The sequence below is a fragment of the Paraburkholderia sp. BL23I1N1 genome (genome assembly GCF_003610295.1).
Taxonomy (GTDB): domain Bacteria; phylum Pseudomonadota; class Gammaproteobacteria; order Burkholderiales; family Burkholderiaceae; genus Paraburkholderia.
The window spans coordinates 1-114,382 of record NZ_RAPV01000003.1; the positions used below are offsets into that span (position 1 = coordinate 1).

Consider the following 114,382-nt stretch of genomic DNA (forward strand, 5'->3'; position numbering starts at 1 on the left):
CCGGGCAGCAGTCGATCCAGCGCAGCATAGCCGCTGGAAATCACCCGCGAATCCGCCTCGGCAAGCTCATTGCCCTGCCACACCTGACGCCGCAATTGCGACGACAGCGCTGTTGTCGCCAGATGAATCGCTGCTGCCATAGACACGCTCGTTCAATAGGGAATACTCCGCCCTGCCCGGCATCGGCAAGCATGGGGCGACGAGCTTTCACTGTATATTTATACAGTATTCTGAGGCGGATGTTAAGACGAGGTGAGGCGACGAAACGCGCGAAGGAAGAAAATGAAGAGGGGTGGTGAAGTTGTTTTGTTGCAGATTTTTCGCCTGCAGGAGCAGTTGTCCTTTGGCGTTGCTATCAAGCGAACAAAACTAGAGTTAGCGTGCTCTGGAAGGGATGAAAGCGGAGAGCCGCGCGGCGTGTATGCTGCGGATATGGGCCTGGCGGATCAGATAGCGTACGACCCGACACAACCCTCGCCGGCCGCTTCCCGGCCGTATTGACGGTGTTTTTCCGGCCGTCCTGCTGACGGGTGACGCAAAGGCGGCGGATCAGCGGAAACGGACGCGCCTTGCCGGGGTCATGATGCCGCAAGCGTACTGACGCCGCTTCTTTCTTGCCGCTGTTTTTGCGGGCTGTAAACGCAGAAACCCCACCTTTGCGGGTGGGGTTTCTGTTTGCTGCGGGGGAGCCTGACGATTACTACTTCACACGGAATCCGCACTATCATCGGCGTGGAGTCGTTTCACGTCCTGTTCGGGATGGGAAGGGGGGGGACCGACTCGCTATGGTCATCAGGCAATGCACTTGTTGCCGTGTCGCCCTGGCGGGCGGCAACAACCAATCGGAAGAAAGTAGTTTCTGATGATGGTTTCATCAGATGAAGTCTGGGCTGTGTTGTTTCCGGCACAACACTGATCTCAACCGTGCGTGTTGTAAAACACACCGGTTATAGGATCAAGCCTTACGGCAATTAGTATCAGTTTAGCTTTAACGCATTACTGCGCTTCCCACACCTGACCTATCAACGTCCTGGTCTTGAAACGACCCTTCAAGGGGCTCGAAGCCCGGGGATATCTCATCTTAAGGCGAGTTTCCCGCTTAGATGCTTTCAGCGGTTATCTCTTCCGACATAGCTACCCGGCGATGCCACTGGCGTGACCAACCGGTACACCAGAGGTTCGTCCACTCCGGTCCTCTCGTACTAGGAGCAGCCCCCTTCAAATATCCCAGCGCCCACGGCAGATAGGGACCAAACTGTCTCACGACGTTTTAAACCCAGCTCACGTACCTCTTTAAATGGCGAACAGCCATACCCTTGGGACCGGCTACAGCCCCAGGATGAGATGAGCCGACATCGAGGTGCCAAACAACCGCCGTCGAATATGACTCTTGGGCGGTATCAGCCTGTTATCCCCAGAGTACCTTTTATCCGCGTTGAGCGATGGCCCTTCCATACAGAACCACCGGATCACTATGACCTGCTTTCGCACCTGCTCGACTTGTCGGTCTCGCAGTTAACGCACGCTTATGCCATTGCACTATCAGCACGATTTCCGACCGTACCTAGCGTACCTTCGTACTCCTCCGTTACACTTTGGGAGGAGGACCGCCCCAGTCAAACTGCCTACCATGCACTGTCCCCGACCCGGATCACGGGCCAAGGTTAGAACCTCAAACAAACCAGGGTGGTATTTCAAGGACGGCTCCACGCAAACTGGCGTTCACGCTTCATAGCCTCCCACCTATCCTACACAGATCGGTTCAAAGTCCAATGCAAAGCTACAGTAAAGGTTCATGGGGTCTTTCCGTCTAGCCGCGGGGAGATTGCATCATCACAAACACTTCAACTTCGCTGAGTCTCGGGAGGAGACAGTGTGGCCATCGTTACGCCATTCGTGCAGGTCGGAACTTACCCGACAAGGAATTTCGCTACCTTAGGACCGTTATAGTTACGGCCGCCGTTTACCGGGACTTCAATCAAGAGCTTGCACCCCATCATTTAATCTTCCGGCACCGGGCAGGCGTCACACCCTATACGTCCACTTTCGTGTTTGCAGAGTGCTGTGTTTTTATTAAACAGTCGCAGCCACCAGTTTATTGCAACCCCTTCACCCTTCTCGCGCAGGCGAGTCAGGCTACAGGGGCGTACCTTATCCCGAAGTTACGGTACCAATTTGCCGAGTTCCTTCTCCCGAGTTCTCTCAAGCGCCTTAGAATACTCATCTCGCCCACCTGTGTCGGTTTTGCGGTACGGTCTTGTTAAACTGAAGCTTAGAGGCTTTTCTTGGAACCACTTCCGATTGCTTCTTCACCTAAGTGAATGGCCTCGCACCCTTGAATTGCGCGCCCGGATTTGCCTAAGCGCCTTCTCCAATGCAAGGACCGGGACTTCCAACACCCGGACAACCTTCCGCGATCCGTCCCCCCATCGCATTTAACAATGGTGCAGGAATATTAACCTGCTTCCCATCAGCTACGCATTTCTGCCTCGCCTTAGGGGCCGACTCACCCTACGCCGATGAACGTTGCGTAGGAAACCTTGGGCTTACGGCGAGGGGGCCTTTCACCCCCTTTATCGCTACTCATGTCAGCATTCGCACTTCCGATACCTCCAGCGCACTTTTCAGTGCACCTTCGCAGGCTTACGGAACGCTCTCCTACCATGCACATCAATGTGCATCCGCAGCTTCGGTATATTGCTTAGCCCCGTTACATCTTCCGCGCAGGACGACTCGATCAGTGAGCTATTACGCTTTCTTTAAAGGATGGCTGCTTCTAAGCCAACCTCCTGACTGTTTTAGCCTTCCCACTTCGTTTCCCACTTAGCAATATTTGGGGACCTTAGCTGGCGGTCTGGGTTGTTTCCCTCTTGACACCGGACGTTAGCACCCGATGTCTGTCTCCCGTGATTGCACTCTTCGGTATTCGGAGTTTGCTATGGCGTAGTAATCCGCAATGGACCCCACAACCATGACAGTGCTCTACCCCCGAAGGTGATACACGAGGCACTACCTAAATAGTTTTCGGAGAGAACCAGCTATTTCCAGGTTTGTTTAGCCTTTCACCCCTATCCACAGCTCATCCCCTAACTTTTCAACGTTAGTGGGTTCGGACCTCCAGTACGTGTTACCGCACCTTCATCCTGGCCATGGATAGATCACCTGGTTTCGGGTCTACACCCAGCGACTGAATCGCCCTGTTCGGACTCGCTTTCGCTACGCCTGCCCTAATCGGTTAAGCTTGCCACTGAATGTAAGTCGCTGACCCATTATACAAAAGGTACGCAGTCACCCCTTGCGAGGCTCCTACTGTTTGTATGCATGCGGTTTCAGGATCTATTTCACTCCCCTCCCGGGGTTCTTTTCGCCTTTCCCTCACGGTACTGGTTCACTATCGGTCGATCACGAGTATTTAGCCTTGGAGGATGGTCCCCCCATCTTCAGACAGGATTTCACGTGTCCCGCCCTACTTGTCGTACCCCTGGTTCTTCCTCGCTGTTTTCGTCTACAGGGCTATCACCTGCTATGGCGGCACTTTCCAGAGCCTTCGACTAACAATGAAGATAAAGAGTACAGGCTGGTCCCATTTCGCTCGCCACTACTCTGGGAATCTCGGTTGATTTCTTTTCCTGCGGTTACTTAGATGTTTCAGTTCACCGCGTTCGCTTCACATGACCTATGTATTCAGTCATGGATGACCCATTCGGGCCGGGTTTCCCCATTCGGATATCGGTGGATCAAAGCTCGTTTGCCAGCTCCCCACCGCTTTTCGCAGGCTACCGCGTCCTTCATCGCCTGTGATCGCCAAGGCATCCACCACATGCACTTGTTCGCTTGACCCTATAACGGGTGTGTCTCCCACCTCATCCACTGGGAATGACGTGTTCCTCACAATCGCTACAGGTTGAGTATTCGTGTTGCGCCGTATTCCAAAAGCGATCTTTCGATCCCTCTTTTCATACATTGATACAATCACAACCCTGATTCACCTACTCAATCACCCATCTCCAGGCGATCTTTCGTGAATCTCTTTACTACTTCTTCCTGATTGTTAAAGAACGACAGCCGATATTGCGGTTGCTATAACCGCATATCACTCTGACTGGCTCAATCGCCAATGCCCGTTTCACTACACCGCAAACCTCTTTCAGGGTTCGCCGCAGTAAAACCGGCATTGAAGATTGGTGGAGGATGACGGGATCGAACCGACGACCCCCTGCTTGCAAAGCAGGTGCTCTCCCAGCTGAGCTAATCCCCCAGTCACACAAGCACTTCAGGTGTCTCCGGTTGGTTAGTTCAGCCACCGCAGAAACAGTGGTGGGTCTGGATGGATTCGAACCATCGACCCCCGCCTTATCAAGACGGTGCTCTAACCAACTGAGCTACAGACCCCTGAGTCTGTCCTGTTCACAGCCGATAAGCGTGAGCGCTCAACGCATTGACACGTTAGCTCGAGAAAGGAGGTGATCCAGCCGCACCTTCCGATACGGCTACCTTGTTACGACTTCACCCCAGTCATGAATCCTACCGTGGTGACCGTCCTCCTTGCGGTTAGACTAGCCACTTCTGGTAAAACCCACTCCCATGGTGTGACGGGCGGTGTGTACAAGACCCGGGAACGTATTCACCGCGGCATGCTGATCCGCGATTACTAGCGATTCCAGCTTCACGCACTCGAGTTGCAGAGTGCGATCCGGACTACGATCGGTTTTCTGGGATTGGCTCCACCTCGCGGCTTGGCGACCCTCTGTTCCGACCATTGTATGACGTGTGAAGCCCTACCCATAAGGGCCATGAGGACTTGACGTCATCCCCACCTTCCTCCGGTTTGTCACCGGCAGTCTCCCTAGAGTGCTCTTGCGTAGCAACTAGGGACAAGGGTTGCGCTCGTTGCGGGACTTAACCCAACATCTCACGACACGAGCTGACGACAGCCATGCAGCACCTGTGTTATGGCTCCCTTTCGGGCACTCCCACCTCTCAGCAGGATTCCATACATGTCAAGGGTAGGTAAGGTTTTTCGCGTTGCATCGAATTAATCCACATCATCCACCGCTTGTGCGGGTCCCCGTCAATTCCTTTGAGTTTTAATCTTGCGACCGTACTCCCCAGGCGGTCAACTTCACGCGTTAGCTACGTTACTAAGTCAATGAAGACCCAACAACTAGTTGACATCGTTTAGGGCGTGGACTACCAGGGTATCTAATCCTGTTTGCTCCCCACGCTTTCGTGCATGAGCGTCAGTATTGGCCCAGGGGGCTGCCTTCGCCATCGGTATTCCTCCACATCTCTACGCATTTCACTGCTACACGTGGAATTCTACCCCCCTCTGCCATACTCTAGCCCGCCAGTCACAAATGCAGTTCCCAGGTTAAGCCCGGGGATTTCACATCTGTCTTAGCGGACCGCCTGCGCACGCTTTACGCCCAGTAATTCCGATTAACGCTTGCACCCTACGTATTACCGCGGCTGCTGGCACGTAGTTAGCCGGTGCTTATTCTTCCGGTACCGTCATCCCCCCACCGTATTAGGGCGGAGGTTTTCTTTCCGGACAAAAGTGCTTTACAACCCGAAGGCCTTCTTCACACACGCGGCATTGCTGGATCAGGGTTGCCCCCATTGTCCAAAATTCCCCACTGCTGCCTCCCGTAGGAGTCTGGGCCGTGTCTCAGTCCCAGTGTGGCTGGTCGTCCTCTCAGACCAGCTACAGATCGTCGCCTTGGTAGGCCTTTACCCCACCAACTAGCTAATCTGCCATCGGCCGCCCCTGTAGCGAGAGGTCCTAAGATCCCCCCCTTTCCTCCGTAGAGCGTATGCGGTATTAATCCGGCTTTCGCCGGGCTATCCCCCACTACAGGACACGTTCCGATGTATTACTCACCCGTTCGCCACTCGCCACCAGGGTTGCCCCCGTGCTGCCGTTCGACTTGCATGTGTAAGGCATGCCGCCAGCGTTCAATCTGAGCCAGGATCAAACTCTTCAGTTCAAACCTGTTACTGTTTTTCGGTTGTTTTACCAACCGGTCGCTCACTCAACGTACTGACGAATGATCATCCTGCCAGCATGAATCCATGCCAGCAGGAAAACCTTCCTTTAATACTAGTGTGAGACTTGATACTTTCGCTTCCCGGCAAACCCCGAAGAGTCCACCGGCGCGTCGCGCATCAAGCGCCCACACTTATCGGCTGTTAATTTTTAAAGATCGATTACGCATCCACTACCAGACCGGCACCGCGCTGCAACCATCACAACACCCGGCACCGCTTCGTTCTGCGTCGCTGCATCAGCAGCAGAGAAACGAGATTATGAAGAACTTTCGCTACGTCGTCAACAGGTTTCTTTAACTTCCTGAACCCGCTCACTTCGCTCAAAGCCTTGCCACTACTGGCTCTCCCGCTTCCCGTGCCCCGCTGTCCGGAGCACGAAAGAGCGAGATTCTAGCGAGCCGCACCGCGCCTTGCAAGTGGTATCTGGAATTTATTTCAAGGCGCCTTTTCTATGCGCCCCGGCTCATCGACAACCGGCACTTCAGCGTTGGCGAGCGTGCGTGCTCCCGGGGCGCCGATCGTCCAATCGTGCAGCACGGTATAGGCAACCGCCAGCAACGTTGGGCCGATGAAAACACCAAGGAAGCCGAAAGCAAACGCACCGCCCAGAATACCCAGCATCACCAGGATCAACGGCATGTCGCTACTCTTGCCGATCAGGATCGGCTTGATGACGTTGTCGGACATGCCCACGACCAACACGCCCCACACCACCAGAAAGATTGCCCAACCCGTTGCGCCGCCGTGATACAGCCAGATCGCCGCAGGCAGCCAGACGACAACCGGGCCACCCGGCACAACCGAAAGGAAGAACGTTGCCAGCCCAAGCAGCGCCGGCGCCGGGACACCCGCAATCCAGCAACCGAAGCCGGCCAGAATACCTTGTACAAGCGCTGTGCCGAGAATTCCGTAGACCACACCCTTCACCGTACTGCCCGCCAGCGTCAGCAAGTAATCGGCCCGTTCGCCGGCAATGCGCCGCATGCCCGCCCTCAGCCAAGCCGCCGCACCCTCTCCTCCGGTATAAAAGAAGAACGCGAGCACGATACTCAGCGCCAACAATCCCAGACCGTGCGTAACGGCGATCGCAGCCGCCAGAATCCATTTGCCAGCCGGCGCCGCAAGGGCACGCATTTGCGCGATCAATTCAGAGTTGCTACTCGTTACATTGGCCCAAAAGCTCTCGATGTTCGAGCCAACCAGCGGAATTCGCCCAACCCACGGGGGCAGATCCGGCAAGCCAGCCTCGAAGAGCCGCTGCACCAACGCGACGATGTCGTGAACATGCGCGCCGAAAGCAAAGCCCGCATAAACGAACGGGCCAAGCACCACAACCAGAATGATGAGCACGATCAGCGTTGCGGCCAGCTTTCGCCGGCCCCCGACTGCCGCAGTGAGCCGCCGGTACAAGCCCCACGAGCTATAACTGAGGATGGCGCCCCACAGCAGCGCGGTCGTAAAAGGCGCAAGCACCAGCAGGGAGCCACCCACCAATATGATCAACGCGAACACTGCGGCGAGACGTTCAATCAGTTGGTCCGATTTCACTATGAATCTCCTGTTGTGCCAGGCCACAGCAACGAATAGACATACTTTTGCCAGGCGCGCACTGAAGGCAGTCAGTATAGAAGCGAGTCACGCCCCCGGGCCTGCCTTATATCATCCGGCCAGGACGCCGCGCAACGCATCTGACAGCACCCGCAACAGGCTTCTTTCTAATGCGGAAATGTCCCAATCCATCCGGCATAGTCAGCCAAATAATATGGCGGCATAGAAAAGACTAGAATATAAGGTTCTGTACTCCCCCAATTTCCGGATTTATGCGCTCGCGAATCGCCAAACGTCTCCCCCCCGATGCCGACAAGCTTGTCGGTCTTTCGCTCGCGCTTTTCGCGTCGGGCAGCCGCACCGAAGACCGCTTCTGGGAAGCGAAGCTTGATGCGCTGCTGGCCAAGATCGTCCGCAACGCCAACCAGACAACGCTGGACGCCGCGCTCGATCACCTGCAGCAGAATCATCCCGATGCTTATGGCGCACTCGCCGACATGGCGGAAACGCACAGCGAGTCGTTCATCATCGAACATGAAGGCGCGCCTTATGAGGCGCTGCTGATTGCCGCGCCGGTGCTGGCCTGGACTCGCTACATGATTCCTTCCGGCCCGCTCAAAGCGGACGCGGCCGACGCGCTACGCGCGCACCTGCAGGCACACGTGCTCGCAGCCAATACGCGTGTTGCCATGGTGCCGTTCCTTTACAGCATCGATCAACTGCCGCGTCACCACGTCGAAACCTGGCGCATTGCCCAGCAACTGGCTCAAGCGGCGATGGCCGGCGGCAACGTCAAACTCAATTTTGGCGAACTGCCGGAAACGTCGCCAATCCTGGCCGACCCGCGCTTTCTGCTGGCCGTGGTCGCGGCGCCAGTGGGCGAGCCGGCGTTTCGCTGGCAGGAAGAAGAGAACGGCAGCCGGATCGAGCGCGGCCAATGTCTCGAACAATGGGCCACGCAAGGCGGCGCCAATCTGTCACTGGCGCTGCCCGGATGTGAATTCGAGTGTCTGCTGCCGGATGCCTACTATTCCGCCTGCCGCGACGCCGACGAAAGCGTGCGCCCTCACACCGTACGTACCGCCGTGCGTTATCTATTCGACACAATCGGCGCGGCGCCACAGGAGTTGCGCGCGGTTGTCGCCGGTTTCGGCGAGCGCCGTATCGACGAATACCGTGTCGGCTTCACGCGTCGCGGCAGCAATGATGTGATCTACGGCGTCGTGTGGCCGCTTTACGGCCGTGAGAACGGCGAGCCCGGCATCGACGAAGAACCGCAAGAGATCGCTGCGTCAGACGACCCGCTCGAAGAAATCGTCGCATTGCTGAAGGAAACCGGTGTGACAGACGTGCGCCGCCACGCGGGCCGCTTCGAGCCGGAATATTGCGATGACTGCGGCGTCCCACTCTATGCGGACCCGCTCGGCGAAATCGTTCACGCCGAAATGCCGGAGGACGCGGAGCCCGCTCAACCGCATTTCCACTGACCCACCGGCGCCAGCGTCATTGCGCCGCACCGTCGACATCAGAAGCCCCGCCGCGCGCGGGGCTTTTTTACGTCTTTCCTCCTATGCCTATTGGACAGGCCGTCAAAACGAAGGGAATTTGTCATCATAGTGGCGGTGGCGCATCATACTGCCCCCGGCTCCCTCGCCGGCCCGCACGCATCGCGCCACCTCGCCCGATTCATCTGGAGACATGGCATGCGATTCTCAATACTCAACTCAGACGCGGAACGACGCGACGGACTCAAAGCACTGCTGCGGCAAATCGACCGGCTGGCGCGCTTTAACGAAGCACAGGATTGGCGTCAGGTTGAACGTACGCTCAAGCGCCTGCGGCCCGACCTGCTCGTGATCGACTGGCAGAACTGGATGTCGGTTGGCAATATCCGTCATCTGCTCAGCCATTACCCGGACCTGCGCATCGCAGTGCTGGCTGACGAGGTCTCTCCAACTGTCGTGCGGGACCTCATGGACGAAGGCGTGCTCGGCGTCATTCCGCGCGAAACCGACCCGTGCCTGATCGTGCGCGCTTTCGAGATGGTTCTGCTGGGCGGTCACCATGTGCCGCCGGGCGCGCTTGCCCTCAACCCTCCGCTACCGCCGGATGTCGCCATCCGGCCGTTCGACGAGAAGAACCCGCCACCGCGCCGGACCAGGCTTTCCAACGGCCTGTCGCCCCGCCAGGAGCAGATCATGCGCTGCGTCCACATGGGCAGCACCAACAAGATGATCGCGCGCACGCTCGGCATCAGCGAAGGCACCGTCAAGATCCACCTGACCAGCATATTTCAGCAACTCGGCGCGCCTAATCGCGCCGCCGCAGTCGCACTCTACAACGGCTGGCTGCCGGCTCATTTGCAAGTACTACGCAACGAAGACGGAGGTCCGGTTCGTCCGGTAATGGGGCAAGCCGGCGTGGTGCCATTGCGGCGCCGCACGCCGCGGCGCTTCCAGTATCCGTTGCCCGCGAACGACACGGCCGACGCGCTGCCAATGGCAGCCGAACCGAGCACGCCATACGACGAGACGCTCGCCCCGCTGACGGCAAAATCGGTCACACGAGGTTCGGCATAAGGTCAGCCGGCGTTCGCGCCAGAATCGGAACGCGCCCTTTCTGGCAGCGTTCGCGCCGGCTGGCATGGAATCCGCTCACACCTTTTCTCGTCCAACGAGTAATATGAGATACATGGGTTTCCTCTACACACCGCTTCCGTTCTGGGTCGCTGTCGGTGGCTGGATCGCCACTGCGATAGTGGTCGCGCTCGCGCTGTGGAAAAATCCTTTCAAACGACTTCAGGACGGCACACTCCAGCATGTCTGGCTCGCGATCATCGTCGCGGTGTCGGTGCTGTGGGCAAGCAATGCGTGGCTCGACGACGGCACCGTCATGCATCTGCTCGGCGCCACCCTGGTCGTCACATTATTCGACTGGGCGCTGGCGCTGATCGCCATGGCGATAGTCACCGGTCTCGCAGCCGTCGTCTTCGATGCCCCGTGGCAGGGCATCGCACTGACGTTCCTCGTGTTCGGTGCGCTGCCAGTCGGAATCTCGACCTTGATCCAGCGCGCCAGCATCGCCTGGCTGCCGCGTAACCTCTTCATGTTTATCTTCGGCCAGGGTTTTATCTCACCCGCCATTGCCGTGTCGCTCACGGCGGCCGCGGCACTCGGCGTTCACATCGTGCTCGCCGACGGTTCGATGACCGTCGTGCCGGTCGGCTACGCGTTCAGCGTGCTTCTGCTAGCCTCTGGCGAGGCCTGGTTCACCGGCATGTCGACAGCATTGATCGCGGTCTACCGTCCGGCCTGGGTTACCACTTATGATGTGCGTCGATATCGATTGGGCGGACCACGCACCTGACACAGGCGCGGCATCGGGCACGTGCATCGGGCACGTGCATCGAGCACGCATCTGCGGCAATCTGCCATCCCGGCACATAACGAGTCTGAGTCCACGCACCACGACAGGACAAAATATTTGTGTCAGGATTGAACTCATCCCTCTCGCCGGGCATCTTACGTGCCTCATGTCTCATTAGCGCCTAACGAACTAGATGGATCGCACCAACGTACCGCGCCGATTGCTGCGGTTGGTCGGCCGGTTAGCAACATTTGCAGCGGGTCTCTCGCTCATTTGCACTGCTCCCGCATACGCCGATCAACTCGAACAGCACAACGATCTCGTCAACAAATTTGTCAATGATATGCATGCAGACCCGCTAGTCGCGGACTGCGCCGCTCACGGCAATTTTGTTGCAAGTACATCGACCGCCTTCGACCATGTCGAATTTCCGCCCAGCTCCTTCGACAGCGCGCATGCGTCGGTCACCCCCTGGAACGATTCGTTCGACGAGGGCAAGCAGCGCGTCAAGGTGGACAACATCGTTACCGTCGAGGGCCTCGGTATCCGCCAGAACGGTGACGGAGATCCAGCCGATCTCAAGTTCCGCTGTGGCTACGTGGGCAGCCAGATGCTGGCGTTCAGCTGGAACGATCCAGTGCCGCCGGCCCGCGCGCATAGCTCCGGCTCTACGGGATCGCGAGCGTCCTCGGGCAGGCATAAGAGTGTGAAGGGCAAGCACTCCGCTAGTGGCAAAACTACGAAGAAAGCGATCGAAAAGTCCTCGAAGGCAAGCTCGGGAAAATCTTCGCGCGCGACATCCAGCAAGTCTTCGGGCAACTCCACGAGCAAATCGACCGCGAAGAAGTCTCCGGCGAAAAAGACTCCATAACGCGCATGACCCGCGGCCGTTTCAACTGACCCACGCCGCGGGCCATGTCGACGCCGCCCAAAACAAACGGGGCACACACTTCTAAAGTGTGTGCCCCGTTTTTTCATACAACGGCCAGTCAGGCAAACGTCTCCACGTGCCGCAAAATCGCTTGCAGCATGGCGGCGCCCAGCGACGCACTCCGTTCGCCGTTCCAACCCACGCGCTCGTCCGGCAGATTAGCGTTGTCCTTGAACGGCATCTCCAGAGTCAACGACAGACAGCCGAATTCGTTACCGATGTACTTTGAAGCCAGCTTGAGCGCGTCCTCACGATACTTGCTTGCGGCGTAGCCGAACTTGTCCTGGAAATCCGGACTCGCATGCTTGAATGCTTCGATGAACGCTTTCTGCTCTTCGGCCTGCCGCTCGGTGAAACCCGGCAGCATTTCGGACCCGGCCACGAACACGTACGGCAGCGCCTCGTCGCCATGAATGTCGAAAAAGAGGTCACAACCGGTTGCGTGAATTGCGTCACGCACCACCAGCACCTCGGGACTGCGCGCGGCGTCCGGCTCCATCCATTCGCGGTTCAGGTTCGCGCCCGTCGCGTTGGTGCGCAGGTTGCCGTGCACGCTACCGTCCGGATTCATGTTCGGCACGATGTAGAACACCGCGTGATCGTAGAGCTTGCGCGCCACCGGATCGCCCGCCCAATCACCCCAACCCGCGAGGCGCTTGACGAGACCTTCAATAAACCATTCGGCCATCGTCTCGCCAGGATGCTGGCGCGCGATCAACCAGACTTTCTTCCTGGGCGTGTCGCCGGTTTGCGGCGTACCAAGCGTCAACAGCGACATCGGCCGGCCTTCCACGGTCTTGCCCAACTCCGTCAGCGAGGCCTGCGGCATCTGCTGGACCGCACCGAGAAACTCCGAGTGACGTTCCTCGCTATACGGCTCGAAATACGCGTAGTAAATGCGGTCAAAATCCGGCGTGTGATCGATCGTCAACACGCGGCCGTCGTAGGACGTCGGCACGCGGAACCAGTTCACCCGGTCATAGCTTGCCACTGCGTGATAATCGCGCCAGCCTTCGGCAAATGCGCACGCCGCGGCATTTTCGAAGGTCATCACGCAGCGCTCGCCGGATGCGCCGGACAGACGGAAATAAAACCACTGTGCGAACTCGGCGTGACTGTCGGGCCGCACGCGCAGACGGATATTGCCCGCGTCTTCGCAGGCCAGCACTTCTATCGCACCCGCGTCGAAATTGCTCGTAATCGATAACGTCATGATGTTCTTCCCTGCTTGGGTGCGCCGCAATCGCTTAGTCAGCGATACGGCGACGGAATACGAAAGTGGAATCGTTCGAGGCCTCGGCGTTGAACGCGTAATCTTCGGAGTCAAAGTCTTTCAACTGCTCGGGCTTGTCGAGACGGTTTTCGACCGCGTAACGCGCCATTAGACCGCGTGCGCGCTTTGCGCGGAAACTGATGATCTTGTAGCGGCCGCCCTTCCAGTCTTCAAACACGGGCGTGACGACCGGTGCTTCGAGCAGCCTCGGTTTGACCGACTTGAAGTACTCGCCGGAAGCGCAGTTGACCAGCACGCGCGAGGCGGCAGTGTTCTTCTTCAGTTGTGCGTTCAAAGCCTGCGTGATCCGTTCGCCCCAGAACGCGTACAGATCCTTGCCGCGCGTATTGGCAAAGCGCGTGCCCATTTCGAGGCGATACGGTTGCAGCAGATCGAGCGGGCGCAGCAATCCGTACAGGCCTGAAAGCACGCGCACGTGCTTCTGCGCGTAATCCAGATCGGCCGGCGACAACGTCCTCGCGTTGAAGCCTTCGTACACATCGCCGTTAAACGCAAGCACAGCCTGCTTGGCGTTGTGCGTGCCGAAACTGGGCGACCATTGCGCGTAACGCTCGAAATTGAGGTGCGCAAGCTGATCGGAAATGCTCATCAACGAGCCGATCTGCTGCGGCGACAAAAGGCGCAATCCGCCGATCAATTCGGCCGCGTCGTCGACGAAATCGGGGATCGTGTGTTTTTTGACATGCGGAGGGGTTTCATAGTCGAGCGATTTCGCCGGCGACAGAACGATTATCATAGAGGCCTTGCAGGCACGCCGTGCCTGGCGGTCAAAGACGAAAGCCAGATTGTAACGAATGCCCGGTTCCCATGCCTCACACGGCGCTTTGCGCGTCGTCCTCGACTCCAATGTCTGGATCGATATTCTCGTGTTCGACGATCCGCACACGCGGCCCATTCGCGCCGCGCTCGAAAGTGGCGCGCTCGCCGCGCTGATCGATGCACGCTGCCTTGCCGAACTCACCTACGTGCTCGACTACCCGCAATTCGTGCATCGCAATGTCGACAAGGTGGCGGCCCTTGCCGTCGTCGCACGCCTCGCGCAGTTGGTCGAGCCCGCTGCCCCCGCGGAAGATGCCAGGCCGTTGCCCAAATGCAAAGACCGCGACGACCAGAAATTCCTCGAACTCGCGCACGCCGCGCAGGCCGATTGGCTGGTGTCGAAAGACCGCGCGGTACTGAAACTCGCCAAGCGGATTGCGCGCGACTTCGGGTTCCAGATTGCACAGCCGGCACCGTTCGTCAGCTCCTGGATGGCAGACGGGCCCGCGCCCGCTTGACCCTGGCCGGATGGCCAACATCGAGACGACCGCGCGCACGGAGCGCCGCGATTCCCTACAATCAGGCTTCGTCCTTTTGAACGACGCCCCCTGTCAATTCGCCAATTCACTCGACCACGCTCCGGACAGCGCCATGAATGCACCGCACGACACGCCCATGAGTCCCTCGTTTCCGTCTCGCCTGCCGGACGTCGGCACGACGATTTTCACCGTGATGAGCGCGCTTGCCGCCGAAAAAGGCGCGGTGAACCTCGGCCAGGGCTTTCCCGACTTTGGCTGCGATTCCCGCATTGTCGACGCGGTCACGAACGCTATGCGTGACGGCCACAACCAATACCCGCCGATGGCAGGCGTAGCGCCACTGCGTCAGGCGATTTCGGACAAGATCGCGAACCTGTACGGCCGCCGCTACGACGCCGCCAGCGAGATCACGGTGACGGCGGGCGCCACACAGGCGCTGCTGACCACGATTCTCTGCACCGTGCATCCGGGCGACGAAGTGATCGTGGTAGAGCCGACCTACGACAGCTATTTGCCGTCGATCGAACTGGCCGGCGGCAAGCCGGTATTCGTCACGCTCGAGGCGCCCGACTACGCGATCCCGTTCGACAAGCTCGCCGCCGCAATCACGCCGAAAACGCGGCTCCTGCTGATCAACACGCCGCACAATCCGACCGGCACGGTCTGGCGCGCTGATGACATGCGCAAGCTCGAAGAAATCGTGCGCGGCACCAACGTGCTGATCCTCTCAGACGAGGTGTACGAACACATGGTGTACGACGGCGCGCCACACGAAAGCGTTGCGCGCTATCCGGAACTGGCGCAGCGCAGTTTCGTGGTGTCGAGCTTCGGCAAGACCTATCACGTCACCGGCTGGAAAGTCGGCTATGTAGCCGCGCCCGCCGCGCTCACTGCCGAATTCCGCAAAGTGCACCAGTTCAACGTGTTCACGGTCAACACGCCGATGCAGGTCGGCCTCGCGGAATATATGAAGGATCCGGCGCCGTATCTGGATCTGCCCGCGTTTTATCAGAAGAAACGCGACTTCTTCCGCGCCGGCCTCGCCCATTCACGCTTCAAGCTGCTGCCTTGCACGGGCACCTACTTTCAGTGCGTCGATTATTCGGCGATCAGCGACTTGCCCGAAGCCGAATTCGCGCAATGGCTGACCGGCGAGATCGGCGTCGCGGCGATTCCGGTGTCGGCGTTCTATCACGAGGCACATGAATCGGGCGTGGTGCGTTTCTGTTTCGCCAAGCAGGAAACCACACTCGCCACCGCGCTCGAGCGGCTGGCGCGGCTCTAGGACGCCCCGCGCGATGCTGCGAACGAACCCACGTTCCTCGCCATCGCGCGCAGCGGCCCACACGTGCGCTGCACGCCCGGGTTCATTTCCCCCGCAACCGGAACGCCGTCATGCCTCAGGCAGAACGCGAGGCCGCGATATACGCCTTACGATCGTCAGTCACGCGCTGTGCGGCCGGCCGGGCGTTGATCGCCTTCACATAGCTTTTCCAGTCCACACCGGCGTCGAGCAGGAAATCGCGACCGTAGATGGTCTGCGTCGCCATGCCGACCAGCGGCAAGCTCACAAAACCCGCCGCGTCGGCGACACTGAAACGCTCTCCGCGCAAATACGGCCCGAATTTCGCGATCCGTTTGAAGCCGGCAATGTGATGCGCGAGCAGCTTCTCGACACGCCCCTTGGTCGCATCGGTCACGGTGCCACCGAAGAACGCTTCCTTGTAGAGATTGCGCGCGGTCAGTTCGAGATGGACATCCACGAACATGATCAACTCGCGCTCCCTGGCCGCTTCCCACGGGTCGGCGGAGAAAATCGCCTTGTCGGGAAATCGAGCTGCCAGATACTCGACAATGCTTTGCGATTCGCACAGATTGCCGTGTTCGGTCTGGATGTAAGGCACCTTGCCGAGCGGAGAATGCTCGAGCATCGTCTCTTCCTGACTCGGCAGCACGAGCACTTCCTCGAACGGAATACCGTGTTCGAGAAGCACAAATTTCACCTTGTTGTAGTAGTTAGAGAGCGCGAAACCGCACAGCTTGATCATCGGGTGTCTCCTTTCTTCGGGTTGTGTTTAAGACCGCTCGTCAAAATCAAAGCAGCGGTCCTCGAGCAATCATCCAGTAAATTGCACGATCGTGCTATTCTAAAATAACCATGGAGTCGACCATCACAATGACCTCTCGCAATTTCAGTATCGAGACTATCGGCATTGTCGGAACCGGTGCAATGGGCCGTGGCATTGCCCAGATTGCCGCACTGGCGGGTCTCACCGTGCGTCTGTACGACACGAATCCCGCCGCGATCGGTGCCGCGCGCGACTACCTCGCCGAGACTTTCGACAAATTGAGCGCCAAAGGCAAGCTCGACCAGGCCCGCTCGCTCGCTGCGCTGGCAAACGTGAGCGGCGCGCAGGTGATCGGCGATCTGGCCGATTGCGATCTGGTCGTCGAGGCGATCGTCGAAAGGCTCGATGTGAAGCAGGCCCTCTTTCGCGAGCTCGAAACGGTGGTGAGCGGCCGTTGCGTGCTCGCGTCGAACACCTCGTCGTTGTCGATTACGGCGATTGCGGCAGGCTGCACGAATCCGTCGCGAGTGGCCGGTTATCACTTCTTCAATCCGGTTCCGTTGATGAAGGTCGTCGAAGTGATCGACGGCCTGCGCAGCGATCCCGCCGCCGGCGACGCGCTGATGGATCTCGCGCGCCGCATGGGCCACACGCCGGTGCGCGCGAAAGACATGCCCGGCTTCATTGTCAATCACGCCGGTCGCGGCATGAATACCGAGGGCCTGCGCGTAGCAGGCGAAGGCGTTGCGAGCTTCGCCGACATCGACCGCATCATGCGCGAGCAGGCAGGCTTTCGCCTCGGGCCGTTCGAACTGCTGGACCTGACCGCGCTCGACGTATCGCACCCGGTGATGGAATCGATCTATCACCAGTTCTATGAAGAACCGCGCTTCACGCCCTCGCCGATCACGGGCACACGGCTCGCGGGCGGACTGATCGGCCGCAAAACGGGCGAAGGCTTTTACCGCTATGAAGACGGCAAGCAGCAAGTGCCTGCGGAAGCGCCCGCGCCGACCGAACTGCCGCAAAGCGTGTGGCTCAGCAAGCGCTATCCGCAAGCGCATGAGGCCGTCGTGCAACTCATCGCCAAGGCCGGCGTCAAGCTCGACGAAGGCGCCACGCCCGCAACGGACTCGCTGATCGTCGTGACACCGTTCGGTCATGACGCAACCACGGCCGCCGTCGACGAAGCACTCGATGCCACACGCGTTGTCGCAATCGACGCCCTTTTCCCGCTGGCCGCCGCGCCGCGCCGCACGCTGATGACGACGCCCGCCACCAGTCGCGCCGCACGCGAGACCGCGCACGCCCTATTTGCCGCCGACGGCGTTCCCGTCACCGTGATCAGCGACTCGACCGGCTTCGTCGCGCAACGCGTTGTGGCAACCATCGTCAACATCGGTTGCGATATCGCGCAAAAACAGATCGCGACGCCCGACGATATCGACCTCGCCGTGACGCTAGGCCTCGGATATCCGCGCGGGCCGCTCGCCCTCGGCGACGCACTCGGCGCGAAAACGATCCTCACCATCTTGCGCAATATCTTTAGCGTGCTGGGCGACCCGCGCTATCGTCCGTCGCCCTGGCTCGCACGGCGCGCACAACTTGGCCTGTCGCTGACGCAACGCGACGCTGCCGACATTCAACCGGAGACCCAACAATGAGCGCCGAACTGCTGACCTCGCGCCCGACCGAAAGCGAATCGACGCTGGTCCTCACGCTGTCGAACCCCGGCGCACGCAATGCGCTGCATCCGGACATGTATGCCGCGGGCATCGAAGCGCTCGAATCGGTGGAGCGCGATCCCTCCATACGCGCGGTCGTGATTAACGGCGCGGACAATTTCTTTTGTGCCGGCGGCAATCTGAACCGCTTGCTGGAAAACCGCGCGAAAGACCCGTCAGTGCAGGCGGAAAGCATCGATCTGCTCGGTGAATGGATTTCGGCGCTGCGTTTATCGTCGAAGCCGGTGATCGCCGCCGTTGACGGCGCCGCAGCCGGTGCGGGGTTTTCGCTCGCGCTCGCGTGCGATCTGATCGTCGCCGCGGAAGACGCGAAATTCGTGATGTCGTACGCGCGTGTTGGTCTCACACCCGATGGCGGCGGCTCGTGGTTTCTTGCGCAAGCCTTGCCTCGTCAGTTGGCGACCGAGGTGCTGATCGAAGGCAAACCGATCGGCGCCACGCGTCTCTTCGATCTCGGTGTGGTCAACAAACTGGCGAAGTCAGGCGCCGTGCGCGACACCGCGGTCGCCTGGGCCGATGAGCTCGGCAAGATTTCGCCAAATTCGGTCGCGCGCATCAAGGGGCTCATCGGCGCGGCCGGCGCACAACCGCTCGCTGAACATCTGGTCGCCGAACGCGACAGCTTCGTCGCCTCACTGCATCATCGCGACGGCCTCGAAGGGATTTCCGCGTTCCTCGAAAAGCGCGCTCCGGTCTACAAGTGAACATACGTGAACGAACGGACAATGCCTGACTACCAACTCCCCAAGCGCCGCCGCATCTTCCTGATGCGTCACGGCGACGTGACCTACTTCGACGACTCCGGCCGCGCGATCGACCCAGAAACCGTGCCATTGAACGCGAACGGCCGCGAGCAGGCGAGCGCGGCAGGCCGCGTGTTCGCCGGGCAGCAGATCCGGTTCGATCGGGTGATCGTGAGCGGTTTGCCGCGCACGGTCGAAACCGCGCAACGTGTACTGGCCGAAACGGGTCAGCAGATCGACCTCGACATCGAGCCTGCGTGGCAGGAAATTCGCGGTGGCAAGCTCAGCAACATTCCGCCACAGGATATCGAAGCGGCATTTCTCGGCGTGTTCGACGGCATCGTGCCGGAAAGCACACGCTTTCTCGACGGCGAGACCATCGGCGCGTTGTTCGACCGCGTGTTGCCCGCAGTGGCGGCGTTGCGCGAGGACACCTCATGGGACACCGTGCTGCTGGTGCTGCACGGCGGGGTGAATCGCGCGATTCTGTCGCATGCGCTTACCGCCGGCGGCCGTACTTTCTTCGGCCATCTGGCGCAGGCCACCGGTTGCATCAACGCACTCGACGTCGGCGCCGAGCCGCGCGACTGGGTGCTGCGCGCGATCAACTATTCACCGCCGTCGCCGCTGCATCGCGACGTCCGCAATACCACGATGGAAATGCTCTACGCACAATTCATTCAATACACGCGTAGCTGAACCCGAACTGGAGGAGACATATGGTGCAAGCCACACAGACCGGCGAACCAGAACACAAACCGGATTACTCGGCCTTCGAAGGCACGCGCCCGCTCAACGAGCGGCAACGCTTCGACAGTGACGCGCTCGCCGCGTGGCTAGCCCAGCATGTCGACGGGTTTTCCGGACCGCTCACGTTGGAGCAATTCGCCGGCGGCCAGTCGAATCCCACCTTCAAACTCGTCACGCCATCGCGCTCGTATGTGATGCGCGCCAAGCCTGGGCCGGCCGCGAAGTTACTGCCCTCGGCGCACGCCGTCGAACGCGAATACCGCGTCATGCACGCGCTTGCCGACACCGACGTGCCGGTCGCGAACATGCTCGCCTTGTGCGAAGACGAAAGCGTGATCGGCCGGGCGTTTTACGTGATGGAGTTCGTCGAAGGCCGCGTGCTGTGGGACCAGTCTTTGCCCGGCATGACACCTGTGGAGCGCGCGACAATCTACGACAAAATGAATCGCGTGATCGCTGCGCTGCATAGCGTCGACGTCACAACAATCGGTCTTGCCGACTACGGCAAACCGGGCAATTACTTCGCGCGCCAGATCGGCCGTTGGAGCAAGCAGTACGTCGCGTCCGAAACCGAACCGATCGACGCGATGCAGCGCCTGATCGAATGGTTGCCGCAGCATATGCCGGCGGAAACGAGCGAGCGCGCCTCGGTGGTGCATGGCGACTACCGGCTCGACAATCTGATCTTCCATCCCACGGAGCCGCGCGTACTGGCCGTACTCGACTGGGAACTGTCGACGCTCGGCGATCCGCTCGCCGACTTCGCCTATCACTGCATGGCATGGCACGTCGACCCGGCGCAGTTTCGCGGCATTGCGGGCCTCGATTGGGCGGCACTCGGCATTCCCGACGAAGCGCAGTACGTCGAGCGCTATTGCAAGCGCACGGGCTTCGAGATCCACGGCGACTGGAATTTCTATCTGGCGTACAACATGTTCCGCATCGCCGCCATCCTGCAAGGGATCATGAAACGCGTGGTCGACGGCACGGCGGCCAGCGCTCAGGCGCTCGACGCCGGCCGTCGCGCGAAGCCGATGGCCGAACTCGCCTGGCGCTACGCACAGAAGGTACGTTAAGCAGATCGGCGCACCAACCAGGTTGCGCTCCCGAACCAACGTCATTCGTCATCCGCGAGGTCATACATGAATTTCGACTACACCCCGAAGGTTCAGGCGCTGCGCGAGAAACTGCTCGCCTTCTTCGACGAGCACATCTATCCGAACGAGCAGGCGTTCTACGCCGAGATAGCGCGAAATCGTCAGAACGGCAACGCATGGCTTCCCACCGAACTGATCGAGCAACTGAAAACGAAAGCGCGCGGTGCCGGCTTGTGGAACCTGTTCCTACCTGAATCGGTGCGCGGGGCCGGTCTGACGAATCTTGAGTACGCGCCGCTGTGCGAAATCATGGGCCGCGTGCCCTGGGCGCCGGAAGTGTTCAACTGCAACGCACCCGACACCGGCAACATGGAAACGATCGAGCGCTACGGCAGTGACGACAACAAACGCGAGTGGCTCGAACCACTGCTGCAAGGACACATCCGCTCGGCGTTTCTGATGACCGAGCCGGAAGTGGCGTCGTCGGACGCGACCAATATCCAGACGAGCATCGTGCGCGACGGCGACTCCTACGTGATCAACGGCCACAAGTGGTGGTCGTCCGGCGCGGGGGATCCGCGCTGCAAGGTCTACATCGTGATGGGCAAGACCGATCCTGAGGCGCCACGCCATGCGCAGCAGTCGATGATTCTGGTCCCGGCCGACGCGAGCGGCATCACCGTGCACCGCCCTCTCACCGTATTCGGCTACGACGACGCGCCGCACGGCCACATGGAAATCACGCTCGACAATGTGCGCGTGCCTGCCACCAACATGCTGCTCGGCGAAGGACGCGGTTTCGAAATCGCTCAAGGGCGCCTCGGACCGGGACGCATTCACCACTGCATGCGTTTGATCGGTCTCGCCGAGCGCGCGCTCGAACTCATGGCGAAACGCTCGATGCAGCGCGTCGCTTTCGGTAAGCCGGTTGCCGCGCAAGGCGTCACCCAGGAGCGTCTGGCCGAAGCGCGTTGCCTGATCGAACAGGCCCGTCTGCTGACGCTGAAGACCGCGTACATGATGGACACGGTCGGCAACAAGGGCGCGCGCGGCGAGATCGCCATGATCAAGGTGGTCGCGCCGAATATGGCATGCCAGGTGATCGACTGGGCCATTCAGGCGCACGGCGGCGGCGGGGTTAGCGACGATTTTCCGTTGGCGTATGCGTATGCATCCGCGCGGACGTTACGCTTCGCCGATGGCCCCGACGAAGTGCACCGCAACGCGATCGCCAAGCTCGAATTGGCGCGCTATATGGATGCGGGTGCAGCGGCTCGCGTAGAGACGCCGATTACGCGGGTTTGAACGTTTGAGCGCTTGAGGGAGTGTTCGAGGTTAAATTCGCGGCGATTGATCGCGCGGCAAAGTCAAGACCTGGATCATGGCGGCACGGCCAGCAGCATTGCTCGATCTGTGCTCTAATTTTTGTCAATTGCGGCGCCCTTTGCGGCGCCGCTTTCACAAAACGAAGGAGCCAGGATGATCGACGTCTATAGCTGGGCAACCCCGAACGGCCACAAAGTTCACATCATGCTCGAGGAAACGGGCCTCGCATACACGGCGCATGGCATCGATATCGGCGCAGGCGACCAGTTCAATCCCGAATTCCTTGCCATCAGCCCGAACAACAAGATTCCCGCGATCGTCGATTCGGAAGGTCCTAAAGACGCCGCCGGCAAGCCATTCGCATTGTTCGAATCGGGCGCGATTCTGATTTACCTCGCGGAGAAAACCGGCAAATTTCTGCCGACCGACCCAACCGCACGCTATGCGACGCTGCAATGGCTGATGTTCCAGATGGGCGGCCTCGGTCCGATGCTTGGGCAAACACATCATTTCCGCATTTATGCGCCGGAGCCGATCGAATATGCGATCAACCGCTACACGAACGAAACGCGGCGTCTGTACGGCGTGATGGATACGCAACTCGGCAAGACACAGTATCTGGCCGGCAATGACTACACGATCGCTGACATCGCCGCATTTCCGTGGACTCGCTCGTGGCAAAACCAGGGTATTGAACTGGATACGTTTCCGAATGTGAAGCGATGGCACGAAGAAATTGCCGCGCGTCCGGCAGTGATACGTGGCGTCGACGTGCTGGCGTCGGCCCGCAAGCCGCTCATGGACGACAAAGCGAAAGAGATGCTGTTCGGTGCGACGCAGTACGCCAAGCGGTAGCCGTGCCGTCGATCCATGGTATTGGCGCGCGTTCGCATTGAAAATGGCCACAATCGCGGCTTTGCCATCCGTAGAATCGTCGACATAAAAAAGCGCGAGACGGCATCACTGCCGCTCGCGCTTTTTGCCAACCGGTCAGCGATGAACGGTTAGAAGTAATGCCGCGTAATGAACTCCGCGACACATACCGGCCGCTCACTACCCTGCCGCTCCAGCGTCACATTCCATTCAACCTGCACACCGGCGTTGTCGATCTCAGTGACGGACTCCACCGCGAACCGTGCACGCAACTGCGAGCCGACCGGCACCGGCGACGTGAACCGCACGCGATTCAATCCGTAATTGACGCCCATGCGCTGCTCGAGCGCCACCGTCTTGCCGAGCAACGCCGGAATCAACGACAGCGTCATGAACCCATGCGCGACCGGACCACCGAATGGCGACTCACGCCGCGCCCGCTCGGGGTCGACGTGAATCCATTGGTGATCGCCGGTAGCTTCGGCGAAACGATCGACGCTCGCCTGATCCACCGTCAGCCAGTCGCTAACGAGTGGTTCGGCGCCAACCAGCGCACGCAACGCCGCTGCATCACCAAACGTTGCGGCAGCGACTGCACCGCCCGTCATGACGCAGCTCCCGGATTGCGCAGCCCGAACAATCCCTTGGAGCGCACCGTGATCACCGTTTCGCCATGCTGATTGATGCCTTGCCACTCCGTCGAAACGATGCCGCGATCCGGCTTACTCGCCGAAACGCGCTTGTCGAGTACAGCGTTCCTCATCGTGATCGTGTCACCGACGCGCACCGGTTTCAACCAGCGGACCTCGTCGATGCCGGGCGAGCCCATCGACGTGGAGCCCGCGAGCACATTGCGCACCAGCATGCCCATCATGACCGAACACGTGTGCCAGCCGCTTGCAACCAATCCCCGAAACGGCGACTCCGCGGCTGCAGCTTCGTCCACGTGAAACGGTTGCGGATCGAACTTCTCCGCGAACTCGACAATCTCTTCACGCGTGAACGTATGCTTGCCGATTTCGGTAGTCGTGCCGACTACCATGTCCTCGAAACTCAGACCCATCGTCAGACCTCCTATCCGCTTCGACCGGCTGATCAGGCTTCGGCGGTGACAAAACCGGGCAGCGCGGCGAACCGCGCGAGATGGTGATCAACATCGCCCAATGTGGTTTCGATGATAGCAAGACGTTTGAACAGATGCGCCGCGGCGACTTCGTTCGTGACGCCCATGCCACCGTGCAATTGGACCGCCTGCTGACCGACGAAACGGGCGGCCTGACCGACTCGCGCCTTCGCTGCGGAGACCGCGCGGCGACGTTCGTCGGTGTCTGCGCTCGTGTAGCGCATGGCCGCCAGATAAGTGATCGATCGCGCCTGCTCGGCGTGAATCAACATCTCGACCATGCGATGCTGTAACGCCTGGAAACGCGCGATCGGCTGACCGAACTGCTGGCGCGTTTTGGTGTACTCCGCCGTTGCATGGTTCAGGGCGTCGAGTGCGCCGACCGCTTCTGCACAGAGCAATACCGTGCCGTAATCTGCGATTTGCTCGAGCGCCGCGGCACCCGAGTGTTTGCCGGTGAGCTGGCGTGCAGGCGTGCCATCGAACCTGAGTGTCGCGGCGCGCTGGCCGTCGATTGTGCGGTAGTCGGTGACCTTAACGCCGGCCGCATCGCGAGCAGCGACAAATAGCGCGATTTCGCCATTCAGCCGAACCGGCACGATCCAATAGTCTGCTTGTGCACCGTGCAGCACAACCGATTTCATGCCGGTCAAGGTCTGCTGATCGCCCTGACCGGTCACAGCGGTCTCGACCTCGAACAGGTCGTAGCGCGCACGCGGCTCATGAAATGCCACAGCGAGCTTGATCTCGCCCTGAGCCGCGCGTTCGAGCAGCGCTGCGTCCTCACCGTGTCCGGTGCCCGCCAGCCGTAGCGCTTCGACACCCACCGCGGTGGCCCAGTACGGCTCGATCACCAAAGCTCGGCCGAGCTCCTGCATGACAACCAGCATGTCGATCGGGCTGCCGTTGAAGCCGCCCTGCGCCTCCGGCACCGGCAATGCGCTCAGACCCAGTTCGGTAAAGGCTGCCCAGTGCGCATCCGACACACCGGCTTCCGATTGCACGATCGCCTGGCGCGCTTCGAACCCATAGCTCTTGTCCAGATAGCGGCGCAGCGCGTCAGCAAATTGCTGTTGTTCGTCGTTGAAAGTGAAGTCCATGCGCCGCTCCTCAAAGTCCCAGAATCATCTGCGCGATGATGTTCTTTTGTATTTCATTTGAGCCGCCGTAAATCGACGTCTTGCGGAAGTTGAAGTAGTACGCGGCCAGCGGCGCAGCGTCATCGTCACCGGCGAGGCTATGGTCGCGTTCGCCTTCGAGGAAGGGCACGTCGAACGGCGCGGCGAGCGGGCCGATTGCTTCGACCATCAGTTCGGTCAGCGCCTGCTGCACTTCCGTGCCCTTGATCTTGAGCATCGAGGCTTCCGGTCCCGGCCCGCGTCCGCCCGTTTCATTGGCCACCACGCGTTGCACGGTGACTTCGAGCGCCATCAGTTCGATCTCGAGGCTCGCCACTTTCGCGGAGAACACGGGATCGTGCAGCAACGGCTTGCCGTTTTTCTTCTGGTCCAGTGCAAGGCGCTTCAGGAATACGAGCTCGCGCTTAGATTGCCCGACGCGGGCAATACCGGTGCGCTCGTGTCCGAGCAGGTACTTCGCGTAGGTCCAGCCCCGATTCTCTTCGCCGACGAGATTGTCGACCGGCACCTTCACGTCTTCGAAAAAGACTTCGTTAACCTCATGGTCTTCGTCGAGCATGATGATCGGACGCACGGTAATACCGGGCGTTTTCATGTCGATCAACAGGAACGAAATGCCCTCCTGCTTTTTCGCGCCGCTGTCGGTACGCACGAGGCAGAACATCATGTCGGCGTACTGGCCCAGCGTGGTCCAGGTTTTCTGACCGTTGACCACGTAGTGATCGCCAACGCGCTCGGCACGTGTGCGCAGCGAGGCGAGATCAGAACCGGAGCCCGGTTCGGAATAGCCCTGACACCACCAGTCCGTACCGTCGAGAATGCGCGGCAGGTAGTGGCGCTTCTGCGCCTCATTGCCGTACTTCATCAGCACGGGCGCGACCATCGAGACGCCGAACGGCAGCACGGACGGCGCGCCGATACGCGCGCACTCTTCGTCCCAGATATGCCGTTGGGTCGCGTCCCAGCCCGGACCGCCGTATTCTTTCGGCCATGCGACGACCGACCAGCCGCGCGTGCCGAGCAGCTTGTGCCAGCCTGCGAAGTCTTCGCGGTTCAGACGCTTGTGGTTGAGTACTTTGTCGCTCAGCTCGCGAGGCAGATTCGCTTCGAGCCAGGCGCGGATGTCGGCGCGGAACGCGTCGTCAGCGGGGGAATAGTCCAGATTCATGCGTCGTGTCTCCTGGCCGCAACCGCCCGCCGCCAGTGAGCCACTGCGCTATTGCAGAGGTTCCTTCAAGGCAGCCGGGACCGGCAGCGGCATCACTTCGATGCCTTCTTCAACCAAGGCTTTCGCGTCTTCCGGTGTCGTAACACCGCGAATATTGCGTGCGGGCGCTTCGTTGTAGTGAATGCGCCGTGCTTCCTCAGCGAAGCGGTCGCCCACGTTCTCAGTCTTCTCCAGTACCTCGCGCAATGCGCGCATTACACGTGCCTGCATGTCCCCCGCGCCTGCAGGGACTTTCGTGTCGGTCGCGCCCGACAGATTCAGCCGGGGCGCCGACGGCAAACGGCTCACTTCGTTCGCACCGCAAATCGGACATTCAACAAGCTTGCGGGACTGCTGCGACTCGAAGTCATCAGCCGAAGCGAACCAGCCTTCGAACCGATGGCCATGCGGACACTGTAAATCGAGGACCTTCATGTGGAATCAGGGCTTGCGTGCCAGTTTAGCGCAAAATGGAAATTTGTGAACGGTCGTTCGTAAATTTTTACGGACGGCGCGTTGACGCCAAGCGTCGCTGACAAATCGAACGCGGTGGGCGATTTTAACGCTTTGCGCAACGGACTGCCGAAGGTGGCTAAAACGGCGAACGACACACCGAATACCCGCAGACAAAAGGGCGCACTGATCGTATGGCGCTCATGGGCCCGCGCTTGCCGCCGCGCGCCTTTTAAGCCACAAGGAATTCGAGTCGGCGGTTAAGCCGTGGCTCGAGTTGGAGTGCCTCTTTGGCGAGGTTGATCTGCTTGGCGGATTTCGCGACATCGAAAACGTCTGCCTTGATGTCATACCCGCCACGCGCGGTCAGCCAGCCAAGAATGTCCGACAGATGCCACACCGACGCGCTGCCCTCGTGAACCGGCGGCGGAAAGTCGATTGCGTGGCTCAGCATCAGCTTGCGCATGTTTTGCCGTGACACGCCCGCGACTTCAGCGACATCCGTGAGGCCGACGAAATCCGGCCCCGCCTCGACAAGGCGCGCGGACGGCACCGCCTGCTTGATATCTTTAAGTGCGCTGACAAGCGCCTCGAATGCCGACGCGCCTTCGCGGGCAAAAACCAGTGCAATGCGCCCCGGTTGCCCCACGCCGATAGTTGCGTCGTCGCACCCGGCTTCGCCCAGGCGCTCGACGATCTCGTCAAGATCGCAATCTTCCTCTGCGAGCCGGTATTTCAGGGTGAACACATATTCCATAAGCTACTCCTCACTTCATTCAGCCTCGGGCTTTTGCCCTTCGAACACTTTTACTGCCGGTGCGTCGTGCAGTTGTCGACAATGCGCTTGAGGTGCTTTGCGTGATTGCCGGGATTCTTCGGCGTACTCCACGCACTCAAGATACAGAACTCGCCGCAACGACATTCCGCGTCGTTATAAGGACAGGACATCTTTCCCCAAGCGTGACCTTTGCCAGCGCCCTGAACACGCCAGCCGTTTCGTTCCGCGTAAGTCAGCGCACCCTCGACCTCTTTTTTTGAATGGACTCCACGAACCATCTATACCCGCCAATTTAGTGCCCTTGCGCATGGTTGTCACGTGACAACCATGCGCAAGGGCGACCGAAATCGAATCCACCCCAGACCTTTCGTTATCCCGAATAAGTGTGATGGCAAACTCCCATGCCAGACGTCGATACTAGAGTGGCAATGGCCGCAGAGCGAGACTGTCAGATGGCATAAGACGGAAACCCGTTTTTCATAGAGGCGTACAACGCATTGAGTCGATATCGTGCCCTCAATGACAAAGCCCCTGCCGGTCATAGACCAACAGGGGCTTTTTGCAGATTGTCCAACCAGCGCGCGACTCGCGCCCTTCTGTACTCTGAAGCGAGCGCGCTATTGCGGCTCGGCCATTGGCCAGGCGCCCGACAATACCTTTTCCAGCCAGAACGTGCCGATGATGGTTTTCACGTCCGTCACCTTGCCCGACCGTACCCATTCCAACATATCGGTGACGCTGGCCGTGAACAGTTCGAGGAACTCGCCATCGTCAAGTTTGCGCTCGCCGGCAGTCAACCCACGCGCCAGGTAAATATCGATGAATTCGGTCGAGTAGGAAATGATGGGGTGAATCCGCGTCAGATAGACATACTCGCGCGCTGTATAACCGGTCTCTTCCTGCAGTTCACGTTTCGCGCAGGCCAGCGCGCCCTCGTCCGGATCGAGCTTCCCCGCCGGATACTCGACCATGACCTTGCCCATCGGATAGCGGTACTGGTTTTCCAGCAACACGCGACCATCGTCAAATAAGGGGATCACCATCACGGCGCCCGGATGCTGAACGTACTCGCGTGTGGCCTGCTTACCGTCAGGCAAGCGGACCGTATCGCACTTGAGCGTCAGAAACGGCCCTTGATGGATCGTTTTGCTCTCGAGACAGGTCTCGGTGAGCGCGGCGTCGTGATCGGGAAGTTCAGCCATATGCGACCTCAGGACAGCTTGGTGCGCGACGGCGAGACGCCGTCAGCGACGTTTGACGAGATACTGGAAGGTAAAACCGGGGAATGCGAACACGATGAACAACGCGAACGTGATCGCGTAGAACTGCCACCCCTGTTCGAAGCGATTACCCGCGCGTGCTTCCAGCAGAAAACCGAGCGCGCCAACCACAAAGTACAGCACGATCAATTCGGCGATCCGGATCCAGGCGCTCTTCTTCGCCGCTTTCAGCGGCACGGCGGCGAAGAGACGCTGATTCAGGAATGGCAGGTTGGCGCCGACCAGCGCCAACAACACAATAAACCAGCCTGCTGCCGACATCAGAGCAGCAGCGTGTGCTGGATGGCCTGCAGGCAGGCCTTCAACAGCGGATCCGGCACGATACCGAGCACCAGCACGGCAACACCGTTGAGCGCAAGCAAAGCACGCGTGCTGGTGTCGGCGAGAATCGGCGACTTGTCCTGCGGTTCGTCGAAGTACATCAGCTTGACGATACGCAGGTAGTAGAACGCACCGAACAGCGACGTGATCACGGCCAGCACGGTCAGCCAGGTCAACCCGGCGTTCATGGTTGCCTGCAGCACCGCGAGCTTGGCGTAGAAGCCGACTGCAGGCGGGATGCCGGCGAGCGAGAACATCATCACCATCATGACGAAAGCGAACACCGGGCTGCGTTGATTCAGGCCCTTGAAGTCTTCGAGCGTATCGGCTTCAAAATCGCGGCGCGCCAGCAGCATGATGACGCCGAAGGTGCCCATCGTCGTCAACAGGTAGACGATGCTGTAGTACATCGCCGAACCGTACGCGTTGGCAGCCCCGGTGGTCTTTTGGTCGACTACGCCGGCCAGCAGGCCCAGCAGCACGAAGCCCATGTTCGAGATCGCCGAGTACGCGAGCATCCGCTTGACGTTGCGTTGCACGATACCCGTGATGTTGCCAACGATCAGCGACAGCGCCGCCAGGATCACCAGCATTTCCTGCCATTCGACCGCCAGCGGCAGCAGACCCATCACCAGGAAGCGCAGGCCCCACGCGAATGCAGCCACCTTCGGACCGCCGCCGACCAACAGCGTCATTGCCGTCGGCGCACCCTGATACACGTCAGGCACCCACATGTGGAACGGCACCGCGCCCATCTTGAACGCCACGCCGGCAACGATGAAGATCACGCCGAACAGCAGCACGCTCGGATCGTAGTGGCTCGTGCCGATTGCCTTGAACACTTCGTTCAGGTCGAGCGACCCGGTCGCGCCGTACAGCATCGAAATGCCGTACAGCAGGAAACCCGAGGCCATGGCGCCGAGCACGTAGTACTTCATTGCCGCTTCGTTCGACTGCGCCGCGTCACGACGCAATGCGATCACGCCATACAGCGACAGTGACATCAATTCGAGACCGAGGTACAGCGTCAGGAAGTTGTTGCCGGAAATCATCACGAGCTGGCCGAGCAACGAGAACATGCCCAGCAGGAAGAAATCGCCGCGGAACAGCGCGCGGTCTTCCAGATACTTGCGCGAATAAACGATCGACACGGCATAACCGAGCGTCACCACCGCTTTCATCACACTGGCGAACGAATCCACCACGTACATGTGACCGAAGAAGTAATGCACCTGCGGGTCGAACGCGTTGACCGCGAACCAGACGCCGGCAATCAGCGACGAAAAGAACGCGATGAAATACGTGGTACGGCGACCGGCCTGGCCGACGAACGTGTCGTTGAGCCACGCGAGCACCACGGCGAGCATCACCAGTGCGTCGGGTAACAAGGCAGTCATAGGGGCGTTTTGCATGATCTTTAAATTCCTCCGCTCTGCATTACTGTGGCAACGGCAGCTTGGACTGTGCGACGTGGGAGAGGAGGTTTTCCACGGATACGTGCATCACATCGGTAAAGGGCTTCGGATACAGGCCCATGAACAGCGTCAGTGCGGCGAGCACCGCCAGCATGAAAAATTCGCGACGGTTGATGTCGACAAGGCCCTTCACGTGGTCGTTGGCGACCGCGCCGAAGTACACGCGCTTATACATCCACAGCGTGTAGGCCGCGCCGAGAATCAGCGTGAAAGCCGCACCGCCCGCGATCCAGAAGTTGTACTGGACAGCAGCCAGAATCACCATGAATTCGCCGACGAAACCGGAAGTACCCGGCAAGCCGCAATTGGCCATCGAGAACAGCATTACGAACGCCGCGAACTTCGGCATCACGTTGACGACACCGCCGTAATCGGCGATCTGACGCGAATGCATACGGTCGTACAGCACGCCGATGCTCAGGAACATCGCGCCCGACACGAAGCCGTGCGAGATCATCTGCACGATCGCGCCTTCCACGCCGAGCTGGTTGAAGATGAAGAAGCCGAGCGTCACGAAACCCATGTGCGCGATCGAGGAATACGCGACCAGCTTCTTCATGTCGGTCTGCACCATCGCGACCAGGCCGATGTAGATCACCGCGATCAGCGACAGCGAGATGACGACCGGTGCGAGGAAGTGGCTTGCGTCCGGCGTGATCGGCAGCGAGAAGCGCACAAAACCGTAGGCGCCCAGCTTCAGCATGATCGCGGCCAGCACGACGGAGCCGCCGGTCGGCGCTTCCACGTGGGCGTCAGGCAACCACGTGTGAACCGGCCACATCGGCACCTTCACGGCGAAAGCCAGGAAGAACGCTATAAATAACAATATCTGCGGGGTCATGCCGATCTGCGCGTTCTGCCACGTAGCCAGATCGAACGTGCCGGTCTCCACGTACAGGTACAGCAACGCAACCAGCATCAGCAGCGAGCCCATCAGCGTGTACAGGAAGAACTTGAACGCCGCATACACGCGGTTCGCTCCACCCCACACGCCGATGATGATGTACATCGGGATCAGCGTCGCTTCAAAGAACACGTAGAACAGCATGCCGTCCGCTGCGCTGAACACGCCGACCATGATGCCGGACAGGATCAGAAACGCAGCAAGGTACTGGGCCACGTTCTTCGTGATGACTTCCCACGCGGAGATCACGACGATCACCGTAATCAATGCGGTCAACACGACGAACCACATCGAGATGCCGTCGACACCCAGGTGGTACGTAATGTTGAAGCGCTCGATCCAGTTCGCCTTTTCGACGAACTGCAGATCGGCGGTGCTCGAATCAAAACCGGTAATCAGCGGGATCGTCACAATGAAGCTGACGACCGAGCCGATCAGCGCGATCCAGCGCGCCGGAGCTGGGTTCCGGTCGGAACCGACAGCCAGGACCAGAAGACCTACGAGGATCGGTAACCAGATCGCGATACTGAGAATCGGATAAGCGTGCATTAGTGTCCCTCGCCTTATTTGCCGCCGAGCGTTACAAACAGGGTCAGGAGCCCCAACATGCCGATAATCATGGCAAACGCGTAGTGGTAGATGTAGCCGGATTGGAGGAAGCGGATCACGCCGGCAAACCAGCCGATAAAGCGTGCGCTGCCGTTGACGATGCCGTCGATAACCACGACGTCGCCTTCCTTCCAGAGACCACGGCCAATTGCCACGGCGCCCCGCGCGAACACGACTTCGTTGATCTTGTCCATGTAGTACTTGTTGTCGAGCAGCGTGTAGATCGGACCGAACGCGCGCTTGATGACAGCCGGCAGATCAGGACGAACCAGGTACAGGAACCACGCGACCAGCACACCCGCGAGCGCCAGCCACACCGGCAGACCCGAGACCGAATGCAGGCCCATCGACGCCCAGCCCTGGAATTCTTCAGTCATCTCATGCAGCGCCGGATGGTTTTCGCCGATGAAGATCACCTTGTCGAACGCCACGCCGTGCTGGAAGAAGTCGCCGAACAGCATCGGGCCGACAGCGATCGCACCGATCACCACCGACGGAATCGCCAGTAGCACCAGCGGCAGCCACACCACCCACGGCGTTTCATGCGGCTCATGCGCATGATCGTCGTGACCATGGGCATGGCCGTGCGCGTCATGGCCGTGACCGTCATGCGCATGCGCTGCCGCTTCGATGCCCATCGGCGATTCCGGATGCTTCGGATCGCGGAAGCGCTCCTTGCCGTGGAACACCAGGAAGTACATACGGAACGAATACAGCGCAGTGACGAACACGCTCGCCACGACCGCGAAGTACGCGAAACCCGAACCCGGCAGATGCGACAGCTTCACTGCGTCGATGATCGAGTCTTTCGAGTAGAAGCCTGAGAAGAACGGCGTACCGATCAGCGCGAGCGAACCGACCAGCGACGTGATCCACGTGATCGGCATGTACTTGCGCAGGCCGCCCATATTGCGGATGTCCTGATCGTGGTGCATGCCGATAATCACGGAACCCGCGCCGAGGAACAGCAGCGCCTTGAAAAACGCGTGCGTCATCAGGTGGAAGATGGCAACCGAGTAAGCCGATGCGCCGAGTGCGACCGTCATGTAACCGAGTTGCGACAGCGTCGAGTAAGCTACCACGCGTTTGATGTCGTTCTGGACGATCCCGAGGAAGCCCATGAACAGCGCCGTGATTGCGCCGATCACCATCACGAACGACAGCGCCGTATCCGACAGTTCGAACAGCGGCGACATGCGCGCAACCATGAAGATACCGGCCGTCACCATGGTTGCCGCGTGAATCAGTGCGGAGATCGGGGTCGGGCCTTCCATCGAATCCGGCAGCCAGACGTGCAGCGGGAACTGCGCCGACTTACCCATCGCGCCGATGAAGAGGCAGATGCAGGCGACCGTCAGCAGACCCCAGTCCGTGCCCGGGAAACTCAATGCCGCGAGTTCGGTGCGCTTCGCGAAAACGTCGCCGTAGTTCATCGAACCGGCGAACGCGAACAGCAGGCCAATACCGAGCAGGAACCCGAAGTCGCCGATGCGGTTCACGAGGAACGCTTTCATGTTCGCGTAGATCGCGCTCTCACGGGTGAAGTAGAAGCCGATCAGCAGGTACGACACCAGACCCACTGCTTCCCAGCCGAAGAACAGCTGCAGGAAATTGTTGCTCATCACGAGCATCAGCATCGAGAACGTGAAGAGCGCGATGTACGAGAAGAAGCGCTGGTAGCCGTCGTCATCGGCCATGTAGCCGATCGTGTAGATGTGCACCATGAGCGACACGAAGGTCACCACGCACATCATCATCGCGGTCAGCGAGTCGATCAGGAAGCCGATCTCGAACCTGGTCTTGCCGATCGACATCCATTCATAGACGGTCGCGTTGAAGCTTGCGCCGTCCATGACCTGGAAGAAGACGATGGAGGAAAGGATGAACGAGATTGCGACGCCGAGGATCGTCACCGAGTGCGCACCGGCTCGCCCCACCGCTTTTCCGAAGAGCCCCGCAATCAGGGAGCCGGCCAGCGGTGCCAGCGGGATCGCCAGCAGCAGGTTTTCATTGAGTGTCGTTGACATAACCGCTTTACCTGAAATTAACCTTTGAGCTGATCGAGGTCCTCGACATTGATCGTGTCGAGGCTACGGAACAGGGTCACCAGAATTGCGAGGCCGATCGCCGCTTCCGCTGCTGCAACCGTCAGCACGAAGAAGACGAAGATCTGACCATGCACGTCGCCGAGATAATGCGAGAACGCGACAAAATTGGTGTTCACCGCCAGCAGCATCAGTTCGATCGCCATCAGGATGATGATGACGTTGCGACGGTTCAGGAAAATGCCCACGACACTGATTGCAAACAGGATCGCGCCGAGGACAAGGTAATGAGCAAGGGTCAACATGATTTCTATCTCCTGTCCGCTCAGCTGTTTTTAGCGGGTGCCGAGTCGGCCGCTGCTGCCGCTGCGGCGGCTTCTTCCGCCGCGACAGTTGCCGCGGTCTTTTCAGATGCCATCTTCACGATACGCACACGGTCCTGAGCACGCACCTTGACCTGCTCGCTGATGTTCTGGCGCTTGCTGTCTTTCTTGTGGCTCGTGGTCAGCGCAATCGCCGCGATGATCGCCACCAGCAGCACAAGGCCGGCGACTTCGAAGGCGAAGATGTAGTCCGTGTAGATGACCTTGCCGATCAGGCGGGTGTTCGACCAGTCGCCCATACCGTTCGCGGCGGACGTGGTATCGCGCAGCGCCGTGGCGGTCGCGCCATAGCCGTGCCACAGAATCAGCGCGGTCTCGATCACGATGATCGCGCCCACCAGCGTGGCCATTGGCACGAAGCGTTTGAAGTCTTTTCGCAGCACGTCGATGTTGATGTCCAGCATCATCACGACGAACAGGAACAGCACCATCACCGCGCCCACGTACACCAGCACCAGCAGGATCGCGAGGAACTCGGCCTGCAGCAGCATCCAGATCGCGGCTGCGTTGAAGAACGCCAGCACCAGAAACAGTGCGGACGAAACCGGGTTGCGCGAGGTGATCACCTTCAGCCCTGAAACCACCAGGAGCAGCGCGAAGATGTAGAACAGTACGGTCGTGAATTCCATGATTACCGGTTCATCGTTAGGCCATCGTCAGGCATTGTTCTTTGGCACATGTGACGGGTAAAGCGGCCGAAGCCGTCAGAAAATCCGCACAAGTGCGCCGTGCCGCGGCGGTCAGACCGCGGCGCTCGGCCCGACAACAGGCCGTGTTACTGCTGCATTTACTGCCGCATTGACTACTTCAACAGAAGCGCTTCAACGATACGGTGCGTCGGCTGCCTTGTTCGCAGCGATCTCCGCTTCGTAGCGATCGCCCACGGCCAGCAGCATGTCTTTCGTGAAATACAGGTCGCCGCGCTTCTCGCCGTGATATTCGAGAATGTGCGTCTCGACAATGGAATCGACCGGGCAGCTCTCTTCGCAGAAACCGCAGAAGATGCACTTGGTCAGGTCGATGTCATAACGCGTCGTGCGGCGCGTGTTATCCGCACGGGTTTCCGATTCGATCGTGATGGCGAGCGCCGGACACACCGCTTCGCACAGCTTGCAGGCGATGCAGCGCTCTTCGCCATTTTCATAGCGACGCAGCGCATGCAGACCGCGGAAACGCGGCGAAATCGGGGTCTTCTCCTCCGGGAACTGCACCGTCACCTTGCGCTGGAACGTGTAACGTCCGGTCAGCGCGAGGCCTTTGAGCAGCTCCGTCAGGAAGAAGGTCTTGAAAAAGTTTTGGATTGCGGTCATGGGTTCATCCGCCCTTTATTTCCAGATATTCAACGGCGACATGATCCAGAAGCCGACCACGATGAGCCACACCACGCAGACCGGAATGAAAATCTTCCAGCCCAGACGCATGATCTGGTCATAGCGATAGCGCGGGAACGTGGCACGCGCCCAGATGAATACCGACAACAGGAAGAAAACCTTCAGCACGAGCCAGAAGATGCCCGGGATAAACGACAGGAAGCCAAACGGTGCGCTCCAGCCGCCGAGGAACAGTGTTGCAGCCAATGCCGAGATCACGATCATGTTGATGTACTCGGCGAGGAAGAACAGCGCAAACGCCATCCCCGAGTAATCGATCATGTGGCCCGCGACGATTTCCGACTCACCTTCCACCACGTCGAACGGGTGACGGTTCGTTTCGGCGATGCCCGAGATGAAGTACACGACGAACATGGGCAGCAGCGGCAGCCAGTTCCACGACAGGAAATTCAAGCCGTAGCCGGCGAAAATGCCGCGCTCCTGCGAACCGACGATGTCCGACAGATTCAGGCTGCCCGACGTCATCAGCACGACGACGAGAGCAAAGCCCATCGAAATTTCGTACGAGACCATTTGAGCGGCCGCACGCATCGCACCGAGGAACGCGTATTTCGAGTTCGACGCCCAGCCCGCCAGAATCACGCCGTACACGCCGATGGACGAAATCGCCATGGCGTAGAGCAGACCCGCATTGATGTCGCCGAGCACCGCGCCGGCCTGGAACGGAATCACCGCCCAGACCGCGAAGGCCGGCACCACCACCATGATCGGCGCGATCAGGTAGATCCAGCGACTAGCCTGAGCCGGCTGAATCACTTCTTTCAGCAACAGCTTCAGCACGTCGGCGATCGGCTGCAGCAAACCCGCCGGGCCCACGCGGTTCGGGCCGAGACGCACGTGCATCCAGCCGATCAGCTTACGCTCCCACAGAATCAGGTAAGCCACGCACAGCAGGATCACGACGGCCACCACCAGGATGCGCACCAGTGCCCACACCGTGGGCCATGCCACACCGAGAAGCTGGGTGCCGCCCGAGTTGATCGTATCGAACAAGCTCATTTACGCCTTCTCCACCACCAGTTCACCGAACAGGCTGCCCAGCGCTGCACCGGCAGGCGTAGCCGCCGATACGCGGACGACCGTCTCCGCAAGATTCGCGTCGCGCACGGCCGGCAACTGCACCGATTGCTCGCCCTGGCGCACGCGCACTGCGTCGCCTTCCTTCAAACCCAGTTTGTCGAACAGCGCGGCCGGCAAACCGACCGAGTTCGCTGCGCGCGCCGCTGCCGTGAGATGCAGCGACTCGGCGCGACGCACCAGCGCGTCGGCGTGGTAAATCGGCACGTCGGCGATACGCTCGAACTTGCCTGCCGCTGCCTTCGCCGCCTTGCCGCGTGCAACCGCGACGCCCGTCTTGTTCGACAGACGCGACTTGATCTCGCCATCGCCGAGGGCCGCTGTACGCACTTCTTCCGAGGTGTCGAATTCGAAGCCCGGCACGCCCAGCAGACTGCCCAGCACACGCAAAACCTTCCATGCCGGACGCGTGTCGCCAAGCGCACGCACCACGCCGTTGAACGTCTGCACCGTACCTTCGGCGTTGACGAACGTGCCAGCCGTTTCCGTGAACGGTGCGATCGGCAGCAGCACGTCTGCGTAGTCAGCGCCAATCTGGAACGGCGACATCACAACGACCATTTCAGCCTGCTTCAGCGCGGCCAAAGCCTGCGCCGGATTTGCCGCGTCGAACTCGGGTTCGACATTCAACAGCACATAACCCTTGCGCGGCTGCTCGAACACTTCGCGAGCGTTCAAACCGCCCTCACCCGGCAATGCGTTCACGAGATGCGCGCCGACCGTGTTGGCAGCTTCCGTGAGGAAACCCAGCGTTGCGCCGGTCGCGTCCGCGATCCATTGCGCCGCGGCGTGAATCGCGGCGAAGTCCGGATGACGGACCGCGCCATTGCCGAGCAACACCACGCGGTGTTCGCCGGTAACGAGCGACTTCGCGACTTGCTTATCGGTGTCCGACGGCTGCGTGCCGGCAAAAGCCTCCGGGAGTGCCGCGCCGTTTGCTTCCGACACTGCGCCGGCGATGCCAGCCAGTGCATCGAGCCATGCGGACGGTGCGGCAACCACGCGGTGCGCTTGCGGAATCAGCGCGTCGTCGTTGGTAGCTTGCACGAGCGTGAGCTTCGTGCCGCTCTTGGCGGCTTGACGCAGACGCGCGGCGAACAGCGGATGATCGCGGCGCAGATCCGAACCGATCACCAGTGCGGCGTCGACGTTCGAGAGGTCCGCGATCGTCGTGCCGAGCCACGGCGCACCGTTGACGGGTGCGGAGAAATCAGACTGACGCAGACGGAAGTCGACGTTAGGCGTGCCGACCGCCTGGGCCAACTGCTTCAACAGGAAAAGTTCTTCGACGGTGCTGTGGGCGCTGCCGAGCGCGGCCAGCGCATTCGCGCCATGATCGCCCTTGATGCCCTTCAGACCCTTGACCACGTATTCCAGCGCGCTTTGCCAGTCGGTCTCGACCCACTTGCCGCCTTGCTTGAGCATCGGCTGCGTCAATCGTTCGGAACTATTCAGGCCTTCGTACGAGAAGCGGTCCTTGTCCGAAATCCAGCATTCGTTGATGGATTCGTTTTCGAACGGCAGAACACGCATCACGCGGTTGTTCTTCACCTGCACCACGAGGTTCGCGCCGACGGAATCATGCGGGCTCACCGACTTGCGGCGCGACAGTTCCCACGTGCGGGCGCTGTAGCGGAACGGCTTGCTGGTCAGCGCGCCGACCGGGCACAGATCGATCATGTTGCCCGACAATTCGGAGTCGACCGTCTTGCCGACGAACGACGTGATTTCCGAATGCTCGCCGCGGCCCAGCATGCCGAGTTCCATCACGCCGGCGACTTCCTGGCCGAAGCGGACGCAACGCGTGCAGTGAATGCAACGCGACATTTCCTCCATCGAGATCAGCGGGCCGACGTTCTTGTGGAACACCACGCGCTTTTCTTCGCTATAACGCGACGACGACTTGCCGTAGCCCACGGCCAGATCCTGCAACTGACACTCGCCGCCCTGATCGCAGATCGGGCAATCCAGCGGGTGGTTGATCAGCAGGAATTCCATCACGGCTTGCTGGCCCTTCACCGCCTTCTCGGACTTGGTGCGCACGATCATGCCGGCGGACACCGGCGTGGCGCATGCGGGCACGGCCTTCGGCATCTTTTCGACATCGACCAGACACATCCGGCAGTTGGCCGCAATCGATAGCTTCTTGTGATAGCAGAAGTGAGGGATGTACGTGTCGACCTTATGCGCAGCCTGGATCACCATGCTGCCTTCAGGCACCTCTACTTTCTTGCCGTCTATTTCAAGTTCAACCATGATGGTCAATCTTCCTTAACCTGTTACCGCTCAATCGTTCGCCCTGTTCAACGCCAGTTTCAGGCGATGAATCCCGCGGATGATGTCTTCTGGTGCGCTATGTAGCGTACTCAGGCAGCCACTGTTTCTGACGCCGCTGCCGCACCGGCGTGACCGCCGACGAGGCAATGCTTGTGGGCGACGTGGTATTCGAATTCGTCCCAGTAGTGCTTGAGCATGCCGCGAACCGGCATGGCTGCTGCATCGCCGAGCGCGCAAATCGTGCGGCCCATGATGTTCTCAGCAACCGAGTTCAGCAGATCCAGATCTTCCGGACGGCCAAGCCCGTGTTCGATACGATGCACGACGCGATACAGCCAGCCCGTGCCTTCGCGGCATGGCGTGCACTGACCGCACGACTCTTCGTAATAGAAATACGACAGACGCAACAGCGAACGCACCATGCAACGCGTTTCGTCCATCACGATGACCGCGCCGGAACCGAGCATCGAGCCAGCCTTGGCGATCGCGTCGTAATCCATGTCGGTCTGCATCATCATTTCGCCGGGGATCACCGGTGCCGACGAGCCGCCTGGGATCACAGCCTTGATCTTCTTGCCGCCGCGCATGCCGCCGGCCAGTTCCATCAGCGTCGCGAACGGCGTGCCGAGGGGAATTTCATAATTGCCCGGACGTTCGACGTCGCCCGCAACCGAGAAAATCTTCGTGCCGCCGTTGTTCGGCTTGCCGATTTCGAGGTAATTCTGCGGACCGATCGCGAGCAGGAACGGCACTGCAGCGAACGTCTCGGTGTTGTTGATCGTGGTCGGCTTGCCATACACGCCGAAGCTCGCCGGGAACGGCGGCTTGAAGCGCGGCTGGCCTTTCTTGCCTTCGAGCGATTCGAGCAGCGCGGTTTCTTCGCCGCAAATGTAGGCGCCGTAACCATGGTGCGCATGCAGTTCGAACGAGAAGCCCGAACCCATGATGTTGTCGCCAAGGAACCCGGCGCGGCGGGCTTCGTCCAACGCTTCTTCAAAGCGCTTGTAGACTTCCCAGATTTCGCCGTGGATATAGTTGTAGCCGACCGTGATGCCCATCGCGTATGCGCCGATGGCCATGCCTTCAATCAGCGAATGCGGATTGAAACGCAGGATGTCGCGATCTTTGAACGTGCCCGGTTCGCCTTCGTCCGAATTGCAAACGAGGTACTTCTGCCCCGGGAACTGACGCGGCATGAAGCTCCACTTCAGGCCGGTCGGGAAGCCCGCACCGCCACGGCCGCGCAGACCCGACGCCTTGACGTCGGCGATCACCTGCTCGGGCGGAATCTTTTCTTCCAGAATGCGGCGCAGCTGGGCGTAACCGCCGCGCGCCACATAGTCTTCGAGATGCCAGTTGTCGCCGTTCAGGCCGGCGAGAATCAGCGGTTTGATGTGACGATCGTGTAAAGACGTCATTTCGAAAGTTCCTCGAGCAGCTGGTCGATCTTCGCGCGGTTCATGAAGCTGCACATGCGATGGTTGTTCACCAGCATCACCGGTGCATCGCCGCACGAGCCCATGCACTCACCTTCTTTCAAGGTGAACTTGCCGTCAGCCGTGGTTTCGCCGAAGTCGATGCCGAGCTTCTGCTTCAGATATTCTGCGGCGCTATCGGAGCCGCCGTCCGGGCCGAGCTGGCACGGCAGGTTCGTGCAGAGCGTGATCTTGTATTTGCCGACCGGCGAAGTCTCGTACATCGTGTAGAAGGTAGCCACCTCCTGCACGGCGACCGCCGGCATGCCGAGATAGTCCGCGACGAACTGCATGAGTTCGGGCGACAGCCAGCCATGCTCTTCCTGAGCAGTAGCCAGCGCCGACATCACGGCGGACTGTTTCTGATCGGCGGGATACTTCGCGATCGCACGATCGATTTCTTTCAGGCCTTCAGCTGAGATCATTTTCAGACACGACTCTTTCAATTCCTACCGAACGAAAACCCGTCGCGCGTTGCATGTTGCGACAGACCCGGCGTTCCTTTGCTTGACGCGCGCTTCGGTGCAATCTGAAGACACGCGCGGATGAATACGTCCTAGCGATCCACTTCGCCGAACACGATGTCTTGCGTACCGATGATCGTCACGGCGTCGGCGATCATGTGACCACGCGCCATTTCATCGAGCGTGGACAGGTGCGCATAGCCCGGCGCGCGAATCTTCAGGCGATACGGCTTGTTCGCGCCGTCCGAGATCAGGTAGATGCCGAACTCGCCCTTCGGATGTTCGACCGCGGCGTATGCCTCGCCTTCCGGCACATGGAAGCCTTCCGTGAAGAGCTTGAAGTGGTGAATCAGATCTTCCATGTTCGACTTCATGCCGACCCGCGACGGCGGCGCAACCTTGTGATTGTCGACCATCACCGGACCCGGATTCTCACGCAGCCACTCAATGCACTGTTTCACAATGCGCGTGGACTGCCGCATTTCTTCGACGCGAACCAGATATCGGTCATAACAGTCGCCATTAACGCCGACCGGAATGTCGAAATCCATCTTGTCGTAAACTTCGTACGGCTGCTTCTTGCGCAGATCCCACTCGATACCCGAGCCGCGCAACATCGCGCCGGTCATACCGAGGTTCAGCGCGCGCTCCGGGGTGACCACGCCGATACCGACCAGACGTTGCTTCCAGATCCGGTTGTCGGTGAGCAGCGTTTCGTATTCGTCGACGCACTTCGGGAAACGCGTAAAGAAATCGTCGATGAAGTCGAGCAGCGAACCCTGACGGTTCTCGTTCATCTTCGACAAGGCCTTCGCATTGCGGATCTTCGACGCCTTATATTGCGGCATGACGTCAGGCAGATCGCGGTACACGCCACCCGGACGGTAGTAAGCCGCGTGCATCCGTGCGCCGGACACCGCTTCGTACACGTCCATCAGGTCTTCGCGTTCGCGGAACGCATACAGAAACACCGCCATCGCGCCGACGTCCAGCGCGTGTGCGCCGATCCACATCAGGTGATTCAGCACCCGCGTGACTTCGTCGAACATCACGCGGATGTACTGTGCGCGAATCGGCACTTCGATGCCGAGCAGCTTTTCGATCGCCATCACGTAGCCGTGCTCGTTGACCATCATCGACACGTAGTCGAGACGGTCCATATACGGCACGGACTGGATGTAGGTTTTGGTTTCCGCGAGCTTTTCGGTCGCGCGATGCAGCAGACCGATGTGCGGATCGGCGCGCTGGATGACTTCGCCGTCGAGTTCGAGCACAAGGCGCAGCACACCGTGCGCTGCCGGATGCTGAGGGCCGAAGTTGAGCGTGTAGTTCTTGATCTCTGCCATGGCGTTCTCTTAGTGTTTCAGACCGCCATAGCGATCCTCGCGGATCACGCGCGGCGTGATTTCCCGCGGCTCGATCGTCACAGGCTGATAGACGACGCGCTTCTCTTCCGGGTCGTAACGCATTTCAACGTAACCGGAGACAGGAAAATCTTTACGGAACGGGTGACCAATGAAACCGTAGTCGGTCAGGATGCGGCGCAGGTCCGGGTGGCCTTCGAAGACGATGCCGTACAGGTCGAATGCTTCGCGCTCGTACCAGTTGGCCGAACTCCAGATATCGACGACTGACGCGACGATCGGCACTTCGTCGTCCGGCGCGTACACTCGCAGACGCAAACGCCAGTTGTTCTGCACCGACAACAAATGCAGAACGGCCGCGAAACGCGGGCCGTTGTATGCGCCATCTGCGTAGGTCTGATAGTCCACGCCGCACAGATCGACCAGTTGCTCGAAACCGAGCGAGCGGTCGTCGCGCAGACGCGTTGCCACATTGATGTAGTCGCTCGCCTTCACGACGATCGTCAACTCACCGATTGCCTCGGTGGTGCTCAACAGGAGGCCGCCAAAGGCCGCCTCGATGTTCGCTTTCAGGGTCTCGAGTTTGCTTGCCATATTGTGGGGGAGGCGTTGGCCTTATTGACGGGCGATTGTGTTGGTGCGACGGATCTTGGCCTGCAACTGGATCACGCCGTACACCAGCGCCTCCGCCGTAGGCGGGCAACCCGGCACGTAGACGTCGACCGGCACGATCCGATCGCAGCCGCGCACTACCGAATAGGAATAATGGTAGTAGCCGCCGCCGTTCGCGCACGAGCCCATCGAAATCACCCAGCGCGGCTCGGCCATCTGATCGTAGACCTTGCGCAGAGCCGGCGCCATCTTGTTGCACAGCGTGCCGGCGACGATCATCACGTCCGACTGCCGCGGACTCGGACGAAACACCACGCCGAAACGGTCAAGGTCATAACGGGCAGCGCCCGCATGCATCATCTCGACCGCGCAGCACGCGAGACCGAACGTCATCGGCCACAGCGAGCCGGTGCGCGTCCAGTTGATCAGTTTGTCAGCCGTCGTGGTGACAAACCCTTCCTTCAAGACCTCTTCGATACTCATTTGCTTTCCACTCCAGACGGGGTGGCAAGCCATGGCCACCCTCGCAAACCGGCGATTAATCCATCATTCCCAGTCGAGGCCGCCCTTCTTCCAGATATAGGCAAAGCCCAACAGGAATTCGAGCAGGAAAATCATCATTGCCATGAAACCGGGCCAGCCGATGTCGCGCAGGGCCACGCCCCACGGGAACAGGAACGCGGTTTCAAGGTCGAAAATGATGAAGAGAATGGCGACGAGGTAGTAACGCACATCGAACTTCATGCGCGCATCTTCGAATGCTTCGAAGCCGCACTCATATGGTGCGTTTTTCTCGGTATCGGGCTTGCTGGGACCGAGGATCTTGCCAATGCTGACCAGTGCTACGCCTAAACCGGTGCCCACAATGAGGAACAACAAGACGGGGAAATAGGCTGCGAGGTTCAAGACTATCCTCTATCGGTTGGTTCTGAATGCCGCCAAGAGCATAGCACTCCTGACGCGAAATCACTTCGACAATGCACAATGCCGCAAGCCAAACGCAAACCACGCGTCAGAAGTGAAAATGCCAGCCGAAGCGAAGCAAGCGGCTGGCATTTAGATAACATTTGGTGCCGACGGCGAGACTCGAACTCGCACAGCTTTCGCCACTACCCCCTCAAGATAGCGTGTCTACCAATTTCACCACGTCGGCACTAACTGCAATCCGGGAAAACAACTTATAAAACCCGCGAATCGCTTCAAGACTTAGATTGTAACTGGTCTAAACAGTTTGTTCAACGCACAAAAGCACTTTGAACGAAAAATTTATTTCGGCACGTCTGTCGCCGGGACGGACGCAGCCGACGCCGGCAATACAGCCGATCCGCCTGCCGGCGCGGATGCTGCAGACGCCGCGACAGGTGCAGTCACAGCCGCGCCCAGCAAGCCTGCGGACGGTTTCGCACGATACGCGCCGAGATACGTGAGCGTCAATGTCGTTACAAAAAACACGGCTGCGAGCACCGCCGTAGTACGCGACAAAAAGTTTGCCGAACCGGTCGCGCCGAACAGGCTGCCCGATGCGCCGCTACCGAAAGCCGCGCCCATATCGGCGCCTTTGCCGTGTTGCAGCAAGACAAGGCCGATGACCCCAAGTGCCGACAACAACTGAACGACGATAATCAATGTTTTCAAATACAGCATCACACCCACCTGAGTCTTTATTTAACCGCGCCACACAAAGCGTGTCACGCGGGATTGCGTCATCCACGCCAAGGCGCCCTGCTTAACCGGCGACGCTCGTCGCGGCTGCCGCTCTGCAGATCGCCAGGAAATCCTGGTCTTTCAACGACGCGCCGCCGATCAGGCCACCGTCGATATCCGGCTCGCGGAACAATTCTTCCGCATTCTCCGGCTTCACACTGCCGCCATACAACAACGGTACAGCCGCCACCCCTGCGCCTTTTGCCGCCAGACGCGAGCGCAGGAAAGCATGGACTGCCTGCGCCTGATCCGACGTGGCGCTCTTGCCGGTACCGATCGCCCAGACCGGCTCATACGCGACGACAATACGCGCCGCCTCTTCCACCGACAACTTCGCCAGCACGGCATCCAGTTGCGCGCCGACCACCTGCTCCGTCGAACCGGCTTCACGCTCTTCAAGCGTTTCACCGACACACACGATCGGGGTCAAACCCGTTTCCAGTGCACGCTGAGTCTTTACTGCAACTAATTCTGCACTTTCACGATGGTAGGCACGACGCTCCGAGTGCCCAACAATTGCAAGCGTGGCGCCGAAATCCACCACCATCTGCGCCGCCACTTCGCCGGTATAGGCTCCATGCGTGAATGCGGAGACGTCCTGCACGCCCCACACGACCTTGCTGCCTTCCAGCAACGATTGAGTCTGCGCGAGATAAGGGCTCGGCACACAAACGCCGACGCGTACATCAGCCGGCAATTCGTCCGCGCCTTGCGCCACGGCCTGCAATAGCGTTGCGTTGTCGGCGAGGCGCCCGTGCATCTTCCAGTTACCGACTACCAGTTTGGCTCGTTGTTTCGACATTGTCTCGTCGTCTCACATCTTGTATTGGCGGCGGACTTGGTTTGCGCTTACAGCCCGCCTTCTGGATTCATGCGGCGTGCGCAAAACGCGCAATTTTACTGCGTGGGGGGGATCGGGTCAAACCGACCTGTCAAGCTGACCGCGTCAAGCGTCCTGACCCCAGGTCAGCACGATCTTGCCGACGTGCGTGCTGCTTTCCATCAACTCGTGCGCTTCAGCAGCTCGCGCGGCCGGAAATACACGGTGCACCACCGGCTTGATGCGGCCATCCTCGAGATGCGGCCACACGCGCTCTTTCAATTGCGCAGCGATCTTCGCCTTGAACTCGATCGGCCGCGGACGCAGCGTCGAACCCGTCACCGTCAAACGGCGGCGCAGTACTTCGTTCAGATTCAGCTCCGCTTTCGCGCCGCCCAGCAAGGCGATCAGCACGATACGGCCGCCGTCGGCCAGCGCGGTCAGCTCACGGGGCACATAGCTGCCCGCCACCATGTCGAGGATCACGTCGACACCGCGATCGTTCGTCAGCGACTTGATGACTTCGACGAAATCCTCAGTCTTGTAGTTGATCGCTCGCTCTGCGCCAAGCGCTTCGCAGGCGCGGCACTTTTCGTCCGATCCGGCCGTGGCGAATACGCGAAAGCCCAGCGCATGGGCGATCTGGATTGCCGTCACACCAATGCCGCTCGAGCCGCCCTGCACCAGCAGCGTCTCATTCGGCGCGCCTTCGCCCTTGCCAAGCTGTGCACGGTCGAACACATTGCTCCACACCGTGAAGAATGTTTCCGGCAGCGAAGCCGCCTCGACATCCGACAAGCCGGCGGGCACCGGCAAGCACTGCAACAGCGGCGCGGCCGCGTATTCCGCGTAACCACCGCCCGCGAGCAATGCACACACTCGGTCGCCCACTTTCAGACCGAACGGATTGCTCTTCTCGTCGATTGTGCCGCCGGCGATCTCACCCGCCACCTCCAGCCCCGGCAAGTCCGAAGCGCCCGGCGGCGGCGCGTAGCCCCCTTTGCGCTGGAACACGTCCGGACGGTTGATGCCCGATGCCGCCACCTTGATCAGCACCTCGCCCGCTTTTGGCTGGGGCATGGGCCGCTCAGCCAGCTTGAGGACTTCCGGCGCACCGAATTCGGTGATTTCGATCGCTTTCATCTGCGTCAGCTCCAAGATTGGATTGCGTTGCCCACCAGCGGAAATCGTCTGAACCGCGACGAAATGCTTCGTGCGAACAGAGTACCTGTTTGTGCCGGTTTGCACCTGCTTGCAACGCAATCCACCCTGCACCCTTCATGAAAAACGGCCGGCACGCATTCGCGCTGCCGGCCGTCGTCCTGCTACCGCATTACTGCGGCGTCGATTCGCCTTGCGGCGCGCCGTTCGGGGCGTCGTTCAGCAACGCCTTGGCCGACAAACGCACACGGCCCTTTTCGTCCGTCTGGATGACCTTGACCTTCACCTGCTGGCCGTCCTTCAGGTAGTCGTTGATGTCCTTGATACGCTCGTTGGCGATTTCGGAAATGTGCAGCAGACCGTCCTTGCCCGGCAGGATGTTCACGATCGCGCCGAAATCGAGCAGTTTAAGCACAGTACCTTCGTACACCTGGCCCACTTCCACTTCCAGCGTGATGTTCTCGATACGCTTCTTCGCTTCGGCCATCCCTTCGCTGCTCGTGCTGGCGATGGTGACGACGCCGTCGTCCGAGATATCGATCGTCGTGCCGGTTTCTTCGGTCAGCGCGCGGATCACCGAACCACCCTTGCCGATCACGTCGCGGATCTTTTCCGGATTGATCTTGATGGTGATCATGCGCGGTGCGTAGTCCGACAGCACTGTGTTCGCGCCCGACACAGCCGAGGTCATCTTGCCGAGGATGTGCATACGGCCTTCCTTCGCTTGCGCGAGGGCGACCTGCATGATTTCCTTCGTGATGCCCTGGATCTTGATGTCCATCTGCAGCGCGGTCACGCCTTGCTCGGTACCCGCCACCTTGAAGTCCATGTCGCCGAGGTGATCTTCGTCGCCGAGGATGTCGGTCAGCACGGCAAACTTGTTGCCTTCCAGGATCAGGCCCATCGCGATGCCGGCGACGTGTGCCTTCATCGGCACGCCGGCGTCCATCAGTGCGAGGCAGCCGCCGCACACCGAAGCCATCGACGACGAACCGTTCGATTCGGTGATTTCCGACACGACGCGAATCGAGTAGCCGAATTCGTCGGCGCTCGGCAGGCACGCAGCCAGCGCGCGCTTGGCCAGACGGCCGTGACCGATTTCACGGCGCTTCGGCGAACCGACGCGGCCCGTTTCGCCGGTCGCGAACGGAGGCATGTTGTAGTGGAGCATGAAGCGTTCGCGGTACTCGCCTTCGAGCGCGTCGATGTTCTGCTCGTCGCCCTTCGTGCCCAGCGTTGCGACCACCATGGCTTGCGTTTCGCCGCGCGTGAACAAGGCCGAGCCGTGCGTACGCGGCAGCACGCCGGTACGGATTTCGATCGGACGCACGGTGCGCGTGTCGCGGCCGTCGATACGCGGTTCGCCGTTCAGGATCTGCGTACGGACGATCTTCGCCTCAATGTCGAACAACACGTTGCCGACGCTGGCCTTGTCCGCTGCAACCGTGCCGGCTGCCGCTGCTTCTTCTTCCAGCTTGGCCGACGTTGCTGCGTAGACTTCCTTCAGCTTGGCCGAACGGGCTTGTTTATCGCGGAGCTGATAAGCGGCGAGCAGATCGGCTTGTGCCAGTTCCGTCACGCGTGCGATCAGCGGCTCGTTCTTCGCTGCCGGCTGCCAATCCCATTCCGGCTTGCCGCCTTCACGGACCAGCTCATGGATCGCGTCGATCGCGATCTGCATTTGCTCATGGCCGAACACCACGCCGCCGAGCATCACTTCTTCGCTCAGTTGCTGCGCTTCGGATTCCACCATCAGCACCGCGCGCTCCGTACCGGCGACGATCAGGTCGAGCGCAGATTCCTTCATTTGCGGACGCGTCGGGTTCAACACGTATTCGTTGTTGATGTAGGCCACGCGTGCTGCGCCGACCGGGCCGTTGAACGGCAGACCGGACACGGCGAGCGCCGCCGACGCGCCGATCAGCGCGGGGATGTCAGCGGGGATTTCGGGGTTCAGCGACAGGACGTGGATCACGACCTGGACTTCGTTGTAGAAGCCTTCCGGGAACAGCGGACGCAACGGACGGTCGATCAGGCGCGAGATCAGCGTTTCGCCTTCCGACGGGCGGCCTTCACGGCGGAAGAAACCACCGGGGATCTTGCCTGCTGCGTAGGTCTTTTCGAGGTAATCGACGGTCAGCGGGAAGAAGTCCTGGCCCGGCTTGGCGGTCTTGGCACCGACCACGGTAGCCAGCACAACGGTGTCTTCGACATCGACGATCACCGCACCGCCTGCCTGACGAGCGATTTCGCCCGTTTCGAGACGGACGTTGTGTTGTCCCCACTTAAATTCTTTGACGATCTTGTTGAACATAGTCATTGCTTTTCCTCATCGATATGCCGCGCGGACCAGAAGCGGCGCGGCAACGCCAGGACCGGCGCCACATGGGAAGAGTAGTGTTATGCCATTCCAGAGAAGCACGCCCCACGTGACGTGTGCGCGAACCGCTGGAATGACACAAAGCTCTGCCCCTGGAGCCCGGTCGTCTTTCTCTTTTTGCTGCTTTTTTGCTGCTTTTTTTACTGCTGTTTTCCTGCTAGCCGCCGCATGAACCGTCACGCTACCGCGGCCTGCTGGCGGTGCACATCACATGAAGCGCACCGTGCAAAAACAAAATGCCTGTATCAGTGGAACTGACACAGGCATCTTGCTGAACGACTGGCCGATTACTTACGCAGACCCAGCTTTTCGATCAGTGCGCGGTAACGATCCGCGTCCTTACCCTTCAGGTAGTCGAGCAGCTTACGGCGGCGGCTCACCATGCGCAGCAGACCGCGGCGGCTGTGGTGATCCTTCGTGTGTGCCTTGAAGTGAACGGTCAGTTCGTTGATTCGGGTCGTGAGCAGCGCGACCTGAACTTCGGGGGAGCCGGTGTCGTTAGCTGCGCGTGCGAATTGCGCAACGACGTCGGACTTCTTGCTTGTTTCAACTGCGGACATGTCGATTTCCTTGAGAACTAGACAGGCGGTCACGGAAGAAAGGCCGTGCCGTGGGTTACCCGTGGGTACCTTCGCATTATTTACAAACTGCAAACATGCGATATGCCTTACAACGGGACGCGTATTGTAGCACAGCCCAATCCGGCCGCGAACCCTGCTGTGCCGGGCAGGATCGCGGGCAGCTCAGGCTGGCTCAGGCCGGCTCGAGCCGGCTTTACGGCCGCTTCATCTTGCACACGGTCGTCGGCACCGTGCGCCCGGGCGGCAACGCCAGCACCGTGCGGAAACCGTAGCCTGAACCTTCGTTGTCGAACTTGACGCCAGGCGTGCCGGCCTTGTCCATCTCCATCACGTAAAGGGGCTGGATCAGCTGATGGTCCTCCGCCCGCATCCAGGAGGCGTGAAAGCCGTTGTCGAACCTGATCCCCTCCGGAGCCCGCGCGACAGCAGCCGGGTCCGCACTGCCGGCGCGACTCACGGCCGCGGCGAGGGTTTCGATCATCAACGGCATGCGCAGCACCGGGTAGTCGTCCCGGGCCGCCGGGAAACGGGCGCGAAAGGCGGCATACCACGCATCGGAGGCCGCACCGCCGGCGTTGGGGTGCCAGTCGGCCACCGCGATCACGTGCTTGACGCCGGCATCGCCCAACGCGGCAGGCGCGCCAAGGCTATTGCCGTAGAGCGTGTGGAAGCGGGTGTCCAGCCCCTGCGCCCTCGCCGCCTTGACGAGCAGCGTCAGATCGTTGCCCCAGTTGCCGGTGATAACCGCGTCCGCGCCGCTCGCGCGGATCTTCGCGATGTACGGCGCGAAGTCCTTCACGCGGCCGATCGGATGAAATTCGTCGCCGACGACAGCAATATCGGGCCGCTTCGCGGCCAGCGTCGAGCGCGCGAGGCTGCTGACATCGTGGCCGAAGCTGTAGTCCTGATTAAGCAGATAGACTTTCTTCACCGCCTTGTCGCGCTGGATCACGTCAGCAAGTGCATCCATGCGCATGCCCGCAGGCGCGTCGAAGCGGAAGTGCCAGAAACTGCAATTGGCGTTGGTCAGAGCGGGATCGTCGGCGGAATAATTAAGGAACAGTTCGCGGTTGCCCGGCTCGCGGCTGTTCTGTTTGTCGATCGCGCCGATCAGCGCGGCCGCCACGGCCGAACTGTTGCCCTGCATGATGTAACCGATGTGGCAGTCCGCCGCGGCGCGCAGTTGCACCAACGCCTCCTCGGTACTGCCCTTGCTGTCAAGCACGACCAGTTCGAGCGGATGTGCGCCGTCGGCGAGCTTCACGCCGCCCTGCGCATTCACCTGTTCGACGCCAAAGCGCAGATTGCGCTCCGCCGCCGCGCCCGCGTTCGCGAATGGCCCGGACATCCCCTCGATCAGCGCCAGTTGGATCGGCGCCCCCGCGGGCTGATTGACTGGCTTGCTTGCCGAACCAGACGCGGTATCTGCCGCGGCGTGAGCCGTCGCGGCCATCGAAATCGCCGCCAGCGCAAAGGCTGCCGCTGCTGCCGCCCGTTGCCACTTGGTCATCGTCATTGCCGCGCTGGATTCGTCGAAGCGCGGATCATAGGGCGTTCCAGATGGAATAAGCAAGCCGGCGAATCCGTTATTCCACATCCAGGTACACGTCGCACGAAGCGCAAATCTTTTTGCGGCCGCCCGTGTCAAAATAATGTGTCTCGATGATAAAAACCGCTATTCAAATGCCATCGGAGGAAGTCATGTTCAACCGCCACCTATCCACGGCGGCCTCGATCGAAGCGCCGCCCGCAGCACGCCTGCGCCGCGCCGCGCTCGCCTGCCTGAGCGCGCTCACGCTCACGGTGACGCTTGCCGGCTGCGTGCAGCCCTGGCAGCAATACAGCCAAGGCGCGGACGAATCGACCATCGTTGCCCGGCTCGGCGCGCCGCGTGAAACCTACGACCTGCCAAACGGCGGCAAGCGGCTGATGTGGCCGACCCAGCCGATGGGCGAAACCACCACCGCCGCCGACATCGACGCCTCCGGCAAGATCGTCACCGTGCGCCAGGTGCTTCAACCCAACGAGTTCTACCGGGCGGAAATCGGCAAGTGGACAAAGAGCGACGTGCTGGTGAACTTCGGCCGCCCCGTCGAAACGTCGTACTTCCCATTGATGAAGCGCGAAGTCTGGACGTATCGCTACCTGGAAGACAACGTCTGGTACATGATGTACAGCTTTTACTTCGACGATCAGGGCATTGTGCGGCTCACGCAGAAAACGCCTGATCCGCTGCACGATCCGGATCGCCGCAGTCTGTTCTGAGCGTTCGCTCGAACCCCTTGCGCATCGTTCTGCAACGCCGCCTCTTCAGGCGGTTTTTTTTATTTATGACGCATGCAGGCGAATTTTATTTCGTGCACATCGATTTATTTTTCGATAGAAAGCTTTTAGTAATAATTGATTCGGCGCTGTCCACACGCCCTGCGCTGTTCGCGAGCGGCTGAGGCTCAGCTACGAATCGAATCGCCCTACTTACGGAGCCGCTATCGATGAATCGTCCGAAACGCCTGCTGGTCGCCAACGTCGCATGGGCGCATGAAACCGCTACGCGCAATCCCGGATTTTTCCGTGATCTGGTGCGCGGCCAGAATCCGCATGTGCTGTGGGTCGGCTGCTCGGACAGCCGCGTGCCCGCTGAAACGATCACCCATTGCGAGCCAGGCGATCTGTTCGTTCACCGCAACATCGCCAACCTTTTTCATCCCGACGACGACAACTCCGCGAGCGTCCTCGAATACGCGGTTCGGGTGCTGAAGGTGGGACACGTGATCGTCTGCGGTCATTATGGCTGCGGCGGTGTGCGCGCCGCGCTGCTGCCGCCGGAACCGGCGCTGCCGCACGTGAATCGCAGGATCGCGCCTCTATGCGCGCTAGCAAGAAAGCATGACGACGAGCTCGAAAGCCATGCGAGCGAGCGCGAGCGTGTCGATCGTCTCGCGGAATTGAACGTGCTCGAACAGGTGCGCCAGTTACGCGCAAGTCCGATCGTGCAGGGTGCCGATCCCGCACCACTCGTTCACGGCTGGATCTTCGCGCTCGAAGACGGGCGCATCAAGGTACTGACATCCGGCTACGAACCTGACGACGCGATGACCTGCATGACAGCCGCTCATAGCGCCGCCTAGGACGCACCTTCTATCGGGAACCGGGCTCTTGGGTTCGACCTTCTTCGCACACGCAATTCCCAACACTACGGCTTCGACTCCATGAATCTTCGAGCTTTTCTTGCCACGTTTCAGCGCGATCTGTTTGCCGGCACGGTCGTTTTTCTGGTGGCATTGCCGCTGTGTCTGGGCATCGCTAACGCGTCGGGTGTCGAGCCATTTGCCGGGCTTGTGTCGGGCATCGTAGGCGGTCTCGTGGTGGCCGTATTGAGCGGCTCGCGCTTGAGCGTCAGCGGGCCGGCGGCGGGCCTCGTTGTGATCGTCGTCGACGGGATCGCGCAGCTCGGTAGTTTCTCCGCCTTCCTGCTCGCCGTGCTGCTGTCCGGCGCGATTCAGTTCGGCTTCGGCATGCTGAAGGCCGGCAGATTTGCGGCCTATGTGCCATCACCGGTGATCAAAGGCATGCTTGCGGCCATCGGCGTGCTGCTGATCGTCAAACAAATTCCGCTTGCGCTTGGGCTCTTCGCATCGAGTGCGTCGGCCGGGTCGCAAGCTGCCGCCCAAGTGGCCGGCAGCGTAACAACGCCGTTCGGCTCGATATCGCTTGCGGCCTGCGTGATCACGTTGCTGTCGCTGGCGATTCTGGCGGGCTGGGAGACGCGCGCGTTGCGCCGCTTTATGCTCGTGCGTCTCGTACCCGCGCCGCTTGCCGTGGTTCTGCTGGGGATCGGCGCGACGTTGCTGCTCAGCCTGCTCGCTCCGACGTTCGCGCCGCCTGCCGAACATCGCGTCGCGCTGCCTTCGCTCGAAACATTCGCCGCGTTGCAACTCGCCCTCGAAGGAGCCGACTTCGGGCCGCACTTCGCGCAAATGGTCAATCCCGATGTCTGGCGCGTCGCCATCACACTGGCGATCGTCGCGAGTCTCGAAACGCTCTTGAGCCTCGAAGCAGTCGAACAGATCGACCCCGCGCGACGCCGCGCGCCACCGGATCGCGAACTGAAGGCACAGGGCGTGGGCAATCTGATCGCCGGCGCGATCGGTGGCTTGCCGATCACCTCGGTTATTGTGCGCAGTTCCGCCAATGTGCATGCGGGCGCGCAAAGCCGGCTCTCCGCGATCATTCATGGTGTGTTGCTGCTGATGAGCGTGTTCGCGCTCACCCGTGTCATCAACCTGATTCCGCTTGCCTGCCTCGCGGCAATTCTGATCTTCACCGGCGTGAAGCTCGCCAAACCTTCGTTGTTCGTTGCCGTCGCCAGGCAAGGCTTCGCGCCATTTGCGCCGTTCATCGTCACGCTGGTCGGCGTGCTCGCGACCGATCTGCTCGTCGGCATCGTGCTCGGCATTCTGTGCAGCGTGTTGCTCGCCCTGTATGCAAATCTGCGCAGCCCGATCGTGCTCGCGCAACATGGCGATCACTATCTGCTGTCGTTTCGCAAAGACGTGTCGTTTCTCGGCAAGGTGCCGCTCAAGCACTATCTGCAGCAGATTCCCGACGGCGCGACCTTGATCGTCGACGCAACGCGTGCCGACTTCGTCGATCACGATGTGCGCGAATTGCTGGACGCGTTTGTTGCCGATGCGCCGCGCCGCGAGATCGCGGTTGAAGTGCGGCATCAGGTGCAGGCACAGGCACGCGCAGCGCGCGGGTGGTCGCTGCGGCGTGCGGCGACGGAGTAGCTTGAGCGCACGCCGCGCGTAAGACGTGCGCGGCCAATCCAGGAGACCCTGTGCTCCTGAGAGGCACAGGGAGCGTAAAAGCTAGCCGCCGCGAAGCCCGGCACTTATCAGTGCCGCGGTACAAACGAAAAGAAAGCGCCGCAAAAACACGAAGCCCCGTGCTTTTCAGGGCACGGGGCTTCGACGCATACGGTTATGCAGGCACGCAGCCAGCGCGCCCTGCTCCGATCACTCCGAACGTTGCGGGTTCAACTTATCGAAATTCGAATGCAGCTTGTTCAGCGCCGAGATATAGGCCTTCGCGGAAGCCGCGACGATATCCGGATCGGTGCCCACGCCGTTGACGATACGCCCACTCCTCGACAGTCGCACGGTCACTTCGCCCTGCGCCTGCGTACCGGTTGTGATGGCGTTCACCGAGTACAGCAGCAATTCTGACCCGCTGCCCACTTCCGTTTCAATCGCATTGAGCGTGGCGTCCACCGGACCGTTGCCGCGTGCTTCCCCGGTCACTTCCTTACCCTCAACCGAGAACACGATCTTCGCGTGCGGCTGCTCGCCGGTTTCCGAATGCTGCGACAGCGACAGAAACTTGTAGTGCTCCTTCTCTTGCGCCTCGGCCGACTCCTCCGTGACGATCGCGATGATGTCTTCGTCGAAGATTTCCGACTTGCGGTCGGCCAGTTCCTTGAAGCGCGCGAACGCGGTATTCAACTCGCCTTCGCTATCGAGCGCGATACCCAGTTCCTGCAGACGTTGCTTGAACGCATTGCGGCCCGACAGCTTGCCAAGCACGATCTTGTTCGCGCTCCAGCCTACATCTTCCGCGCGCATGATTTCGTACGTGTCGCGCGCTTTCAGCACGCCGTCCTGGTGAATACCGGATGCATGCGCGAACGCGTTCGCACCCACCACCGCCTTGTTCGGCTGCACAACGAAACCCGTGATCTGCGACACCAGTTTCGAAGCCGGCACGATCTGCGTCGTATCGAGACCGACATCGAGGCCGAAGTAATCCTTGCGGGTCTTCACCGCCATCACGATTTCTTCGAGCGACGTATTACCCGCGCGCTCACCGAGACCGTTGATCGTGCACTCGACCTGACGCGCGCCGCCGATCTGCACGCCGGCCAGCGAATTCGCCACCGCCATGCCGAGGTCGTTATGGCAATGCACCGAGAACACGGCCTTGTGCGAGTTCGGAATACGCTCACGCAGCGTCTTGACGAGCTGGCCGTACAACTCCGGCACGCCGTAGCCGACCGTATCCGCAATGTTGATGGTCGTCGCGCCTTCGGCGATCACCGCTTCCAGCACACGGCACAGGAAATCCATGTCCGAGCGGCTGCCGTCTTCCGGTGAAAACTCGACGTCGTCCGTGAATTTGCGCGCAAAACGCACCGCCAGCTTCGCCTGTTCGAACACCTGATCCGGCGTCATGCGCAGCTTCTTTTCCATATGCAGCGGCGACGTTGCAATGAACGTGTGGATGCGGAAATGATCGGCCGGCTTGAGGGCGTCAGCAGCGCGTTGAATGTCTTTATCGTTGGCACGGGCCAGCGAGCAGACCGTGCTGTCCTTGATCAGGCCCGCGATCGTGTGGATCGAATCGAAGTCGCCATTCGAGCTGGCCGCGAAGCCTGCTTCGATCACGTCCACCTTCATCCGTTCGAGTTGCTTCGCGATACGGATTTTTTCTTCTTTCGTCATTGACGCGCCGGGCGATTGCTCGCCGTCACGCAACGTGGTGTCGAATATGATCAGCTTGTCGGCCATGTCGGGTCTCCTGGGGAGTCGTTCAATTGCGGGGATCGGATATTGGAATTCGGGTGTTTGCGCCACCGCTGGCGACGCTAAACCATAGACGAGGCAGACGGAGGGCGGAAACGGTAGCGATCAGCGCGGTAGACGCGGCAGCACTAGCGCGCCTGGCGGCGCACCGCCTTGTGGAGGCTCGTGCTACTCAAACGGGAACGCATTCATCGAACGACTATAGCGGCATTCCCGTCATCGTGCAATTGGCGTCAGACCTGCCTGCCGCGCGCCACGGGACGGGCTCAGGAACGAAAAACGGCAGCCTGGGAAGGCTGCCGTTTTCTCACGCCGCGTCCGTGCACTGGAGGCGCGCTTTATCAGTCCCGCCCCACGGACCGAGCCGGATTCGCCCTGCCCCGCACGGCCTGATAGCCCCAGAACACATAGCCCGACAAACCGTACAGCACGAACAGGCCGAACAGCATCAGCGGCGGATCGGACGACACCAGCACGAACGCCACCACCACCAGCAGAATCACGCCGAACGGCACGCGATGCCGCACGTCGAGTGCCTTGCCGCTGTAGAACGGCGCGTTCGACACCATTGTCACACCGGCGTAGATGGTCAGCACGAAGGCCACCCACGGCAGCCACACCAGCTTGAGCGGCACGCGGTTGTCGGTGGCGAGCCACACGAAACCGGCGATCAGCGCCGCGGCCGCCGGGCTCGGCATGCCCTGGAAGAAACGCTTGTCGACCACGCCGATGTTCGTATTGAAGCGGGCGAGACGCAACGCCGCCCCCGAACAGTAGACGAACGCCGCGAGCCAGCCCCAGCGGCCGAGATCCTTCAGAATCCACTCGTACATCACCAGCGCCGGCGCCACACCGAACGACACCATATCGGAGAGGCTGTCGAACTGTTCGCCGAACGCGCTTTGCGTATGCGTCATACGCGCGACCCGGCCGTCCATGCCGTCCAGCACCATCGCCACGAAAATCGCGATCGCCGCGACTTCGAAGCGCACGTTCATCGCCTGCACGACGGCGAAGAAGCCGCAAAAAAGCGCTGCGGTGGTGAACGCGTTCGGCAGCAGATAAATGCCGCGCTTTCTCAGGAACTGCTGACGCTGCGCGCGCCGGCTGTCGACTGCCACCGACTCTGCCACGATCGGCTTGTTACGGCGGAACGGACGCGGGAGCTGCCCGCTGTTGCGGGGTCGACGCGGTTTGAATGCGGCCATTCGGAAAACCTCCTTGGTGCCGCTTTATAGTTCAGCGAGGATCGTCGACGACGCGGAAACCTTCTCGCCGATCGACACACGCGGACGGCTGCCCACCGGCAAATACACGTCGACGCGCGAACCAAACCGGATAAAACCATAACGCTGGCCACGCGTGAGCGGCTCGCCTGAGCGTACGTAACAAAGAATACGTCGCGCGATCAGACCGGCGATCTGCACCGAGGTCACCGTCTGGCCGCCGGCCATTTCGATCACCACCGCGTTGCGCTCGTTTTCGAGCGAAGCCTTATCCACGGCGGCATTCAGATACGCACCCGGGAAATATTCGACCTTGGAGATCGCGCCATCCACCGGCGAGCGCTGCGAGTGGACATTGAAAACGTTCATGAACACGCTGATCTTCAGCGCTTCACGGTTGGCATACGGATCATGCGCTGTCTCGACCGCGACGATACGGCCGTCGGCCGGGCACAGTACGGCGTTCGCCTGAGTCGGAACCGGGCGTGCCGGATCGCGGAAAAACTGCACGACGAAGATCAGGATCAGCCAGAACAGCCATGCAAAGCCGAATCCCGCGAAGGCATGAACCAGTAATGCAACGACGGCCGCGATGGCGATGAACGGCCAGCCTTCTCGCGCGATGATCGGATGAGGGTAATTCATGGATGGCTTCTGTATTTTTGTAAAACCGTAGGATAGCAAAAGCCGCCCAGGGTTCAGCACCCTTGGACGGCTTTTTGCATTACCGGCCGCTGCGGCTATGCGCCGCGCCGGTCAGATGCGGTAAGGCTCGCTTCTTAGTTCTTCGACTGGTCGACCAGCTTGTTCGCGGCGATCCACGGCATCATCGAACGCAGCTTGGCACCCACCGTTTCGATCTGGTGCTCGGCCGTCAGACGGCGGCGCGATTGCAGCGTCGGTGCGCCAGCCTTGTTTTCGATGATGAAGCTCTTTGCGTACTCGCCGGTCTGAATGTCCGTCAGCACGGCCTTCATCGCCTTCTTCGTTTCAGCCGTCACGATACGCGGACCCGTCACGTATTCGCCATATTCAGCGTTGTTCGAGATCGAGTAGTTCATGTTCGCGATGCCGCCTTCGTAGATCAGGTCGACGATCAGCTTCAGTTCGTGCAGGCACTCGAAGTACGCCATTTCCGGCGCGTAACCCGCTTCCACCAGCGTTTCGAAGCCGGCCTTGATCAGGTCGACCGTACCGCCGCACAGCACGGCTTGTTCGCCGAACAGGTCGGTTTCCGTTTCTTCGCGGAAGTTCGTTTCGATGATGCCGGCACGGCCGCCGCCGTTCGCTGCTGCGTATGACAGCGCGATGTCACGTGCTGCGCCCGACTTGTCTTGCGCAACGGCGATCAGGTGGGGTACGCCGCCACCTTGCGCGTACGTACCGCGAACCGTGTGGCCCGGCGCTTTCGGCGCGATCATGATCACGTCCAGATCCGCGCGCGGGATCACTTGACCGTAGTGCACGTTGAAGCCGTGCGCGAACGCCAGCGCTGCGCCTTGCTTGATGTTGGTGTGCACTTCCTTCGCGTACACGTCGGCGATCTGCTCGTCCGGCAGCAGCATCATGACGACGTCCGCGCCCTTGACCGCTTCCGCCACTTCCTTGACTTGCAGGCCGGCGTTCTCAGCCTTGCTCCACGATGCGCCGCCCTTGCGCAGACCGACCGTTACCTTCACGCCGCTTTCGCTCAGGTTCAGCGCGTGAGCATGGCCTTGCGAGCCATAGCCGATGATGGTGACTTGCTTACCCTTGATGAGGGAGAGGTCGGCGTCCTTGTCGTAGAAAACTTTCATGTCGGTTCCTTGGCTAAATTCGGTGAAATCAGTGAAATACAAATACTGCGAATGGTGTGTCGCTGGCCGGACAGGTGCCGGTACTGGCACTGCCCGGCTTCGATCGAGACGGTTGATCATGCAACCTGAAACCGCAAACTCAACTCCCGCTTCAAACCTTCAGAATGCGCTCGCCGCGGCCGATGCCCGAACTGCCCGTACGGACGGTTTCGAGAATCGCAGTCGCGTCGATCCCTTCGATGAAGGCATCGAGCTTGTCGCTCGCGCCCGTCAGTTCGATCGTGTAGGTCTTTTCTGTGACGTCGATGATCCGGCCGCGGAAAATATCCGACATCCGTTTCATCTCCTCACGTTCCTTGCCGACCGCCCTCACCTTGATCAACATCAGCTCGCGCTCGATGTGGGCGCCCTCGGTAAGGTCGACCACTTTCACCACCTCGATCAGGCGGTTCAGATGCTTCGTGATCTGTTCGATCACGTCGTCCGAGCCAATGGAAACGATGGTCATGCGCGACAGCGAACGGTCTTCGGTCGGAGCCACCGTCAAGGTTTCAATGTTGTAGCCGCGTGCCGAGAAGAGACCGACCACGCGTGACAACGCGCCCGGTTCGTTTTCCAGCAGGACTGAAATAATGTGTCTCATGTTTCGCTTCTTCCAGATGTTTTGTCGATGTATGCGAGCGGATTCGCGCCGCTTCGTCCGCTTTCGCCCTTTGTGGAGGCGCGCATGACGAAGCCAACGCAGAAACCGTCGTTATAGATCTTCCGAACCCATGAGCATCTCAGTGATGCCCTTGCCGGCCTGAACCATCGGCCAGACGTTTTCGGTCGGATCGGTCTGGAAATCGAGAAACACCGTGCGATCTTTCAGGCGCAGCGCTTCCTTCAGCGCCGGCTCGACATCGGCCGTGCGTTCGATACGCATGCCGACGTGGCCGTACGCTTCAGCGAGCTTCACGAAGTCCGGCAGCGCATCCATATACGAATGCGAATAGCGCTTGCTGTATTCGATCTGCTGCCACTGACGCACCATGCCCAGATAGCGGTTGTTCAGCGAAATGATCTTCACCGGAGTCTCGTACTGCTTGCAGGTCGAGAGTTCCTGGATACACATCTGGATCGAGCCTTCGCCGGTGATACAGAGCACGTCGTCGTCCGGGTGCGCCATCTTCACGCCCATCGCCGCCGGCAGGCCGAAGCCCATCGTGCCGAGGCCACCGGAGTTGATCCAGCGGCGCGGCTTGTTGAAGCGATAGAACTGCGCCGCCCACATCTGGTGCTGGCCGACGTCGGAACACACGAAGGCATTGCCGTCGGTCAGTTCCCACGCCTTTTCCACCACGTATTGCGGCTTGATGATGTCGCTCTTGCGATCGAACTTCAGGCAGTCTTTGGCGCGCCAGGCTTCGATGTCCTTCCACCAGTCGGCGAGCGCCGCGGTGTCCGGGCCATGCTCGGCCATTTGCAACTGCTCGATCAGCTCCTTCAGCACTTCCTTCACGTCGCCGACAATAGGAATGTCGACCTTGACGCGCTTGGAGATGGAGGAAGGATCGATGTCGATATGGATGATCTTGCGCGGACGCGACGCGAAGTGCGCCGGGTCGCCGATCACGCGGTCGTCGAAGCGCGCACCGATCGCGATCAGCACGTCGCAGTGCTGCATCGCCATGTTGGCTTCGTACGTACCGTGCATGCCGAGCATGCCGAGGAATTTCTTGTCGCTCGCGCGGTAGCCACCCAGACCCATCAACGTATTGGTGACCGGATAGCCGAGCAGGTCGGCGAACTGGTTCAGCTCACGCGATGCATCCGCGAGGATGATGCCGCCGCCGGTATAGATATACGGACGCTTGGCCGACAGCAGCAAGGCCACAGCCTTGCGGATCTGGCCGGAGTGACCTTTCGTGACCGGGTTGTACGAGCGCAGCGAAACGGTTTTGAGCGGTTCGTACTGGCACGGCGTCTTCGACACGTCTTTCGGAATATCGATCAGCACCGGGCCGGGACGGCCGGTACGGGCAATATAGAACGCTTTCTTGACGGTGGCGGCGAGGTCGCGCACGTCCTTCACGAGGAAGTTGTGCTTCACGCAGGGACGCGTGATGCCGACCGTATCGCACTCCTGGAACGCATCCTGACCGATCGCGGCAGTCGGCACCTGGCCGCTGATGATCACCATCGGGATCGAATCCATGTAGGCCGTGGCGATGCCGGTCACCGCATTGGTAACACCGGGGCCGGAGGTCACGAGGCACACACCCACTTTGCCGGTGGAACGCGCATAGGCGTCGGCGGCGTGGACTGCGGCTTGTTCGTGGCGCACGAGGACGTGCTGGAATTTGTCCTGCTTGTACAGCTCGTCGTAAATGTAGAGTACCGAGCCGCCGGGATAGCCCCAGACAAACTCGACGTCTTCGTCGGCCAGTGCCTTCATGAGCACGGTGGCGCCGATAGAGTCAGCTTCGGGATGAGGGGTCGTATCCGACGTGGAGAATTCCGCGCTGGGCATATTCATTTATTCACCTTTCGAAATTTCGGCAAAAATTTGATCGGGTGCTCTCTGCCGGGCTTGTGGCTCGGGTTCAAGCGGCGCGTCCAGTTGACAGGTGAGCTTCTTGGGCCACACCTCAATTGAGACAAGTCACTTATGTTGCGAACCAGCGACGATATCTGCAGATGTTCGCGCGGTCAAGCAAATATTGCCATAGCGCCCGGCTCCTGAATTCCGTTACGCGTCAAAAACGGTTAAAAACCGCCGAAATCTTGTTAAAGAGATGCAAGGTAGGGCCGGTTTCGCCCCAGCGGGGGCGAAAGTTTGTTAGCATCCGCGAGTTTTACGACATTTTTCGACCGATTACGCGCACGCACGCTGCGCCGACCCCCAAACGGATGGCATCAGACAAGGAACTCGCCGATTTTCTGGCGGGCGTCGAAAGGCGCGCATTCAAGCAGACGGTCTACGCCGTGCGGGACGACGACGCCTCGCTCGATATCGTGCAGGACGCGATGATCAAGCTCGCCGAAAAATACGGCGACCGTCCACCCGCCGAACTTCCGCTCCTGTTTCAGCGTATTCTCCAGAATGCGATGCACGACTATTTCCGTCGTGCCAAAGTGCGCAATACTTGGGTCAGTTTGTTTTCCTCGCTCGGCAACGCCGACGACGACGAATTCGACCCCCTCGAAACATTCGAGGCGCAGCAAGGTTCAGCGGGCTCAGAAAGCAACGAACAGAAACTCGAACGCGAACAAGTCTTACAGTTGATCGACGACGAGATCCAAAAGTTACCGGCACGTCAACGGGAGGCGTTTCTCATGCGTTATTGGGAAGATATGGATGTCGCCGAGACTGCCGCCGCGATGGGCTGCTCCGAGGGTAGCGTGAAAACGCACTGCTCGCGGGCCACCCACACGCTGGCGCAAGCGCTCAAGGCTAAAGGAATCACGCTATGAGCTCCCTAGAAACCAAAGAACTCGAGTTCGCCCGCCAGGTGCGCCGCGCGCTCGACGAAAACGCCGCCAGTATTCCGCCCGCCACCGTCGACCGGCTCGCCGTGGCGCGCCGCGCCGCACTTGCTCGCAAGAAGCCCGAAACTGTGAGCGCGCCGGTGTTCGTGCCCGCCTTCGCCGGTGCCGGCATGCCCGCCGGTATGCCGCAAGTCGAACTGCCGCAGCGCCGCCGTTCGCCGCTGCGCCGCTTTGCGCTCGCCTGGCCGCTCGTCGCGCTGGTCGTCAGCCTCGTGGGTATCGCCTACTGGGAAGACCAGCAACGCACGGCCGAACTCGCCGATATCGATGCAGCCATGCTAAGCGACGACCTGCCGCTCAATGCGTATCTCGACCACGGTTTCAACGCGTACTTATCACGCGCCCATTGAGCGGGAGATTCCTCGGGTGAGTTACAAGCGCGGCTTGGCCGTTGTTTTCGGATGCGCGATCGCGGCCCTGGTGTCGTTTGCCGCGACGTATCCGCGCTTTTATCCGAGCCCGTCGACCGCCAGCGCGCCTGCCGCGGGCGGCAACGCGACCGCCAAGGCGCCCGCGCCCACGCTCGCCGTCGATCTGCCGGGCCTGTCCGACAGCAATAGCCCGATGGCATGGTCCCGCCTGAGCCCGGCCGAGCACATTGCGCTCGCGCCGTTCGCCAGCCTTTGGGATTCCTTCAGCGACGAACGCAAGCGAAAATGGATCAAGATCGCGTCGCGTTACCCGAAGTTGTCGCCTGATGCGCAAAAACGCCTGCATGACCGAATGACTGAATGGGTGCGTATGACCCCCGACCAGCGCCGCGTTGCGCGCGAAAACTACCAGGTGTCGAAGGAGTTGCCGCGCGAAACCCGTCAAAACGCGTGGAAGGCTTATCAGCAATTGCCGGAGGAGCAGAAGGAACGGCTCGCCGCAAGCGAGCGTAAGCGGCGGCCGAGCGTGGTGAGCGCGCCGCCGTCCGGCAAGACTGAGATCAAGGGCATCGACCGCCTGGTCAATGCCCGGGAGCACGGCGCGAGCGGTGCCGCAGCGGCGAGTGCCGCGGCAGCGGCGTCCTTGCCGAGCCCGGCCGTCGCGCCGGCCATTCCGGCTGCGGGCAGTTTCGTGCCGGCCACGCCGGTGCCGGTTTCGCCGTCCGAGGCGCCGTCGATCTTTAACGGTTCCTGAGCGCCGCCCGACCGTGTCCCAGCCGCTCGCCACCTCGACACTGCCCGCCGATTCATCGGACACCGCACCCACCGTCCGCCGGCGCCTCGCCGCGCTGCTCTACGAGGCCGTGATCCTGTTCGGCGTCGTGTTCATTGCGGGCTATCTGTTCAGCACGTTGACGCAGCAACGCAACGGTCTCACCCATCACAACCTGCTCGCAGCGTGGATCGGTTTCGTGGTCGGTCTGTATTTCGTGTGGTTCTGGACCCACAGCGGCCAGACGCTGCCGATGAAAACGTGGCGCCTGCGCGTCGTCGCCGTCAACGGGGCGCCGCTGTCCACGGGACGCGCGATCGCTCGTTACGTCCTGGCCTGGCTGTGGTTTTTGCCGCCGCTCGCGCTGCATCCGTTGCTGGGTCTCGCCGTGCCTCAGACGCTGGTGGTCGCCGCGATCTGGTTCGTGCTGTGGGCCACCACGGGCCGCTTCGATTCGCAGCGTCAATTCCTGCACGACCGTCTCGCCGGTACGCGCGTCATTAGCGTCGAGCGCTGAGCAAACGGGCCGCCCTGCAATTCACGCCGCCGCGCCCGCGCTCCGCGCTCGCTTGACTGCGGTTACCTCTCGGCACCGCCCTTCTTTGCCCCCCCTCCGCCGCGTCTCCGTTCCGACACAGTAATAAGAACTTCTCGTGACTGTCACGGCACGGTCACGCGCGACTGGCGCAATACGGGCACCGCAACTCGACGCGTGAGCCATGGACCCCAAAACGTCCGCGACTTCCCTGTTCCGCCAGACCGGCCCGAGCGTCGACCCTGTCGCGTTCCGCCCGGAACCCAACCCCAGTCACGGCATGCCGTTGCCTGTGCCGTCGCTCCCGCTCGACGCGCAGGCCGCCCATCACGACGACGAGCACGCCGAACCGCACCGCTATCGCACCATCTGGCTATCCGATATCCATCTCGGCTCCAGCGGTTGTCAGGCACCGTATCTGCTCGACTTCCTGCGGCACAACGAGTCGGAATACCTGTATCTCGTGGGCGACATCATCGACGGCTGGCAGTTGAAGAAAGGCTGGTACTGGCCGCAGGCGCACAACGACGTCGTGCAGAAGGTGCTGCGCAAAGCGCGCAAAGGCACCCAGGTGATCTACGTCCCGGGCAATCACGACGAAGCCGCGCGCCAGTTCTGCGACCTCGCATTCGGCGACATCCACGTCCGCGGCGAAGCGTTCCACACGACGCTCGCCGGCAAGCGCCTATGGATCGTGCACGGCGATCTGTTCGACGGCGTGATCCAGCATGCGAAGTGGCTCGCCTATCTCGGCGACACGCTCTACACGATGATCCTGATCCTGAACCGCTGGTTCAACCGGATCCGCAGCCGGCTCGGCTTTCCGTACTGGTCGCTGTCGCAATACCTGAAGCACCAGGTGAAGAACGCGGTGAATTTCATCTCGTCGTTCGAGCGCGTGATGACGGACGAAGCACGCCGCCGCGGTTGCGACGGCGTGGTCTGTGGACACATCCACAAAGCCGAGATCCGCGAGATCGACGGCGTGCTGTATTGCAACGACGGCGATTGGGTCGAAAGCCTGTCGGCACTCGTCGAGACGTATGAAGGCGAACTCAAGGTGATCTACTGGACCGTGATGCGCGCACCGGAAGTCGGCGTGCAAAAGGCCCGGGCGACCGCGTAGTCCCTCTCCACTTCTATTGGGCCGAAACCGATGAAGATCATGATCGTCACCGATGCATGGGAACCGCAGGTCAATGGCGTCGTGCGTACGCTGAAAAACACCACGCGCGAACTCACCGCACTCGGCCACCAGGTCGACCTGCTGACACCGCTCGAATTCAAGACGATCCCGTGCCCGACTTATCCTGAGATTCGCCTGTCGCTGCTGCCGGGCCGCAAGCTGCGTCAGCGCATTGACGATTTCGCGCCCGACGCGCTGCACATCGCCACCGAAGGTCCGCTCGGCATGGCCGCGCGGGCCTATGCGATCAAGCACAAGCTGCCGTTCACGACCGCTTATCACACGCGCTTTCCCGAATACGTGCAGGCGCGTTTCGGCATTCCGCTCGCGCTCACCTACAAGTTTCTGCACTGGTTCCACAAAGCGTCGCTGGCCGTGATGGCGCCCACGCCGGTGGTCAAGGCCGACCTCGAAAAATTCGGCTTCACCAACGTGGTGCTGTGGACCCGCGGCGTCGATCTCGACATCTTTCACCAGATGGACTCGAAGGTCCTCAACACCGCGCGGCCGATCTTTCTGTACGTCGGACGTGTGGCGGTCGAAAAGAACGTCGAGGCGTTTCTCAAGCTCGACCTGCCCGGCTCGAAGTGGGTCGCGGGCGAAGGCCCCGCACTCGCCGAACTGAAGTCGCGCTATCCGCAAGCGAATTACCTGGGTGTGCTGACGCAAGCCGAATTGGCGAAGGTCTATGCCGCCGCCGACGTATTCGTGTTCCCGAGCCGCACCGATACCTTCGGGCTCGTGCTGCTCGAGGCGCTGGCCTGCGGCACGCCGGTCGCGGCGTATCCGGTGACCGGTCCGATCGACGTGCTCGGCGACGGCGGCGCGGGCGCCATGCACGAGGACTTGCGCGAAGCCTGCCTCGAAGCGCTGAAGATCGAACGCAGCCATGCACGCGCGTGGGCTGAACGCTTCTCGTGGGCCGCGGCGTCCGAGCAATTCGCGGCCCATCTGAAGCCGCTGCCGCGCACCTCGTACAGCGAGGAAAGCGCCGCCGCGTGACGCGACGCGCCGAGCCGCTTATGCGAACCCGAAACTCCACCGCGGCACGCGCGTCGAACCGCGCGTTGCGCGCTGTCGATGCCGGCACCGACGCCGCCGGCGTCGAGCCGTTCGACGACGTGAGCGAGCACGGCACGCCGGATCACGTCCATCACGCGAATGGTTTTCACGGCGTGAACGGCGCGAGCCTCGCGAATCCCCCGAGCCCCCCGAGCCCCGAGAGCGAGCCGCACAACGAACCGCTCAGCCCCGACGATCCGCTCGCCCCACTCCCCTTCAATCCGTACAAGGGCAATCGCGGCGTGACCCGCGCGTGGCACGCGATGAAAAATTCGCTTGCCGGGTTCCGTGTGGCGATCCGCGAGGAAAGCGCGTTTCGTCAGGAACTCACGCTCGCCGCGATCCTGATTCCGTGTGGCGTGCTGGTGCCCGTCGATCCCGTGTCGCGCGTCTTGCTGCTCGGCTCGGTACTGCTGGTGCTGATCGTGGAATTGTTGAACTCGAGTCTCGAGGCGGCCATCGACCGGATTTCGCTCGAACGCCATGAGTTGTCGCGCCGTGCCAAAGATCTCGGCAGCGCGGCGGTGATGGTCGCGCTCGGCATGTGTGTGATGACGTGGGGGCTGATCGTCGGGCCACTCGTCGTGCGTTGGATCAAAGCGTTGCTGTGAGCATGCATGACGGCAAAAGCCACTCTGCAGCATCGCCTGGCGCGCCTGATCCAGCGTTCCAGAAAATGAAAACCCTGAGTATCCGTTTGGTATAAGAACGGTCGGTTTATAATCGTTCGATAGTCTCACAGGCCTGTCGCGTAGCGGCAGGTTTGGAGGCGCTCAAAATACCAACCGCGTCCGGGTGGATCACGCTAGAGCGGCAAGCCGCCACGCGCCCAGCCCGGCGTAACCAGGGCCGGACGACATGGAAGCCAAACCTCCCCGCCGCACCCGCGAACGGATTCTCGAGCTGTCGTTGAAACTGTTCAACGAAATCGGCGAGCCGAACGTCACTACGACGACGATCGCCGAGGAAATGGAAATCAGTCCAGGCAACCTGTACTACCACTTCCGCAACAAAGACGACATCATCAACAGCATCTTCAGCCAGTTCGAGCAGGAGATCGAAAAGCGTCTGCGTTTCCCCGACGACCACCGCGCGACCATCGACGAAATGTGGTCGTACCTGCAGTACATGGTCGATTTCATGTGGCGGTATCGCTTTCTGTATCGCGACCTGAACGATCTGCTGGCGCGCAATCGCACGCTGGAGACACATTTCAAGCAGATCATCAGCCACAAGGTGCGCTTTGCGAGTCAGTTCTGCGAGCAGCTCGTGGCGGACGGTGAAATGGTTGCGACGCCCGAGGAACTGCACGTGATCGCCACCAACGTCGGCGTGATCGGCACTTACTGGCTGTCGTACCAGTTCGTGATGAACCCGCGCAAATACAACGAGCAGGAAACGATTCGCGTGGAGCTGCATCAGGTGAGCGTACAGATCGTGTCGCTGATGGCGCCTTATCTGCGCGGCCGCTCGCGGCAGATTTTCGACGACCTCGTCTCGGGCAAGCTGCCCAGGCGCGAGTTCTACGACTACCTGCCGCCGAAGGAAGGCGCCGCGCCCCGTAACGAACCGAAGGACGTTTGAGCATGAAGTCGGTGTGTGTGTATTGCGGCTCCTCCGACGGAGCCAAACCGTTGTACGCCGAAGCCGCGCGCGCCTTCGGCCGTGCGTTGGTGCAGGCCGATCTCGCACTGGTCTATGGCGGCGGCAAGGTCGGCCTGATGGGCGTGATCGCCGACACGGTGATGGCCGAAGGCGGTCGCGCAATCGGCGTGATTCCCGAATTGCTGGTCAACAAGGAAGTCGGCCATAACGGCTTGACCGAGTTGCATGTGGTGCCCGACATGCATCATCGCAAGAAGATGATGGCCGACCTGTCCGACGCGTTCGTCGCGATGCCGGGCGGTGCGGGCACGCTCGAAGAGCTGTTCGAGGTCTATACGTGGGCGCAACTCGGCTACCACCAGAAGCCGGTGGCACTGCTGAATATCGACGGCTTCTACGATCCGCTGATCGCGCTGCTCAAGCACACGGTGGAAGAGGGCTTCATGCGGCAGACCTATTTCGACATCCTGCAAAGGGATGCCGATCCCGTCGCGCTGATCGACAAGCTGCAACACTATCGGCCGCCCGTCAGCGACAAATGGGCCGTCAAGCGCGACGCCGTTTGAGCGACGCCTGCAGTTGTGCCTGTTCTGCCCTCTGAACGAACACCGGCCGCACACTCCCGCGGCCCAGCCCGAACAATGAGGTTGCGATGACGAAAGCCGTTCTGATCACCGGTGGCAGCCGCGGCATTGGCCGCGCAACCGCGCGTTTGCTGGGCGCGCGCGGCTGGTCGGTCGGCGTGAACTACGTGCGAAATCTCGCGGCCGCGCAGGAAACCGTTGCTGAAGTGGAACGCGCCGGCGGGCACGCGTTGCCGATTCCCGGCGACGTCGCCAGCGAAGCCGATGTGATCGCGATGTTCGACGCGCTCCAGCAGAAGTTCGGCCGAGTCGATGCACTCGTGAACAACGCGGGAATCGTCGCGCCGTCGAGCCAGCTCGCGGATATGGACCTCGCGCGTCTGAAGCGCATGTTCGACGTGAACGTGCTCGGCGCCTACCTGTGCGCACGCGAAGCCGCGCGCCGGATGTCGACCACCCGCGGCGGCGCGGGCGGCGTGATCGTGAATATCTCGTCGGCGGCTTCGCGTTTGGGTTCCCCGAGCGAATACGTCGATTACGCCGGCTCGAAAGGCGCCGTCGACACCATGACGCTCGGCCTCGCGAAAGAACTCGGCCCGCAGGGTGTGCGCGTGAACGCGGTGCGGCCCGGCCTGATCGACACCGAAATCCACGCCAGCGGCGGCAAGCCCGAGCGCGCCGCCCGGCTCGGCGCGACCACGCCGCTGGGCCGCCCCGGCAGCGCCGATGAAGTCGCCGAGTCGATCGTCTGGTTATTGAGCGACGCGGCCTCGTACGTCACGGGCGCCCTGCTCGACGTGACCGGCGGACGCTGAGCGGCCCCTCTTCTTTCTGCTTGCGCGGCCAGCGGTTCCCGCGCCCGCCTGTTCCTTTCTGACTCCCGACGCCCCATTCCCGTCGATTTGATGAGGAATCGGTGCAATCCGTTCGGCCGATCGGAATATTCCGCGCTTTTTCTGTAATCTACCGTAACAATCCGGGACTACAATCGCAGCGTTCGCACGCAACCGCACGCGGCGCACAGCAAGAACATAAGCCCGCGGCCCACGTCGTCGCGCAGGCTGACCAGAGATTCTCATGCACGAAAAACTATCCGCGCCCTGGCGTACGGGGAACGTCGCGGTTGCGACGCCAGCGCCGGCCGGCCCGGCCGATGGTGCTCCCAAACCGCGCGCCGGCCCGGCACGCGTTGCCGAATCCCGCGCGGCCCTGCCGGAGGGCCACACTACCGCAGCCGAAGCCGCGGCGCCCGCAAGGCCTGCTGCCCCCGTCGGCCCTTCCGCCCCCACCGCTCCGGCGCCCGCTTCGCGTGGCGCCCGGCGCTTGCGCGCGCTCACGGCTTCCCGGCCGCTCATGTGGCTGGTCGCGCTGGCCATCGTGTGCGCGTGGCTCCTGCCCGGCACCTTGGGCCACGACCCATGGAAGCAGGACGAGACCTACACGTTCGGCATCATCCAGCACATGCTCGATACCGGCGACCTGGTCGTACCGACCAACGCCGGCCAGCCCTTTGTGGAAAAGCCACCGATCTACGATTGGGTCGCCGCCGGGCTCGCCTGGATGTTCGGCCGTTATCTGCCGTTGCATGACGCGGCACGCCTCGCGAGTGCGCTCTTCGCCGGCCTGACTGTCTACTACACGGCGCGCGTCACCCGCCGCGCGGTGGCCGCGTCGCGCTGGCTCGACATCCGCGTGATCGGCACGTTGGCGTTGTTCGCGAGCACGCTCGTCGTCATCAAGCACGTGCACGACATGATGACCGACGTCGCGCTCATGGCCGGTGCCGCGCTCGGTTTCTGCGGCCTGTTCGAACTGGTGCTGGTGCATCTGCGCGACGAAGCACGGCTGCTGCCGGTCGACACACGCCGCCGGCGCCACGCGATCCTCAGCGGCGCGGCGATGTTCGGCGCCGGCGTCGGCGCGTCGTTGCTGGCCAAGGGCCTGTTCGTGCCGCTCGTATTCGGCGTGACGACCGTCGCGGTGCTAGTGCTGTATCCCGCCTGCCGCACTCGCCGCTTCGCAGGCGCACTCGGTATTGCCGCACTGGTCTCTTCGCCCTTCGTTCTGATCTGGCCGATCTGTTTCTATCTGCGCTCCGAAGCACTCTTCAAAGTCTGGCTGTGGGACAACAATATCGGCCGCTTCCTCGGCTTTTCGGTGGCGCAACTCGGCTCCGAAAACGAAAGCCGTCTGTTCGTGCTGCGCACTGTGCTTAGCGTCGGCTTTCCGGTGGTGCCGCTTGCGCTGGCCGCGCTTGCCGGCGGCAAGTGGCGCCGCTGGCGCGATCCGCGTGTGGCGCTCCCGGTAATTTTCGCAGGCACCGGTTTCGCCGTCCTGCAAACGTCGGCAACGGTTCGCGAACTGTACATTCTGCCGTTCATCGCCCCGCTCGCCTTGGTGGCGATGCAAGGCATCGAAAAGCTGCCGCGGCGTCTGCACGCAAGCTGGGACATGGCGAGCCGCGTGCTGTTCGGCAGCACGGCCGCGCTCGCGTGGATCATCTGGTCGATCATGAGCGATCCGGCCAACACGCATGCGTCGCTGCACCGGCTCGGCCGCTGGTTGCCGCTTGACTGGGTGTTGCCGGTCAAGCCCGGGCTGATCGCGGCCGCGCTGCTAATGACGCTCGGCTGGCTGTGGCTGCTGCCGGTCTTCAAGTACGCAGGCAAATGGCGCGGCGCGCTGAGCTGGTGCGCCGGCGCGATTCTCGCGTGGGGACTGGTCAGCACGCTGCTGCTGCCGTGGCTCGACTATGCGAAAAGTTACCGCTCCGTGTTCGAAAATCTCGGCACCAGCATGAATATCGAATGGAACGACGGCGATTGCATGGCCAGCACGGGGCTCGGCGAATCCGAGGCGCCGATGCTGTACTACTACGCCGGCATCGAGCATCAACCAACCGCGAACGCCGCAACGACCGAGTGCACCTGGCTGATCGAACAGACCCGCCGCGACAATGCACAGGCGCCTGCGGGCGATTGGCGTCTGTTCTGGTCGGGCGCGCGCCCGGGCGACAACGACGAGCTGTTGCGGGTGTTCGTGCGGACACCGTCGACGCCCGCGCGCGGCGAGTAGCACGCCGCGACGGATGGCGCCTGATCTGTGCTTGCGCGTCGCCCCTTGCGCCTAGAACGACGAGCCAGGCTCCTTCAGAAAAGCCGCTTCTTCATCCGTCGACTGACGCCCGAGTAGCGCATTACGATGTGGAAAGCGTCCGAAACGCTCGATGATTCTTGCGTGCCTGACCGCGGAGCCGTAGTAGGACGCACCGCCTGGCTCGGCCTTCAGCTGTTTGAACAGGCGCAACGATTCGTGCTGGCTGGCGAGCGTTTCGTCGTGTTCGAACGGCAGATACGCGAACGCGCGATGATGCACGGTCGGCAATAAGAGCTCGGCGCCGCTTGCGATCATCCGTTGCGCGATGCGTAGCGCCTGATGGTCGGCCGCGAAAGCACGCGGTGTATTGCGGTAGCAATTGCGGGAAAACTGATCCAGCACGATGACCAGCGCCAACGCACCGAGCGGTGATTCCGTCCAGCTGTCGAGTAGCCCTTCACGCGCCGCGTCGATCAGTGCTCCGAAGCGTTCCAGCAGCATCGCATCGAAGGCCTGATTGCGGGAGAACCAGAGCTTGCGGGCCTGACCGAAGGTGGGGGTATCCGGAGCGCCGAACCAGCAGTTGAGGACTGCGCGCGCCTCTGCCGCTTCCGGGCCCGCCGCCCCATCAACCATTGCGGTTGCGCATCCAGTCCGCTGTCTCGAAGAACGACGCCAGCAAACGCTCCCTCAACGGCTCGGAAAGCCCGACGTCGTCCATCGCCCATGCCATGCAGCGAAGCCACTGATCCCGCTCGCCGGACGCAATCGGAAACGGCATGTGCCTCGCCCGTAGCCTCGGATGGCCGAACCGGCTGATGTAATGATCGGGGCCCCCCATCCACCCGCACAGGAACCAGAAAAACTTGTCGCGCGAGCCATCGAGCGATTCCGGATGCAACGCCCGAATCCCGGCGAATTCCGGTTCGAGATCCATCAGGTCATAAAACCGGTCGACCAGTTCGCGCACGCGCGTTTCACCGCCCACCAGTTCGAAGGCCGTCGGCTGCGCCGCGGACACTTCGTCGTTAAGATTGCTCATACCCAATCACAGAAAACCAAAGTAGAAAAATCACGCGTCCCGCAGCGATTGCAACGCGGGACGCGCCAGCACATGCCGCAAGCTGAGCCAGCCGCCCACACCCGCGCAGGCAATCCCGGCCGCGATACCCGCGGGCAACAGCCACGGATCGAAGCTCAGATAAAACTCGAACACGTGTGTTGCCAGCACCCAGCCAATCACTTGTGCGCCAATCGCTGCCATCAAACCCGCCAGCGCGCCCACCGCCACAAACTCGGCGACCTGCACCGCCCGTACCTGACGATGCGAAGCACCCAGCGCGCGCAGCAGCGCGGATTCTCGCATACGCTCATCACGCGTGCCGGCCAGCGCCGCGTAGAGCACCAGCACGCCGGCTGCGAGCGTGAACGCGAACAGGAACTGCACCGCGCCGATCACCTGCTGCAAAACGCGTTGCACCTGCGCCAGAATCGGACCGGTGTCGATTGCCGTGAGGTTCGGATGGGCGGCGATCAGCCCGTCGATGGTCGACTGTTTTTCCGGCGGCAGATGGAAACTGGTAATGAACGTCGCCGGGAAATCCTGCAAGGCGGTCGGCGGCATCAGCACGAAAAAGTTGACCTTGAACGAGCCCCAGTCGAGCTTGCGGACACTCGTTACCGGCGCGTCGACCTGCAGGCCCGTCACGTCGAAGCGCAGCGTGTCGCCAGGCTTCACGTTGATCAGCTTCGCCAGTCCCTGCTCGATCGAAATCTGCGGCGTCTTCGTGTCGCCATACCATGTGCCGGCGGAGAGACGGTTGTCGTCGGGCAGCTCGGTTGTGTACGACAGATTGAATTCGCGATCGACGAGACGCTTCGCATCCTCGCCCTTGAACGAGTCCGGATTGACCGGCTTGCCGTTGATCGCGATCAGCCGGCCGCGCACCATTGGCGCGAGCACCGTGCCGGGCACGCCGTGCGTGCTCAGATATTGCGTGACTGCTTCGCGCTGGTCGGGCTGGATGTCGATGATGAATTCGTTCGGCGCGTCGGGCGGCGTCGATTTGCGCCAGCCGGCCACGAGGTCGTCACGCGTCATCGCGATCAGCAACAGGCACATCAGACCGATGCCGAGCGCGGTGATCTGCAACGCGCTCGCGCCGCTACGCCGCTCCAGCGACGCCAACGCGTAACGCCAGCCGATCCCCGCATTCACGCGCTCGCTGCGCACGGCGCGCGACGCGCCCCACAACGCCAGCCGCGCGATGCACGCGAACACCAGCATTCCGCCGGCAAAGCCGCCCGCGACGATGCCGCCGAGCTTCAACTCGCCCGCCGCGACGATCAGGAGCGCGGCGAACAGCGCGATGCCGAGCGCATAGGCGGCCCACGCAGTGCGTCCCGCTTCGCCCCATTCGCGACGCAGCACGCGCACCGGCGGCACGCGCGTCAATGGCAACAGCGGCGGCAACGCGAAGCCGAGCAACAGCACGAGACCGGCCGCGATGCCTTCGAGCGCCGGCCAGACGGTTGGGTACGGCAAGGCGACATCGATCAGACTGCCGAGCCAGGTCAGCAACGCAAGATGCCCGAGGTATCCGAGGGCCACGCCGAGCGCGCCGCCGATCAAACCCAGGCCGATGAATTCAAGCGTGAACAGCGCGCGCAGCGTGGCCTGGCTGACACCAAGGCAGCGCATCGCCGCGCAGCCGTCCAGATGCCGGCGCATATACCGATGCGCGGCCATTGCGATTGCCACCGCCGCGAGCAACGCGGTGAGCAGCGAGACGAGCGTGAGAAAGTGACTCGCGCGGTCGAGCGTCTGACGCACCTGCGGCTGACCGTCTTGCAACGACTCGAGCGCGACGCCGCGCATCTTGCCACCGTCCACCTTGTCGTGCGCGAATTGCGCGAAGCGCGCCACCGATTCATCCGGGCCCGCCACCAGCAACCGATAAGTCACGCGGCTGCCGAAGGTGATGAGGCCGGTCGACTGGACATCGTCGGCACGCAACATCAGGCGCGGCGAAAAATTGACGAACGAAAAACCACGATCGAGTTCGCGGGTAATGACCGCGCCGATCGTGAAGTTGCGCGCCCCGACCTTCACGGCGTCGCCGACATGCAGCTTCAATGCGTCGAGCAGCGCCTGATCGACCCACACCGTACCCCGCGCCGGAATCGAATCGGCAGGATGATCGGCCGCACCTGGCGCCGAAGCGATCCGCAACGCGCCACGCAACGGATAACCCGGCGACACCGCCTTGATGGCGGCCAGCCGCGAGACCGGCTGGGCACCGGTCGAATTGATCATGCTGGGGAAGATCGCCGTGCTGGCGGTATTCAAACCGAGTGCGCCGGCTTGCTGCGCGAACTGCGGATCGACCGGATGATCGGCACGCACGATGAAATCAGCGGCGATCATGCGCCGCGCATCACGCTCGAGCCCCTGATGCAAACGGTCAGCCAGAAAGCCGACACTCGACAACGCCGCGACGGCCAGCACCAGCGCCAGCAGCAGCATCGTCAGTTCGCCCGCGCGCCAGTCGCGCGCCGTCATACGAATGGACTGGCGCAGTACATCCGCGCCACCCAGCCGGCGCGTTGGCTGTGAAGCCGCCCGCGCCGTCACACCTCTTACCGTATCGCTCAATCGTGCCGACTCCTGGCAAACCGCGACACCATGTGCGTCGCCATCCCGCGAAAACCGCCCTGCACCCCGCGCCACAGCCGCGGCAACGCCCAGCCGGCCAGCACCATGAAACCCACCATCAATACCAGGAACACTAGCGGCACGAACAGCGCGAGCAGCATGCCGCCGAACACGAGACCGTCTTCAGCGGTCGAGGTCACGACATTCGACACCGGTTCCGGCGACAGATTGATCAACGCGCGCGTGCCCGCTTTCGCCAGATGCGCGGTGCCCGCCAGCGTGCCGCCCGCGAGTGCCGCGACTGTCAGCAGCGCGGGATCGGCATGGCCGAGCGCGCCGGCCGCCAATACTGCGCCGGCGGGAATGCGGATAAAGGTATGAACCGCGTCCCATAGGGAATCGAACGCGGGGATTTTGTCGGCGAGAAATTCAGTGACCGTCAGCACGCCGGCGACGCCGATAACCCACGGCGAGGACAGCGCGGACAGCGTATCGGGGAGATGAATGAAGCCAAGGCGTGCGAACACGCCGGCCAGCAGGACTGTCAGATAGAGGCGCAGACCGCTGCCCCAGGAGAGGCCCGCAGCGAGCGAAAGTGATTCAAGCATGGCCGCCTCCAGGCGCGCTGTGCGTGCCGGGCGCTTCGACGGGCAAAGGAAAGGGAGCCACCGCACCGAAGTCGTCAGACCCGCGCCAAGCCGGCCGCGCCAAATGGGCCGCGGACAATTTCAGGTTGGATTCAGTCTCATTATAGCCACGTTAATTCGCAGAACGCAGAGCGGCGAATAAATGGCGGGCGCTAATGGCGGATGGTCGGCGGATAGATAACGCCCGGTTCAAGCGCACGCGGACACGATAATCCACGTGAGCAACGAGGGCTCAATGCCCCGACGACAGCTTCAACCCGATCAATCCGATCACAATCAGCGCCGCGCTCGCCACCCGCGCGACCGTCAGGGCCTCGCCCATCATGACGATGCCGAAGATGAACGCGCCGACCGCGCCGATCCCCGTCCACACGGCGTAGGCTGTGCCGAGCGGCAACTGGCGCATCGCCATCGCGAGCAGGATAAAGCTGCCGAGCGCTGTCACCAGTGTGAATACGGACGGCCAGAGCCGGGTGAAACCTTCGGAGGTTTTGAGACCGGCCGCCCACGCGACTTCAAGCAAACCGGCAATCAACAGAAGAATCCAGGGCATGAGACAGCTCCATGGTCAGATGGGGCCGTCCCCGTTTGTAGCAGTGCGCAAGGTCGTCCTTACGAACTGTAATTATATCAAAATAGCGCGCCGCCTTGCTGCGGCGAGCAGCCGCAAGGGCGCGGCGGACGCCTCGGGCAAACTCAAACCGCGCCCACCAGCCGGTATCCCACGCCCGTTTCCGTCACGATATGCTCCGGCTGCGCCGGGTCGCGCTCGAGTTTCCCACGCAGATGCGCCATATAGATACGCAGATAGTGATGGCTCTCCACATGCGACGGCCCCCACACGTCGCGCAGCAATTGCCGGTGCGTCAACACGCGGCCCGCGTGGCGCACGAGGGTCGCGAGCAGGCGATATTCGATCGGCGTGAGATGGACGGCGGCGCCGTCGCGGCTCACCTGACGCAAGGCCAGATCGACCGTCACCGCGCCGAAGCGCACCAGCGGCGATTCATTCGCGCCGCCCTGATTGCGGCGCCGCATATGTGCGCGGATTCGCGCCAGCAGTTCGGAGACGCCGAACGGCTTGGTGAGGTAATCGTCCGCGCCGGCATCGAGCGCGGCAACTTTCTCGGTTTCCTGGGTGCGCGCCGACAGCACGATGACCGGCAACTCACTCCAGCCACGCAGTTCGCGAATCACGTCGAGGCCGTCGGTATCAGGCAGGCCGAGATCGACGATCACGAGATCGGGTTTGCGCGTCGCGGCTTCGACGAGACCTTGCTTGCCGGTCTCGGCGTCGTGCACGACGATGCCCTCGCCTTCCAGCGCGGTTCGCACGAAGCGGCGAATCTGCTTTTCGTCTTCGATCAGGACGACGGTGATGCTCGGGTCACTCATGGGTCGGTTTGGAAAGCGGGTTAGGAGTTGAGTCGAGGTCGGGCAAAGCGTCCGCGCCTTCGTCTTCCAGTGCATCCGGGGCTTCGGGCGGCGTTTCCACCGGCAGCGTGAACCAGAAACGCGCGCCTTCGACGCGGCCGTCCGCGGACAGGCGATTGAGCGCGCCGATTGTACCGCCGTGCGCTTCCACGATCGCGCGGCAGATCGCGAGGCCGAGGCCGATGCCCGGCTTGGCCGACTCCTTCTCGCCGCGCGTGAATTTCTCGAACACCCGCGCTTCCATGCCGGCCGGCAGACCCGGGCCGTTGTCGTCAATCGCCACGCGCACGAACGACTTGCCATCCGCATCAAGACGTTGCGCGCCGATCGTCAACGGCGTATCCGGCGGTGTGTACTTGGCCGCGTTTTCAAACAGATTCGAGAAGAGCCGCTCCATCAGCACGGCGTCGAGGTGCAGCAGCGGCAAATCCGCGGGCAGCTTCACCTGCACCGGATGATTCGCCAGCACGCGTTTGCATGCCCGCAGTGCGGCGCCCACCGTTTCTTCGAGAAGTGTCCACTGCTGGTTCAGTTGCAGGCTTCCTGCCTGCAAGCGCGCCATGTCGAGCAGATTGGTGACGATGCCCGTCATGCGCAGCGCTTCTTCGTGGATCGCTTCGACCAGATCGTCGCCGGGTTGCGCACCGGGATGCGCCTCGCGCGATTGCGCGAGCATCGACGAGAAGCCGACGATCGTGGTCAACGGCGTACGCAGGTCGTGCGAGATCGCCGACAGCAGCGAATTGCGCAATCGCTCCGACTCCATGTTGACGAGCGCATCGCGCGCGATGTCGACGTAATGCACGCGCTCCAGCGCCAGTGCGATTTGCGCGGCGAAAGCGTCGAGCATGCGTTGTTGCTCGGGCACGTCCAGTTCGCGCTCGTCGCGCATCACGACCGCCAGCACGCCGCGTGTTCGCATCGGCGCCTTGAGCGGCAGGTACAGCGCAGCAGCGGCCGGCAGCGTATCGGTGCCGTGCCCGGCCGGCTTCTGCTGATCGTAGACCCATTGACCGACGTCGATATCGAGCATCTCGCCTTCGAGCGTGATCGTCGCGTCGGGGTCTTCGATCTTCTGCTTCACCTGATCGACGCTGTCCGGCAACAGAATCGCGACGCGCGCGCCGAACACTTCGCTCACATGCCGGCTGCCGATGCCGACGATCTGCTCGGTGGTAAGCGCCGCCGCCAGTTCACGTGCCATCGCGTACATCGCGCCGGTGCGTTGCTCGCGGCGCCGCGCGACACTCGCCTCGCGGCGCAGGCTAGAGGTGAGATGGCTGATGACGAGCGAGGTCAGCAGCATGCCGAAGAAGGTCAGCAGGTACTGCGTATCAGACACCGACAACGACATGCGCGGCGGTACAAAAAAGAAATCGAACGCGGCCACGCTCAGGAACGACAGCACGACACCCGGCCCACGCCCCAGTTTCACGGCCGTGAAGATCACGCCGAGCAGGTACAGCATGACGAGGTTGGTCAGATCGATATGATCGATCAGCTGGCTCGATAGCAGCGTAATAGCCGCGCAAATCGCCAGTGCGAAACCGTACGCACGCGGCGGCGAGCGGCGTTCGCGCGCCGCGCTCAGCGCCTCGCGCCACGCGTTGGCGGTGGTATTCAGCAAGCGGCGCTGCTCGCCGCCGTCGCGTTCCGACGACGCGCGAATCAGTGTGAGATCGAGATCGCCAGCGCGTTCGGCGATGCGCTCGCCGAGCGGCCGGCGCAGCCGGCGCTTGAAACCGGTGCGCGCCGAAGCGCCGGCCACCAGCTTGGAAACGTTGCGAGCCTGCGCATAGCCGATCAGCGCAGCGACCGCATTGGTGCCCGCAAGCGTCGCGGTTTCGGCGCCGAGTTCCGCGGCGAGCTTCAAGGCGTTCAGCGTGCGTTCGCGGCGTGCGTCGGGCAAGCGCTGCAACTCAGGCGTTTCGACGTAGACGGCGATCCAGTCCGCCTTCAGGCTGGCGGCGAGGCGTGCCGCCGCGCGCACCAGCATCGGCGCTTCCGGGCCAGGACCTACGCACACGAGCAAGCGCTCACGCGCCTGCCAGATTCGCTGGATCGAACGATCGGCGCGATATTCCCGCATCTGCGCATCGACACGGTCCGCGGTACGGCGCAACGCCAGCTCGCGCAACGCGATCAGATTGCCCTTGCGAAAGAAGTTGCGCACCGCGCGCTCGGCCTGCTGCGGCAAATACACCTTGCCATCACGCATCCGGTCGAGCAGTTCTTCAGCGGGCAGGTCGACCAGCGTGACTTCGTCGGCGCGATCGAACACGCGGTCGGGCACCGTCTCCCAAACACGAATGCCGGTGATCTGGCCGACCACGTCGTTCAGGCTTTCGAGGTGCTGGACGTTGACCGTGGTGTAGACGTCGATACCCGCGTCGAGCAGTTCGTAGACGTCTTGCCAGCGCTTCAGATGCCGCGCGCCCTGCACGTTCGAATGCGCGAGCTCGTCGACGAGAATCAGTTGCGGCTTGCGGGCGAGCGCGGCGTCGAGATCGAACTCGCCGAGCTTGCGGCCGCGATACTCGATAACCGCGAGCGGCAGCACGTCGAGGCCTTCGAGCAGCGCGGCGGTTTCACTGCGGCCATGCGTTTCGGCGATGCCGACCACTACGTCCGCGCCTTCATCGGCACGGCGCCGCGCGGCCTGCAACATCGCGTAGGTCTTGCCGACGCCCGCCGACGCACCAAAGAAAATCTTCAGCCTGCCCCGCTGACGCTTTTCTTCGTCGCGTTGCAGCTTGTCGAGCAGTTCGTCAGGATCGGGGCGGTTCATGCTCAATGGTTTTCATAGTAAGGCGAGCGATAGTGCATGCATGGTGGCACGGCAGCGGTCAGCCCGCAAATAGCGAAGGCGGCACCGCATGGACGCCGCCTCCGCGAACCACAGTCATCAATGGCACTTAGCGGCGTTCAACCGCGCTTCATCTCATCCAGCGCCAGATTCAGTTGCAGCACATTCACGCGCCGCTCGCCGAGAATGCCGAACTGGCGGCCGCTCGTATAACGATCGACCAGCGCCTGCACATCGTTCGTGGCGAGCTTACGCGCCTTAGCGACGCGTTCGATTTGATAAGCAGCCGCCGCCGGGCTGATCTCGGGATCGAGACCGCTGCCCGAGGACGTCACCAGATCGACCGGCACCGGCTGGGACATATCCGTGCCTGCGGCCTTCAACGCGTCGATGCGGCCTTTGATTTCGTCGGTCAGCGCCGGGTTGGTCGGGCCGAGGTTCGAACCGCCCGAGTTGGTCGCGTTATACGGCATCGGGCTGGTGGCCGACAGACGGCCCCAGAAGTACTGCGGCGCATCGAACTGCTGGCCGATCAGCTTCGAGCCGACCACCTTGCCGTCCTGCTCGAGCATGCTGCCGTTGGCCTGGTGGTTGAAGACCGCCTGACCGACCGCGGTCATCACAGCGGGATAAGCCAGTCCAGTGACGGCGGTCAATACCGCGAAGATCACAATCAGCGGACGGAACAGATTTTTCATGATGGGTAACTCCTCTTAAGCTGCCGCTTCTCAAACCCAGCCGAACGCGGCCAGCACCATATCGATCAGCTTGATGCCGATGAACGGCACGATGATCCCGCCCAGACCGTAGACCAGCAGATTGCGGCGCAGCAGGATCGCCGCGCCCAGCGCCCGGTACTTCACGCCCTTGAGCGCCAGCGGAATCAGCAGCACGATGATCAGCGCGTTGAAAATCACGGCCGACATGATGGCGGAAGCCGGCGTGGCCAGATGCATCACGTTCAGCGCGTTCAGGGCCGGATACGTTGTCGCGAACGCGGCCGGAATGATCGCGAAGTACTTGGCGACGTCGTTCGCAATCGAGAACGTGGTGAGCGAGCCGCGCGTCATCAGCATCTGCTTGCCGATCTCGACGATCTCGATCAGCTTGGTCGGATTCGAATCGAGGTCGACCATGTTGCCGGCTTCTTTCGCCGCCTGCGTGCCGGTGTTCATCGCCACCGCGACGTCGGCCTGTGCGAGCGCCGGGGCGTCGTTGGTACCGTCGCCGGTCATTGCAACCAGGCGCCCTTCGGCCTGGTGCGCGCGGATCGTGGCGAGCTTCGCTTCCGGCGTGGCTTCGGCGAGGAAATCGTCGACGCCGGCTTCCGCTGCAATCGCGGCGGCTGTCAGCCGGTTGTCGCCGGTCACCATGATGGTCTTGATGCCCATCTTGCGCAGTTCGGCGAAGCGTTCCTTGATACCGCCCTTCACCACGTCCTTCAACTCGATCACGCCGAGCACGCGTGCGCCCTGCTCGCCTTTCTCGGCGACCACCAGCGGCGTGCTGCCGCGACGGGCAACTTCGGCGACTGCGGTGCTGACTTCGTTCGGGAAACGGCCGCCATTCGCTTCGACGTAGTTCTTCACTGCGTCGGCCGCGCCCTTGCGGATTTCACGACCAGGCAGATCGACACCGCTCATCCGCGTTTGCGCCGTGAAGGCGAGGAATTCCGCCTTCAGCGAAGCCATGTCGCGTTGACGGATATTGAAGCGCTGCTTGGCCAGCACGACAATGCTGCGACCTTCCGGCGTTTCGTCGGCGAGCGACGAAAGCTGGGCGGCATCGGCCAGCGCTTCTTCGGTCAAGCCCGGCGCCGGCACGAACTGCGATGCCTGGCGGTTACCGAGCGTGATCGTGCCGGTCTTGTCGAGCAACAGCACGTCGACGTCACCCGCAGCTTCCACGGCACGGCCCGAGGTGGCGATCACGTTCGCCTGCATCATGCGGCTCATCCCAGCCACACCGATCGCCGACAACAGCCCGCCGATGGTGGTCGGAATCAGACACACCAGCAGCGCGACCAGCGCCGTAATCGTGACCACGTGACCCGCTTTTGCGGCTTCGACCGAAAACATCGAGAACGGCAGCAGCGTGGCGGTAGCCAGCAACATCACGATAGTCAGCGCGACCAGCAGAATCGTCAGCGCGATTTCGTTCGGCGTCTTCTGACGCTTGGCGCCTTCGACCATCGCGATCATGCGGTCGAGGAAGGCTTCGCCCGGATTGGCCGTGACGCGCACGACGATCCAGTCCGACAGCACGCGCGTGCCGCCCGTCACCGACGAAAAGTCACCGCCCGACTCGCGGATCACCGGTGCGGATTCGCCGGTAATCGCCGATTCGTCGACCGACGCGACACCGTCGATCACTTCGCCGTCGGCCGGAATCACGTCGCCGGTTTCGACCAGCACGACATCGCCTTTACGCAGATCGGACGCCGTCAGAATGCGGATCGGCGACTTCGGATGCGGCTCGTTGAGCTTCTTGGCCATCACGTCTTTCTTCGCACTGCGCAGCGACGCTGCCTGGGCCTTGGAACGGCCTTCGGCGAGCGCTTCCGCGAAGTTCGCGAACAGCACCGTGAACCACAGCCACAACGTGACCGCGAGAATGAAGCCCGCGGGCGCTTCGGCCTGACCGCCGAGCGCGGCGATCCACAGAATGGTCGTCAGAATACTGCCGACGTACACGCAGAACATCACCGGGTTACGGAACTGCGTGCGTGGCGTAAGCTTTTTAAAGGAGTCCACGATCGCCGGGCGCAGCAGCGCCGGATCGAACATGGACCTGGTTGCATTATGTTCAGTCATTGAATCCTCGAATTTCCCGTTTGCGCGTGTTCGCTCGTTGGTCGCTCGTGTCTTTTCAATGGGCACGCCTCAGTGGGCGCCCATCATCATCAGATGTTCGACACCAGGCCCGAGCGCGAGCGCGGGCACATAAGTCAGCGCACCGACCAGCAGCACCGTGCCGAGCAGCAGCACGACGAACAGCGGGCCATGAGTCGGCAGCGTGCCGCCGGTCACGCCAATGCGTTTTTTCGCGGCGAGCGAACCGGCAATCGCCAGCACCGGAATGATCGTGCCGAAGCGGCCGAACCACATCGCGATGGCGGTGAGCCAGTTGTAGAACGGTGTACCGACCGTCAGGCCAGCGAAGGCGCTACCGTTGTTATTGGCGGCCGAGCTGAACGCGTAGAGAATTTCAGAGAAGCCGTGCGCGCCCGGGTTGGCGATCCCTGCCTTGCCGGCATCGGTCAGCACCGCGATCGACGTGCCCACCAGCACCAGCAGCGGCGTGAGCAGCACCACGATCGACACCATCTTCATCTCGTACGCTTCAATCTTCTTGCCGACGTATTCAGGCGTGCGGCCGATCATCAGGCCTGCCACGAACACCGCCAGCAGGGCGAACACGAGCATGCCGTACATACCGGAACCCACGCCGCCGAAGATCACTTCGCCGAGTTGCATCAGCAGCATCGGATAGAGGCCGCCGATCGGCGTCAGCGAGTCATGCGTATTCGCTACCGCGCCACACGAAGCCGCCGTGGTCGCCACCGTGAAGATGCCCGACTGCGCGATACCGAAGCGCGTTTCCTTGCCTTCCGCATTACCGCCCGACTGCAACGCATTCGCCGATTGATCGACGTGCAACGCGGCGATCGCCGGATTTCCGCCCTGCTCCGCGCTGATCTCGCCGAACACGCACACAGAGAACGCAATCGTCATCGCGGCGAGGACAGCAACGCCCTGCTTGCGGTCGCCGATCATGCGGCCGAAAACAAGCGCCAAGGCTGCAGGAATGATCAGGATCGAGAAGATCTGCAGGAAGTTCGAGAACGGTGTCGGGTTTTCATACGGATGCGCCGAGTTGCCGTTAAAGAAGCCGCCACCGTTGGTGCCGAGCATCTTGATCGCTTCCTGCGAGGCGACCGGGCCCATCGCGATGGTCTGTGTCTTCACCGGCGTATCGACGGTGACGGCATTGCCCTTCGCATCTTTCACGGGGTTGCCTTGCGCGTCGAGCTTCGGTGCGGCATAGGTCGTGCTTTGCAGCGTCGGCACGTCCTGATAGGCCTTGAAGTTCTGGATCACGCCCTGGCTCATCAGGATCGCGGCGATGATCGCGGCCATCGGCAGCAATACGTAAAGCGTCACACGCGTGAGATCGACCCAGAAATTGCCGATGGTTTGCGCGGTATGACGCGCGAAGCCGCGAATCAGCGCGATCACCACCACGATGCCGGTGGCGGCCGAGAAGAAGTTCTGGACGGTGAACCCAAGCATCTGCGTCAGATAGCCAACGGTCTGCTCAGGCGTGTAATCCTGCCAGTTCGTATTGGTCACGAAACTGACCGCGATATTGAACGCGCCATCGACTGTCATCGGGCCGAACTGCTGCGGATTGCCCGGCAGCCAGCCTTGCACGCGCAACAACACGTAAAGGAATACCGCGCCGAGCGCGTTGAACGCGATCGTGGCGATGGCGTAGTGCTTCCAGCCCATTTCCGTCGACGGATCGACACCCGCGATGCGATACAGCAGACGCTCGATCGGACCGCCGAAACGGACCACGCGCGAACTGCCGTCCATCACGTTGCTTAGATAGCGGGACATCGGCACCGCGGCTGCCAGCAGCACGACGATGAAAAGGCCCGCTTGCAGGACATTGTTCGAGTTCATTCAATGTCCTCCGCGCGCAACAGCGCATAGACCAGGTAGACAAACAGCAGCGCGGTGGCGGCGCCCGACAACCAGAGAATCCAGTTCATGAGCGCGCTCCCTGGCCACGACGGAACTGCATCAGCTTTTCGCAGCCGCCAATCAATGCAAAGGTCAGCGCGAAAAACAGCACCAGCCCCCCGACATACAGCACATCCATTTTTGTTCTCCATACACGGACTTTGGATAGGTGGAACGTTATGCCGAAGCGCGTAAAGGGCTGGTCAAAGATTCGAGACGGGGTGTAAAAATCGCGTAAACGGAAAAGGCCGTTCCATCGTGAGATGGAACGGCCTTGTGCCGATAAGGTATGGCGCTTTACGGCAGCAGAATCGTCGAACCCGTGGTGCGCCGGCCTTCGAGATCGGCGTGAGCTTTACCCGCGTTCGCCAATGCGTAGCGCTGATTGATGCTCGCCTTCACCTTGCCCGATACCAGCATATCGAACAGCTCCGCGGACATCGCCTCGTAGTCGCTGCGTTTGGCGATATAGGTAAAGAGCGTGGGGCGCGTAAAAAACAGCGAACCGCGTCCGGCGAATTCCGACGAATCGATCGGCGGCAACGGTCCCGATGCATTGCCGAAGCTCACGAACAGGCCGAGCGGCGCGAGGCAATCGAGCGAACCCGTAAACGTGTCTTTACCGATCGAGTCGTACACCACCGGCACACCCGCGCCATTGGTGATCTCGCGTACGCGCTTCGTGAAGTTTTCGCGCGTATAGACAATCGCGTGATCGCAGCCATGCGCTTTGGCGATCGCGGCTTTCTCGTCGGTGCTGACCGTGCCGATCACCGTTGCACCGAGCGCCTTCGCCCACTGGCAAACCAGCAAGCCGACGCCACCCGCCGCGGCCTGGATCAGGATCGTGTCGCCCGCTTTCACCGGATACGTGCGCCGCAGCAGATATTGTGCGGTCAGCCCTTGCAGCATCACGGAGGCCGCCTGCTCGTCGGTCAACGCGTCCGGCACCTTGACGACCTGCGCGGCCGGCAAGACACGCTCCTGGATGTATGCGCCAGGCGGTCGCGCCACGTACGCCACGCGATCGCCCGCCTTGAGTGCGGTGACGCCCGCGCCGACCGCGGTGACTTCACCCGCCGCTTCCATCCCGAGGCCGCCCGGCAGCGGCAGTGGGTACGAGCCCGTGCGGAAATACACGTCGATATAGTTCAGGCCGACCGCCGTCTGCTTGATGCGGATCTCGCCCGCACCCGGTTCGCCTACGTCCACGTCGACCCATTTCATCACCTCCGGGCCACCGGTTTTATCGAATCGGATTGCTTTGACCATCATGTCTCCCTGGTTCGTGGTTTCGTTGTGGTTCCGTTCGGTCGTGAAGCACCGGTGCGCTGACCTAGACCTGTTGCGTGAGCCGCAACGTCAGCACGTCGAGAATCATTCGCGCGGTCGAAATGTTGGTGGCGCACGGAATGTTGTGAACGTCGCAGGCACGCACCAGCGCGTTGATATCCGGCTCGTGCGGCTGCGGCGTCATCGGGTCGCGCAGGAAAATCACCATGTCCACCCGCCCTTCCGCGAGTTGCGCACCGATCTGCAGATCGCCGCCATGCGGGCCGGACAGCATGCGTTCGACCGTGAGGCCATGCGTGTCGCCGATGCGCGTGCCGGTCGTGCCGGTCGCGACGATCTCGCAGCGCCTGAGCGTATCGACGTATTCGCCGGCCAGTTTGACGATGTCGTCTTTCTTGTGATCGTGCGCGATCAGCGCAATGCGGGTGCTCATGACGTAAAACTCCTGAAACCGTTGTGAATGTCGTTGTTGTAGTGAGGGTGACGCCGGTGCTTCGAAACGTGCGCGTTCGTGCCCGTTCAGAACGTGCCGGGATATGCGCCGCCGTCGACCAGCCAGTTCTGACCGGTGATGTAGCCGGCATGCACGCTGCACAGGAACGCGCAGGCGCGGCCGAATTCATCGCGATTGCCGAAACGGCCGGCGGGGATCGTTTTCATGCGCTGCTTGCGCGCGTCGTCGATGGAAATGTTTTGCGCCTTGGCTTGCGCCGTGAACGTGGTGGCGATGCGGTCGGTGTCGAACAGGCCCGGCAGGAGGTTGTTGATCGTCACACCGGCGGCGGCCACCTTGCTGCGCGCCAGTCCCGCCACGAAGCCGGTCAGCCCCGAGCGCGCACCGTTAGAGAGGCCGAGCACGTCGATCGGCGCCTTCACCGCCGAACTCGTGATGTTGACGATGCGCCCATAGCCGCGCTCGCTCATCCCGTCGATGGTCGCGCGGATCAACTCGATCGGCGTGAGCATGTTGTTCTCCAGCGCGCGGATCCAGTCTTCCTGCGTGAAATTGCGAAAGTCACCCGGCGGCGGACCGCCCGCGTTGTTGACCAGAATGTCGGGTTGCGGACAGGCGGCGAGCGCTGCGGCGCGCCCTTCGGGCGTGGTAATGTCGCACGCCACCGTTTTCACGTCGACGCCGTATTGCTTGCGGATCTCGGCGGCGGTCGCCTCCAGCGTCTCGGCCGTGCGCGCGACGATCGTGAGGTTGACGCCTTCGGCCGCCAGCGCTTCCGCGCAGCCGCGCCCCAAGCCCTTGCTGGCCGCGCAAACCAGCGCGGTGCGTCCTGCGATTCCCATGTCCATGTACGTCTCCTCTCAGGTAGTCGTGGCGCGGCGGTGGTCCCGCGGTTGCCCAATCGTTGCAAAGTTTCCCCCGATTCTAGAAGAATCGGTGCCGGACTGCGCCAGGCCACTGCAATCTCCGGTATCTTCCGGCGCCACTCTTTCGGTAAACTTGCGTCGTGGCGCTTCCGCCGGCCGGTTTCAGGCCATGCGGCACGCCGAACCGATCCCTCTAGCCGCCGCTTGCGCCCCCGCCATGACCCAGGACAGCCGTTTTCCCAATCTTTTCATCCTTGATCACCCGCTGATCCAGCACAAGCTGTCACATATGCGCGACCGGGACACCTCGACCCGCACGTTCCGTGAACTGCTGCGCGAGATCACGCTGCTGATGGGCTATGAGATCACCCGCAACCTGCCGATGACCACGCGCCGCATCACCACGCCGCTGGTCGACATCGACGCGCCGGTGATCGCCGGCAAGAAACTGGCGATCGTGCCGGTGCTGCGTGCCGGTATCGGCATGTCGGACGGCCTGCTGGAACTGGTGCCGTCGGCGCGCGTCGGCCACATCGGTGTGTATCGCGCCGAGGACCACCGCCCGGTCGAGTACCTGGTCCGCCTGCCGGATCTGGAAGACCGCGTGTTCATTCTGTGCGATCCGATGGTCGCGACCGGTTACTCGGCCGTGCACGCGGTCGACGTGCTCAAGCGCCGCAACGTGACCGGCGAGAACATCCTGTTCCTCGCGCTGGTGGCCGCTCCGGAAGGCGTGCAGGTGTTCCAGGACGCGCATCCGGACGTCAAACTGTACGTGGCATCGCTCGATTCGCACCTGAACGAGCATGCCTACATCGTGCCGGGGCTCGGCGACGCCGGCGACCGCCTGTTCGGCACGAAAAACTGATAGCGGACTGAGGAAAACAGCGGGGCGGCGCGCGCAAAACGCCGCTGCCGCTCGATTTCCGCGCTACGCAGGCACGATCGACAACTCAAGCCGTTTGCCGAGCGCCGCAAGCGCGGACGCGATCGTGTCGATCTTCGTTGCGTGACTGAGGTCGATCACTCGCTGGATATCCTGCGCACGCGTATGGAGACGCCTCGCCAATTCGGCAGGTGACACCTTTTGTGCCAGCATTTCATTGAGCAGCAGCACTTTCGCGGCCAGGCTGGCCGGCAGCTCGATCAGTTCTTCGCCGCGCCGTGCTTTTGATGGCAACGGAACCGGACGCTTGTCTTCGAAGTAAAAGTCCATCGCCGTTGCCAATGCGTCAGCGGCCATTTCGCGTGCTTCTTCGAGCGTGTCGCCGCAGGTCAACGCCTCCGGGATATCGCGAAAGGAGACGGTAAAGCCGGCTTCGTCTGGTTCGATGCGGGCGGGATAGCGAAACATAGGTAACTCTCCATGGTCCCTTGACAGGGAAAAACTCGGGCGATGGTGAAGCCCCTTGCGGGGCCAGCCTCTATTTGCATTTCAGTTGCCTGAGAATTGCTTTGCGAAGCGGCTCCGAAATCTCGTGAGCGGGATGCCTCGGCAGCGTGGTCTGCCGACCGTTTAGATACACCTTCAAATGTTTGCTGCCCTGTTCGAAAGTCGCCCCCTGGTCAGCGAGCCAACGTCTGAACTCGCTTTGCTTCACCGGCCCTCCAGTGTGAATGAACACAGGCTAAATATAAACAAAAATGTTTATATTGGCAATTACAGGGGCGTTCGCCAGAGTGGCCGGACACGGCACGCTGCGCCCACTTTCGCCTCAATCCCCCGCTGCTACGCCGCTGCGGCGTGATAAAATTCGAATCCGCTCAAAAAGCGGCTCAACTTGCACAACCGCCTGGCGCTCCGCGCCTTTACGCGGGGCCTGCTGGGACCGGCGCGGTGTTCCCGTCCCGCTGGCTGCAGCGCCCGCCCCAACCGCGCTGCACCTTCGGTCCCGCTAGCCGGGCCTCGCCGGAGCGCAACCGGGCGAAATCAAGCTGAAAACCGTCTGACATCGAGGCGCAAGACCGCAATCACGCGCGTAAGCGCCCGACATCGCAACGACAATTGCACTATGCGTGCGCCCCACTGGCGCGCGCGATGGAGAAAGGTATGGCGGGTCATTCGAAATGGGCCAACATCAAGCATAAGAAAGCAGCGGCCGACGCCAAGCGCGGCAAGGTCTGGACGCGGCTCATCAAGGAAATTCAGGTGGCGGCCCGCATGGGCGGCGGCGACATCGACTCGAACCCGCGTCTGCGGCTCGCCGTCGAAAAGGCGTACGACGCCAACATGCCGAAAGATAACGTCAACCGTGCGATCCAGCGCGGTGTGGGCGGTGTCGACGGTGCAAACTACGAAGAAATCCGCTATGAAGGCTACGGCATCGGCGGCGCGGCGGTGATCGTCGACACGATGACCGACAACCGCACCCGTACGGTGGCGGACGTGCGTCACGCGTTCTCGAAGAACGGCGGCAACATGGGCACGGACGGCTCGGTGTCGTTCATGTTCGATCACGTCGGCCAGTTCCTGTTCGCGCCCGGCACGCCGGAAGACAAGCTGATGGAAGCCGCGCTCGAAGCCGGCGCCGACGACGTGCTCACGAACGAAGACGGCAGTATCGAGGTGCTGTGCCCGCCGAACGATTTCCCGAAGGTGAAGGCCGCGCTTGAAGCTGCGGGCTTCAAGGCCGAAGTGGCCGAGGTGACGATGAAACCTCAGACGGAAGTCGAATTCACGGGCGACGACGCCGTGAAAATGCAGAAGCTGCTCGACGCGCTGGAAAATCTGGACGACGTGCAGGAAGTCTATACAAACGCCGCGATCGCCGACGAGTGAGCGTGCCCTGGCGGAGCGCGGCGTTCAGGTAGTTCGATATCCACGGCTGAGCGTGCTGCTTCAGCCGTTTATGGTTTTTAAGTCTCGGGGATTCACATGAAGTTACTCGTCGTCGGTTCCGGCGGTCGCGAACATGCGCTCGCATGGAAGCTCGCGCAATCGCCACGGGTCCAGCTCGTCTACGTTGCTCCCGGCAACGGCGGCACCGCCCAGGACGAGCGTCTGCGCAACATCGACATCACCGATCCGGCCGAACTCGCCGATTTCGTCGAGAAAGAGCAGATCGCGTTCACGCTGGTCGGACCGGAAGGGCCGCTCGCCGCGGGCATCGTCAATCTGTTCCGCTCGCGCGGCCTGAAGATTTTCGGGCCGAGCAAGGAAGCCGCGCAGCTCGAAAGCTCGAAAGATTTTGCCAAAGCGTTCATGAAGCGCCATGCGATCCCGACCGCAGAATACGAAACCTTCGCCGACGTCGCCGCCGCGCATGCGTATCTGGACGCCAAGGGCGCGCCGATCGTGATCAAGGCCGACGGCCTCGCCGCCGGCAAGGGCGTCGTGGTTGCCCTAACGCTGGAAGAAGCGCACGCAGCAGTCGACATGATGCTGTCGGACAACAAGCTGGGCGACGCCGGCGCGCGCGTCGTGGTCGAGGAGTTCCTCGCCGGCGAAGAAGCCAGCTTCATCGTGATGGTGGACGGCAAGCATGTGCTGGCGCTCGCTTCGAGCCAGGACCACAAGCGTCTGCTCGACGACGACCAGGGCCCGAACACCGGCGGCATGGGCGCCTACTCGCCCGCGCCGATCGTCACGCCGCAACTGCATGCGCGCGTGATGCGCGAAATCATCCAGCCGACCGTGCGCGGCATGGAGAAGGAAGGCATCCGCTTCACCGGCTTTCTGTACGCCGGCCTGATGATCGACGCGCAAGGCAACCCCAAGACGCTCGAATTCAACTGCCGCATGGGCGACCCCGAAACGCAGCCAATCATGGCGCGCCTGAAAGGCGACTTTTCCAAGGTGGTCGAACAGGCCATCGCCGGCACGCTCGATACGATCGAGCTCGAATGGGACCGCCGTACCGCGCTTGGCGTGGTGCTCGCCGCGTACAACTATCCGGACACGCCGCGCAAGGGTGACCGGATCAGCGATATCCCCGCGGAAACGGTCGATTCGGTCACTTTTCACGCCGGCACTACGCTGGCCGACGGCAAGCTGAGCACCTCGGGCGGCCGTGTATTGTGCGTGGTCGGTCTGGCGGATTCGGTGCGCAGCGCGCAATCGGTCGCGTACGAGACGATCAACCAGATCTCGTTCGACGGCATGCAATATCGCCGCGACATTGGCTACCGTGCATTGAACCGCAAGCACGACGTCAAGACCGAAGGCAAGCACTAAGCATCACCCCCACTCGCCCGCGTGCGGCGCCAACGGCGCTACACTGCGGGTTTTCGCGGCCGTTGTGGCGCTCACCGCACCCTGTGGGCGCACCCGGGTTGATCATCGGCATTTCACCCGGCGCGAATAACCGTACCGCCGCGCCTTCGCAGGAACGCCCTGACGATGGCCCGGCCGTCGCCCTTCACGAAGAACCCACGGCACGACTAGCGTGCCGCCCTCAGCATCTGCATTCATGACCGATTCGAGCTACGACGCACAGGCCGTGCGCAGCTGGCTGCAAGGCCTGCAAACGCATATCGCGGACACGCTCGGCGCGTTCGACGGTAAGCCGTTCGCGACTGACGCATGGCAGCGCGCCCCCGGCGAAAAGCTGCGCGGTGGCGGCTGCACGCGGATTCTGGAGGACGGCAACTTCTTCGAACGGGCCGGCGTCGGCTTCTCGGACGTGGCGGGAGACGCGTTGCCGGGTTCGGCGAGCGCCGCCCGCCCGCAACTGGCCGGGCGTGGTTTCGAAGCCATGGGCGTCTCGCTCGTGCTGCACCCGCACAATCCGCACTGCCCGACGGTGCATATGAACGTGCGTCTGCTGATCGCGACCAAGGCCGGCGAAGAACCTGTGTTCTGGTTCGGCGGCGGCATGGATCTGACGCCGTACTACGGCTACGAAGAAGACGCGCAGCATTTCCACCGTGTGTGCCGCGACGCGTTGCAGCCTTATGGCGCGGACCTCTACCCGAGTTTCAAGCGCTGGTGCGACGAGTACTTCTTCCTCAAGCACCGCAATGAACCGCGTGGCATCGGCGGGATTTTCTTCGACGATTTCTCGGCGCCGGGCTTCGATCAATCGTTCGCGATGCTGAAAAGCGTCGGCGAGGGATTCCTCAAAGCGTACCTGCCGATCATCGAAAAGCGCCGCAACATTCCGTACGGCGAAGCCGAGCGGGACTTCCTGGCATACCGGCGCGGCCGCTACGTCGAGTTCAATCTGGTCTTCGACCGTGGCACACTATTTGGGTTGCAGAGCGGCGGACGCACCGAATCGATTCTGATGTCGATGCCGCCTGTAGTGAAATGGCGCTACAACTGGCAGCCCGAGCCGGGCACACCGGAAGCGCGCCTTTACAGCGATTTTCTCGTGCCGCGCGAGTGGGTGTGAGGCTTTAAGACCGCGCCGCACACCACGTGACCACGACAAAGGATCTTCACCTGAAGCCGAACGCTCATCCTGTCGCCCTGCCTCGCCGGATCGCACTGCTCGGCGGCACCTTCGATCCGATCCACGACGGCCACCTCGCGCTCGCGCGGCGTTTCGCCGACGTACTGAATCTGACCGAACTGGTGCTGCTGCCGGCCGGCCAGCCGTGGCAGAAAACGGACGTGTCGGCAGCCGTTCACAGGCTGGCCATGACCCGCGCCGCCGCCAGCGCGTTAGTGCTGCCTGGCGTAACCGTACGGGTGGCGACCGACGAGATTGAACACGACGGTCCGACGTACACCGTCGACACGCTTCAGATGTGGCGTGAACGCGAAGGTCCGGATGCGTCGATTGCGCTTCTGATCGGCGCGGATCAACTGGTGCATCTCGATACATGGCGCGACTGGCGGCGCCTGTTCGACTTCGCTCACATCTGCGCGGCCACGCGCCCCGGTTTCGACCTCGCGTCGATTCCGCCCGTGGTCGCGAAAGAAATCGACGCGCGCCGTGCCCGCGCCGACGTTCTGCAAGCCACGCCCTGCGGCCACTTGCTGATCGATACGACGCTTGCGTTCAACGTCTCGGCCACCGACATTCGCGCGCATCTGCGCGAACAGGTGACCCAGCGGCTTGCCCTCGCGGGCGGCGAACCGCAAGACAAAAGCCAGGCCCGGGCCGCAAGCCATGTCCCCACCGCGGTGTGGGACTATATTCTTCAACATCATCTGTACCACCGGTAACCCCATGGATATTCGCAAACTGCAACGCGTGATCGTCGACGCTCTCGAAGACGTCAAAGCGCAAGACATCAAGGTGTTCAACACCAGCCACCTGACCGCGCTGTTCGACCGCGTGATCGTCGCCTCCGGCACCTCGAACCGCCAGACCAAGGCACTCGCTTCGAGCGTGCGCGAGAGCGTCAAGGAAAACGGCGGCGACGTCATCAGCACCGAGGGCGAGGACATCGGCGAATGGGTGCTGGTCGATTGCGGCGACGCGATCGTGCACATCCTGCAACCGGCACTGCGCCAGTACTACAACCTCGAAGAAATCTGGGGCGACAAGCCGGTGCGCATCAAGCTGTCCACGCCGGATCCGTTCGGCGGCGCGCGCTCGAGCGAACCCGACGACGAGGACGAAGAGGACGAAGCGCCGGCTGCCAAGAAGCCCGCACGCAAGACGGCGGCCCGCCGCAAGTAAGCATCTGGCTGGCAAATCGCTTAAGCGTGCGACGGTTGTTTTGCGCTTAGGTCGGCGCTTGCCATCCGCGATTACATCCGTAATGAAACTGCACATTCTCGCCGTCGGCCACAAAATGCCGGACTGGATCGCCACCGGCTTCGACGAATACGCGAAGCGCATGCCGCCCGAGCTGCGCATCGAGCTTCGCGAAATCAAGCCCGAGCAGCGTTCGTCAGGGCGGCCTGCCGAAAGCGTGATGGCGGCCGAGCAGCAGAAAATCGAAGCCGCGTTGCCGAAGAACGCGCGCATTGTCGCGCTCGATGAACGCGGCAAGGACTGGACCACGATGCAGCTTGCCGGCGCCCTGCCCGGCTGGCAGCAGGACGGCCGCGACGTGGCGTTTCTGATCGGCGGCGCCGACGGGCTCGATCCCGATCTGAAAGCACGCGCCGATATGCTGTTGCGTGTCTCCAGTCTGACGCTGCCGCACGCCATGGTCCGCGTGCTGCTCGCCGAACAGCTTTACCGAGCGTGGACCATCACGCAGAATCACCCCTATCACCGCGTGTGAGCGAACGAGGCTGCGAACAGGTTGCGGGTTTTTTGCGGCTCTTCGCGCGCTTCTCGCACCTTGACGCCACCTGCCTCATCGAGACCTGTTCATGCCAACGCCCGCCGCTTCGCTGCATCCATTCGTCTACCTCGCTTCCCAGAGTCCACGTCGTCAGGAACTGTTGCAACAGCTCGGCGTACGTTTCGAATTGCTCCTACCGCGTCCCGATGAAGATGCCGAAGCGCTCGAAGCCGAGCTCCCCGGCGAGCGCGCGCGCGACTATGTACAGCGCGTGTGCGTCGCCAAGGCGCACGCTGCGCGGGCGCGTCTCGTTGCCGGCGGACATGCCGCACGGCCAATCCTGGTTGCCGACACAACCGTCACGATCGACGACGCGATTCTCGGCAAGCCCCTCGACACCGACGATGCCGTCGCGATGCTCACGCGCCTCGCGGGCCGCGATCACGAAGTACTGACGGCCGTCGCGGTGCTCAATGCGGAAGGCACATTGCTGCCTGCCGCCCTATCGGTATCGAAGGTGCATTTTGCTGCACTGCACGCGGACGCCGTGCGCCGCTATGCCGCAAGCGGCGAGCCGCTCGGCAAGGCGGGGGCCTATGGTGTGCAGGGACGCGCCGCGGAGTTTATCGAGCATATCGATGGGTCCTATTCGGGTATCATGGGTTTGCCGCTTTTTGAAACCGCTGCCCTTCTGCGTGCAGCGCGCATCGACTTCTAAAATAACACCATGAATGAAGAAATCCTGATCAATGTCACGCCGCAGGAAACGCGCGTCGCGCTCGTCCAGCAAGGCGCCGTCCAGGAACTTCACGTCGAACGAACGCTGTCGCGGGGACGCGTCGGCAATGTCTATCTCGGCAAAGTCGTCCGCGTGTTGCCGGGCATGCAATCCGCCTTCATCGACATCGGTCTGGAACGCGCTGCGTTCCTCCACGTAGCGGATATCTGGCATCCGCGCATTGCCGGCGAGCCGCAGCATCAGACACCGCATCAGCCGATCGAGAAGATTGTTTTCGAAGGTCAGACGCTGATGGTGCAGGTCGTGAAGGATCCCATCGGCACCAAGGGCGCGAGGCTCTCCACGCAAGTGAGTATCGCCGGGCGCACGCTTGTGTATCTGCCGCAGGAGCCGCACATCGGCATCTCGCAGAAGATCGAAAGCGAAGCCGAACGCGAAGCCGTGCGCGCGCGTTTGACCGCCGTGCTGCCCGCCGATGAAAAAGGCGGCTACATCGTACGCACTATTGCTGAAGATGCGACCAGCGAAGAGTTGGCCGCGGACGTCGCGTATCTGCGCAAGACGTGGGCAACGATCATCTCGCAAGGTCAGCGCATGCCGCCGACCAGCCTGCTGTATCAGGACCTGAATCTCTCGCAGCGAGTGCTGCGCGATTTCGTGAATGACGAGACCTCGCGCATTCAGGTCGACTCGCGCGAGACCTATCAGATGCTGGCCGACTTTGCGGCGGAGTTCACGCCGGCGGTGTCGTCAAAGCTGCATCACTACACCGGCGAGCGGCCGCTCTTCGACCTGTACAACATCGAATCGGAAATCCAGCGCGCATTGTCACGCCGGGTCGATCTGAAGTCGGGCGGGTATCTGGTGATCGATCAGACCGAAGCGATGACGACGATCGACGTGAACACCGGCGGCTACGTCGGCGCGCGCAACTTCGACGATACGATCTTCAAGACCAACCTCGAAGCCGCGCACACAATCGCGCGGCAATTGCGGCTGCGCAATCTGGGTGGCGTGATCATCATCGACTTCATCGATATGGAGAACATCGAGCATCGCGATCAGGTGCTCGGCGAGTTGAAGAAGGCGCTGTCGCGCGATCGTACGCGCGTGACGGTGAATGGGTTCTCGCAGCTTGGGCTCGTGGAAATGACGCGCAAGCGCACGCGTGAATCGTTGGCGCATGTATTATGCGAGCCCTGCCCGGTGTGCCAGGGCAAGGGGCAGGTCAAGACGCCGCGTACGGTGTGTTATGACGTGCTGCGTGAGATTCTGCGCGAGTCGCGGCAGTTTAATCCGCGCGAGTTTCGCGTGGTGGCGTCGCAGCAGGTGATCGACCTGTTTCTTGAAGAAGAGTCGCAGCATCTGGCGATGCTGATCGATTTCATCGGCAAGCCGGTGTCGTTGCAAGTGGAGTCGAATTTGAGCCAGGAGCAGTACGATATTGTGTTGATGTAGAAATTTTCCACTTCATTATCAATACGTTACACAACAGAAATACAAAGAAACCTCTCTAGCTACTCGACTGGCTACACACAAATATGAGACATATATAGAGTGAGTATGTGAGGCTCAACTCTCAACGTGCTGCGCGGCCGTGTTAAAAACGGCACGGAGATAACCTTCTATGTCAGATACCAACGCGCGGGTTGGCGCCAGATACACAGCAGCACGGGTCGTTGGCGACCGCATTTGCTCGATTAGCCATTGCATCACAACGAAGGTCTTTCCAGACTCCGTCGGAGCTGATGCCGACAATCATTCATGATCGCTAGCGTTGCTCCAGAACCGTCGCTGAAAATCGTTGACCTGAAGCCATTGCCCGCTCGACTCGATCAGCACCGAGTGTTCCATTTGTCGACGGTGAGACTCAAGGCGCAGGGTCGCTGAAGCTGAAACCAGACCGGAACTGCGGGCAGCTTTCGAAGCTCCTGCGACGGTCGTAACGCCGTTCTGCGTCGATGTGAATGCCGCGGCCGAGACTTTTTGGGCAGCCCATCATGGACTCGCCGAACTCGAACGTTCAGGCCGAATCAGGCCCAGTGCGCGTTGAACGTATCATGCTTATTGTTCGGGCACTCCTCGTTTCCCGAAACAGCTCTCTCGGCCCCAGCTCATAAGCCGGGACCAGCAGCTCGCGGGGGCGAACCCGCTGCCTTGCCATCGCGGACCAAGCTCGGCAGTCAACGGCATGCGTGATTGTTATTCTGAAGCGATCAGACCGCGTTAAATAGGCCGCGCGCGCGTGACGCTGTGCTATCTGTTCGGCTCGCACAGCACGAAATAGCTCGCTTTCGAACGAAACCATATGGCCTCCGATCGTCCGCTGCGGCGGTCTATGAGAATCGCACTTTTAGCCCTGAAATGTGCAGCCCACAGCCTCCTTCGACGTCCGAATAGAACCCGCAAGGACCTGTAGCGAGCTATGCACTCGCCGCTATTAGCTTGGCCCCTACTGATCTGCTCGACGAGTGCGCGATGCGCAGGCCTAATCGCGTTATGTCTGTTGCACGTATGTCCGCTGATCCATGCAAATCGGACAAGATACGCGTCATGTCGAAAGACCGCCTCTGGCCGGTTGTCGCCGATCATTAATTCCGGACGCCTCCAGGCGATCGCGGATGTAGTTCGAAGCAGTTTGCCTGTAAGCGCTGCACCGCTCGCACGCGACGTCTTTATATAGTTCGGATTCCTAGCCAGTCCAGCATCGTCTCGATGACGATGTTTGCATCTGTAGCGTGTTCTGCTTGATCAACGCACTCGCGGCGATCCTGCTGCCGACACGCGTACACGGCGCGACTACGCACGCCTAGGCAGTCGCCCGCGTAGGGGCAGACACCTCGACCGGTACGGCCGCTTATGTGCGGCCGCTTTCACGTCCTGCACGCGGTGCGCGGACTGAATGTCTCTGATTGACCCGCTATTGAGTTGCTGTGAGCTTGAGTCCCGGCCGCGACACCTGTGAGGCTTCGTGTTGACCTTTGCGCTGATCGGCTACCTGCTCAATGCCGTTTTTTATGACCTCCTCGCAAAAGGCCAGACGCGCACGGTAGTAATCCGCATGCAACTGCGCATCGAGGATTCGCTGCTCCGCCTGGAAAAGCTCCAGACGCAGGTCCCGTAACGCTTTTTCGGCCTGCTTCTCCGGGGTGAGTGCGTTGTGCACCGCCCAGTTCGCGATCCATCTCAGCATGGCGAAGTCCTCCTGTCGTTGGATGCTCTTCCTCTGCCACGATAAAGCCTATCAAAATACGATCCAGGTGTGTGTTAAATAAAGTTTGAGCGTCACCTGTGACAAAAACCACACACTTCTGCTTCGAAGTGTTCGTATTGCATACACGGTCCTTCGCAGCGAACGCCGTGCCCTACCTGCACCGGAAGCTCGGCGAGTAGTCCGTAAGTGCTAACTGACACGCGCTCCGGAAGAGGCAGTCGAGCTGCTCTATAACGGCCACTCCCTGAGTTCCACTCGCCGGGAACGTCGATTTATTACCGATGAACGATAAGAAACTCCTTCGAGTCCTTCCCGAGCAACCAGACAGGGCGCGCGCCCCATCCAGTCCAAGTGTGTCCCGTTTCCGGATTTCTGTATCGCGGCGGTGCGGGAGTCCGTCCTCGCTTGCGTCCGACGGGTTCACTTGGCGTGATGCCGTAGTCCCTCATCAAGCCACGGATCTGCTCAATAGCTGCGACGCGTTCAGCACACCATGCGAATTGAATCTGTTTATCGAGCGCAGCAAGGTCAGATACAAGTTCCAGGTAAGTCTTGTTCATCGCACTTATTGCAGGTTTTTCGCGAGTTGAGCACGCAAGGTGATGGCCATCTGTTGAAGAATATCCGGGAGCAGAACCTGTGCGTCAAGCGGCCCGACTACCGGGTACCGGCCCTCAATTTCCCCATTGACGCCGTCCAAACAAGGCGCGTATAACCATCCCATTGGATGTTATGTGGATGGTATGAGAACGCCAACCGGATGCCAACCGGATGCCATCCGGATGTCAAACGAGATCTCAATGGCCAACCTCAAACTCGTCGATACCTCGCGCCCCAAAGGCGGCGAGACCGAAAAAATCACCATCAATCTCGGCCCGGTCGACCTGGGCCAGATCGATTTACTCGTCGAAGAAGGTTTTTACTCGAACCGCACCGATCTGATCCGTACGGCGATCCGCAACCAGCTCGTCGTACACGCGCAGGTCGTCACGCAAACCGTGACGCGGCGTGCAATGGTGCTCGGCTTGCAACACTTCTCAAAGCAGGACCTCGAAGCCGCTCAAGCCGCGAACGAGCGGCTGGACATTCATGTGCTCGGCCTCGCCCGCATCGCAGCCGATGTGCCGCCGGAACTCGCGGCGGCCACCATCGCATCGGTGGTGGTGCTTGGCGCATTTCACGCCTCGCCCGCGGTCAAGGCGGCGCTCGCCGGCCGCATCAGGTAGGCGCGGCCGGCAGCGCTCACCTGATGGTTGACCGCGTGCAGAACACGCGGTCAAGCTCATGAGACTCATCGCCTGACCTGGCCACGCTCAATGCAAGTCAATGCAGCAGCACACGATCATGAAAATGAATGAAGATTTCCTGAAGTCGATGAAAGAGGCCTTCCACCTGCTGCGCACAAAGGGGCCGAAGGAAGCGACCGCGGCGGTTCAACGCGCGCTCGCGCGCGGTGCGGCTGAAGCGGGTCATACGCAAACCCCGCAAACGCCGCACACGCCGCAGAACATCAGCGAATGGGCACAAGCGTGGACGCAAGCGCAATCACACACCACCATCACGCCGCATGCCCCCGCCGAGCGCACTTTCGACTCCGACACGCCCGGCACCTTCAGCACCCACACGTTCAGCAACAGCGCGGGCCAACGCCAATACAAGCTCTACGTGCCCGCCGTCTACAACAACGAACCGTTGCCGCTGATCGTGATGCTGCACGGCTGCACGCAAAACGCCGACGACTTCGCGGCCGGCACACGCATGAACGAAATGGCCGAGCGTCACGGCTTCATCGTCGTGTATCCGAATCAGTCGCACGCGGCCAATCATTCGGCATGCTGGAACTGGTTCAAGCCTGCCGACCAGCAACGCGACCAGGGCGAACCGTCGCTGATCGCGGGCATCACGCGTGAGGTAATCGCAGGCTATCGTGTCGATCGGACGCGCGTGTACGTGGCGGGTCTGTCGGCGGGCGGCGCAATGGCGGATGTCATGCTGGAGACCTGGCCCGACCTGTACGCGGCGGCCTGCGTGCATTCCGGCCTCGCGTATGGCTGCGCGAAGAACCTGCCCTCGGCGCTCGCCGCGATGAAGGGCGGCCGCGCGCATCGCAACCGCCCACACGCCGAACCGCAGCGCCCGCTCATCGTGTTTCATGGCGATGCGGACACGACGGTGCATCCTTCGAACGCCACAGCGCTCGTGGCAGGCTTCGACGCCGGCGTTACGACAGTCAGCGTGCCGTCACATGCAGCAGGTACAGCAGGCACGGCGAACAGCCAGCGCGGTTGCACGGTGCAGCGGCTTGTTGCGGAGAATGGCGTCGAGGCGGAATACTGGTCGATTCATGGCGCGGGCCACGCATGGGCAGGCGGCAGTCAGCGCGGCTCGTTCACCGACCCAGCCGGCCCCGATGCGACAGCCGAGATGCTGCGCTTCTTCCTCGCCCACCCGCGAGCCTCAGGTACGCACTGAGCGCGTCAAGCCGTACCCAACGGTTTCAGCAAATTTCGCAACGCCGCGACGGTGATGGGCCGCGAGAACCAGAACCCTTGCGCCTCGTCGCAACCAAGCGCTTCCAGTTGCGCGGCCTGCTCGGCCGTCTCCACGCCCTCGGCCGTCACGCGCAGCTTCAACGCATGCGCCATGGCAATAACGGCGCCGACAAGCAACGCGCATTGCGGATCGGTATTCATACGCATCACAAACGAGCGATCGATTTTTATACGGTTCAGCGGAAAACGCGTGAGATAAGCGAGATTTGAATAGCCGGTGCCGAAGTCATCCACTGCGACTTCAACGCCTAATTCGCGCAACGCATGCAGCGTCTGCAAGGCCTGCTCGGTATCGCCCAGCAGCACGCCCTCGGTGATTTCCACTTCGAGGTACGAAGGATCGAGCGCGGCGTCTTCGAGCGCCTCGCGGATCGTCTCGAACAGATTGTGCCGCTGGAACTGCTGCGGGGACACGTTCACCGCGATCCGTGGCATGGTACCGGTGAGTCGCAGCAATTTTCCGGCGTCGCGGCACGCGGTACGGATCACCCACTCGCCGATCTGCTCGATCAGGCCCGCCTCTTCCGCGACCGGCACGAATTCGACCGGACTGATCAAACCACGCTGCGGATGATTCCAGCGTAGCAGCGTCTCTACTTGCGCGATGCGTCCGTTGGCGAGCGTCACCTGCGGTTGATACACGAGATGCAGTTGCTGACGCTCGAGCGCTTCGCGCAGCATCGCCTCCAGTTCGAAGCGGCGCGCCGCCTGGCCTTCGAGCGCGGTGGAAAAGCGCCGCACCGCATTGCCACTCACCGCCGAAGCCGCCGACAACGCCACCCCCGCGCGGCGCATCAGTGTCGGCGCATCGGCGCCATCGGCAGGATAGGCGACGATGCCAATACTCGCTGTGATGTTCAGCGCTGTACCCGCGTAGTCGATCGATTCGGCGATGCGACTCAGGGCCTCGGCCGCGAAAGAATCCGCGGCCGCGCCGGTTTCGTTGACCAGCAGCGCGAATTGCGTGCCGCCGATCGAGGCGATCGTACCGTCGTTGGGAAAGAGACCGCGCAGCCGCTCGCCGACGATCTGCAACACCAGCTCGGCCGCATGCAAACCGAGCGCGTCGCGCAGCTTGCGCAAATGATCGAGCTCCGCGATCAGCACCGTGAAGCCGGTGCCGCTCCGCTGACAACGCGCGATCGTGAGCTCGAGGCGTTCTGTGAAAAGCGTCTGATTCGGCAGGCGGGTCACGCCGTCGTGATGCGCGACGTACCACAGCCGCGCCTCGGATTGCGCGTAACGCGTCATGTCGATGGCGATGCCGACATAGCGAGCGGGCCCCGTAGCTACGCCACCGGAATGCGTCGGCTCGGCGGCGAGCGGCGCCAGTGCGAACACCACGCGAATCGGGGTGCCGTTGCGCCGCACGTAGGTCCATTCGCCTTCATAGCGCGAGCCCAGCGCCGACAGCGGCGGCAATTCGGCGCGCCGCCTCGCGAGTTCGGCCGGATCGTGCAAGGACTCAAAGGTGCGCCGGCCGATCAAATCTTCGGCGGTAAAACCGGTCAGTTTTTCGAAAGCCGCGTTGACGGAGCCGAACGTGCCGTCGGCCATGCAGATGAACATGCCGTACGGCGCCGCGGCAAGCGCGGCGTCGCGCGTGCGCGCTTCGGCGTAGTAGGAGTCTTGCATCGCGCCGGCCTTTGAATTTCCTGGGTATTGACAGCGAATGAGGAAAGCGAGTGAGCGCTTTTCTTGACGCGTACAGCACAACCGGCAAAGCAGGCGGATTCGGTCCAATCCGCCGGGTCAGCGGGTGTATCAGCGTGCGTATGATAGCGGCTTTCCTGCCCGGAACCGCCGGGCAGGCCGCGCATTCTTCGCGGCAATCGTTTTCCTCGGTGTATTCCCCAGTTCCGGTGCAGATTGCCCTTTGTCGCGCACATCATAAAGCGTCCGCTATTGCCGGGATACCCAGCGCCTCATGACCCAACGCGCACCGGCTTTCGACACCCTCGCACAGGGCTTCGACGGATTGACGACCGTTATATCCGGCGATATATTTTGCTCGCGATCCTTCAATAAAAAACCACTGCCCCACTGCATGGATCCGCACGAAACAGGGTCCCGCATTTCATGTCCAAGGAAATCATCGATTCGCACCTGCTCAAGGTGCTGCACACACTTCTGAGCGAATCGAGCGTATCGCGCACGGCAGCGTTGCTCGGACAATCGCAGCCCACTGTTAGCGTGGCACTGCGCAAACTGCGCGACATGACCGGCGATCCGCTGCTGGTGCGCAGCGGCAGCCGGATGGTTCTCACCGCGCATGCGCTCACGCTGATCGAACCCACGGCGCAAGCGCTGAACAATATCGCGGCCATTCTGCATCCCACCACGTCGTTCAATCCGGCCACCACCAGCCAGACCGTCCGGATCGGCTCGCCGGACTATCTCGATGCGTTCTTCGTCCCCGCCGTGGTGGATGCATTTCATCGCGAAGCGCCCGGCGCAAAGCTCGAGTTCAGACATCTGATGATGGTGGACGGCGGCTACGAGGATGGCCTGGAAAGCGGCTTTCTCGATCTGGTGATCGGCAACTGGCGCACGCCGCCCGAGCATCTGCATTTGCAGCCGTTGTGCAAGGACGAACTGGTGTGCCCGATGCGCAACGGCCACCCGATCAAACCGGGGCGACTTAGCAAGGCCGTCTACGAAGAAGCGGAACACCTGGCCGTGATGACCTACAACACGACGGCATGGGGCACGGTCGACGTCGAACTCGCCCGCAACGGCCTCGCGCGCACCGTCACCACGACGCTGCCCTACTTCGGCATGGCGCCCTACGTACTGGCGCGTTCCAATCTGCTGTTCACCACCACTCGCGCGCTCGCCACGCACTACACCCGGATGCTGCCGCTGCGTATCGAGCCGATTCCCGGTGAGCCGCAGGCGCTCACCTACCATCAACTCTGGCATGACCGCACGCATCGCGTGCGTCGCCACAATCAAGGCGAAGCCTAATGGACGCTCGCTGTCGGCATGCCGGCATACGGCGCGAGCTGCATGCTTCGCCGCGTCGCCGGCGGTTTCGATCGACCATGCGCCCTCGCCCTCGGGCGTCACGACAACAGCGGGACTCGCGGGTGTCTTCACGGTAATCGGCATCACCGGAAAAGCGACGCGCGTCGGCTGTCCGGCCAGCGTGCGCGCAAGTGCGCGCGCGGCGTGCATGATCGGCAGAACATACGGCTGCACTTTGCCTTCGATCGCGGCACAGTCGCCGAGTGCGTAGATATCCAGCGCGCTGGTGCGGCACCACGCATCGGTCCGAATGCCCTGATCGATTTCCAGACCCGCTGCCGCGGCGATTGCCGTCCGCGGTGTGAGGCCGACCGCCGACACGACCAGATCCGCGTCGATCGGCTCACCTTCGGCGAACGTCAACCGGTAACCGTCCGACAAGCGGTCGATACGATTCACACTGCGGCCAGGATGAAAACGGATGCCACCATCATCCAAGGCGCGCGCGAAAATCTCACCCACGTCTTGCGGAAGCAGGCGAGCCAGCGGCGTCGAAGCAGGATCGATCAGATTGACCGCATAACGGGCGGCCGCCAGATCGTTGGCGAACTCGCAGCCGATCAGCCCCGCACCCAGAATCGCCACGGAGCGGCAACGCGTAAGCGCCAGCCTGAAACGCGCGTAATCGCCGAGATCGTTAATCGACATTACGTCAGCCGCGCCATCTCCCGCCACCTTCAGGCGGCGTGGGTCCGCACCCGTGGCCAGCACCAGCTTGCTATAGCCGAGCAACGCGTTGTCGACAACCAGCGTGCGCTCGGCCGGCAATATGCGCTCTACACGCTGGTGCACGCGAATCCACGCACCCAGTTGCGCGGCCATCGCCATCGCGTCGGAACTCGCCAGCGCTTGCGGTTCTTTCTTCATGGTCAATGCATTCGACAACATTGGCTTCGAATAGAAGCTGCCGTCGTCGCGGCTGATCATCACGATCGGCGCGGTACTGTCGAGCTTGCGCAATTCGCGCGCGACCGTATAGCCCGCCATGCCCGTGCCGACGATCACCACCGGCTGTCCATTGTCCTCATGCTGAGCGGCCGTCATGCGATCACCTGCATTTCAAAATCGTGTTTGCCGGTCGCGCAATCGGGACACAGCCATTCGTCCGGCGCGTCTTCCCAACGCGTGCCCGGCGCGATACCCGCTTCCGGCAGACCCAGTGCTTCGTCGTAGCGAAAGCCGCAGATGACGCATTCCCATACTTTCATGGCTTCTCTCCCTAATCCCGAATCACCAATTACAAATCGCACCGCGAACTAGCGCACATAGGCCTGGCCGAGACCAATCCCAGCCAACGCGCGACGGTACGCACCCGACGAACGGTCGGCGAGAATCGGCGCTTCCGCCGCACGGTCGATCGGCAAATCTTCCGGGCGCTGCTGCTCGACGATCGCACGATCTTCTTCGAACACCTGACGATTGAATGCGTAGACGTCCTCGAGCGGCAAATCCTTATCGAAGTTGCGCACGATCGGCACGAACAGACGCGTCTTGCGCGCGGACACCGGGCTCGCGGCATTCAGGATCGACAGGCGTCCGTTATCGGGAAAGTGCACGGTCAGGCGCGCAAAGAACGGCACGTCGACGTCGAAAAAACGGTGCCACAAATAGCCCTCCGGCGCGCGATGCTGCATCGATTTCGGGAAGTTGCTGACCGTGCTCACGTACTCCGCATGCATGCCGCGTTTGCGCCGCTCGACGGAATACTGCGGCACCACCGGGTTGTGCCGGTCGGCGAAGCTGTCGTGGTGAATCCACGCGAAATGCGCGACGTCGATGAAGCCTTCGGTCTGACGTCCGGCCGATGCGTTGATGTCGATCGAGGGCGGCAGGATCTGCTGGAAATCGGGATCGTCCCAGTGGGGAAACGCCGGCAGCGCTTCGGCGCCGCCACCAAGCGAGACCCATACGAGGCCGTAGGCTTCCTGTGTTGAGTACGTGACGAGATGCAGGCGCTCGGGAATCGGGCCGTCCGTTTGCGACGGAATGTGCTTGCACTTGCCGTCGTTGCCGTACGCGAGACCGTGATACGGACACACGATGTTGTCGTTAGCGACCCACCCCTGGCTGAGCGGCGCGCCGCGATACGGACAGATATCGCGCGCGCTCACGAGTTGACCGTTCGAGCGGAATACGACCAACGGTTCGTCGAGCAGCGTCACGCTGATGGGTGTGTCGGTCACGTCGGCGGCGAATGCCACCGGATGCCTGTAGCGGCTGAGGATCTCCAAGTCGTGGCTATCGAAGGTGCAATTGCGGGGTAAGGCGGGGGAACGTTGGAATGTCAGCGGGGTAGCGGTGGCCGTAGCGGCGGCAGTAGCGATGGCGGAACTCATGCATGTCTCCAAAACCTGGTGGGGGTTCGTCGCGCTCGTGTATGGTCTTGGGCGCGTGGAGAGAACGATAGCGGGATGAGGTCCGCCGACCCATCCCCTGAAGTGCATCTGGTCTATGTACGAAAAAGCATAGGGTGCCGCAGCAGCGCTCGATCAACGCTTGCTGAAACGCCTACGACGCGTGCGGCAGCGCGGCTTCGATAAACACTGCGCACAGCGCTTCCATGCCCTTCGCGTCTTCTTCGTCGAAGCGCGCGACAATCGGGCTGTCGACATCCCACACGCCGATCAGCGTGCCGTCCGGCGCAACGAGCGGCACGACGATTTCCGATTGCGACGCCGAATCACAGGCGATATGACCGGGGAATTCATGCACGTCGCGCACCACTTGCGTCTGACGAGTCTGCGCAGCCGTGCCGCACACGCCCTTACCGAGCGCGATGCGCACGCAAGCGGGCTTGCCCTGGAACGGCCCGACCACCAGTTCGCGGCCATCGTGGAAGTAAAAACCGGCCCAATTCAGATCGCTCAGGGAATGAAACACGAACGCGGAGAAATTCGCGGCGTTGGCGACCCAGTCGGTTTCGTCGGCGAGCAGCGCGCGTGCCTGAGCGACCAGCTCTTCGTATTGCGCGGCTTTGGGGAGATGCGAGGCGGAGGAGACTTCGAACATGACGGCGTCCGTGATGAAAGCGGAAAGAGGAACTGCGAGGCATGCAGTTTAAAGCAAGCCGCCGCTTCCTTCACGGCGCTGCGCGTTGCGCTTCCCGCCCTCTTTCCGTCCGCCCTACGTGCGTCCTGACGGCATTGTCCAGACGTTAGCCCGGTGAACAACGCCATGCGTCAAGCGTTATTCCACGCCGACGATTACGCTCGATGCCTTGAAAATCGCCGTCGCCGCTTTGCCGCTTGCAAGACCAAGGCGCTCGACGCTTTCATTGGTGATGATCGCGGCAATCTGCGCGCCGCCCGCACTGATGGTCACTTCCGAATTCACCGCGCCCCTGGTGACGGCCGACACGGTGCCGGCGATGCAGTTGCGTGCCGACACCTGGCTCTTCGTCCCGTCGACCATCACGATCACCGACGACGCCTTGACCAGCGCGAATGCCTTCTTGCCGGCGGCGAGGCCGAGCGACGTCGCGCTGCCGTGCGTAATGATCGCCACGATCTCGAGCCCGTCCTGGGTGCGCAACGTGACTTCGTCGTTCACTGCGCCGTGTTTGACTTCGGCGACTTCGCCGGTAAATTGATTGCGTGCGCTGGTTTGCATGGTTTTCTCCTGGTTGTGGGGCCTCGTGAAAGACGATTCGAGGCGATGTGTCGAGTGTAACGAGGCGTCCGGCCTGAGCGGCCGCTTGTGCGTGAAGTGCGGTATCGCACAGCCGCTATTGACGATTCGAATTCCAATGAAAACACACAACCATTGTGTAAATACACTCATAACATCGTAAATGCATAAGGCAAGCAATTGCCTTCATGCCGTCGCCATGTCGTGAAAAGCGGCGCTCATGCGCGCGAGGCGCCGGTAAGCGTGAGAAAGCCCCGCTCGCTCGTTCCACCTCAATGCGGCAGGCATCCAACGCCTGGTCCGTCCCGCGACACCGTATCATCGTGCCCTCGGACCACCACTGTCGAAGCCTATGCCTGTCGCCGTCCCGTCCCGCCCTGCCGCACGCTTTGCTGCACGTATTGCTGCACAACTCGCCGCCCGGTTGCCGCGCGCCCGCCGCGCCGCCACATTCTGCGCGGCCCTCGCAGCCGCAGCGACCCTCGCCGCCTGCAGCAATCCGTCGCCGACGCGCGAAGCCCACGCGAGTGTCGACACGATCGCCCTATTCCCGATCGGCAATTACGACCAGAACGTCGACCACTGGCTTGAACCGGACAGTCCCGGCTACGACCAGCCGTTCCTGAGCCCCGCGGATCAGCAGGCGCACTTCAGCGCCCTCTACGCGCGCTATTTCGGCACCGGCACAACGGCGCCGTCGCCATGGAATTCCGCCTACGTGGCGATGCGCGTCTACCGTCAGCAAGGCGCGGACATTGTCGCGCTGCAGCAGCGCCGCATCGACAAATTCGACAACACCGGTAAAAGCGGCGCGGCGCTCGGCTATGGCGAGAATTTCCGGCCACACGACAAGGCGTGGATCGACGCCATCGCGCAAAACATGGAGATCGGCCAGTTCACGCGGGCGGCCATCTACAAACCCGAACGCCGCGCGATCGCCACCAGCAATCTGATGGTGCGCGAACTGCCGACCATGGACCCGTCGTTCTACGACCGCCATCTGGCCGGCGAAGGCTATCCGTTCGACAACCTGCAGATTTCGGCGGTGCGCCCCGGCACGCCGCTGTATGTCCTGGGTAGCAGCGCTGACGGCGCGTGGCGCTACGTGCAGACGCCGGACGTGCAAGGCTGGGTGCGCAGCGACGGCGTCGGCCTGACCGACGACGCCTTCGTCGACACGTGGCGCGCCGCCACCGCGAAGTCGCTGGGCGCGGTAACGGTCGCCTCGGCGCCGGTGCGCGACAGCCGCGGCGTGTTCCGCTTCGACGCGCCCGCCGGCACGCTGCTGCCGCTCGCCCCCGAGAACGCCGCGCGGCCGGCAGCACCGGCAAACAAAACCGCAAGCGCAGACGCCCTCGTTGCCCGCAAACTCCTGGTCCCGGCCCGCGACGTGGACGGCAAGGCGATCATCCGCACCGCCCAACTGAGCGATACGCAGATCGCCCCGATGCCGCTCGCCGCCACCCCGCGACACCTGGCGATGCTGATGAAAACGCTGATCGGGCGGCCGTACGGCTGGGGCAATAGCGGCCTTTACAACGACTGTTCTTCGGAACTGCAAAGCATTTTCGCGACGTTCGGCGTGTGGCTGCCGCGCCATTCGTCGACACAGATGAGCGCCGGACGCATGATCGATCTGTCCGCGTCGACGCCGGCGCAACGGCTCGACTACCTCGCCCAGCATGGCGAACCGTTGCGCACGCTGATTTACATCGGAGGCCATGTGATGCTGTACATCGGCAACACGACCGGCAACGGCACCGCGGTGCCGGTCGTCTACCAGGACGTATGGGGCTTACGTCCGGCCGACAATAGCCGGCGCGCGGTGATCGGCGGCTCGGTGATCCTGCCGCTGTCCGAACACATACCGGAAGACGCGACGTTGCAATCGCTCGCCGGGACCCCGACGTTCCAGATCAGCATTCTCGGTGCGCCGGGCGGCGCAGCGGCAGCGCCTTCCACACCGTCGGCGCCCGGTACACCCGCCACTCCGCCGGACGACGACAATCCAGCCGGTTGAACCTGCTCGCCGGCCCACACCGCACGGCCGTGCTTAAAAATATTTTTCCCGGAGTGTCGATTCGGAGGGGGTGTACTCGTCGTAACGTTGAAGGCCTGGCTCACCCAGTCAGTCTTTCAACTCACGAACCTGTTACTTCAAGGAGTCGCCGTCATGTCCAGCCCCGCTGTCAAACCGATCCCGGACGGGATGCACTCGCTGATCCCGTATCTGATTTGCGCCAACGCCGCGGACGCCATCGCGTTCTACACCAAGGCTTTCAACGCCGTCGAGCAATACCGCCTGCCCGGGCCGGGTGGCAAAGTGATGCACGCCAGCCTGAAGATCGGCGACTCCGTGCTGATGCTGACCGACGAATGGCCCGACCACAACGCGCTGGGCCCGAACGCGCTGAAAGGCACGCCGGTCACGATTCATCACTACGTGGAAGATGTCGACGCCAGTTTCAAGCAGGCCGTCGAGGCCGGCGCGACCGTCGTCATGCCGCTTGCCGACATGTTCTGGGGCGACCGCTACGGCCAGTTGAAGGACCCGTTCGGCCATTGCTGGTCGCTCGCCACGCACAAGCGCGACCTGACCCCGGAACAGATTCAGCAGGGTATGCAGAATATGGAGTGCGGCCAGAAATAAGCCGCGCGCCCATCCAGGACGAGGAGGTCGTATGCAAAAGATTGCGCCATGCCTGTGGTTCGACGGTAACGCGGAAGAAGCCGCACGCTTCTACACGTCGGTGTTTTCGAATTCCCGCATTGCCACCTCGATGCATTACACGGACGCCGGCCCCGGGCCGGAAGGCCGCGTGCTGGCCATCACGTTCGAGCTCGAAGGTCAGGAGTTCATGGCCTTGAACGGTGGCCCGCAATACACCTTCTCGCCCGCTATCTCGCTGTTCGTGCACTGCGCGTCGCAACAGGAAATCGATAGCTATTGGGCAAAACTCTCCGACGGCGGCACGCCGTGGCAATGCGGCTGGATTCAGGACAAGTTCGGCGTTTCGTGGCAGATCGTGCCGGACGTACTCGGCCAGATGCTGCGCGATCCTGATACCGCGAAAGCGAGCCGCGTGATGCAAGCCATGATGAAAATGGTCAAGCTCGATATCGCATTGCTCGAACAGGCTTACCGGGGTGGTCGACGAGAACTTTGATAGGATCGGTCTCGACCCATGAATCGGCCCATAAATTGGCCAATAAGCGGCGGGACATGAACGGTGCGCGTCAACCATCAGGCTTTTTTCTGCTCGCTGTTTGTCGCGCGTCTGGCCGATCAGGTCCTGCTGTTCCTCGTCCCGCTCGTCGTGTTTCAGACGACACACCAGGTATCGTGGTCGGGTCTCGCGTTCTTTATCGAAACGCTGCCGCGCTACCTGGTCTTTCCTTTCTTCGGCGCCTTGTGCGACCGCATTTCACCTCTGCGGCTGATGCGGATCAGTCAGACCGTGCGCGCGCTGGTGTGTTTCGGCGGCGTATTCGCTTACGTGCTGTTTGGCGGCATCGGCTGGCTGATCGCGCTGTCGGCGTTGTGCGGTGTGCTGACGAGCCAAGGGCTGGTCGCACGCGAAGTGATGCTGCCGCAAATCTTCAGCACGCAACAATTCCAGCGTGTGCTCGCCTATTCGCAGTTGGCCGACCAATTGGGCTTCGTACTGGGCCCGATGCTAGCCGCGCTGTTGCTCGGCATGTGGCGCTGGGAGTGGGTGGTCGGCGCAACCGGCGCGCTGTTTCTCTTTGCCGATGCGGCGCTGCTGCTGTGGCAACACACTAGCGGCTTCCGCGCTAGTGAGCCGCCTCCCGCCGCGCCAGGTCACTGGACGATGCCCCTGCGCATCGCGCTGCGCCACGTGCTGCTGTTACCCGGCCTGAAAAAAGTCGTGCTGCTTGCCGCCGCCGAAAATCTGGTGATCGGCGTGACCCTCGCGACATCCGCCGCGATGGTAACCGGATTTCACGCGCAATCGAACCGCTACTACGCCGGCCTGCAGACCGCCGGCGCCGTGGCCACGGTGTTGATTCTTTTGACGATCGCACGGAACGCCTGGCCTGCGCAAACACTCGGCCGGGTCGCGTTCATTTCCATCTGTGCCGGTGGCGTGATCGCCGGTGCGAGCGCTGCGCCCTGGGGCTATGCGCTCGGCTTTCTGCTGATTGTCGGTTTCGACAAGATGTTCAACGTCTACATCCGCAGTGCACGGCAGAAAATCATTCCGCCCGAAGACTACGGCAAGACGACCGGCGTCGTGATCCTGTTGAACAACATGACGCAACCGCTCGCCGGTTTGCTGGTTGGCGTGTTTTCCTCACGAGCGCGAACCGGCTTGCTGATCGTGGCGCTTGCGGTGGCGATGGGTTGCATCGGCGTGGCGGTGTCGGTCGGCTCGGCGCTGTTGCGGCGCAAGCGCGCGCTGGCGCTTGGGGAATGACGGCGCGCGCATGCCTCGGCTGAAGGCCGTCAATACCATTGCGCGGTTTGCAGCACCCGCATCGACCAAAGTTTTAATCGCGCGAATGTCAATCAGGACGATTGACATTAAATAAATCATTCGGCGCGCATAATAATACACATCTTCACCTCAATAAAAATTCAAAAAAAATTCATCGTCATTAGAAAAAACTACCTGAATTAAGTATTTTCCCGAATCCACATGCAGAAACAATTTCCCAATTCATCCCTACTCTCATGCCCACGTATCGCAGGCTGCATCCGGCATTCCGAAATATTTACTCAACGCAAGAATTTGTATTACAAAGAAAGTCTGGTGTAGACTAAATTTCATCCAATGCGTCGGCTCTCACATAACGCGATTACGTCACCCCGAAATATCCATTGAATTGAACCACTATCCGGCTGATGCAATTTCAAATTGCCCGCGCAATTGGAAAGTCCGCGTCCTGTCGGCTTGCGAGGTCTCGATATGAAAAAAAAACTGCTGTCGTCCAGCCTCATCGTCGCCTTGATGTTCGGCTTGCCTCTACAGCTCGCGCGGGCTGCCACCTATTCGAACGGCACCGCCGTCGCCACCTTCAATGTCACGCTGACGTTGAACGCCAACTGCTCGATTAGCGCCAACCCGCTGAACTTCGGCAGCAACGGGGTGCTCGGCACCGCGATCAACCAGCAGACCACCGTCGCTGTAACCTGCACCAACACCACGCCGTACAACGTCGGGCTCGACGCCGGCACGGTCACCGGCTCCACGGTGACGAGCCGCCTGATGGCCGGCACGGCCACCGGCAATACCGCCACCACCGTCGGGTTCCAGCTGTATCAGGACGCCGGCCACACGGCCTTGTGGGGCAATACGCAGGGCACCAACACGGCGAGCGGCACCGGTACGGGCTCGGCACAATCGATTGTCGTGTACGGCCAGGTGCCGGCGCAGTCCACCCCAAAACCTGATACCTATCAGACCACCGTTACAGCGACGGTCTACTTTTGACGCGGTACGCCAGCACGCACGTCGCGAGCGCCATGAGCGCGCCTCGCCGGCTACTGACGGCAAGCGCATTCGCATGGTGTCTGACGGCATCGCTCACGCAAGCCGCGACGCTGCAAATCTCGCCGGTGATGGTCGATATGTCCGCGGACGCGAATGCGACCGGCATCACGCTGAAGAACCCCGGCGAGACACCGCTGTTTGGCCAGGTGCGCGTGTTCCGCTGGGATCAGGCAAGCGGCGAAGACACGCTCACGCCCACTCAGGACCTGGTGGCAAGCCC

The 114,382-nt window shown here is 61.5% G+C and carries 108 protein-coding genes, 3 tRNA genes, 3 rRNA genes and 1 pseudogene (1 of these 115 cut by a window edge); 44 read left to right on the forward strand and 71 right to left on the reverse strand.

The window, feature by feature from the left end; translation table 11 throughout:
* Positions 1–688: 688 nt before the first annotated feature.
* The 6 genes from rrf to B0G76_RS39180 form a co-directional block, all read right to left on the reverse strand.
* Positions 689–797 (reverse strand): 5S ribosomal RNA (gene rrf / locus B0G76_RS39155).
* 154 nt (positions 798–951) lie between these two features.
* A 23S ribosomal RNA gene (locus B0G76_RS39160) occupies positions 952–3,840 on the reverse strand.
* A gap of 342 nt (positions 3,841–4,182) precedes the next feature.
* Positions 4,183–4,258: transfer RNA gene (locus B0G76_RS39165), tRNA-Ala, on the reverse strand.
* 57 nt (positions 4,259–4,315) lie between these two features.
* Positions 4,316–4,392: transfer RNA gene (locus B0G76_RS39170), tRNA-Ile, on the reverse strand.
* Between the two features lie 64 nt (positions 4,393–4,456).
* Positions 4,457–5,987: ribosomal RNA gene (locus tag B0G76_RS39175) — 16S ribosomal RNA — on the reverse strand.
* The 16S, 23S and 5S rRNA genes sit together here with 2 tRNA genes alongside, the layout of an rRNA operon.
* 496 nt (positions 5,988–6,483) lie before the next feature.
* A complete protein-coding gene (locus B0G76_RS39180) occupies positions 6,484–7,596 on the reverse strand; it encodes an AI-2E family transporter (protein ID WP_183082314.1) in 1,113 nt (370 codons plus the stop codon).
* Between the two features lie 272 nt (positions 7,597–7,868).
* Between B0G76_RS39180 and B0G76_RS39185 the strand changes: the two genes are divergently transcribed.
* From B0G76_RS39185 to B0G76_RS39200, 4 genes are all read left to right on the forward strand, one after another.
* Complete coding sequence (locus B0G76_RS39185; RefSeq protein ID WP_120298113.1) at positions 7,869–9,083, forward strand: DUF2863 family protein; 1,215 nt, start codon at positions 7,869–7,871, stop codon at positions 9,081–9,083.
* A 216-nt stretch (positions 9,084–9,299) separates the two neighbouring features.
* Complete coding sequence (locus B0G76_RS39190; protein ID WP_120298114.1) at positions 9,300–10,175, forward strand: response regulator transcription factor; 876 nt, start codon at positions 9,300–9,302, stop codon at positions 10,173–10,175.
* A gap of 112 nt (positions 10,176–10,287) precedes the next feature.
* Positions 10,288–10,962, forward strand: coding sequence for an energy-coupling factor ABC transporter permease (locus tag B0G76_RS39195; RefSeq protein ID WP_120298115.1), 675 nt, complete (start codon positions 10,288–10,290; stop codon positions 10,960–10,962).
* Positions 10,963–11,155: 193 nt separating this feature from the next.
* A complete protein-coding gene (locus B0G76_RS39200; RefSeq protein ID WP_120298116.1) occupies positions 11,156–11,833 on the forward strand; it encodes a BspC domain-containing protein in 678 nt (225 codons plus the stop codon).
* Between the two features lie 118 nt (positions 11,834–11,951).
* Here B0G76_RS39200 and B0G76_RS39205 read toward each other — a convergent pair whose 3' ends face one another.
* Together B0G76_RS39205 and yaaA are read right to left on the reverse strand one after the other, a co-directional pair.
* Positions 11,952–13,106 (reverse strand): M14-type cytosolic carboxypeptidase, encoded by a 1,155-nt coding sequence (locus B0G76_RS39205; RefSeq protein ID WP_120298117.1) that lies wholly within the window; start codon positions 13,104–13,106, stop codon positions 11,952–11,954.
* Between the two features lie 34 nt (positions 13,107–13,140).
* The gene (gene yaaA / locus B0G76_RS39210) at positions 13,141–13,923 is read right to left on the reverse strand and encodes a peroxide stress protein YaaA (RefSeq protein WP_120298118.1); all 783 of its coding nucleotides are present in this window, start codon (positions 13,921–13,923) and stop codon (positions 13,141–13,143) included.
* A gap of 58 nt (positions 13,924–13,981) precedes the next feature.
* On the opposite strand from yaaA, the gene B0G76_RS39215 reads away from it, so the two are divergent.
* Together B0G76_RS39215 and B0G76_RS39220 are read left to right on the forward strand one after the other, a co-directional pair.
* Entirely contained in the window at positions 13,982–14,464 is a 483-nt protein-coding gene (locus tag B0G76_RS39215; RefSeq protein ID WP_120298119.1) for a putative toxin-antitoxin system toxin component, PIN family, read from the forward strand.
* 133 nt (positions 14,465–14,597) lie between these two features.
* Positions 14,598–15,770 carry a pyridoxal phosphate-dependent aminotransferase gene (locus B0G76_RS39220; RefSeq protein WP_120298417.1) on the forward strand — a complete coding sequence of 391 codons (1,173 nt, stop codon included), beginning with the start codon at positions 14,598–14,600 and terminating at the stop codon, positions 15,768–15,770.
* A 115-nt stretch (positions 15,771–15,885) separates the two neighbouring features.
* On the opposite strand, the gene B0G76_RS39225 is transcribed toward B0G76_RS39220, so the two are convergent.
* On the reverse strand, positions 15,886–16,533 hold the full coding sequence (locus B0G76_RS39225) for a glutathione S-transferase family protein (protein WP_120298120.1): 648 nt from the start codon (positions 16,531–16,533) through the stop codon (positions 15,886–15,888).
* A gap of 128 nt (positions 16,534–16,661) precedes the next feature.
* On the opposite strand from B0G76_RS39225, the gene B0G76_RS39230 reads away from it, so the two are divergent.
* The 6 genes from B0G76_RS39230 (at position 16,662) to B0G76_RS39255 (ending at position 23,070) form a co-directional block, all read left to right on the forward strand.
* Positions 16,662–18,218, forward strand: coding sequence for a 3-hydroxyacyl-CoA dehydrogenase (locus B0G76_RS39230; RefSeq protein WP_120298418.1), 1,557 nt, complete (start codon positions 16,662–16,664; stop codon positions 18,216–18,218).
* On the forward strand, positions 18,215–19,003 hold the full coding sequence (locus B0G76_RS39235; protein WP_120298121.1) for an oxepin-CoA hydrolase, alternative type: 789 nt from the start codon (positions 18,215–18,217) through the stop codon (positions 19,001–19,003). The genes B0G76_RS39230 and B0G76_RS39235 overlap by 4 nt, the downstream gene beginning before the upstream one ends.
* Positions 19,004–19,024: 21 nt before the next feature.
* Positions 19,025–19,741, forward strand: a complete 717-nt coding sequence (locus B0G76_RS39240) for a histidine phosphatase family protein (protein WP_120298122.1) — start codon at positions 19,025–19,027, stop codon at positions 19,739–19,741.
* 20 nt (positions 19,742–19,761) lie between these two features.
* Positions 19,762–20,868, forward strand: coding sequence for a phosphotransferase (locus tag B0G76_RS39245; RefSeq protein ID WP_120298123.1), 1,107 nt, complete (start codon positions 19,762–19,764; stop codon positions 20,866–20,868).
* Positions 20,869–20,934: 66 nt separating this feature from the next.
* Complete coding sequence (locus B0G76_RS39250; RefSeq protein WP_120298124.1) at positions 20,935–22,194, forward strand: acyl-CoA dehydrogenase family protein; 1,260 nt, start codon at positions 20,935–20,937, stop codon at positions 22,192–22,194.
* Positions 22,195–22,368: 174 nt separating this feature from the next.
* Entirely contained in the window at positions 22,369–23,070 is a 702-nt protein-coding gene (locus B0G76_RS39255) for a glutathione binding-like protein (protein WP_120298125.1), read from the forward strand.
* Positions 23,071–23,219: 149 nt separating this feature from the next.
* Here the strand turns inward: B0G76_RS39255 and B0G76_RS39260 are convergent, their stop codons facing one another.
* From B0G76_RS39260 to B0G76_RS39405, 30 genes are all read right to left on the reverse strand, one after another.
* On the reverse strand, positions 23,220–23,696 hold the full coding sequence (locus tag B0G76_RS39260) for a MaoC family dehydratase (RefSeq protein WP_120298126.1): 477 nt from the start codon (positions 23,694–23,696) through the stop codon (positions 23,220–23,222).
* Positions 23,693–24,151, reverse strand: a complete 459-nt coding sequence (locus B0G76_RS39265; protein ID WP_120298127.1) for a MaoC family dehydratase — start codon at positions 24,149–24,151, stop codon at positions 23,693–23,695. Before B0G76_RS39265 ends, B0G76_RS39260 begins: the two co-directional genes overlap by 4 nt.
* Before the next feature lie 32 nt (positions 24,152–24,183).
* Positions 24,184–25,311, reverse strand: coding sequence for an acyl-CoA dehydrogenase family protein (locus tag B0G76_RS39270; protein WP_120298128.1), 1,128 nt, complete (start codon positions 25,309–25,311; stop codon positions 24,184–24,186).
* A 10-nt stretch (positions 25,312–25,321) separates the two neighbouring features.
* Entirely contained in the window at positions 25,322–26,518 is a 1,197-nt protein-coding gene (locus B0G76_RS39275; protein ID WP_120298129.1) for an acyl-CoA dehydrogenase family protein, read from the reverse strand.
* Positions 26,519–26,566: 48 nt separating this feature from the next.
* Positions 26,567–26,992, reverse strand: coding sequence for a DUF1178 family protein (locus B0G76_RS39280; RefSeq protein ID WP_120298130.1), 426 nt, complete (start codon positions 26,990–26,992; stop codon positions 26,567–26,569).
* 250 nt (positions 26,993–27,242) lie between these two features.
* Positions 27,243–27,767, reverse strand: a complete 525-nt coding sequence (locus B0G76_RS39285) for an AlpA family transcriptional regulator (RefSeq protein ID WP_120298131.1) — start codon at positions 27,765–27,767, stop codon at positions 27,243–27,245.
* 50 nt (positions 27,768–27,817) lie between these two features.
* Positions 27,818–28,066, reverse strand: a complete 249-nt coding sequence (locus tag B0G76_RS44450) for a hypothetical protein (RefSeq protein ID WP_120298132.1) — start codon at positions 28,064–28,066, stop codon at positions 27,818–27,820.
* 339 nt (positions 28,067–28,405) lie between these two features.
* Positions 28,406–28,990, reverse strand: coding sequence for an NUDIX domain-containing protein (locus B0G76_RS39295; RefSeq protein ID WP_120298133.1), 585 nt, complete (start codon positions 28,988–28,990; stop codon positions 28,406–28,408).
* Between the two features lie 42 nt (positions 28,991–29,032).
* On the reverse strand, positions 29,033–29,329 hold the full coding sequence (locus B0G76_RS39300) for a DUF2818 family protein (RefSeq protein ID WP_120298134.1): 297 nt from the start codon (positions 29,327–29,329) through the stop codon (positions 29,033–29,035).
* The gene (gene nuoN, locus B0G76_RS39305; RefSeq protein ID WP_120298135.1) at positions 29,329–30,801 is read right to left on the reverse strand and encodes an NADH-quinone oxidoreductase subunit NuoN; all 1,473 of its coding nucleotides are present in this window, start codon (positions 30,799–30,801) and stop codon (positions 29,329–29,331) included. The genes B0G76_RS39300 and nuoN overlap by 1 nt, the downstream gene beginning before the upstream one ends.
* Positions 30,802–30,826: 25 nt before the next feature.
* The gene (locus B0G76_RS39310; protein ID WP_120298136.1) at positions 30,827–32,317 is read right to left on the reverse strand and encodes an NADH-quinone oxidoreductase subunit M; all 1,491 of its coding nucleotides are present in this window, start codon (positions 32,315–32,317) and stop codon (positions 30,827–30,829) included.
* A 14-nt stretch (positions 32,318–32,331) separates the two neighbouring features.
* Complete coding sequence (gene nuoL / locus B0G76_RS39315; protein WP_120298137.1) at positions 32,332–34,404, reverse strand: NADH-quinone oxidoreductase subunit L; 2,073 nt, start codon at positions 34,402–34,404, stop codon at positions 32,332–32,334.
* 17 nt (positions 34,405–34,421) lie between these two features.
* A complete protein-coding gene (gene nuoK / locus B0G76_RS39320) occupies positions 34,422–34,727 on the reverse strand; it encodes an NADH-quinone oxidoreductase subunit NuoK (RefSeq protein ID WP_013339863.1) in 306 nt (101 codons plus the stop codon).
* A 20-nt stretch (positions 34,728–34,747) separates the two neighbouring features.
* A complete protein-coding gene (locus B0G76_RS39325) occupies positions 34,748–35,434 on the reverse strand; it encodes an NADH-quinone oxidoreductase subunit J (RefSeq protein ID WP_120298138.1) in 687 nt (228 codons plus the stop codon).
* Between the two features lie 192 nt (positions 35,435–35,626).
* Complete coding sequence (nuoI, locus tag B0G76_RS39330) at positions 35,627–36,115, reverse strand: NADH-quinone oxidoreductase subunit NuoI (protein WP_012432383.1); 489 nt, start codon at positions 36,113–36,115, stop codon at positions 35,627–35,629.
* 15 nt (positions 36,116–36,130) lie between these two features.
* Positions 36,131–37,195, reverse strand: a complete 1,065-nt coding sequence (gene nuoH / locus B0G76_RS39335) for an NADH-quinone oxidoreductase subunit NuoH (RefSeq protein ID WP_120298139.1) — start codon at positions 37,193–37,195, stop codon at positions 36,131–36,133.
* Entirely contained in the window at positions 37,196–39,529 is a 2,334-nt protein-coding gene (nuoG, locus tag B0G76_RS39340; protein WP_120298140.1) for an NADH-quinone oxidoreductase subunit NuoG, read from the reverse strand.
* A gap of 110 nt (positions 39,530–39,639) precedes the next feature.
* On the reverse strand, positions 39,640–40,968 hold the full coding sequence (nuoF, locus tag B0G76_RS39345) for an NADH-quinone oxidoreductase subunit NuoF (protein ID WP_120298141.1): 1,329 nt from the start codon (positions 40,966–40,968) through the stop codon (positions 39,640–39,642).
* On the reverse strand, positions 40,965–41,450 hold the full coding sequence (gene nuoE / locus B0G76_RS39350; protein ID WP_120298142.1) for an NADH-quinone oxidoreductase subunit NuoE: 486 nt from the start codon (positions 41,448–41,450) through the stop codon (positions 40,965–40,967). The genes nuoF and nuoE overlap by 4 nt, the downstream gene beginning before the upstream one ends.
* 131 nt (positions 41,451–41,581) lie before the next feature.
* On the reverse strand, positions 41,582–42,835 hold the full coding sequence (locus tag B0G76_RS39355; protein WP_120298143.1) for an NADH-quinone oxidoreductase subunit D: 1,254 nt from the start codon (positions 42,833–42,835) through the stop codon (positions 41,582–41,584).
* 9 nt (positions 42,836–42,844) lie between these two features.
* On the reverse strand, positions 42,845–43,447 hold the full coding sequence (locus tag B0G76_RS39360; RefSeq protein ID WP_120298144.1) for an NADH-quinone oxidoreductase subunit C: 603 nt from the start codon (positions 43,445–43,447) through the stop codon (positions 42,845–42,847).
* A gap of 21 nt (positions 43,448–43,468) precedes the next feature.
* Complete coding sequence (locus tag B0G76_RS39365; protein WP_120298145.1) at positions 43,469–43,948, reverse strand: NADH-quinone oxidoreductase subunit B family protein; 480 nt, start codon at positions 43,946–43,948, stop codon at positions 43,469–43,471.
* 63 nt (positions 43,949–44,011) lie between these two features.
* Positions 44,012–44,371, reverse strand: a complete 360-nt coding sequence (locus tag B0G76_RS39370) for an NADH-quinone oxidoreductase subunit A (protein WP_120298146.1) — start codon at positions 44,369–44,371, stop codon at positions 44,012–44,014.
* 162 nt (positions 44,372–44,533) lie between these two features.
* Positions 44,534–44,618 (reverse strand) — tRNA-Leu (locus B0G76_RS39375).
* A 113-nt stretch (positions 44,619–44,731) separates the two neighbouring features.
* The gene (gene secG, locus B0G76_RS39380) at positions 44,732–45,109 is read right to left on the reverse strand and encodes a preprotein translocase subunit SecG (protein ID WP_091795823.1); all 378 of its coding nucleotides are present in this window, start codon (positions 45,107–45,109) and stop codon (positions 44,732–44,734) included.
* Positions 45,110–45,191: 82 nt separating this feature from the next.
* Positions 45,192–45,971 (reverse strand): triose-phosphate isomerase, encoded by a 780-nt coding sequence (gene tpiA, locus B0G76_RS39385; RefSeq protein WP_120298147.1) that lies wholly within the window; start codon positions 45,969–45,971, stop codon positions 45,192–45,194.
* Between the two features lie 144 nt (positions 45,972–46,115).
* Entirely contained in the window at positions 46,116–47,132 is a 1,017-nt protein-coding gene (locus B0G76_RS39390) for an NAD(P)H-quinone oxidoreductase (protein WP_120298419.1), read from the reverse strand.
* Positions 47,133–47,322: 190 nt separating this feature from the next.
* Positions 47,323–49,470 carry a polyribonucleotide nucleotidyltransferase gene (pnp, locus tag B0G76_RS39395; protein WP_183082315.1) on the reverse strand — a complete coding sequence of 716 codons (2,148 nt, stop codon included), beginning with the start codon at positions 49,468–49,470 and terminating at the stop codon, positions 47,323–47,325.
* Positions 49,471–49,817: 347 nt separating this feature from the next.
* Positions 49,818–50,090: a 30S ribosomal protein S15 gene (gene rpsO, locus B0G76_RS39400; protein ID WP_025496081.1), complete on the reverse strand. Its 273-nt coding sequence runs from the start codon at positions 50,088–50,090 to the stop codon at positions 49,818–49,820.
* Between the two features lie 214 nt (positions 50,091–50,304).
* Positions 50,305–51,627 carry a branched-chain amino acid ABC transporter substrate-binding protein gene (locus tag B0G76_RS39405; protein ID WP_409076784.1) on the reverse strand — a complete coding sequence of 441 codons (1,323 nt, stop codon included), beginning with the start codon at positions 51,625–51,627 and terminating at the stop codon, positions 50,305–50,307.
* Positions 51,628–51,812: 185 nt separating this feature from the next.
* Here B0G76_RS39405 and B0G76_RS39410 point away from each other — a divergent pair, with 185 nt between their 5' ends.
* The 3 genes from B0G76_RS39410 to B0G76_RS39420 all read left to right on the forward strand — a co-directional run bounded on the left by B0G76_RS39410 (position 51,813) and on the right by B0G76_RS39420 (position 54,901).
* Positions 51,813–52,376: a hypothetical protein gene (locus B0G76_RS39410; protein ID WP_120298421.1), complete on the forward strand. Its 564-nt coding sequence runs from the start codon at positions 51,813–51,815 to the stop codon at positions 52,374–52,376.
* Between the two features lie 227 nt (positions 52,377–52,603).
* A complete protein-coding gene (locus B0G76_RS39415) occupies positions 52,604–53,239 on the forward strand; it encodes a carbonic anhydrase (protein ID WP_120298149.1) in 636 nt (211 codons plus the stop codon).
* Between the two features lie 81 nt (positions 53,240–53,320).
* On the forward strand, positions 53,321–54,901 hold the full coding sequence (locus tag B0G76_RS39420; protein ID WP_120298150.1) for a SulP family inorganic anion transporter: 1,581 nt from the start codon (positions 53,321–53,323) through the stop codon (positions 54,899–54,901).
* Positions 54,902–55,129: 228 nt separating this feature from the next.
* On the opposite strand, the gene B0G76_RS39425 is transcribed toward B0G76_RS39420, so the two are convergent.
* From B0G76_RS39425 to B0G76_RS39450, 6 genes are all read right to left on the reverse strand, one after another.
* The gene (locus B0G76_RS39425) at positions 55,130–56,677 is read right to left on the reverse strand and encodes a 2-isopropylmalate synthase (RefSeq protein ID WP_120298151.1); all 1,548 of its coding nucleotides are present in this window, start codon (positions 56,675–56,677) and stop codon (positions 55,130–55,132) included.
* A 356-nt stretch (positions 56,678–57,033) separates the two neighbouring features.
* Positions 57,034–57,900, reverse strand: a complete 867-nt coding sequence (gene pssA / locus B0G76_RS39430; protein WP_120298152.1) for a CDP-diacylglycerol--serine O-phosphatidyltransferase — start codon at positions 57,898–57,900, stop codon at positions 57,034–57,036.
* A gap of 24 nt (positions 57,901–57,924) precedes the next feature.
* Positions 57,925–58,563 carry a phosphatidylserine decarboxylase gene (locus B0G76_RS39435; RefSeq protein WP_120298153.1) on the reverse strand — a complete coding sequence of 213 codons (639 nt, stop codon included), beginning with the start codon at positions 58,561–58,563 and terminating at the stop codon, positions 57,925–57,927.
* A gap of 134 nt (positions 58,564–58,697) precedes the next feature.
* Positions 58,698–59,714 carry a ketol-acid reductoisomerase gene (ilvC, locus tag B0G76_RS39440; RefSeq protein WP_120298154.1) on the reverse strand — a complete coding sequence of 339 codons (1,017 nt, stop codon included), beginning with the start codon at positions 59,712–59,714 and terminating at the stop codon, positions 58,698–58,700.
* 151 nt (positions 59,715–59,865) lie between these two features.
* Positions 59,866–60,357, reverse strand: a complete 492-nt coding sequence (gene ilvN / locus B0G76_RS39445; protein ID WP_011487482.1) for an acetolactate synthase small subunit — start codon at positions 60,355–60,357, stop codon at positions 59,866–59,868.
* Between the two features lie 111 nt (positions 60,358–60,468).
* Entirely contained in the window at positions 60,469–62,232 is a 1,764-nt protein-coding gene (locus B0G76_RS39450; protein ID WP_120298155.1) for an acetolactate synthase 3 catalytic subunit, read from the reverse strand.
* Positions 62,233–62,606: 374 nt separating this feature from the next.
* Here B0G76_RS39450 and B0G76_RS39455 point away from each other — a divergent pair, with 374 nt between their 5' ends.
* From B0G76_RS39455 to B0G76_RS39505, 11 genes are all read left to right on the forward strand, one after another.
* Positions 62,607–63,170, forward strand: a complete 564-nt coding sequence (locus tag B0G76_RS39455) for an RNA polymerase sigma factor (RefSeq protein WP_063495282.1) — start codon at positions 62,607–62,609, stop codon at positions 63,168–63,170.
* Positions 63,167–63,595: a DUF3619 family protein gene (locus B0G76_RS39460; protein WP_120298156.1), complete on the forward strand. Its 429-nt coding sequence runs from the start codon at positions 63,167–63,169 to the stop codon at positions 63,593–63,595. The genes B0G76_RS39455 and B0G76_RS39460 overlap by 4 nt, the downstream gene beginning before the upstream one ends.
* A 16-nt stretch (positions 63,596–63,611) precedes the next feature.
* Positions 63,612–64,370: a DUF3106 domain-containing protein gene (locus tag B0G76_RS39465; protein ID WP_120298157.1), complete on the forward strand. Its 759-nt coding sequence runs from the start codon at positions 63,612–63,614 to the stop codon at positions 64,368–64,370.
* Between the two features lie 13 nt (positions 64,371–64,383).
* Positions 64,384–64,905 (forward strand): RDD family protein, encoded by a 522-nt coding sequence (locus B0G76_RS39470; RefSeq protein WP_120298158.1) that lies wholly within the window; start codon positions 64,384–64,386, stop codon positions 64,903–64,905.
* A 202-nt stretch (positions 64,906–65,107) separates the two neighbouring features.
* The gene (locus B0G76_RS39475; RefSeq protein ID WP_120298159.1) at positions 65,108–66,049 is read left to right on the forward strand and encodes a UDP-2,3-diacylglucosamine diphosphatase; all 942 of its coding nucleotides are present in this window, start codon (positions 65,108–65,110) and stop codon (positions 66,047–66,049) included.
* Positions 66,050–66,079: 30 nt separating this feature from the next.
* Entirely contained in the window at positions 66,080–67,111 is a 1,032-nt protein-coding gene (locus B0G76_RS39480) for a glycosyltransferase family 1 protein (protein ID WP_120298160.1), read from the forward strand.
* A gap of 20 nt (positions 67,112–67,131) precedes the next feature.
* Entirely contained in the window at positions 67,132–67,782 is a 651-nt protein-coding gene (locus B0G76_RS39485) for a diacylglycerol kinase (protein ID WP_120298161.1), read from the forward strand.
* A gap of 247 nt (positions 67,783–68,029) precedes the next feature.
* On the forward strand, positions 68,030–68,755 hold the full coding sequence (locus tag B0G76_RS39490) for a TetR/AcrR family transcriptional regulator (protein WP_120298162.1): 726 nt from the start codon (positions 68,030–68,032) through the stop codon (positions 68,753–68,755).
* Between the two features lie 2 nt (positions 68,756–68,757).
* Complete coding sequence (locus tag B0G76_RS39495) at positions 68,758–69,342, forward strand: TIGR00730 family Rossman fold protein (RefSeq protein ID WP_120298163.1); 585 nt, start codon at positions 68,758–68,760, stop codon at positions 69,340–69,342.
* Positions 69,343–69,428: 86 nt separating this feature from the next.
* Complete coding sequence (locus B0G76_RS39500) at positions 69,429–70,175, forward strand: SDR family oxidoreductase (protein ID WP_120298164.1); 747 nt, start codon at positions 69,429–69,431, stop codon at positions 70,173–70,175.
* A 262-nt stretch (positions 70,176–70,437) separates the two neighbouring features.
* Entirely contained in the window at positions 70,438–72,435 is a 1,998-nt protein-coding gene (locus B0G76_RS39505; protein WP_120298165.1) for a glycosyltransferase family 39 protein, read from the forward strand.
* A gap of 51 nt (positions 72,436–72,486) precedes the next feature.
* On the opposite strand, the gene B0G76_RS39510 is transcribed toward B0G76_RS39505, so the two are convergent.
* The 15 genes from B0G76_RS39510 to B0G76_RS39580 form a co-directional block, all read right to left on the reverse strand.
* Positions 72,487–73,092 (reverse strand): DUF924 family protein, encoded by a 606-nt coding sequence (locus B0G76_RS39510; RefSeq protein ID WP_120298166.1) that lies wholly within the window; start codon positions 73,090–73,092, stop codon positions 72,487–72,489.
* The gene (locus B0G76_RS39515; RefSeq protein ID WP_120298167.1) at positions 73,085–73,498 is read right to left on the reverse strand and encodes a group II truncated hemoglobin; all 414 of its coding nucleotides are present in this window, start codon (positions 73,496–73,498) and stop codon (positions 73,085–73,087) included. The genes B0G76_RS39510 and B0G76_RS39515 overlap by 8 nt, the downstream gene beginning before the upstream one ends.
* Positions 73,499–73,528: 30 nt before the next feature.
* Positions 73,529–76,111, reverse strand: a complete 2,583-nt coding sequence (locus B0G76_RS39520) for an ABC transporter permease (RefSeq protein WP_409076781.1) — start codon at positions 76,109–76,111, stop codon at positions 73,529–73,531.
* Positions 76,108–76,719, reverse strand: coding sequence for a DUF4126 domain-containing protein (locus B0G76_RS39525; RefSeq protein WP_120298422.1), 612 nt, complete (start codon positions 76,717–76,719; stop codon positions 76,108–76,110). Before B0G76_RS39525 ends, B0G76_RS39520 begins: the two co-directional genes overlap by 4 nt.
* A gap of 271 nt (positions 76,720–76,990) precedes the next feature.
* Positions 76,991–77,311, reverse strand: coding sequence for a quaternary ammonium compound efflux SMR transporter SugE (gene sugE / locus B0G76_RS39530; protein WP_120298169.1), 321 nt, complete (start codon positions 77,309–77,311; stop codon positions 76,991–76,993).
* A gap of 143 nt (positions 77,312–77,454) precedes the next feature.
* Positions 77,455–78,153 (reverse strand): two-component system response regulator KdpE, encoded by a 699-nt coding sequence (kdpE, locus tag B0G76_RS39535; protein ID WP_120298170.1) that lies wholly within the window; start codon positions 78,151–78,153, stop codon positions 77,455–77,457.
* Positions 78,146–80,980, reverse strand: coding sequence for a DUF4118 domain-containing protein (locus tag B0G76_RS39540; RefSeq protein ID WP_120298171.1), 2,835 nt, complete (start codon positions 80,978–80,980; stop codon positions 78,146–78,148). Before B0G76_RS39540 ends, kdpE begins: the two co-directional genes overlap by 8 nt.
* Before the next feature lie 137 nt (positions 80,981–81,117).
* Positions 81,118–81,696 carry a potassium-transporting ATPase subunit KdpC gene (gene kdpC, locus B0G76_RS39545; protein WP_120298172.1) on the reverse strand — a complete coding sequence of 193 codons (579 nt, stop codon included), beginning with the start codon at positions 81,694–81,696 and terminating at the stop codon, positions 81,118–81,120.
* Between the two features lie 30 nt (positions 81,697–81,726).
* Positions 81,727–83,811, reverse strand: coding sequence for a potassium-transporting ATPase subunit KdpB (kdpB, locus tag B0G76_RS39550; protein WP_097391850.1), 2,085 nt, complete (start codon positions 83,809–83,811; stop codon positions 81,727–81,729).
* Between the two features lie 69 nt (positions 83,812–83,880).
* The gene (gene kdpA / locus B0G76_RS39555) at positions 83,881–85,686 is read right to left on the reverse strand and encodes a potassium-transporting ATPase subunit KdpA (RefSeq protein WP_120298173.1); all 1,806 of its coding nucleotides are present in this window, start codon (positions 85,684–85,686) and stop codon (positions 83,881–83,883) included.
* Positions 85,683–85,775 (reverse strand): K(+)-transporting ATPase subunit F, encoded by a 93-nt coding sequence (gene kdpF / locus B0G76_RS39560; protein WP_011487462.1) that lies wholly within the window; start codon positions 85,773–85,775, stop codon positions 85,683–85,685. The genes kdpA and kdpF overlap by 4 nt, the downstream gene beginning before the upstream one ends.
* Positions 85,772–85,885 carry a potassium ABC transporter ATPase gene (locus B0G76_RS39565; protein ID WP_120298174.1) on the reverse strand — a complete coding sequence of 38 codons (114 nt, stop codon included), beginning with the start codon at positions 85,883–85,885 and terminating at the stop codon, positions 85,772–85,774. Before B0G76_RS39565 ends, kdpF begins: the two co-directional genes overlap by 4 nt.
* A gap of 158 nt (positions 85,886–86,043) precedes the next feature.
* Entirely contained in the window at positions 86,044–87,018 is a 975-nt protein-coding gene (locus tag B0G76_RS39570; protein ID WP_120298423.1) for a quinone oxidoreductase, read from the reverse strand.
* Positions 87,019–87,082: 64 nt separating this feature from the next.
* Positions 87,083–87,472 carry a methylglyoxal synthase gene (locus B0G76_RS39575; protein WP_120298175.1) on the reverse strand — a complete coding sequence of 130 codons (390 nt, stop codon included), beginning with the start codon at positions 87,470–87,472 and terminating at the stop codon, positions 87,083–87,085.
* Between the two features lie 86 nt (positions 87,473–87,558).
* On the reverse strand, positions 87,559–88,341 hold the full coding sequence (locus tag B0G76_RS39580) for an SDR family oxidoreductase (protein ID WP_120298176.1): 783 nt from the start codon (positions 88,339–88,341) through the stop codon (positions 87,559–87,561).
* A 235-nt stretch (positions 88,342–88,576) separates the two neighbouring features.
* Here B0G76_RS39580 and upp point away from each other — a divergent pair, with 235 nt between their 5' ends.
* On the forward strand, positions 88,577–89,227 hold the full coding sequence (gene upp, locus B0G76_RS39585) for a uracil phosphoribosyltransferase (protein WP_120298177.1): 651 nt from the start codon (positions 88,577–88,579) through the stop codon (positions 89,225–89,227).
* A 63-nt stretch (positions 89,228–89,290) separates the two neighbouring features.
* On the opposite strand, the gene B0G76_RS39590 is transcribed toward upp, so the two are convergent.
* Both B0G76_RS39590 and B0G76_RS45040 read right to left on the reverse strand, forming a co-directional pair.
* Positions 89,291–89,713, reverse strand: a complete 423-nt coding sequence (locus tag B0G76_RS39590; RefSeq protein WP_120298178.1) for a type II toxin-antitoxin system HicB family antitoxin — start codon at positions 89,711–89,713, stop codon at positions 89,291–89,293.
* A gap of 70 nt (positions 89,714–89,783) precedes the next feature.
* On the reverse strand, positions 89,784–89,984 hold the full coding sequence (locus B0G76_RS45040) for a type II toxin-antitoxin system HicA family toxin (RefSeq protein ID WP_409076782.1): 201 nt from the start codon (positions 89,982–89,984) through the stop codon (positions 89,784–89,786).
* 425 nt (positions 89,985–90,409) lie between these two features.
* Between B0G76_RS45040 and B0G76_RS39600 the strand changes: the two genes are divergently transcribed.
* From B0G76_RS39600 to rng, 8 genes are all read left to right on the forward strand, one after another.
* On the forward strand, positions 90,410–91,138 hold the full coding sequence (locus tag B0G76_RS39600) for a YebC/PmpR family DNA-binding transcriptional regulator (protein WP_115782281.1): 729 nt from the start codon (positions 90,410–90,412) through the stop codon (positions 91,136–91,138).
* Between the two features lie 96 nt (positions 91,139–91,234).
* Positions 91,235–92,533: a phosphoribosylamine--glycine ligase gene (gene purD / locus B0G76_RS39605; RefSeq protein WP_120298180.1), complete on the forward strand. Its 1,299-nt coding sequence runs from the start codon at positions 91,235–91,237 to the stop codon at positions 92,531–92,533.
* A 235-nt stretch (positions 92,534–92,768) separates the two neighbouring features.
* Complete coding sequence (gene hemF / locus B0G76_RS39610; RefSeq protein ID WP_120298181.1) at positions 92,769–93,692, forward strand: oxygen-dependent coproporphyrinogen oxidase; 924 nt, start codon at positions 92,769–92,771, stop codon at positions 93,690–93,692.
* Positions 93,693–93,718: 26 nt separating this feature from the next.
* On the forward strand, positions 93,719–94,471 hold the full coding sequence (locus B0G76_RS39615; RefSeq protein ID WP_120298182.1) for a nicotinate-nucleotide adenylyltransferase: 753 nt from the start codon (positions 93,719–93,721) through the stop codon (positions 94,469–94,471).
* 4 nt (positions 94,472–94,475) lie between these two features.
* Complete coding sequence (gene rsfS, locus B0G76_RS39620; RefSeq protein WP_120298183.1) at positions 94,476–94,931, forward strand: ribosome silencing factor; 456 nt, start codon at positions 94,476–94,478, stop codon at positions 94,929–94,931.
* Between the two features lie 82 nt (positions 94,932–95,013).
* Positions 95,014–95,484, forward strand: coding sequence for a 23S rRNA (pseudouridine(1915)-N(3))-methyltransferase RlmH (gene rlmH, locus B0G76_RS39625; RefSeq protein ID WP_120298184.1), 471 nt, complete (start codon positions 95,014–95,016; stop codon positions 95,482–95,484).
* A 91-nt stretch (positions 95,485–95,575) separates the two neighbouring features.
* Entirely contained in the window at positions 95,576–96,205 is a 630-nt protein-coding gene (locus tag B0G76_RS39630) for a nucleoside triphosphate pyrophosphatase (RefSeq protein ID WP_120298185.1), read from the forward strand.
* A gap of 9 nt (positions 96,206–96,214) precedes the next feature.
* Positions 96,215–97,684, forward strand: coding sequence for a ribonuclease G (rng, locus tag B0G76_RS39635; RefSeq protein ID WP_120298186.1), 1,470 nt, complete (start codon positions 96,215–96,217; stop codon positions 97,682–97,684).
* Between the two features lie 114 nt (positions 97,685–97,798).
* Here the strand turns inward: rng and B0G76_RS43400 are convergent, their stop codons facing one another.
* The 3 genes from B0G76_RS43400 to B0G76_RS45045 form a co-directional block, all read right to left on the reverse strand.
* On the reverse strand, positions 97,799–97,984 hold the full coding sequence (locus B0G76_RS43400) for a DEAD/DEAH box helicase (protein ID WP_259460973.1): 186 nt from the start codon (positions 97,982–97,984) through the stop codon (positions 97,799–97,801).
* A gap of 1,162 nt (positions 97,985–99,146) precedes the next feature.
* Entirely contained in the window at positions 99,147–99,419 is a 273-nt protein-coding gene (locus tag B0G76_RS39650; RefSeq protein ID WP_120298187.1) for a hypothetical protein, read from the reverse strand.
* Between the two features lie 296 nt (positions 99,420–99,715).
* The gene (locus B0G76_RS45045; RefSeq protein WP_120298188.1) at positions 99,716–100,000 is read right to left on the reverse strand and encodes an H-NS family nucleoid-associated regulatory protein; all 285 of its coding nucleotides are present in this window, start codon (positions 99,998–100,000) and stop codon (positions 99,716–99,718) included.
* Between the two features lie 240 nt (positions 100,001–100,240).
* Between B0G76_RS45045 and B0G76_RS39660 the strand changes: the two genes are divergently transcribed.
* Together B0G76_RS39660 and B0G76_RS39665 are read left to right on the forward strand one after the other, a co-directional pair.
* Positions 100,241–100,666, forward strand: coding sequence for a CopG family transcriptional regulator (locus B0G76_RS39660; RefSeq protein WP_120298189.1), 426 nt, complete (start codon positions 100,241–100,243; stop codon positions 100,664–100,666).
* A gap of 118 nt (positions 100,667–100,784) precedes the next feature.
* The gene (locus B0G76_RS39665; protein WP_120298424.1) at positions 100,785–101,912 is read left to right on the forward strand and encodes a PHB depolymerase family esterase; all 1,128 of its coding nucleotides are present in this window, start codon (positions 100,785–100,787) and stop codon (positions 101,910–101,912) included.
* A gap of 5 nt (positions 101,913–101,917) precedes the next feature.
* On the opposite strand, the gene B0G76_RS39670 is transcribed toward B0G76_RS39665, so the two are convergent.
* Entirely contained in the window at positions 101,918–103,627 is a 1,710-nt protein-coding gene (locus B0G76_RS39670; protein ID WP_120298190.1) for a bifunctional diguanylate cyclase/phosphodiesterase, read from the reverse strand.
* A 444-nt stretch (positions 103,628–104,071) separates the two neighbouring features.
* Here B0G76_RS39670 and B0G76_RS45050 point away from each other — a divergent pair, with 444 nt between their 5' ends.
* Complete coding sequence (locus B0G76_RS45050; RefSeq protein WP_409076785.1) at positions 104,072–104,959, forward strand: LysR family transcriptional regulator; 888 nt, start codon at positions 104,072–104,074, stop codon at positions 104,957–104,959.
* Here B0G76_RS45050 and B0G76_RS45055 read toward each other — a convergent pair.
* The 5 genes and pseudogenes from B0G76_RS45055 to B0G76_RS39700 all read right to left on the reverse strand — a co-directional run.
* Positions 104,936–106,063, reverse strand: a pseudogene (locus B0G76_RS45055) (NAD(P)/FAD-dependent oxidoreductase); the annotation flags it as partial. The gene B0G76_RS45050 and the pseudogene B0G76_RS45055 overlap by 24 nt on opposite strands.
* Entirely contained in the window at positions 106,060–106,227 is a 168-nt protein-coding gene (locus tag B0G76_RS39685) for a rubredoxin (RefSeq protein ID WP_120298191.1), read from the reverse strand. The pseudogene B0G76_RS45055 and the gene B0G76_RS39685, both read right to left, overlap by 4 nt.
* Positions 106,228–106,275: 48 nt before the next feature.
* Positions 106,276–107,355: an aromatic ring-hydroxylating dioxygenase subunit alpha gene (locus B0G76_RS39690; RefSeq protein WP_120298192.1), complete on the reverse strand. Its 1,080-nt coding sequence runs from the start codon at positions 107,353–107,355 to the stop codon at positions 106,276–106,278.
* 172 nt (positions 107,356–107,527) lie between these two features.
* The gene (locus tag B0G76_RS39695) at positions 107,528–108,028 is read right to left on the reverse strand and encodes a GAF domain-containing protein (protein ID WP_120298193.1); all 501 of its coding nucleotides are present in this window, start codon (positions 108,026–108,028) and stop codon (positions 107,528–107,530) included.
* Positions 108,029–108,205: 177 nt separating this feature from the next.
* Positions 108,206–108,628 (reverse strand): molybdopterin-binding protein, encoded by a 423-nt coding sequence (locus tag B0G76_RS39700; protein ID WP_120298194.1) that lies wholly within the window; start codon positions 108,626–108,628, stop codon positions 108,206–108,208.
* A gap of 370 nt (positions 108,629–108,998) precedes the next feature.
* On the opposite strand from B0G76_RS39700, the gene B0G76_RS39705 reads away from it, so the two are divergent.
* The 6 genes from B0G76_RS39705 to B0G76_RS39730 all read left to right on the forward strand — a co-directional run.
* Entirely contained in the window at positions 108,999–110,666 is a 1,668-nt protein-coding gene (locus B0G76_RS39705; RefSeq protein WP_120298195.1) for an SH3 domain-containing C40 family peptidase, read from the forward strand.
* Positions 110,667–110,819: 153 nt separating this feature from the next.
* The gene (locus B0G76_RS39710; RefSeq protein ID WP_120298196.1) at positions 110,820–111,296 is read left to right on the forward strand and encodes a VOC family protein; all 477 of its coding nucleotides are present in this window, start codon (positions 110,820–110,822) and stop codon (positions 111,294–111,296) included.
* Between the two features lie 31 nt (positions 111,297–111,327).
* Positions 111,328–111,813, forward strand: a complete 486-nt coding sequence (locus tag B0G76_RS39715) for a VOC family protein (RefSeq protein ID WP_120298197.1) — start codon at positions 111,328–111,330, stop codon at positions 111,811–111,813.
* Positions 111,814–111,876: 63 nt separating this feature from the next.
* Complete coding sequence (locus B0G76_RS39720) at positions 111,877–113,085, forward strand: MFS transporter (RefSeq protein ID WP_120298198.1); 1,209 nt, start codon at positions 111,877–111,879, stop codon at positions 113,083–113,085.
* Positions 113,086–113,577: 492 nt separating this feature from the next.
* Complete coding sequence (locus tag B0G76_RS39725) at positions 113,578–114,102, forward strand: spore coat U domain-containing protein (RefSeq protein WP_120298426.1); 525 nt, start codon at positions 113,578–113,580, stop codon at positions 114,100–114,102.
* A gap of 53 nt (positions 114,103–114,155) precedes the next feature.
* On the forward strand, positions 114,156–114,382 hold the 5' portion of the coding sequence (locus B0G76_RS39730; RefSeq protein ID WP_409076786.1) for a molecular chaperone. Its footprint extends 478 nt past the window's final position; the window shows 227 of its 705 coding nt (coding positions 1–227); it begins with the start codon at positions 114,156–114,158; its stop codon lies off the right edge, out of view.

Bases quoted from the DNA above. Each gene is read 5' to 3' on its own strand.
- B0G76_RS39710 (WP_120298196.1), top strand. From the start codon at position 110,820: ATGTCCAGCCCCGCTGTCAAACCGATCCCGGACGGGATGCACTCGCTG.
- purD (WP_120298180.1), top strand. From the start codon at position 91,235: ATGAAGTTACTCGTCGTCGGTTCCGGCGGTCGCGAACATGCGCTCGCA.
- B0G76_RS39190 (WP_120298114.1), top strand. From the start codon at position 9,300: ATGCGATTCTCAATACTCAACTCAGACGCGGAACGACGCGACGGACTC.
- B0G76_RS39670 (WP_120298190.1), bottom strand. From the start codon at position 103,627: ATGCAAGACTCCTACTACGCCGAAGCGCGCACGCGCGACGCCGCGCTT.
- B0G76_RS39460 (WP_120298156.1), top strand. From the start codon at position 63,167: ATGAGCTCCCTAGAAACCAAAGAACTCGAGTTCGCCCGCCAGGTGCGC.
- B0G76_RS45050 (WP_409076785.1), top strand. From the start codon at position 104,072: ATGTCCAAGGAAATCATCGATTCGCACCTGCTCAAGGTGCTGCACACA.
- B0G76_RS39480 (WP_120298160.1), top strand. From the start codon at position 66,080: ATGAAGATCATGATCGTCACCGATGCATGGGAACCGCAGGTCAATGGC.
- nuoI (WP_012432383.1), bottom strand. From the start codon at position 36,115: ATGACCGCAATCCAAAACTTTTTCAAGACCTTCTTCCTGACGGAGCTG.
- B0G76_RS39215 (WP_120298119.1), top strand. From the start codon at position 13,982: ATGCCCGGTTCCCATGCCTCACACGGCGCTTTGCGCGTCGTCCTCGAC.
- B0G76_RS39185 (WP_120298113.1), top strand. From the start codon at position 7,869: ATGCGCTCGCGAATCGCCAAACGTCTCCCCCCCGATGCCGACAAGCTT.
- B0G76_RS39390 (WP_120298419.1), bottom strand. From the start codon at position 47,132: ATGAAAGCGATCGAAATCACCGAATTCGGTGCGCCGGAAGTCCTCAAG.
- tpiA (WP_120298147.1), bottom strand. From the start codon at position 45,971: ATGTCGAAACAACGAGCCAAACTGGTAGTCGGTAACTGGAAGATGCAC.
- B0G76_RS39475 (WP_120298159.1), top strand. From the start codon at position 65,108: ATGGACCCCAAAACGTCCGCGACTTCCCTGTTCCGCCAGACCGGCCCG.
- B0G76_RS39660 (WP_120298189.1), top strand. From the start codon at position 100,241: ATGGCCAACCTCAAACTCGTCGATACCTCGCGCCCCAAAGGCGGCGAG.
- rsfS (WP_120298183.1), top strand. From the start codon at position 94,476: ATGGATATTCGCAAACTGCAACGCGTGATCGTCGACGCTCTCGAAGAC.
- ilvN (WP_011487482.1), bottom strand. From the start codon at position 60,357: ATGAGACACATTATTTCAGTCCTGCTGGAAAACGAACCGGGCGCGTTG.
- B0G76_RS39500 (WP_120298164.1), top strand. From the start codon at position 69,429: ATGACGAAAGCCGTTCTGATCACCGGTGGCAGCCGCGGCATTGGCCGC.
- B0G76_RS39455 (WP_063495282.1), top strand. From the start codon at position 62,607: ATGGCATCAGACAAGGAACTCGCCGATTTTCTGGCGGGCGTCGAAAGG.
- nuoK (WP_013339863.1), bottom strand. From the start codon at position 34,727: ATGTTGACCCTTGCTCATTACCTTGTCCTCGGCGCGATCCTGTTTGCA.
- sugE (WP_120298169.1), bottom strand. From the start codon at position 77,311: ATGCCCTGGATTCTTCTGTTGATTGCCGGTTTGCTTGAAGTCGCGTGG.
- B0G76_RS39285 (WP_120298131.1), bottom strand. From the start codon at position 27,767: ATGGAATATGTGTTCACCCTGAAATACCGGCTCGCAGAGGAAGATTGC.
- B0G76_RS39695 (WP_120298193.1), bottom strand. From the start codon at position 108,028: ATGTTCGAAGTCTCCTCCGCCTCGCATCTCCCCAAAGCCGCGCAATAC.
- B0G76_RS39230 (WP_120298418.1), top strand. From the start codon at position 16,662: ATGACCTCTCGCAATTTCAGTATCGAGACTATCGGCATTGTCGGAACC.
- yaaA (WP_120298118.1), bottom strand. From the start codon at position 13,923: ATGATAATCGTTCTGTCGCCGGCGAAATCGCTCGACTATGAAACCCCT.
- B0G76_RS39575 (WP_120298175.1), bottom strand. From the start codon at position 87,472: ATGAGCACCCGCATTGCGCTGATCGCGCACGATCACAAGAAAGACGAC.
- B0G76_RS39580 (WP_120298176.1), bottom strand. From the start codon at position 88,341: ATGGACATGGGAATCGCAGGACGCACCGCGCTGGTTTGCGCGGCCAGC.
- B0G76_RS39685 (WP_120298191.1), bottom strand. From the start codon at position 106,227: ATGAAAGTATGGGAATGCGTCATCTGCGGCTTTCGCTACGACGAAGCA.
- B0G76_RS39260 (WP_120298126.1), bottom strand. From the start codon at position 23,696: ATGACGGGCGGTGCAGTCGCTGCCGCAACGTTTGGTGATGCAGCGGCG.
- rng (WP_120298186.1), top strand. From the start codon at position 96,215: ATGAATGAAGAAATCCTGATCAATGTCACGCCGCAGGAAACGCGCGTC.
- nuoN (WP_120298135.1), bottom strand. From the start codon at position 30,801: ATGCAAAACGCCCCTATGACTGCCTTGTTACCCGACGCACTGGTGATG.
- B0G76_RS39425 (WP_120298151.1), bottom strand. From the start codon at position 56,677: ATGGCCGACAAGCTGATCATATTCGACACCACGTTGCGTGACGGCGAG.
- nuoF (WP_120298141.1), bottom strand. From the start codon at position 40,968: ATGACGTCTTTACACGATCGTCACATCAAACCGCTGATTCTCGCCGGC.
- B0G76_RS39700 (WP_120298194.1), bottom strand. From the start codon at position 108,628: ATGCAAACCAGCGCACGCAATCAATTTACCGGCGAAGTCGCCGAAGTC.
- B0G76_RS39515 (WP_120298167.1), bottom strand. From the start codon at position 73,498: ATGAGCAATCTTAACGACGAAGTGTCCGCGGCGCAGCCGACGGCCTTC.
- kdpF (WP_011487462.1), bottom strand. From the start codon at position 85,775: ATGAACTGGATTCTCTGGTTGTCGGGCGCCGCCACCGCGCTGCTGTTT.
- B0G76_RS39510 (WP_120298166.1), bottom strand. From the start codon at position 73,092: ATGGTTGATGGGGCGGCGGGCCCGGAAGCGGCAGAGGCGCGCGCAGTC.
- hemF (WP_120298181.1), top strand. From the start codon at position 92,769: ATGACCGATTCGAGCTACGACGCACAGGCCGTGCGCAGCTGGCTGCAA.
- B0G76_RS39365 (WP_120298145.1), bottom strand. From the start codon at position 43,948: ATGAGTATCGAAGAGGTCTTGAAGGAAGGGTTTGTCACCACGACGGCT.
- pnp (WP_183082315.1), bottom strand. From the start codon at position 49,470: ATGACTATGTTCAACAAGATCGTCAAAGAATTTAAGTGGGGACAACAC.
- B0G76_RS39690 (WP_120298192.1), bottom strand. From the start codon at position 107,355: ATGAGTTCCGCCATCGCTACTGCCGCCGCTACGGCCACCGCTACCCCG.
- B0G76_RS39275 (WP_120298129.1), bottom strand. From the start codon at position 26,518: ATGAATCTGGACTATTCCCCCGCTGACGACGCGTTCCGCGCCGACATC.
- B0G76_RS39355 (WP_120298143.1), bottom strand. From the start codon at position 42,835: ATGGCAGAGATCAAGAACTACACGCTCAACTTCGGCCCTCAGCATCCG.
- B0G76_RS39240 (WP_120298122.1), top strand. From the start codon at position 19,025: ATGCCTGACTACCAACTCCCCAAGCGCCGCCGCATCTTCCTGATGCGT.
- B0G76_RS39495 (WP_120298163.1), top strand. From the start codon at position 68,758: ATGAAGTCGGTGTGTGTGTATTGCGGCTCCTCCGACGGAGCCAAACCG.
- B0G76_RS39525 (WP_120298422.1), bottom strand. From the start codon at position 76,719: ATGCTTGAATCACTTTCGCTCGCTGCGGGCCTCTCCTGGGGCAGCGGT.
- B0G76_RS39715 (WP_120298197.1), top strand. From the start codon at position 111,328: ATGCAAAAGATTGCGCCATGCCTGTGGTTCGACGGTAACGCGGAAGAA.
- nuoE (WP_120298142.1), bottom strand. From the start codon at position 41,450: ATGATCTCAGCTGAAGGCCTGAAAGAAATCGATCGTGCGATCGCGAAG.
- B0G76_RS39565 (WP_120298174.1), bottom strand. From the start codon at position 85,885: ATGGATGTGCTGTATGTCGGGGGGCTGGTGCTGTTTTTCGCGCTGACC.
- upp (WP_120298177.1), top strand. From the start codon at position 88,577: ATGACCCAGGACAGCCGTTTTCCCAATCTTTTCATCCTTGATCACCCG.
- pssA (WP_120298152.1), bottom strand. From the start codon at position 57,900: ATGGCCGCATTCAAACCGCGTCGACCCCGCAACAGCGGGCAGCTCCCG.
- B0G76_RS39505 (WP_120298165.1), top strand. From the start codon at position 70,438: ATGCACGAAAAACTATCCGCGCCCTGGCGTACGGGGAACGTCGCGGTT.
- B0G76_RS39325 (WP_120298138.1), bottom strand. From the start codon at position 35,434: ATGGAATTCACGACCGTACTGTTCTACATCTTCGCGCTGCTCCTGGTG.
- kdpE (WP_120298170.1), bottom strand. From the start codon at position 78,153: ATGAGTGACCCGAGCATCACCGTCGTCCTGATCGAAGACGAAAAGCAG.
- ilvC (WP_120298154.1), bottom strand. From the start codon at position 59,714: ATGAAAGTTTTCTACGACAAGGACGCCGACCTCTCCCTCATCAAGGGT.
- B0G76_RS39590 (WP_120298178.1), bottom strand. From the start codon at position 89,713: ATGTTTCGCTATCCCGCCCGCATCGAACCAGACGAAGCCGGCTTTACC.
- rpsO (WP_025496081.1), bottom strand. From the start codon at position 50,090: ATGTCCGCAGTTGAAACAAGCAAGAAGTCCGACGTCGTTGCGCAATTC.
- kdpB (WP_097391850.1), bottom strand. From the start codon at position 83,811: ATGACTGAACATAATGCAACCAGGTCCATGTTCGATCCGGCGCTGCTG.
- B0G76_RS39490 (WP_120298162.1), top strand. From the start codon at position 68,030: ATGGAAGCCAAACCTCCCCGCCGCACCCGCGAACGGATTCTCGAGCTG.
- B0G76_RS39270 (WP_120298128.1), bottom strand. From the start codon at position 25,311: ATGGACTTCACTTTCAACGACGAACAACAGCAATTTGCTGACGCGCTG.
- B0G76_RS39650 (WP_120298187.1), bottom strand. From the start codon at position 99,419: ATGCTGAGATGGATCGCGAACTGGGCGGTGCACAACGCACTCACCCCG.
- B0G76_RS39435 (WP_120298153.1), bottom strand. From the start codon at position 58,563: ATGAATTACCCTCATCCGATCATCGCGCGAGAAGGCTGGCCGTTCATC.
- nuoH (WP_120298139.1), bottom strand. From the start codon at position 37,195: ATGAGCTTGTTCGATACGATCAACTCGGGCGGCACCCAGCTTCTCGGT.
- B0G76_RS39485 (WP_120298161.1), top strand. From the start codon at position 67,132: ATGCGAACCCGAAACTCCACCGCGGCACGCGCGTCGAACCGCGCGTTG.
- B0G76_RS39265 (WP_120298127.1), bottom strand. From the start codon at position 24,151: ATGGGTCTGAGTTTCGAGGACATGGTAGTCGGCACGACTACCGAAATC.
- B0G76_RS39405 (WP_409076784.1), bottom strand. From the start codon at position 51,627: ATGACGATGACCAAGTGGCAACGGGCGGCAGCAGCGGCAGCCTTTGCG.
- B0G76_RS39255 (WP_120298125.1), top strand. From the start codon at position 22,369: ATGATCGACGTCTATAGCTGGGCAACCCCGAACGGCCACAAAGTTCAC.
- B0G76_RS44450 (WP_120298132.1), bottom strand. From the start codon at position 28,066: ATGGTTCGTGGAGTCCATTCAAAAAAAGAGGTCGAGGGTGCGCTGACT.
- B0G76_RS39410 (WP_120298421.1), top strand. From the start codon at position 51,813: ATGTTCAACCGCCACCTATCCACGGCGGCCTCGATCGAAGCGCCGCCC.
- kdpC (WP_120298172.1), bottom strand. From the start codon at position 81,696: ATGAAAAATCTGTTCCGTCCGCTGATTGTGATCTTCGCGGTATTGACC.
- rlmH (WP_120298184.1), top strand. From the start codon at position 95,014: ATGAAACTGCACATTCTCGCCGTCGGCCACAAAATGCCGGACTGGATC.
- B0G76_RS39310 (WP_120298136.1), bottom strand. From the start codon at position 32,317: ATGCACGCTTATCCGATTCTCAGTATCGCGATCTGGTTACCGATCCTC.
- B0G76_RS39725 (WP_120298426.1), top strand. From the start codon at position 113,578: ATGAAAAAAAAACTGCTGTCGTCCAGCCTCATCGTCGCCTTGATGTTC.
- B0G76_RS39205 (WP_120298117.1), bottom strand. From the start codon at position 13,106: ATGACGTTATCGATTACGAGCAATTTCGACGCGGGTGCGATAGAAGTG.
- B0G76_RS39665 (WP_120298424.1), top strand. From the start codon at position 100,785: ATGAAAATGAATGAAGATTTCCTGAAGTCGATGAAAGAGGCCTTCCAC.
- B0G76_RS39705 (WP_120298195.1), top strand. From the start codon at position 108,999: ATGCCTGTCGCCGTCCCGTCCCGCCCTGCCGCACGCTTTGCTGCACGT.
- B0G76_RS39235 (WP_120298121.1), top strand. From the start codon at position 18,215: ATGAGCGCCGAACTGCTGACCTCGCGCCCGACCGAAAGCGAATCGACG.
- kdpA (WP_120298173.1), bottom strand. From the start codon at position 85,686: ATGAACTCGAACAATGTCCTGCAAGCGGGCCTTTTCATCGTCGTGCTG.
- B0G76_RS39250 (WP_120298124.1), top strand. From the start codon at position 20,935: ATGAATTTCGACTACACCCCGAAGGTTCAGGCGCTGCGCGAGAAACTG.
- B0G76_RS39450 (WP_120298155.1), bottom strand. From the start codon at position 62,232: ATGAATATGCCCAGCGCGGAATTCTCCACGTCGGATACGACCCCTCAT.
- B0G76_RS39220 (WP_120298417.1), top strand. From the start codon at position 14,598: ATGAATGCACCGCACGACACGCCCATGAGTCCCTCGTTTCCGTCTCGC.
- B0G76_RS39280 (WP_120298130.1), bottom strand. From the start codon at position 26,992: ATGAAGGTCCTCGATTTACAGTGTCCGCATGGCCATCGGTTCGAAGGC.
- B0G76_RS39200 (WP_120298116.1), top strand. From the start codon at position 11,156: ATGGATCGCACCAACGTACCGCGCCGATTGCTGCGGTTGGTCGGCCGG.
- B0G76_RS39295 (WP_120298133.1), bottom strand. From the start codon at position 28,990: ATGGCTGAACTTCCCGATCACGACGCCGCGCTCACCGAGACCTGTCTC.
- B0G76_RS39300 (WP_120298134.1), bottom strand. From the start codon at position 29,329: ATGTCGGCAGCAGGCTGGTTTATTGTGTTGTTGGCGCTGGTCGGCGCC.
- B0G76_RS39195 (WP_120298115.1), top strand. From the start codon at position 10,288: ATGGGTTTCCTCTACACACCGCTTCCGTTCTGGGTCGCTGTCGGTGGC.
- B0G76_RS39360 (WP_120298144.1), bottom strand. From the start codon at position 43,447: ATGGCAAGCAAACTCGAGACCCTGAAAGCGAACATCGAGGCGGCCTTT.
- B0G76_RS45045 (WP_120298188.1), bottom strand. From the start codon at position 100,000: ATGAACAAGACTTACCTGGAACTTGTATCTGACCTTGCTGCGCTCGAT.
- secG (WP_091795823.1), bottom strand. From the start codon at position 45,109: ATGCTGTATTTGAAAACATTGATTATCGTCGTTCAGTTGTTGTCGGCA.
- B0G76_RS39600 (WP_115782281.1), top strand. From the start codon at position 90,410: ATGGCGGGTCATTCGAAATGGGCCAACATCAAGCATAAGAAAGCAGCG.
- B0G76_RS39225 (WP_120298120.1), bottom strand. From the start codon at position 16,533: ATGATCAAGCTGTGCGGTTTCGCGCTCTCTAACTACTACAACAAGGTG.
- B0G76_RS39245 (WP_120298123.1), top strand. From the start codon at position 19,762: ATGGTGCAAGCCACACAGACCGGCGAACCAGAACACAAACCGGATTAC.
- B0G76_RS39415 (WP_120298149.1), top strand. From the start codon at position 52,604: ATGAATCGTCCGAAACGCCTGCTGGTCGCCAACGTCGCATGGGCGCAT.
- B0G76_RS39630 (WP_120298185.1), top strand. From the start codon at position 95,576: ATGCCAACGCCCGCCGCTTCGCTGCATCCATTCGTCTACCTCGCTTCC.
- B0G76_RS39540 (WP_120298171.1), bottom strand. From the start codon at position 80,980: ATGAACCGCCCCGATCCTGACGAACTGCTCGACAAGCTGCAACGCGAC.
- nuoL (WP_120298137.1), bottom strand. From the start codon at position 34,404: ATGTCAACGACACTCAATGAAAACCTGCTGCTGGCGATCCCGCTGGCA.
- nuoG (WP_120298140.1), bottom strand. From the start codon at position 39,529: ATGGTTGAACTTGAAATAGACGGCAAGAAAGTAGAGGTGCCTGAAGGC.
- B0G76_RS39420 (WP_120298150.1), top strand. From the start codon at position 53,321: ATGAATCTTCGAGCTTTTCTTGCCACGTTTCAGCGCGATCTGTTTGCC.
- B0G76_RS39570 (WP_120298423.1), bottom strand. From the start codon at position 87,018: ATGGTCAAAGCAATCCGATTCGATAAAACCGGTGGCCCGGAGGTGATG.